117 protein-coding genes, 1 tRNA gene and 1 pseudogene (1 of these 119 only partly in view) are annotated in these 112,019 nt (G+C 57.8%); 52 read left to right on the forward strand and 67 right to left on the reverse strand.

All coding sequences use genetic code 11. The features are described 5' to 3' along the window. A protein-coding gene (gene yddG, locus AC2FFE_RS10390) for an aromatic amino acid exporter YddG (protein ID WP_496846574.1) crosses the window boundary here: on the forward strand, window positions 1-573 show its 3' portion. 294 nt of this gene lie to the left of the window's left edge; the window shows 573 of its 867 coding nt (coding positions 295-867); its start codon lies beyond the left edge, outside the window; the stop codon is at window positions 571-573. On the opposite strand, the gene AC2FFE_RS10395 is transcribed toward yddG, so the two are convergent. From AC2FFE_RS10395 to AC2FFE_RS10405, 3 genes are all read right to left on the reverse strand, one after another. Then, entirely contained in the window at window positions 570-734 is a 165-nt protein-coding gene (locus AC2FFE_RS10395; RefSeq protein WP_083445267.1) for a YdcH family protein, read from the reverse strand. The two genes, yddG and AC2FFE_RS10395, sit on opposite strands and share 4 nt — an antisense overlap. 115 nt (window positions 735-849) lie before the next feature. Next, the gene (locus tag AC2FFE_RS10400; RefSeq protein WP_496818986.1) at window positions 850-1,629 is read right to left on the reverse strand and encodes a tRNA1(Val) (adenine(37)-N6)-methyltransferase; all 780 of its coding nucleotides are present in this window, start codon (window positions 1,627-1,629) and stop codon (window positions 850-852) included. Then, a complete protein-coding gene (locus AC2FFE_RS10405) occupies window positions 1,626-1,841 on the reverse strand; it encodes a putative signal transducing protein (protein ID WP_496818985.1) in 216 nt (71 codons plus the stop codon). Before AC2FFE_RS10405 ends, AC2FFE_RS10400 begins: the two co-directional genes overlap by 4 nt. A 56-nt stretch (window positions 1,842-1,897) precedes the next feature. On the opposite strand from AC2FFE_RS10405, the gene AC2FFE_RS10410 reads away from it, so the two are divergent. Next, window positions 1,898-2,896 (forward strand): polyprenyl synthetase family protein, encoded by a 999-nt coding sequence (locus tag AC2FFE_RS10410; protein WP_496818983.1) that lies wholly within the window; start codon window positions 1,898-1,900, stop codon window positions 2,894-2,896. Here AC2FFE_RS10410 and AC2FFE_RS10415 read toward each other — a convergent pair. The 4 genes from AC2FFE_RS10415 to soxR all read right to left on the reverse strand — a co-directional run bounded on the left by AC2FFE_RS10415 (window position 2,889) and on the right by soxR (window position 7,754). Continuing rightward, complete coding sequence (locus AC2FFE_RS10415) at window positions 2,889-3,710, reverse strand: 4-(cytidine 5'-diphospho)-2-C-methyl-D-erythritol kinase (protein WP_496818982.1); 822 nt, start codon at window positions 3,708-3,710, stop codon at window positions 2,889-2,891. The genes AC2FFE_RS10410 and AC2FFE_RS10415 overlap by 8 nt on opposite strands. Next, window positions 3,700-5,412: a tetratricopeptide repeat protein gene (locus tag AC2FFE_RS10420; protein WP_496846575.1), complete on the reverse strand. Its 1,713-nt coding sequence runs from the start codon at window positions 5,410-5,412 to the stop codon at window positions 3,700-3,702. The genes AC2FFE_RS10415 and AC2FFE_RS10420 overlap by 11 nt, the downstream gene beginning before the upstream one ends. 104 nt (window positions 5,413-5,516) lie before the next feature. Then, window positions 5,517-7,163, reverse strand: a complete 1,647-nt coding sequence (locus tag AC2FFE_RS10425) for an electron transfer flavoprotein-ubiquinone oxidoreductase (protein WP_496818981.1) — start codon at window positions 7,161-7,163, stop codon at window positions 5,517-5,519. Window positions 7,164-7,298: 135 nt separating this feature from the next. Then, window positions 7,299-7,754 carry a redox-sensitive transcriptional activator SoxR gene (soxR, locus tag AC2FFE_RS10430; protein WP_496818980.1) on the reverse strand — a complete coding sequence of 152 codons (456 nt, stop codon included), beginning with the start codon at window positions 7,752-7,754 and terminating at the stop codon, window positions 7,299-7,301. An 87-nt stretch (window positions 7,755-7,841) separates the two neighbouring features. Between soxR and AC2FFE_RS10435 the strand changes: the two genes are divergently transcribed. The 3 genes from AC2FFE_RS10435 to AC2FFE_RS10445 all read left to right on the forward strand — a co-directional run bounded on the left by AC2FFE_RS10435 (window position 7,842) and on the right by AC2FFE_RS10445 (window position 9,938). After that, window positions 7,842-8,222, forward strand: coding sequence for a VOC family protein (locus AC2FFE_RS10435; RefSeq protein ID WP_496818979.1), 381 nt, complete (start codon window positions 7,842-7,844; stop codon window positions 8,220-8,222). A 235-nt stretch (window positions 8,223-8,457) separates the two neighbouring features. Next, complete coding sequence (gene greA, locus AC2FFE_RS10440; RefSeq protein ID WP_496818978.1) at window positions 8,458-8,928, forward strand: transcription elongation factor GreA; 471 nt, start codon at window positions 8,458-8,460, stop codon at window positions 8,926-8,928. 14 nt (window positions 8,929-8,942) lie between these two features. After that, window positions 8,943-9,938: a hypothetical protein gene (locus AC2FFE_RS10445; RefSeq protein WP_496846576.1), complete on the forward strand. Its 996-nt coding sequence runs from the start codon at window positions 8,943-8,945 to the stop codon at window positions 9,936-9,938. An 8-nt stretch (window positions 9,939-9,946) separates the two neighbouring features. Here the strand turns inward: AC2FFE_RS10445 and AC2FFE_RS10450 are convergent, their stop codons facing one another. The 6 genes from AC2FFE_RS10450 to fdhD are packed head-to-tail and all read right to left on the reverse strand — an operon-like array spanning window position 9,947 to window position 15,113. Beyond that, window positions 9,947-10,495 (reverse strand): GNAT family N-acetyltransferase, encoded by a 549-nt coding sequence (locus AC2FFE_RS10450; protein ID WP_496818976.1) that lies wholly within the window; start codon window positions 10,493-10,495, stop codon window positions 9,947-9,949. A gap of 41 nt (window positions 10,496-10,536) precedes the next feature. Then, window positions 10,537-12,582 (reverse strand): molybdenum cofactor synthesis domain-containing protein, encoded by a 2,046-nt coding sequence (locus AC2FFE_RS10455; RefSeq protein ID WP_496819255.1) that lies wholly within the window; start codon window positions 12,580-12,582, stop codon window positions 10,537-10,539. Between the two features lie 20 nt (window positions 12,583-12,602). After that, the gene (gene mobB / locus AC2FFE_RS10460) at window positions 12,603-13,094 is read right to left on the reverse strand and encodes a molybdopterin-guanine dinucleotide biosynthesis protein B (RefSeq protein ID WP_496818975.1); all 492 of its coding nucleotides are present in this window, start codon (window positions 13,092-13,094) and stop codon (window positions 12,603-12,605) included. After that, complete coding sequence (gene mobA / locus AC2FFE_RS10465; RefSeq protein ID WP_496846577.1) at window positions 13,091-13,735, reverse strand: molybdenum cofactor guanylyltransferase MobA; 645 nt, start codon at window positions 13,733-13,735, stop codon at window positions 13,091-13,093. The genes mobB and mobA overlap by 4 nt, the downstream gene beginning before the upstream one ends. After that, a complete protein-coding gene (locus AC2FFE_RS10470; protein ID WP_496818973.1) occupies window positions 13,732-14,178 on the reverse strand; it encodes a hypothetical protein in 447 nt (148 codons plus the stop codon). The genes mobA and AC2FFE_RS10470 overlap by 4 nt, the downstream gene beginning before the upstream one ends. Next, window positions 14,175-15,113, reverse strand: coding sequence for a formate dehydrogenase accessory sulfurtransferase FdhD (gene fdhD / locus AC2FFE_RS10475; RefSeq protein WP_496818972.1), 939 nt, complete (start codon window positions 15,111-15,113; stop codon window positions 14,175-14,177). Before fdhD ends, AC2FFE_RS10470 begins: the two co-directional genes overlap by 4 nt. On the opposite strand from fdhD, the gene AC2FFE_RS10480 reads away from it, so the two are divergent. Both AC2FFE_RS10480 and AC2FFE_RS10485 read left to right on the forward strand, forming a co-directional pair. Further along, complete coding sequence (locus AC2FFE_RS10480) at window positions 15,112-15,822, forward strand: AzlC family ABC transporter permease (protein WP_496818971.1); 711 nt, start codon at window positions 15,112-15,114, stop codon at window positions 15,820-15,822. The genes fdhD and AC2FFE_RS10480 overlap by 2 nt on opposite strands. After that, entirely contained in the window at window positions 15,819-16,151 is a 333-nt protein-coding gene (locus tag AC2FFE_RS10485) for an AzlD domain-containing protein (RefSeq protein ID WP_496818969.1), read from the forward strand. Before AC2FFE_RS10480 ends, AC2FFE_RS10485 begins: the two co-directional genes overlap by 4 nt. Here AC2FFE_RS10485 and AC2FFE_RS10490 read toward each other — a convergent pair. From AC2FFE_RS10490 to AC2FFE_RS10520, 7 genes are all read right to left on the reverse strand, one after another. After that, the gene (locus AC2FFE_RS10490) at window positions 16,140-16,772 is read right to left on the reverse strand and encodes a hypothetical protein (RefSeq protein ID WP_496818968.1); all 633 of its coding nucleotides are present in this window, start codon (window positions 16,770-16,772) and stop codon (window positions 16,140-16,142) included. The two genes, AC2FFE_RS10485 and AC2FFE_RS10490, sit on opposite strands and share 12 nt — an antisense overlap. Before the next feature lie 19 nt (window positions 16,773-16,791). Next, window positions 16,792-16,926, reverse strand: coding sequence for an aa3-type cytochrome c oxidase subunit IV (locus tag AC2FFE_RS10495; RefSeq protein WP_496818967.1), 135 nt, complete (start codon window positions 16,924-16,926; stop codon window positions 16,792-16,794). A gap of 67 nt (window positions 16,927-16,993) precedes the next feature. Then, window positions 16,994-17,554, reverse strand: a complete 561-nt coding sequence (locus AC2FFE_RS10500; protein ID WP_496818966.1) for a hypothetical protein — start codon at window positions 17,552-17,554, stop codon at window positions 16,994-16,996. Further along, complete coding sequence (locus tag AC2FFE_RS10505; protein WP_496818965.1) at window positions 17,541-19,379, reverse strand: glycerophosphodiester phosphodiesterase family protein; 1,839 nt, start codon at window positions 19,377-19,379, stop codon at window positions 17,541-17,543. The genes AC2FFE_RS10500 and AC2FFE_RS10505 overlap by 14 nt, the downstream gene beginning before the upstream one ends. A 56-nt stretch (window positions 19,380-19,435) precedes the next feature. Next, a complete protein-coding gene (locus AC2FFE_RS10510) occupies window positions 19,436-19,888 on the reverse strand; it encodes a DUF6173 family protein (protein WP_353013580.1) in 453 nt (150 codons plus the stop codon). Between the two features lie 3 nt (window positions 19,889-19,891). Next, the gene (locus tag AC2FFE_RS10515) at window positions 19,892-20,917 is read right to left on the reverse strand and encodes an MBL fold metallo-hydrolase (protein WP_496818964.1); all 1,026 of its coding nucleotides are present in this window, start codon (window positions 20,915-20,917) and stop codon (window positions 19,892-19,894) included. A 19-nt stretch (window positions 20,918-20,936) separates the two neighbouring features. After that, window positions 20,937-22,640: an acyl-CoA dehydrogenase gene (locus AC2FFE_RS10520; protein ID WP_496846578.1), complete on the reverse strand. Its 1,704-nt coding sequence runs from the start codon at window positions 22,638-22,640 to the stop codon at window positions 20,937-20,939. A gap of 139 nt (window positions 22,641-22,779) precedes the next feature. On the opposite strand from AC2FFE_RS10520, the gene AC2FFE_RS10525 reads away from it, so the two are divergent. After that, window positions 22,780-23,727, forward strand: coding sequence for an L-threonylcarbamoyladenylate synthase (locus AC2FFE_RS10525; RefSeq protein ID WP_496846579.1), 948 nt, complete (start codon window positions 22,780-22,782; stop codon window positions 23,725-23,727). Here AC2FFE_RS10525 and AC2FFE_RS10530 read toward each other — a convergent pair whose 3' ends face one another. Next, the gene (locus tag AC2FFE_RS10530; protein ID WP_496818961.1) at window positions 23,728-24,282 is read right to left on the reverse strand and encodes a YqgE/AlgH family protein; all 555 of its coding nucleotides are present in this window, start codon (window positions 24,280-24,282) and stop codon (window positions 23,728-23,730) included. It lies immediately after the preceding gene. 145 nt (window positions 24,283-24,427) lie between these two features. Between AC2FFE_RS10530 and AC2FFE_RS10535 the strand changes: the two genes are divergently transcribed. Next, the gene (locus AC2FFE_RS10535; RefSeq protein WP_496846580.1) at window positions 24,428-25,240 is read left to right on the forward strand and encodes a protein-disulfide reductase DsbD domain-containing protein; all 813 of its coding nucleotides are present in this window, start codon (window positions 24,428-24,430) and stop codon (window positions 25,238-25,240) included. Between the two features lie 4 nt (window positions 25,241-25,244). Then, on the forward strand, window positions 25,245-25,664 hold the full coding sequence (locus AC2FFE_RS10540; RefSeq protein WP_496846581.1) for an NUDIX hydrolase: 420 nt from the start codon (window positions 25,245-25,247) through the stop codon (window positions 25,662-25,664). Here the strand turns inward: AC2FFE_RS10540 and AC2FFE_RS10545 are convergent. The 5 genes from AC2FFE_RS10545 to AC2FFE_RS10565 all read right to left on the reverse strand — a co-directional run bounded on the left by AC2FFE_RS10545 (window position 25,661) and on the right by AC2FFE_RS10565 (window position 32,518). Next, a complete protein-coding gene (locus AC2FFE_RS10545) occupies window positions 25,661-29,062 on the reverse strand; it encodes an efflux RND transporter permease subunit (RefSeq protein ID WP_496846582.1) in 3,402 nt (1,133 codons plus the stop codon). The genes AC2FFE_RS10540 and AC2FFE_RS10545 overlap by 4 nt on opposite strands. A gap of 5 nt (window positions 29,063-29,067) precedes the next feature. Continuing rightward, complete coding sequence (locus AC2FFE_RS10550; RefSeq protein WP_496818957.1) at window positions 29,068-30,516, reverse strand: efflux RND transporter periplasmic adaptor subunit; 1,449 nt, start codon at window positions 30,514-30,516, stop codon at window positions 29,068-29,070. 105 nt (window positions 30,517-30,621) lie between these two features. Then, window positions 30,622-31,158, reverse strand: coding sequence for a molybdenum cofactor biosynthesis protein B (gene moaB, locus AC2FFE_RS10555; protein WP_496846583.1), 537 nt, complete (start codon window positions 31,156-31,158; stop codon window positions 30,622-30,624). Beyond that, window positions 31,158-31,754 (reverse strand): metallophosphoesterase family protein, encoded by a 597-nt coding sequence (locus AC2FFE_RS10560; RefSeq protein WP_496846584.1) that lies wholly within the window; start codon window positions 31,752-31,754, stop codon window positions 31,158-31,160. Before AC2FFE_RS10560 ends, moaB begins: the two co-directional genes overlap by 1 nt. Beyond that, window positions 31,754-32,518 (reverse strand): uracil-DNA glycosylase, encoded by a 765-nt coding sequence (locus AC2FFE_RS10565; protein WP_496846676.1) that lies wholly within the window; start codon window positions 32,516-32,518, stop codon window positions 31,754-31,756. Before AC2FFE_RS10565 ends, AC2FFE_RS10560 begins: the two co-directional genes overlap by 1 nt. Window positions 32,519-32,687: 169 nt before the next feature. Here AC2FFE_RS10565 and AC2FFE_RS10570 point away from each other — a divergent pair, with 169 nt between their 5' ends. From AC2FFE_RS10570 to AC2FFE_RS10610, 9 genes are all read left to right on the forward strand, one after another. Beyond that, window positions 32,688-32,936 (forward strand): hypothetical protein, encoded by a 249-nt coding sequence (locus tag AC2FFE_RS10570; protein ID WP_496818954.1) that lies wholly within the window; start codon window positions 32,688-32,690, stop codon window positions 32,934-32,936. 340 nt (window positions 32,937-33,276) lie between these two features. Then, window positions 33,277-34,212, forward strand: a complete 936-nt coding sequence (locus AC2FFE_RS10575; RefSeq protein ID WP_480548465.1) for an aspartate carbamoyltransferase catalytic subunit — start codon at window positions 33,277-33,279, stop codon at window positions 34,210-34,212. After that, complete coding sequence (locus AC2FFE_RS10580; RefSeq protein WP_496846585.1) at window positions 34,209-34,727, forward strand: hypothetical protein; 519 nt, start codon at window positions 34,209-34,211, stop codon at window positions 34,725-34,727. Before AC2FFE_RS10575 ends, AC2FFE_RS10580 begins: the two co-directional genes overlap by 4 nt. Further along, complete coding sequence (locus AC2FFE_RS10585) at window positions 34,712-35,098, forward strand: hypothetical protein (RefSeq protein ID WP_496846586.1); 387 nt, start codon at window positions 34,712-34,714, stop codon at window positions 35,096-35,098. The genes AC2FFE_RS10580 and AC2FFE_RS10585 overlap by 16 nt, the downstream gene beginning before the upstream one ends. Next, window positions 35,095-36,375, forward strand: a complete 1,281-nt coding sequence (gene pyrC / locus AC2FFE_RS10590) for a dihydroorotase (protein ID WP_496818950.1) — start codon at window positions 35,095-35,097, stop codon at window positions 36,373-36,375. The genes AC2FFE_RS10585 and pyrC overlap by 4 nt, the downstream gene beginning before the upstream one ends. Next, window positions 36,375-36,980, forward strand: coding sequence for a glycerol-3-phosphate 1-O-acyltransferase PlsY (gene plsY / locus AC2FFE_RS10595; RefSeq protein ID WP_496818949.1), 606 nt, complete (start codon window positions 36,375-36,377; stop codon window positions 36,978-36,980). The genes pyrC and plsY overlap by 1 nt, the downstream gene beginning before the upstream one ends. After that, a complete protein-coding gene (locus AC2FFE_RS10600) occupies window positions 36,977-37,246 on the forward strand; it encodes a hypothetical protein (protein WP_496818948.1) in 270 nt (89 codons plus the stop codon). The genes plsY and AC2FFE_RS10600 overlap by 4 nt, the downstream gene beginning before the upstream one ends. Window positions 37,247-37,434: 188 nt before the next feature. Next, on the forward strand, window positions 37,435-37,908 hold the full coding sequence (locus AC2FFE_RS10605; RefSeq protein ID WP_496818947.1) for a YHS domain-containing (seleno)protein: 474 nt from the start codon (window positions 37,435-37,437) through the stop codon (window positions 37,906-37,908). A gap of 258 nt (window positions 37,909-38,166) precedes the next feature. Further along, complete coding sequence (locus AC2FFE_RS10610; RefSeq protein WP_496818946.1) at window positions 38,167-38,700, forward strand: outer membrane protein; 534 nt, start codon at window positions 38,167-38,169, stop codon at window positions 38,698-38,700. A gap of 51 nt (window positions 38,701-38,751) precedes the next feature. Here AC2FFE_RS10610 and AC2FFE_RS10615 read toward each other — a convergent pair whose 3' ends face one another. From AC2FFE_RS10615 to AC2FFE_RS10625, 3 genes are all read right to left on the reverse strand, one after another. Further along, entirely contained in the window at window positions 38,752-39,735 is a 984-nt protein-coding gene (locus AC2FFE_RS10615) for a quinone oxidoreductase family protein (RefSeq protein ID WP_496818945.1), read from the reverse strand. Window positions 39,736-39,843: 108 nt separating this feature from the next. Next, the gene (locus AC2FFE_RS10620; protein ID WP_496846587.1) at window positions 39,844-40,830 is read right to left on the reverse strand and encodes an NAD(P)H-quinone oxidoreductase; all 987 of its coding nucleotides are present in this window, start codon (window positions 40,828-40,830) and stop codon (window positions 39,844-39,846) included. A 57-nt stretch (window positions 40,831-40,887) separates the two neighbouring features. Beyond that, window positions 40,888-41,580, reverse strand: coding sequence for a COQ9 family protein (locus AC2FFE_RS10625; protein WP_496818943.1), 693 nt, complete (start codon window positions 41,578-41,580; stop codon window positions 40,888-40,890). A 111-nt stretch (window positions 41,581-41,691) separates the two neighbouring features. Between AC2FFE_RS10625 and rpsU the strand changes: the two genes are divergently transcribed. Both rpsU and AC2FFE_RS10635 read left to right on the forward strand, forming a co-directional pair. Further along, window positions 41,692-41,898: a 30S ribosomal protein S21 gene (rpsU, locus tag AC2FFE_RS10630; protein ID WP_008207378.1), complete on the forward strand. Its 207-nt coding sequence runs from the start codon at window positions 41,692-41,694 to the stop codon at window positions 41,896-41,898. Window positions 41,899-42,201: 303 nt separating this feature from the next. Then, a complete protein-coding gene (locus AC2FFE_RS10635) occupies window positions 42,202-43,245 on the forward strand; it encodes a CAP domain-containing protein (protein ID WP_496846588.1) in 1,044 nt (347 codons plus the stop codon). Between the two features lie 65 nt (window positions 43,246-43,310). Here AC2FFE_RS10635 and ppk2 read toward each other — a convergent pair whose 3' ends face one another. Next, window positions 43,311-44,228: a polyphosphate kinase 2 gene (gene ppk2, locus AC2FFE_RS10640; RefSeq protein WP_496846589.1), complete on the reverse strand. Its 918-nt coding sequence runs from the start codon at window positions 44,226-44,228 to the stop codon at window positions 43,311-43,313. A gap of 244 nt (window positions 44,229-44,472) precedes the next feature. Between ppk2 and AC2FFE_RS10645 the strand changes: the two genes are divergently transcribed. Further along, entirely contained in the window at window positions 44,473-45,312 is an 840-nt protein-coding gene (locus AC2FFE_RS10645) for a CPBP family intramembrane glutamic endopeptidase (protein WP_496846590.1), read from the forward strand. Here the strand turns inward: AC2FFE_RS10645 and AC2FFE_RS10650 are convergent, their stop codons facing one another. After that, window positions 45,313-45,771 (reverse strand): Lrp/AsnC family transcriptional regulator, encoded by a 459-nt coding sequence (locus AC2FFE_RS10650; protein ID WP_496818938.1) that lies wholly within the window; start codon window positions 45,769-45,771, stop codon window positions 45,313-45,315. A 138-nt stretch (window positions 45,772-45,909) separates the two neighbouring features. On the opposite strand from AC2FFE_RS10650, the gene ald reads away from it, so the two are divergent. Further along, a complete protein-coding gene (gene ald / locus AC2FFE_RS10655; protein ID WP_496818937.1) occupies window positions 45,910-47,028 on the forward strand; it encodes an alanine dehydrogenase in 1,119 nt (372 codons plus the stop codon). 189 nt (window positions 47,029-47,217) lie between these two features. Here ald and AC2FFE_RS10660 read toward each other — a convergent pair whose 3' ends face one another. Continuing rightward, window positions 47,218-48,012: a mechanosensitive ion channel family protein gene (locus tag AC2FFE_RS10660; RefSeq protein WP_496819252.1), complete on the reverse strand. Its 795-nt coding sequence runs from the start codon at window positions 48,010-48,012 to the stop codon at window positions 47,218-47,220. Window positions 48,013-48,123: 111 nt separating this feature from the next. Next, on the reverse strand, window positions 48,124-48,552 hold the full coding sequence (gene mscL / locus AC2FFE_RS10665) for a large conductance mechanosensitive channel protein MscL (protein WP_496846591.1): 429 nt from the start codon (window positions 48,550-48,552) through the stop codon (window positions 48,124-48,126). Window positions 48,553-48,697: 145 nt separating this feature from the next. Here mscL and AC2FFE_RS10670 point away from each other — a divergent pair, with 145 nt between their 5' ends. Further along, window positions 48,698-49,396 carry a glutathione S-transferase family protein gene (locus tag AC2FFE_RS10670; RefSeq protein ID WP_496818935.1) on the forward strand — a complete coding sequence of 233 codons (699 nt, stop codon included), beginning with the start codon at window positions 48,698-48,700 and terminating at the stop codon, window positions 49,394-49,396. 62 nt (window positions 49,397-49,458) lie between these two features. On the opposite strand, the gene AC2FFE_RS10675 is transcribed toward AC2FFE_RS10670, so the two are convergent. Then, window positions 49,459-49,908 carry a YtoQ family protein gene (locus tag AC2FFE_RS10675; protein WP_496846592.1) on the reverse strand — a complete coding sequence of 150 codons (450 nt, stop codon included), beginning with the start codon at window positions 49,906-49,908 and terminating at the stop codon, window positions 49,459-49,461. Between the two features lie 85 nt (window positions 49,909-49,993). Then, window positions 49,994-50,629: a class I SAM-dependent methyltransferase gene (locus AC2FFE_RS10680; RefSeq protein ID WP_496846593.1), complete on the reverse strand. Its 636-nt coding sequence runs from the start codon at window positions 50,627-50,629 to the stop codon at window positions 49,994-49,996. Window positions 50,630-50,713: 84 nt separating this feature from the next. On the opposite strand from AC2FFE_RS10680, the gene AC2FFE_RS10685 reads away from it, so the two are divergent. Then, window positions 50,714-51,598 carry a LysR family transcriptional regulator gene (locus tag AC2FFE_RS10685; protein ID WP_496846594.1) on the forward strand — a complete coding sequence of 295 codons (885 nt, stop codon included), beginning with the start codon at window positions 50,714-50,716 and terminating at the stop codon, window positions 51,596-51,598. Between the two features lie 45 nt (window positions 51,599-51,643). On the opposite strand, the gene pheT is transcribed toward AC2FFE_RS10685, so the two are convergent. From pheT to AC2FFE_RS10730, 9 genes are all read right to left on the reverse strand, one after another. Further along, window positions 51,644-54,040 carry a phenylalanine--tRNA ligase subunit beta gene (gene pheT / locus AC2FFE_RS10690; protein ID WP_496846595.1) on the reverse strand — a complete coding sequence of 799 codons (2,397 nt, stop codon included), beginning with the start codon at window positions 54,038-54,040 and terminating at the stop codon, window positions 51,644-51,646. A 78-nt stretch (window positions 54,041-54,118) separates the two neighbouring features. After that, window positions 54,119-54,922: a CE1 family esterase gene (locus AC2FFE_RS10695; RefSeq protein WP_496846596.1), complete on the reverse strand. Its 804-nt coding sequence runs from the start codon at window positions 54,920-54,922 to the stop codon at window positions 54,119-54,121. 570 nt (window positions 54,923-55,492) lie between these two features. Beyond that, window positions 55,493-55,801 carry a hypothetical protein gene (locus AC2FFE_RS10700; RefSeq protein ID WP_480501483.1) on the reverse strand — a complete coding sequence of 103 codons (309 nt, stop codon included), beginning with the start codon at window positions 55,799-55,801 and terminating at the stop codon, window positions 55,493-55,495. Between the two features lie 8 nt (window positions 55,802-55,809). Further along, window positions 55,810-56,883 carry a phenylalanine--tRNA ligase subunit alpha gene (gene pheS / locus AC2FFE_RS10705; protein ID WP_496846597.1) on the reverse strand — a complete coding sequence of 358 codons (1,074 nt, stop codon included), beginning with the start codon at window positions 56,881-56,883 and terminating at the stop codon, window positions 55,810-55,812. Between the two features lie 85 nt (window positions 56,884-56,968). Beyond that, on the reverse strand, window positions 56,969-58,039 hold the full coding sequence (locus AC2FFE_RS10710) for a Hint domain-containing protein (protein WP_496846598.1): 1,071 nt from the start codon (window positions 58,037-58,039) through the stop codon (window positions 56,969-56,971). Window positions 58,040-58,145: 106 nt separating this feature from the next. Beyond that, window positions 58,146-59,516 (reverse strand): glutamate--cysteine ligase, encoded by a 1,371-nt coding sequence (locus AC2FFE_RS10715; protein ID WP_496846599.1) that lies wholly within the window; start codon window positions 59,514-59,516, stop codon window positions 58,146-58,148. 67 nt (window positions 59,517-59,583) lie between these two features. Further along, entirely contained in the window at window positions 59,584-60,111 is a 528-nt protein-coding gene (locus AC2FFE_RS10720; RefSeq protein ID WP_496818924.1) for a hypothetical protein, read from the reverse strand. Further along, the gene (locus tag AC2FFE_RS10725; protein WP_496846600.1) at window positions 60,108-60,770 is read right to left on the reverse strand and encodes a hypothetical protein; all 663 of its coding nucleotides are present in this window, start codon (window positions 60,768-60,770) and stop codon (window positions 60,108-60,110) included. The genes AC2FFE_RS10720 and AC2FFE_RS10725 overlap by 4 nt, the downstream gene beginning before the upstream one ends. Then, the gene (locus tag AC2FFE_RS10730; protein ID WP_496846601.1) at window positions 60,767-61,492 is read right to left on the reverse strand and encodes a 16S rRNA (uracil(1498)-N(3))-methyltransferase; all 726 of its coding nucleotides are present in this window, start codon (window positions 61,490-61,492) and stop codon (window positions 60,767-60,769) included. Before AC2FFE_RS10730 ends, AC2FFE_RS10725 begins: the two co-directional genes overlap by 4 nt. A gap of 12 nt (window positions 61,493-61,504) precedes the next feature. Between AC2FFE_RS10730 and ubiA the strand changes: the two genes are divergently transcribed. The 4 genes from ubiA (at window position 61,505) to AC2FFE_RS10750 (ending at window position 65,682) form a co-directional block, all read left to right on the forward strand. Next, the gene (ubiA, locus tag AC2FFE_RS10735) at window positions 61,505-62,467 is read left to right on the forward strand and encodes a 4-hydroxybenzoate octaprenyltransferase (RefSeq protein WP_496846602.1); all 963 of its coding nucleotides are present in this window, start codon (window positions 61,505-61,507) and stop codon (window positions 62,465-62,467) included. 63 nt (window positions 62,468-62,530) lie between these two features. Further along, entirely contained in the window at window positions 62,531-64,450 is a 1,920-nt protein-coding gene (locus AC2FFE_RS10740; RefSeq protein WP_496846603.1) for an OmpA family protein, read from the forward strand. Between the two features lies 1 nt (window position 64,451). Next, complete coding sequence (locus AC2FFE_RS10745) at window positions 64,452-64,772, forward strand: hypothetical protein (RefSeq protein ID WP_170446384.1); 321 nt, start codon at window positions 64,452-64,454, stop codon at window positions 64,770-64,772. A 91-nt stretch (window positions 64,773-64,863) separates the two neighbouring features. Next, a complete protein-coding gene (locus AC2FFE_RS10750) occupies window positions 64,864-65,682 on the forward strand; it encodes an isocitrate lyase/PEP mutase family protein (RefSeq protein ID WP_496846604.1) in 819 nt (272 codons plus the stop codon). Between the two features lie 30 nt (window positions 65,683-65,712). On the opposite strand, the gene AC2FFE_RS10755 is transcribed toward AC2FFE_RS10750, so the two are convergent. Genes AC2FFE_RS10755 through pgsA form a run of 3 tightly spaced genes read right to left on the reverse strand, consistent with a single transcriptional unit; the run spans window position 65,713 to window position 67,075 of the window. Beyond that, window positions 65,713-66,156: a molybdenum cofactor biosynthesis protein MoaE gene (locus AC2FFE_RS10755; protein ID WP_496818918.1), complete on the reverse strand. Its 444-nt coding sequence runs from the start codon at window positions 66,154-66,156 to the stop codon at window positions 65,713-65,715. A 1-nt stretch (window position 66,157) separates the two neighbouring features. Continuing rightward, a complete protein-coding gene (gene moaD, locus AC2FFE_RS10760) occupies window positions 66,158-66,403 on the reverse strand; it encodes a molybdopterin converting factor subunit 1 (RefSeq protein ID WP_496818917.1) in 246 nt (81 codons plus the stop codon). 3 nt (window positions 66,404-66,406) lie between these two features. Beyond that, entirely contained in the window at window positions 66,407-67,075 is a 669-nt protein-coding gene (gene pgsA / locus AC2FFE_RS10765; protein WP_496818916.1) for a CDP-diacylglycerol--glycerol-3-phosphate 3-phosphatidyltransferase, read from the reverse strand. 170 nt (window positions 67,076-67,245) lie between these two features. Between pgsA and AC2FFE_RS10770 the strand changes: the two genes are divergently transcribed. Next, window positions 67,246-68,130: a DMT family transporter gene (locus tag AC2FFE_RS10770; RefSeq protein ID WP_496818915.1), complete on the forward strand. Its 885-nt coding sequence runs from the start codon at window positions 67,246-67,248 to the stop codon at window positions 68,128-68,130. On the opposite strand, the gene uvrC is transcribed toward AC2FFE_RS10770, so the two are convergent. From uvrC to AC2FFE_RS10800, 6 genes are all read right to left on the reverse strand, one after another. Further along, window positions 68,127-70,001, reverse strand: a complete 1,875-nt coding sequence (gene uvrC, locus AC2FFE_RS10775) for an excinuclease ABC subunit UvrC (RefSeq protein ID WP_496846605.1) — start codon at window positions 69,999-70,001, stop codon at window positions 68,127-68,129. The genes AC2FFE_RS10770 and uvrC overlap by 4 nt on opposite strands. A gap of 290 nt (window positions 70,002-70,291) precedes the next feature. Continuing rightward, window positions 70,292-71,071, reverse strand: a complete 780-nt coding sequence (locus AC2FFE_RS10780) for an SDR family oxidoreductase (protein ID WP_496818913.1) — start codon at window positions 71,069-71,071, stop codon at window positions 70,292-70,294. 21 nt (window positions 71,072-71,092) lie between these two features. After that, the gene (locus tag AC2FFE_RS10785) at window positions 71,093-72,043 is read right to left on the reverse strand and encodes a calcium/sodium antiporter (protein ID WP_496846606.1); all 951 of its coding nucleotides are present in this window, start codon (window positions 72,041-72,043) and stop codon (window positions 71,093-71,095) included. 168 nt (window positions 72,044-72,211) lie between these two features. Further along, on the reverse strand, window positions 72,212-73,009 hold the full coding sequence (locus AC2FFE_RS10790; protein ID WP_496846677.1) for a S49 family peptidase: 798 nt from the start codon (window positions 73,007-73,009) through the stop codon (window positions 72,212-72,214). 103 nt (window positions 73,010-73,112) lie between these two features. Continuing rightward, window positions 73,113-73,874 carry an ABC transporter permease gene (locus AC2FFE_RS10795; RefSeq protein ID WP_496818909.1) on the reverse strand — a complete coding sequence of 254 codons (762 nt, stop codon included), beginning with the start codon at window positions 73,872-73,874 and terminating at the stop codon, window positions 73,113-73,115. Next, window positions 73,871-74,800: an ABC transporter ATP-binding protein gene (locus AC2FFE_RS10800; protein WP_496846607.1), complete on the reverse strand. Its 930-nt coding sequence runs from the start codon at window positions 74,798-74,800 to the stop codon at window positions 73,871-73,873. Before AC2FFE_RS10800 ends, AC2FFE_RS10795 begins: the two co-directional genes overlap by 4 nt. Window positions 74,801-74,972: 172 nt before the next feature. Here AC2FFE_RS10800 and AC2FFE_RS10805 point away from each other — a divergent pair, with 172 nt between their 5' ends. Then, on the forward strand, window positions 74,973-76,082 hold the full coding sequence (locus tag AC2FFE_RS10805) for a CaiB/BaiF CoA transferase family protein (protein WP_496846608.1): 1,110 nt from the start codon (window positions 74,973-74,975) through the stop codon (window positions 76,080-76,082). 58 nt (window positions 76,083-76,140) lie between these two features. Here the strand turns inward: AC2FFE_RS10805 and hemE are convergent, their stop codons facing one another. Next, a complete protein-coding gene (hemE, locus tag AC2FFE_RS10810) occupies window positions 76,141-77,175 on the reverse strand; it encodes a uroporphyrinogen decarboxylase (RefSeq protein WP_496846609.1) in 1,035 nt (344 codons plus the stop codon). A 108-nt stretch (window positions 77,176-77,283) separates the two neighbouring features. Here hemE and hemC point away from each other — a divergent pair, with 108 nt between their 5' ends. Beyond that, window positions 77,284-78,246, forward strand: a complete 963-nt coding sequence (gene hemC, locus AC2FFE_RS10815) for a hydroxymethylbilane synthase (protein ID WP_496846610.1) — start codon at window positions 77,284-77,286, stop codon at window positions 78,244-78,246. 226 nt (window positions 78,247-78,472) lie between these two features. Here the strand turns inward: hemC and AC2FFE_RS10820 are convergent, their stop codons facing one another. From AC2FFE_RS10820 to AC2FFE_RS10845, 6 genes are read right to left on the reverse strand one after another with little or no spacing between them, the layout of a single operon-like run. Then, entirely contained in the window at window positions 78,473-79,744 is a 1,272-nt protein-coding gene (locus tag AC2FFE_RS10820) for an aspartate aminotransferase family protein (protein ID WP_496846611.1), read from the reverse strand. A gap of 33 nt (window positions 79,745-79,777) precedes the next feature. Further along, window positions 79,778-80,884, reverse strand: coding sequence for a mandelate racemase/muconate lactonizing enzyme family protein (locus tag AC2FFE_RS10825; RefSeq protein ID WP_496846612.1), 1,107 nt, complete (start codon window positions 80,882-80,884; stop codon window positions 79,778-79,780). Further along, entirely contained in the window at window positions 80,881-81,165 is a 285-nt protein-coding gene (locus AC2FFE_RS10830; RefSeq protein WP_496846613.1) for a cupin domain-containing protein, read from the reverse strand. The genes AC2FFE_RS10825 and AC2FFE_RS10830 overlap by 4 nt, the downstream gene beginning before the upstream one ends. Continuing rightward, a complete protein-coding gene (locus tag AC2FFE_RS10835; RefSeq protein WP_496846614.1) occupies window positions 81,162-82,268 on the reverse strand; it encodes a mandelate racemase/muconate lactonizing enzyme family protein in 1,107 nt (368 codons plus the stop codon). Before AC2FFE_RS10835 ends, AC2FFE_RS10830 begins: the two co-directional genes overlap by 4 nt. Further along, window positions 82,265-82,843: a dimethylsulfonioproprionate lyase family protein gene (locus AC2FFE_RS10840; protein WP_496846615.1), complete on the reverse strand. Its 579-nt coding sequence runs from the start codon at window positions 82,841-82,843 to the stop codon at window positions 82,265-82,267. Before AC2FFE_RS10840 ends, AC2FFE_RS10835 begins: the two co-directional genes overlap by 4 nt. Continuing rightward, window positions 82,840-83,922, reverse strand: a complete 1,083-nt coding sequence (locus AC2FFE_RS10845) for an alcohol dehydrogenase family protein (protein WP_496818898.1) — start codon at window positions 83,920-83,922, stop codon at window positions 82,840-82,842. Before AC2FFE_RS10845 ends, AC2FFE_RS10840 begins: the two co-directional genes overlap by 4 nt. Window positions 83,923-84,018: 96 nt before the next feature. Here AC2FFE_RS10845 and AC2FFE_RS10850 point away from each other — a divergent pair, with 96 nt between their 5' ends. The 11 genes from AC2FFE_RS10850 (at window position 84,019) to AC2FFE_RS10900 (ending at window position 95,836) form a co-directional block, all read left to right on the forward strand. Then, a complete protein-coding gene (locus AC2FFE_RS10850) occupies window positions 84,019-84,906 on the forward strand; it encodes a MurR/RpiR family transcriptional regulator (RefSeq protein ID WP_496846616.1) in 888 nt (295 codons plus the stop codon). A 133-nt stretch (window positions 84,907-85,039) separates the two neighbouring features. Continuing rightward, window positions 85,040-85,741, forward strand: coding sequence for a hypothetical protein (locus tag AC2FFE_RS10855; protein ID WP_496846617.1), 702 nt, complete (start codon window positions 85,040-85,042; stop codon window positions 85,739-85,741). After that, window positions 85,738-87,048: a hypothetical protein gene (locus tag AC2FFE_RS10860; RefSeq protein ID WP_496846618.1), complete on the forward strand. Its 1,311-nt coding sequence runs from the start codon at window positions 85,738-85,740 to the stop codon at window positions 87,046-87,048. The genes AC2FFE_RS10855 and AC2FFE_RS10860 overlap by 4 nt, the downstream gene beginning before the upstream one ends. Next, window positions 87,038-87,994 (forward strand): AAA family ATPase, encoded by a 957-nt coding sequence (locus AC2FFE_RS10865; RefSeq protein WP_496846619.1) that lies wholly within the window; start codon window positions 87,038-87,040, stop codon window positions 87,992-87,994. The genes AC2FFE_RS10860 and AC2FFE_RS10865 overlap by 11 nt, the downstream gene beginning before the upstream one ends. 122 nt (window positions 87,995-88,116) lie before the next feature. Then, the gene (locus AC2FFE_RS10870) at window positions 88,117-89,274 is read left to right on the forward strand and encodes a DUF58 domain-containing protein (protein WP_496846620.1); all 1,158 of its coding nucleotides are present in this window, start codon (window positions 88,117-88,119) and stop codon (window positions 89,272-89,274) included. Then, window positions 89,274-90,269 (forward strand): stage II sporulation protein M, encoded by a 996-nt coding sequence (locus AC2FFE_RS10875; RefSeq protein WP_496846621.1) that lies wholly within the window; start codon window positions 89,274-89,276, stop codon window positions 90,267-90,269. The genes AC2FFE_RS10870 and AC2FFE_RS10875 overlap by 1 nt, the downstream gene beginning before the upstream one ends. Further along, window positions 90,266-91,159, forward strand: a complete 894-nt coding sequence (locus tag AC2FFE_RS10880; protein ID WP_496846622.1) for an RDD family protein — start codon at window positions 90,266-90,268, stop codon at window positions 91,157-91,159. The genes AC2FFE_RS10875 and AC2FFE_RS10880 overlap by 4 nt, the downstream gene beginning before the upstream one ends. A gap of 121 nt (window positions 91,160-91,280) precedes the next feature. Beyond that, window positions 91,281-92,072, forward strand: coding sequence for a hypothetical protein (locus AC2FFE_RS10885; protein ID WP_496846623.1), 792 nt, complete (start codon window positions 91,281-91,283; stop codon window positions 92,070-92,072). Window positions 92,073-92,213: 141 nt separating this feature from the next. Continuing rightward, window positions 92,214-92,303 (forward strand) — tRNA-Ser (locus tag AC2FFE_RS10890). Between the two features lie 530 nt (window positions 92,304-92,833). Beyond that, a complete protein-coding gene (locus AC2FFE_RS10895) occupies window positions 92,834-94,252 on the forward strand; it encodes a mannose-1-phosphate guanylyltransferase/mannose-6-phosphate isomerase (protein ID WP_496818890.1) in 1,419 nt (472 codons plus the stop codon). Between the two features lie 90 nt (window positions 94,253-94,342). Beyond that, complete coding sequence (locus AC2FFE_RS10900) at window positions 94,343-95,836, forward strand: glycosyltransferase family 4 protein (RefSeq protein ID WP_496846624.1); 1,494 nt, start codon at window positions 94,343-94,345, stop codon at window positions 95,834-95,836. Window positions 95,837-95,879: 43 nt separating this feature from the next. Here AC2FFE_RS10900 and AC2FFE_RS10905 read toward each other — a convergent pair whose 3' ends face one another. Together AC2FFE_RS10905 and AC2FFE_RS10910 are read right to left on the reverse strand one after the other, a co-directional pair. Then, window positions 95,880-97,136: a glycosyltransferase gene (locus AC2FFE_RS10905; RefSeq protein ID WP_496846625.1), complete on the reverse strand. Its 1,257-nt coding sequence runs from the start codon at window positions 97,134-97,136 to the stop codon at window positions 95,880-95,882. A 44-nt stretch (window positions 97,137-97,180) separates the two neighbouring features. After that, window positions 97,181-97,471 carry a hypothetical protein gene (locus tag AC2FFE_RS10910; RefSeq protein WP_496846626.1) on the reverse strand — a complete coding sequence of 97 codons (291 nt, stop codon included), beginning with the start codon at window positions 97,469-97,471 and terminating at the stop codon, window positions 97,181-97,183. A gap of 249 nt (window positions 97,472-97,720) precedes the next feature. Between AC2FFE_RS10910 and gmd the strand changes: the two genes are divergently transcribed. The 9 genes and pseudogenes from gmd to AC2FFE_RS10955 all read left to right on the forward strand — a co-directional run bounded on the left by gmd (window position 97,721) and on the right by AC2FFE_RS10955 (window position 107,831). Further along, window positions 97,721-98,758 (forward strand): GDP-mannose 4,6-dehydratase, encoded by a 1,038-nt coding sequence (gmd, locus tag AC2FFE_RS10915; protein WP_496818886.1) that lies wholly within the window; start codon window positions 97,721-97,723, stop codon window positions 98,756-98,758. Window positions 98,759-98,775: 17 nt separating this feature from the next. Then, entirely contained in the window at window positions 98,776-99,648 is an 873-nt protein-coding gene (locus AC2FFE_RS10920; RefSeq protein ID WP_496818885.1) for a GDP-mannose 4,6-dehydratase, read from the forward strand. 123 nt (window positions 99,649-99,771) lie between these two features. Beyond that, entirely contained in the window at window positions 99,772-101,472 is a 1,701-nt protein-coding gene (locus AC2FFE_RS10925; protein ID WP_496818884.1) for a class I SAM-dependent methyltransferase, read from the forward strand. Continuing rightward, the gene (locus AC2FFE_RS10930) at window positions 101,469-102,662 is read left to right on the forward strand and encodes a glycosyltransferase family 4 protein (protein ID WP_496818883.1); all 1,194 of its coding nucleotides are present in this window, start codon (window positions 101,469-101,471) and stop codon (window positions 102,660-102,662) included. Before AC2FFE_RS10925 ends, AC2FFE_RS10930 begins: the two co-directional genes overlap by 4 nt. A 97-nt stretch (window positions 102,663-102,759) precedes the next feature. Beyond that, window positions 102,760-104,448, forward strand: a complete 1,689-nt coding sequence (locus AC2FFE_RS10935; RefSeq protein ID WP_496818882.1) for an FkbM family methyltransferase — start codon at window positions 102,760-102,762, stop codon at window positions 104,446-104,448. Beyond that, complete coding sequence (locus tag AC2FFE_RS10940) at window positions 104,441-105,289, forward strand: class I SAM-dependent methyltransferase (RefSeq protein WP_496818881.1); 849 nt, start codon at window positions 104,441-104,443, stop codon at window positions 105,287-105,289. Before AC2FFE_RS10935 ends, AC2FFE_RS10940 begins: the two co-directional genes overlap by 8 nt. Window positions 105,290-106,136: 847 nt before the next feature. Continuing rightward, window positions 106,137-106,816: pseudogene (locus AC2FFE_RS10945) on the forward strand (IS6 family transposase). 216 nt (window positions 106,817-107,032) lie between these two features. After that, a complete protein-coding gene (locus tag AC2FFE_RS10950) occupies window positions 107,033-107,356 on the forward strand; it encodes an ArsR/SmtB family transcription factor (protein WP_496846627.1) in 324 nt (107 codons plus the stop codon). 4 nt (window positions 107,357-107,360) lie between these two features. Beyond that, window positions 107,361-107,831 (forward strand): SRPBCC domain-containing protein, encoded by a 471-nt coding sequence (locus AC2FFE_RS10955; RefSeq protein ID WP_496846628.1) that lies wholly within the window; start codon window positions 107,361-107,363, stop codon window positions 107,829-107,831. A gap of 512 nt (window positions 107,832-108,343) precedes the next feature. Here the strand turns inward: AC2FFE_RS10955 and smpB are convergent. The 5 genes from smpB to AC2FFE_RS10980 all read right to left on the reverse strand — a co-directional run bounded on the left by smpB (window position 108,344) and on the right by AC2FFE_RS10980 (window position 111,984). After that, a complete protein-coding gene (gene smpB, locus AC2FFE_RS10960) occupies window positions 108,344-108,820 on the reverse strand; it encodes an SsrA-binding protein SmpB (RefSeq protein WP_170379480.1) in 477 nt (158 codons plus the stop codon). Between the two features lie 57 nt (window positions 108,821-108,877). Beyond that, window positions 108,878-109,420, reverse strand: a complete 543-nt coding sequence (idi, locus tag AC2FFE_RS10965; RefSeq protein WP_496818879.1) for an isopentenyl-diphosphate delta-isomerase — start codon at window positions 109,418-109,420, stop codon at window positions 108,878-108,880. A 198-nt stretch (window positions 109,421-109,618) separates the two neighbouring features. After that, window positions 109,619-110,032 (reverse strand): c-type cytochrome, encoded by a 414-nt coding sequence (locus AC2FFE_RS10970; RefSeq protein ID WP_480500269.1) that lies wholly within the window; start codon window positions 110,030-110,032, stop codon window positions 109,619-109,621. 110 nt (window positions 110,033-110,142) lie between these two features. Further along, window positions 110,143-111,156 (reverse strand): P1 family peptidase, encoded by a 1,014-nt coding sequence (locus AC2FFE_RS10975; protein ID WP_496818878.1) that lies wholly within the window; start codon window positions 111,154-111,156, stop codon window positions 110,143-110,145. 81 nt (window positions 111,157-111,237) lie between these two features. Further along, a complete protein-coding gene (locus tag AC2FFE_RS10980) occupies window positions 111,238-111,984 on the reverse strand; it encodes an SDR family oxidoreductase (protein WP_496846629.1) in 747 nt (248 codons plus the stop codon). Window positions 111,985-112,019: the final 35 nt, after the last annotated feature.

The following is a 112,019-nucleotide window of genomic DNA, read 5'->3' on the forward strand; positions in this document are numbered from 1 at the left end:
TATCTCTGGCCCCTGCTCATCGTCCTGTTTTCTGGATTGCTACCGGGTGAGCACCTGAGACCGGGTCATCTGGTCGGGGCCTGCCTCGGCTTTGCCGGGGCCGCGCTGATCATCACCGGCGGTGGAAGCGCGGGCTTTCAGATCGACCACCTACCGGGATACGCGCTGGCGTTCCTCTGCGCGCTGACATGGTCGGGCTATTCGGTTCTGTCCCGCAGACTGGGCGAAACGCCCACAAGCACAGTCGCAGTGTTCTGCGTGCTGACCGCCATCGCCTCTTGGGTGCTGCATTTCGCACTGGAAACGACCATCTGGCCAGATACGACCCTTAGCTGGGCCTCGACCCTGGCGTTGGGTTTAGGGCCTGTGGGGTTGGCGTTCTATGTCTGGGATATTGGGGTCAAACTGGGCGACATACAGATGCTGGGAACCAGCTCTTATGCAGCACCATTGCTTTCTACTGTTGTATTGGTTGCTGCCGGGATCGCCATGCCGACATGGACATTGGCGATCGCGGCGGTACTGATCACCGGCGGCGCTGTGATTGCGGCGCACGCCAGCCTAACTGGTTAAGCTGACAGGCGTTCGATCTCTTCTTTTAGCTTGAGTTTCTGCTTTTTCAGCTGGGCGATATGGAGATCATCGATGCCTGGCGAGCGTTGGGCTTGTTCCACTTCGAGACCGAGAGATTCGTGCTTCTTCTTCAGTTCCGTCAGATGTGCGCTCACGCTCATGGCGATCCTCCTTAGTTACGTGTCTAAATGTCACGTAAGAAGTTGAGCACATCGTTTCCACCCTGTCACGCTGCAGGCGCACAGAATCTGTAATAAATCCGACAAATTCGGCTGGTCATCGCCGAGCGGTATGAAACGGCCCCATGGCTGCACCATCCCTCAGCACCGCTGAAATCTCGGGGGTATAGCTTTCGCCATCCCGTTCGTGGCGATCCCCCTGATGTAGAATCAGCGAGGCATGCAGACGGAATGCAGCGCGTCCACCCTTGCGGGCACGCAGAATGACCAGTTCGGCTTCACGCCCTGACCGCGCCGCCAAGGGCTGCGCTTCGACCGAGCCAAGCTGGCCCTGGCAAGCCATCAGCATATCCGGCAGGCGATCGGCTCTTTGGATCATGTGTAGATACCCACGCTGCGCTAGGCGTTTGGTGGCCACGTCGATCCAATTGGCCAATGGTGTCTGTTCACCCAAGGCAACACTGCGCCCTGAATCTAGGGCCGGGCTATGGGCACCAGCGCGGTAATAGGGTGGGTTTGCGATTACATGATCAAACTGGCGTTGTTTTAGCTCTGGCGGAAGTGCGGCCAAATCGGCGGTTACAACGTCCAGTGCAATGGCGTTATCTGCGGCATTTCGACGTGCCAGATCCGCGTAAGGCGGCTGCAACTCTACCCCAAACAATTCCAACCCTTGCACGCGTGCCGCGAGGCAAAGAATGGCCGCCCCGGCCCCGCATCCAAGCTCCAACACTGATTGTCCACTGGTGGCCGGAACCGACGCGGCAAGCAAAACAGGGTCTACCCCAGCGCGATACCCGTTCACAGGCTGCCACAAGTGCAACCTGCCGCCCAAAAACGCATTTTGGCTTAGGTCATGATCCTCGAAGCAGATCATCGCCCCAGCGGGACCTCATTGTCGCGCATTACGCGTTCGGCGCGGGTCAGGTCATCCGCACGGACCATCAGACGGCGGGGGAAGATTCCGATACCGCCTTCGAGGATGCTCATATTTACGTCCATCTGAAAGCAGTCTATATCCTCGCCTTCAAGAAGAGCGGATGCAAAGGCCAAGATTGTCGGATCGGTGCTGCGCAATAGTTCTTTCATGGGGATGGATGTAAGGGCAAGGCATGGCAGAAGTCGAGCCTTGTATCAGGAGTGTGATGGACGTCAGCACAATCTCGAAACCGCACGAGCGGCTCGCCGAAATTCTGACCGGCGAAATGGAGGCGGTGAATACGCTGATCCGGACGCGGATGGCGTCTGAGCACGCGCCGCGCATCCCCGAGGTGACAGCGCATCTGGTCGAGGCAGGCGGCAAGCGCCTGCGTCCCATGCTGACATTGGCAGCGGCACGGCTGTTTGGCTATACGGGCGAACATCATGTGCGTCTGGCTGCAACGGTCGAGTTCATCCATACCGCAACCCTGCTGCATGACGACGTGGTCGACGAAAGCGCCCAGCGGCGTGGACGGCCCACGGCGAACCTGCTTTGGGACAATAAATCCAGCGTGTTGGTGGGCGATTATCTGTTCTCCCGCAGCTTTCAGTTGATGGTCGAAACCGGATCGCTGCGTGTTCTGGACATTTTGGCCAACGCTTCGGCCACGATTGCCGAGGGCGAAGTGCTTCAGATGACCGCCGCGACAGATCTGGGCACGGATGAGGCCGTCTATCTGCAGGTTGTGCGCGGCAAAACGGCGGCGTTGTTCTCGGCAGCGACCGAAGTGGGCGGTGTGATCGCCGGGGCGGCAGAACCACAGGTCAAAGCTCTGTTCGATTATGGCGATGCGTTGGGTATTGCCTTCCAGATTGCTGATGATCTGCTGGATTATCAGGGCGATAGCAAAGCGACCGGCAAGAATATCGGCGACGATTTCCGCGAACGGAAGTTGACCCTGCCGGTGATCAAGGCCGTGGCGCAGGCCACGCCTGACGAGCGCGTGTTCTGGGAACGCACAATTGAAAAAGGACGGCAGCAAGATGGCGACCTGGATCATGCGCTGAGCTTGATGGCCAAGTATCAGACGCTTGAAGCCACACGTCAGGATGCGCTGGGTTGGGCGAACAAGGCCAAGGCAGCACTGGAGGTGCTGCCAGATCACGAGTTACGGACCCTACTGAGCGATCTGGCTGATTACGTGGTGTCTCGGCTCAACTAAGCCGGGCCGCGCGACACCACCAATCTGGATGCGCTGCACCGATCTCATAGGCTGCAAAATGCGCGGCTTTCATTGACGGGTAAAGTGCGAAGCAGGTTGAGCCCGATCCGGACATGCGTGCCAGCAAAACGTCCCGTGTCCCAGTCAATTCGCCCAGAACACGCCCAATCTTGGGGGCAATGCCGCTCGCAGGGCTTTGCAGGTCATTTCGCTGATCCGACAACCACAAGGCACAGTCAGCCACGCCCTTAAAAGCCGGAATATCATCTGGCATCGGCGGGTTTTGACGCGACTCCATGGCTTTGAATACTGCACCCGTAGGCACTTCAGCGCCGGGATTCACCAAAAGGGCAGGCAACTCAGGCAAATGCATAGCAACCAACCGCTCACCAATCCCGCGCATCCGCGCGGCCCTCGCGATCATACAAACCGGTATGTCCGCCCCCAGAGAGACGGGAAGATTAGGCGGGATATCAATGCCTTGACCTTGCGCATGGCGCAGCATGGCCGCCGCGTCAGATGATCCGCCGCCGATCCCACCACCATGCGGTAGGGCCTTGTTCAGATCGACATGCCCGGTCCAGCCTATGGTTTCAGCGGCCTTCCAAACAAGGTTACGCGCGTCTTTGGGAACGCCAGCCGCGTGCTCACCGCTAACGGAAATCGACAGATCGGGCCCCGGCTCAAACTCCAATTGATCCCCGACATCTGCAAACGCCACGAGCGAATCCAACAGGTGATACCCGTCCGCCCGTTGGCCAGTTACATGCAGTGTCAGGTTTATCTTGGCGGGCGCAAAGGCCTTAGTTGCCATTGGCAACCTTCAAAGGATCGGCGCCTTCCTCGGCCAGCACCGCATCCAGACCCACCTCTAGCTTACGGCGGATGCGCTCGGGGTCCGCTTCGCCATCGGTCTCTTCCGAGTCAATGAAGGACAATGCGCGTTTCCACTGGAACTCGGCCTCACGATCCCGGCCAACGGCCCAATAGACATCGCCTAGATGATCATTGACGACTGGATCAACCGGCATCAGGGCTACGGCACGTTCCATATGCTCCACGGCTTCGTCATAGCGCCCAAGGCGGAACAGGACCCAACCCAGACTGTCGACAATATAGCCACTGTCCGGGCGGGCCGCGACGGCCCGTTCGATCATATCCAGCGCCTCATCCAGCTTTTCGCGGCGTTCGACCAGCGAATAACCCAGATAGTTCAGAACCTGCGGCTGATCCGGGTTCAACTCCAGCGCCTGCCGAAAATCCGCCTCGGCCTGATCCCAGTTCTTCAATCGCTCATGCGAGATGCCACGCGCGTAGTGCAGAAACCAGTTCCCGCTTGATGCGGCGTCTGTCAGGACGATTGCGCTGTCATAAGACACAACGGCAGCGGCATAGTTTTCCTGCTGGCGTTGTAAATCCGCAAGCGCCACGTGAACGCTGGGCAGATTGGGTTTCTTTGCCGAAAGATTCTGAAGCACTTCGATGGCAGCATCAGTTTTGCCTGACCGGCTGAGCACCTCGGCCCGACCCAGCTCAGCGGCATGGTGATCATTGCTGTCAGCCGGAACCTTGCGATAGGTATCGACGGCCAGGTCATATTGCTTCAATTCATCCAGAAGTTCTGCGCTCAGCAAGATTGCATCCACATGGTCGGGGCGCAGGAAGCTTGCGACGCGGGTATACAGCAGCACATAGTCGGGCGACGCTTCGGTGTTCAGCACCGCAGCGACCGAGAAAAAAATCTCGGCCATACCATCCTGAGCGGATCGAACATGGGTGAAGGGCAGAGTTTCCCCTGCATTCAACTGGCTGACGTAGTCTTCAATCGAAGGGTCACTGCCCGCCGCAAAAACGGTATCCAAAAACGCGAGCGCATCGGCGTTTCGGTCAAGTTGCGACAGAACCTCAGCCCGCGCCATTGCTGCACGGCGCGAGAATTGGGCAATCGCACCATCATTTTCTGCAAAGATGGCTTCCGCCCCTTCAAAATCTCCGATTGAAGCTAGCGCCATGGCCTTGTGATACAGCGCAAATTCGCGAAGCCCATCTTGCGTGGAAACAGTTTCAAACTGCTCCATTGCTTTGGTCATCTCGCCCTGACCCAGATAGGCCCAGGCCACCATCAGCCCGTCCACCAGCGGGCCAACACCCTTTGTCTGAGGGTCGCGCGCCAAAAGCTCTGCCAGTTTGTCATCCGCAATCAGATTGGCGGCAACCACCATTCTGGCGGCCTGGCTGGGCAGTTCGGCCTCTTCAATCGTTTGCGCGATGGGCAGGGCACGCTCAATCTCTCCCAGCGCCAGTCGCGCCACCACGACACTTTCCAACAAAAGCGCGTTCTGAGGGTCAAACTTCAGCGCCTGCGCATAATACTGCTCGGCTGCTGTATAGTCGCTTTCGTAAATCGCCTGACGGCCGGCCAGATAGGCCCCTGCCCCTGTATCCGCAGACACTGGCACACTGACCGTCGAAAAAAGCAGCGCGGCCAACACCGCGCGTTGCACAAGGGAAATCACCTAAATCCTGCCCTGCTATCTAAGATTGACCAATAAGCTAGGGCCTTGGCTGGCAAGAGGCAATGGCAGAGCCTTCACGACCCTGCCAGTGCACCGGTTTTCGCCTACATATTGGGATAGTTCGGACCATCCCCACCCTGCGGCGTGGTCCAGGTGATGTTCTGGCTGGGGTCCTTGATGTCGCAGGTTTTGCAATGCACGCAGTTCTGAAAGTTGATGACGAATCGCGGGCCGTTCTCATCTTCGACAATCTCGTACACACCCGCCGGGCAGTAGCGCTGCGCCGGTTCATCGAACTTGGGCAGGTTGACCTTTACCGGAACTTCAGGATCGGACAGCCGCAGATGGCAGGGCTGGGTTTCCTCGTGGTTGGTCATCGCAAAGGACACGTTGGTCAAACGGTCAAAAGACAGAACGCCGTCGGGTTTCGGATAATCGATGGGTTTGTGTTTGCTGGCATCCTCGGTCGCCTCGGCATCGTTCTTGCCGTGACCGATAGTGCCAAGCAGTGAAAAGCCCAGCGTGTTGGTCCACATGTCCAGACCACCCAGCATCAGCGAGGCAGTCAGGCCCCATTTCGACCAGATCGGCTTGACGTTGCGCACCTTCTTGAGGTCGCTGCCGATGGGGCCGCTGCGCACTTCAGTCTCATAGTCGGACAATTCATCACCAGACCGCTCGGCCTTGATGGCGTCGTAGGCAGCCTCGGCTGCGGCTTTGCCCGACAGCATCGCGTTGTGGTTGCCCTTGATGCGCGGTACGTTAACCATTCCTGCCGAACAACCCAGAAGCGCCACACCCGGCGCGACCAGTTTCGGCATCGACTGGAACCCGCCTTCGGTGATCGCCCGCGCACCATAAGCCACGCGCTTACCGCCTTTCAGCAGATCAGCGACAACCGGGTGATGCTTGAAGCGCTGGAACTCCATATAGGGGTACAGGTGCGGGTTCTTGTAGTTCAGGTGAACCACAAAACCGACATAGACCTGATTGTTTTCAAGATGATAGATGAACGACCCGCCACCAGCGTTGCTGCCCAACGGCCAGCCCATGGTGTGCGTAACGCTGCCTTCCTTGTGCTTGGAAGGATCAACCTCCCAAATCTCCTTCATGCCAACGCCGTATTTCTGTGGCTCTTTGCCAGCAGACAGGTCGTATTTGGCGATGACTTCTTTGGACAGCGACCCGCGCACACCTTCCGACAGGAAGACGTACTTGCCGTGCAGTTCCATGCCCGGTTCGGTGTTGGGACCGTAGGAACCATCGGCCTCCAGGCCAAAGACACCTGCAACCACGCCTTTGACTTCGCCATTCTCGCCATAGACAAGTTCCGAGCATGCCATGCCCGGGAAGATTTCCACGCCCAGTTCCTCAGCCTGCTCAGCCATCCACCGGCAGACATTGCCCATCGAGACAATGTAGTTGCCGTGGTTGTTCATCAGCGGCGGCATTGGGAAGTTGGGGATGCGGATCTGACCCGCCTCTCCCAGCATGTAGAAGTTGTCCTCTTTGACCGGTGTGTTCAGCGGCGCGCCTTTTTCCTTCCAATCGGGGATCAGTGCATCCAGACCGCAGGGGTCAAGCACCGCGCCTGACAGAATATGCGCGCCCACTTCGGAACCCTTTTCCAGAACCACAACGTTCAGATCGGCATCCAGCTGTTTCAGACGGATGGCCGCCGACAGGCCCGCAGGGCCTGCGCCCACGATCACCACGTCATATTCCATCGCTTCGCGTTCAATATCGGCCATCGCGGGCTCCCTAGCTAACTTTCCGAATTGGCGCTTTTCTCGTGCAGTCGGCGCAATTTTGTTTCACGGCTGATTACATGGTTGGAAAGACCTTGGTCAATCAAAACACGGCGTAACATTGCTGCAATGCGGCAGTTAAGCCTCTGGCGAGTCGCCCATGAGGTATCTGGGGCCGCTCCCATTTGATTTCGCGCGATCATCCGGATTGTACAGGGCACATTTTGGCAGGCTCAGGCATCCGCAGCCGATGCAGCCATCCAGATTGTCGCGTAGCCTTAGCAGAGTATCGATTCGTTGGTCCAGATGCGCCCGCAGCGTTACACTGATGTCCTTCCAATCTTGCGGTGTCGGGGTGCGGTTGCCCGGAAGGCCTGACAGCACCTCGCGGATTTCAGGTAGGGTCAGCCCGAATTGTTGCGCGATCATCACAAAACTCAACCGTCGGATATCGGCCCGTTGATAGCGTCGTTGCCCACCCGAGTTGCGCCACGGCGAAATCAGGCCCTGCGCCTCATAGTACCGGATGGCCGACACCGCCAGTCCCGTGCGCCGAGCCAGTGCGCCGATTGCCAGCCCTTCAGATGCAGCCATTGAACCCTCGCAAAAATACCTTGACCTAAAGTTAGGTTTAGGAATTACGGTGAGTCGTGACAAGCCTCAATTCGCAAAGGAGATCCCATGATGGCGACGCTTGAACACACCAATTTCACCGTCCGCGACCCGCAGGCATCAGCAGCGTGGATGCAAAAGGTTTTTGGCTGGAAGACCCGCTGGGAAGGCCCAGCCATTGCGGGTGGCTATACTGTGCATGTAGGAAGCGCGCATACCTACCTGGCGCTTTATGCGCCCAGTGATCCGAGGCCCGCAGGTGAAAGCAGCTACGACATCGTCGGTGGCCTGAACCATGTTGGTGTTCTGGTCGAAGATATCGACGCTATCGAAGCCAAAGTGCGCGATGCCGGATTCACGCCCCATAACCATGCGGATTACGAACCGGGCAAACGGTTCTATTTCGACGATGACAACGGCATAGAATTCGAAGTGGTCCAATATGATTGAGATGTTGTGGCTATGCACCCATTCGCGCCGTTGGCGCCGGGACAAGCCCCCGGATCACCGCCACAGGCGCGCGCCTGCCTCGTCTGAACGGCGCTAAGCCGCAAATCGAACGCAGGCTGACCCTTGGCCTCTTGCAATTCACGCCTCATTTAGGTCAGGTACTGAACGACCCATCATTCGCCCCGACGCTTTCTATGCGGCGGGGCGGCTCAATTTATGCGTGGACGACAAGACTATGGAAAAAATTCCAATGACGCCTGCGGGCAATGCCGCGCTTGCGGCGGAGCTGAAAAACCTCAAATCCGTCGAGCGTCCGGCGATCATCGAAGCCATCGCTACGGCGCGGGAACTGGGTGATTTGAAGGAAAACGCCGAATATCACTCGGCCCGCGAAAAGCAGGGCTTTATCGAAGGCCGCATCAAGGAGCTGGAAGGCATCCTGTCACTGGCTGATGTGATCGACCCCGCCAAACTGTCTGGCGCGATCAAATTTGGCGCCAAGGTCACGTTGGTCGATGAGGATACCGACGAGGAAAAGACCTGGCAAATCGTCGGCGAGTATGAGGCCGATATTGAAAACGGCCTGCTGAACATCAAATCTCCTATAGCCCGCGCGCTGATCGGCAAGGATGAAGGCGACAGCGTCGAAGTACGCACGCCGGGCGGTGTGCGATCCTATGAAGTTCTGAGCATCGAATACGCCTGACCGGAGCGTCTGTCATGTCGGGGACCGAACCTGACCAGGAAACCGAACGGCCAACCTCGCTGGGGATCTATGATCGCCCGGACCGGACAGCCGTGACCTCGATCGAAATCGCAGCGGGCGTGCTAAGCGTCATCTGGCTGGTGGTTTCGGTGGTGTTTCTGGTGCTGCCCGATCAGGCCGAGGGCGGAGGGATCATCGTGACCTTCCTTGCGGTGTTTATGCCGGTGGCGATGATCTGGGTGGCCGCTACAGCCATGCGTGCCAGCCGTGTCATGCGCGAGGAAAGCGCCCGATTGCAGACCGCAATAGATGCGATCCGCCAGGCCTATGTGGTGCAACAACAGCGCGCAGCCAGCTCTTACGAGCCGACGGTCACCAAGAAACTGGACGAGATTGCCGCTGCGACCAAAAAGGCCGAGGATGCCTTGGCCACGTTCTCAACCAAACGGCGCGAACCGGTGCAGGCCCCTCAGCCGACCCCGGTTCAGGGCGATCAGACCTCATTGGCGCTGGGCACCACGGCCGAAGACATCGCGCCGCCGCTGACAACCGATATCTTCATCCGCGCCCTGAACTTTCCGGAGACGGATAAAGACACCGAAGGTTTTGCCGCATTGCGGATGGCGCTGAAGGACCGAAAGGTCGCCAAGCTGATACAGGCCTCGCAGGATGTGCTGACCCTGCTCAGCCAGGAAGGCATCTATATGGATGACCTGCGCCCTGATATGGCTCGGCCCGAGATTTGGCGCCAATTCGCCCAAGGGGCTCGCGGGCGTTCGGTGGCGGCTTTGGGGGGCATTCGGGATCGATCGTCACTGGCGCTGACTGTGGCGCGGATGAAACAGGACCCAATTTTCCGGGATGCGGCGCATCATTTCCTGCGGCGCTTCGACAATATGATTGTCGAATTTGAACCTGATGCCAGTGATGCCGAACTGACCGCGCTGGGCGACACCAGAACGGCGCGCGCTTTCATGCTGGTGGGACGTGTTGCAGGGACTTTCGATTAAACGGGCGACTAAGCGGGCGTAACGGCCCAACTCATCTTAGTGGCGCTGCCGAATCCGAACAGATAGCGGAACGGCCCGGTTTCTTCATGCCCAACCGGCTTGAAGCCTTCGCGTTCGTAGAGGGACTTGGCCCGCGGATTTGTATCGATCACATCCAACTGCACTTCGGTCATGCCACGGCTGCGCGCCTCTTCCTTGATCGCGCTCAGCAATGTCGTCCCGACGCCTTTGCCACGCGCCTCGGCGGCGACAAAGATACCATCCATTTGGAACACACCGGGTTTCAGGTCCCGTTCCAGCACGCCCAGAACCGTGCCGCGCCACAGTGCCCCGAACCATCCATAGACACGCGCAAGGTCCGACAGGCTGCCACCGGCCAGACCACCCTCATTGGTCTTGAACCCGGCAAGGCCCAGTATTTGCCCGGACGAATCGCGTGCAACCAATGCGAAATTGGGATTAAGAGCCCGCTCGAAAAAAGCCAAACCCCGATCTTCCGGGCCCATCACCTTGTGCAATTTCGCCGCGAAGGCCTGCCAGAACAGTGCAGCAGCCATCGGCCGTTCATGTGGTGTAAACCCCTTTGAGACAGTGACGCTCATAGCCCGAAACTGCCGTAAGGAATGAACCGTACCGGATCGCCCGGCTGAATATGCCGCGCACCGTCTTCGATTTCGACCAGCCCTTCGGCCCAACTCAGCCCACTGATCCGGCCTGACCCTTCCGAATGAAACACCTCGGCCCGGCCATCGCGCACACGCGCGCGCAGATATTCACGACGCCCGGGTTTCTTGCGCTTCTCAAACGCGGCAGGCACCTCGAATCCCTGCGGTTCAACCCATCCTTCTCCTGACATCAGGCAAAGAGCAGGTCGTGCGAAGATCAGGGTGCACACCATGGCCGCCACGGGGTTGCCGGGCAGCCCAAAGACAGGCGTGTCCGACCACATGCCCAGCGCCAAAGGCCGCCCAGGCTTAAGCGCAATCCGCCATTCCTGCATGGCGCCCGCGTCACGCAACAGGGCAGAGACATGATCCTCATCCCCTGCCGAGGCCCCTCCGCTGGTCAGGATGACATCAGCCTGCGTGGCGGCCTCATCCAGCCGATTGCGCAGCGCATCCCGATCGTCCTCGACCCGGCCCATATCAACAGACAGAAATCCCATCCGCTCAATCAGAGACAGCAACATTGGACGATTGGCATCGAAGATTTGTCCAGCGCCCGCAACATCGCCCGGCTCGACAAGTTCATCCCCGGTCGACAGAACCGCCACGCGCAGGGTTTGACGCACCGGAACCTCAGCGATGCCGACGGCGGACAGCAAGGCCATATCCGCAGGGGTCAGCCTACGCCCGGCTGACAATGCCGTGTCACCCTCCACCACATCCTCACCCGCGCGGCGCGTATTCGCACCTTTTTTCAACGGCCCGTGGAAGGCGATGTGACCGTCCTTTAGCATCACATCCTCTTCAAGGATCACCGTATCCACGCCCTTGGGCAAGGCCGCCCCGGTCAGGATGCGCAGCGCATGCCCCGACGGGACTTGGCCATCAAATGGAATGCCCGCCGCCGCGCGGCCTTGGGTCAGAGGCATCACCTGCGCGCCAACTGCGGCTGGACCTGCAAAGCCATAGCCATCAACCGCCGTGTTGGGTTGCGGCGGGTTCGAGCGTTTTGCCACCACATCTTCGGCCAGCACACGGCCCACAGACTGCATCAGCGGAACCGTTTCTACCCCAGTCACTAGATGCAATCTGCTCTGCAGCAGAGCCAAAGCATCATCGACCGGCGTCCAGCTCACCCCCGCAGGCAGCGCAAAACAATCGTTACGCAATGGCGGCGGCGCTATGTTCGGTTTGTCTTGTGGCACACCCAAAATCCACCCCTCCTCGGGGGCTGAAACATCCAACTGTTCTGTCAATTCCTGATCGCTAAGCCGGGACAAAGTCAAGGCGACCTGTTCCACCTGCCAGGCATCTTTGATCCGGTCCGACGGGGCGGAACACAGGTTGAGCGAGGGCCAAATCTCGACAAACGCGACCGGTTTATCCAGCGGTTGAAACGGCCAGACCGCAACCTTTCCATCGAATGCTTGCCGCAATCGACTGAGCACCGGCAGGCCCATCATCACCTGCCCCCCAACAGACCCTGCCCCGGCCATTTGCCAGCAGGTAAAACTGCCCTTCGCCAGCGTTTCGACTGCCCTGCGGTCTGGGAACGGGTTGTGGTAATCCTGTTTGGTGCGCGGTAGCCCGTCGATATCGCGACGCAGCGCATTCATCCAAAATGGGCCCTTGCCACCAAAACGTTGGTTAATGCGCCCCGCCAGATCAAACCGGTTATTGGCGTTGGGTGAATCCTCGACTTGCGTCTCCAGCCAATCCCACAATGCCAGCGGATCATCGTGGCCTGTCATGGCTTTGGCAAATCCTTGAGGGTAGCTAAACGGGAAATCAAACCCCAGAAACAGGCGTCGACCAGCCGCCAGTTCGGCCGCGATCAGCTCACGCAGCCAGGTTTCAGCCACCACACGATTGCGCAGATATTCAAGCGACCGCACTTTACCATCGCGCACAACGCAGACCCAGATCGCATCTTTGCGCGGGGTCGGCCCGGTATCGTTACCACCTGACCAGTCCACCATGGCAAAGCTGTCAAACAAGCTCACAAACCGACCTCGGCCAGTATGAAATCTGCAATCGCGCCTGTGTCATTCAGATCGAAAACGCGACGATCCAGCGTCAGCGGCGTATCACTGGCAACTGCATGGATCGTGGGGTCGCTCTTAGCGATCAATTCATTGCCCGGCTCAGCACGAAATGCTTCGACTTTGGGGTGAGGTTCGCGCTTGTACCCCTCGACCAGCACCAGATCGACCGGTGACAGGCGGTCCAGCAAATCCTCAAGCGCGGGCTCCGGGGCACCGCGCAATTCCTGCATCAACGCCACACGCTGCCCCGAGGCCAGCAGAACCTCACTAGCTCCCGCCATTCGGTGACGATGGCTGTCCCGCCCTGGCTGATCAACGTCAAAAGAATGATGCGCGTGTTTGATGGTCGAGACGGAAAATCCACGCCCGGTGATCTCGGCCACCAGCCGCTCCATCAACCCGGTTTTCCCCGCGTTTTTCCAGCCGGTCACGCCGTAGACCTTCATGCCTGCTCCAACAGTTTTTCGGCCAACGCCAGATCAGCCGGCGTGTTGACGTTAAAAAACGGATCGAACGGCTCAGCCGGGAAGAGCGCCTCACGACCGTCATGCTGATCGGTCCACAACACCACCTTACGCAATCCGCCGTTCAGCGCAGCCCGCAGATCATCGCGCAGTGCAACGGGCCAGAGACCAAAGGTCGGATGCCGATTGATCCGTTTGCTGCCACCAGACTTCAACGCCTCCTCCCCAGTGTGCGGCGTAGCGGCCAGAACAAGTGGATGGGTCTGACCTTCGGCTGCGGCGGTCAGGCGGTCAACCAGATCACGCGGCAAGAACGGCGTGTCCGCTGCGGCGGTCACGATACTGTCCACCCCTTGCTCTGCCGCCCAGTCGAGCCCCGCCAGAACTCCGGCCAGGGGTCCAACGAAGCCGTCAATCGTATCCGGTATGACGGGCAGGTTGAGTTCGGCGAACCGTGCCGGATCACCATTTGCGTTCAGAAACAGCCCACTCACCTGTGCGGACAAACGGTTGATCACGTGGTTCAAAAGGCTCTGCCCGCCAATCTGCAAGAGGCCCTTGTCACCGCCGCCCATTCGGGTCGCAAGCCCGCCTGCGAGAATGATGCCGACGGGTTTGGTCATGTCGGCAATCCTTTCAGCGTGGGCCAGTTTGGTGTTCTCACAAAAATAACGACAGCAAGCAAAATCAGAAGGCCGGCCAACCAGACAGACCAAACGCTAAAGATCAGAAATCCCGATAGGAACATAAACGTGTTGTTTAGCCGGTATCGCCGCGCTGCAGTTAAGGCCGGCCTATTCAGCCCTTTCAACGCAGGAAGTCCCCAAAACAAGATACGCAGGCGCGTCGATTTTCGCCGTGAAGAGATACCGGTAGCACGAGAGGCTGCGATCAAATCGGTCAGAGCGCTCCACCTAAGCTGATCCAGTACGTCATCGGGATAAGCCGCCAGCGCCATATCCATCGCCAGTTCATCCGCATATTGGAACTTCATGGAATAGAGCGTTGTGACAAAGAGAACCGGGAGGACCAGCAACTCTTCAAGCCCTGCGAGCATTTCAATCATCCCGCACTTTTCCGTCTATGCTTCTTGTCCTCAACCGCCACACTCGCCGGGTCCACATCCCGCAGCAACCGATCCTCACCCGACAAACACACAAACCGCTGACCCCGCATCCGGCCAATCAGGGTCAATCCAACCTCGCGCGCGATTTCGACGCCCCAGGCGGTGAAACCGGATCGGGAGGCCAGAATCGGGATGCCCATCATCGCGGTTTTGATCACCATCTCCGATGTCAGGCGGCCTGTGGTGTATAAGATCTTGTCATCGGCCGTCTCTCCCTCGGTCAGCATCCAGCCCGCGATCTTGTCGACCGCGTTATGGCGGCCCACGTCTTCCATATAGACCAGCGGACGGTTCTGGCGGCACAGGACCGTGCCATGGATCGCGCCTGCCTCAAGGTACAAAGACGGTGTGCGATTGATCTTGGCGGCCAGATCATACAGCCAAGAGGTGCGCACCGAGACCTGAGGTAGACGCACATCTTCCAGCCCCTCCATCATGTCACCAAAGACGGTGCCCACAGCGCAGCCACTGGTGCGGGTCTTTTTCTTCAGCTTTTCCTCATACGAGGTCTCTCGCTGCGTCCGAACCACAACCGTTTCCAGATCATCATCATACTCGACCCGCATGATCTGATCATGAGGCAGCAACATGCCCTGATTGCGCAGAAAGCCCAGCGCCAGGTATTCGGGGTAGTCGCCGATTGTCATCGCCGTCACGATTTCCTGTGAATTCAGAAAAATCGTCAGCGGGCGTTCTTCGACAACCGAGATCTGGCTGACCTCACCATTCTGGTCCACACCTTCGACGGCACGCGTCAACCGGGGCGCTCCCGGATCAGGTGCGATGATGTAGTCCGAAGCATTCGGTTTCGTGGCCAATTGCAACCCTCTCTCAAGATCGCTACTGCTGCTGCGATCACCATAGGATTTCGCCATGGCAGACGCCACATCCAAGTCATACTTCTGGAAGGGTTTTCGCGACGGGACACCGTTCATATTTGTCGCCATCCCGTTCGGTACCTTATTCGGTGTCTTTGCGACCGAGGCGGGTTTGAGCGTTGTGCAGGTGGTTGCCTTTTCCGCCACGGTCTTCGCCGGCGCGGCGCAATTCACCGCCTTGCAACTGATGCAGGAAAACGCACCAACGGTGATTGTACTGGCCTCGGCATTGGCGGTGAACCTGCGGGTGGCGATGTATTCTGCGTCACTGACACCGTTTTTGGGCGCGGCCCCGATATGGCAGAGGGCTTTCGCGGCCTATCTGACGGTCGACCAATCCTATGCCTGCAGCATCGTGCAGTTCGAGAAAGAACCCAAGATGACGCTGCCCCAAAGAATGGCGTATTTCTTTGGCTCGGTCACACCGATCACGCCGCTTTGGATACTGGCCACTTATCTGGGCGCCGTACTGGGTGCGCGCATTCCCGAAAGCTGGGCGCTGGATTTTGCCCTGCCGATCACCTTTCTGGCCATGATCGGGCCGATGATGCGCACGCTTCCCCACGTGATCGCAGCCCTTGTCGCAATCATCGTCGCCCTCCTGACCGTCTCTGTCCCGTTCAACCTGGGCCTTTTGATCGCAGGAACAGCCGGAATGATCGCGGGTGCGCAGTCTGAAGTGTTGCTGGAGCGGAGGAAGACATGACCCAGATCGATCCTGTCACCATGTGGACTGTCATCATCGGGCTGGCGATTGGCAGTTTTGCCCTGCGATTTACCTTTATCGGTCTGGTCGGAGACCGCCCGATGCCGCCATGGCTGCTGCGCCATCTGCGCTATACTGCCGTGGCGATCCTGCCCGCGTTGATCGCGCCTCTGGTTGTCTGGCCCTCGGCGACCGAAGGCCAGCCCGATATCGCACGTATGGCAGCGGCTGCAATGGCATTGGGCGTCGGGGTGCTTACCAAAAACGTACTCGCCGCGATCTTTTCAGGGGCGGCAACGCTTTACGGCTTGCTCTATTTACTCGGCTAGGGCCGCGTCCAGCTGATTGAGGCGCGCATTATTCGCCGCAAGACCTTTTTGCAGATCGGCATCATCGTTTTCACGATAGTCTTCAGTCGCCACACCGGGCAATTGACCAAACTGATCCGAGAGTTTCACAGGATAGAAGGTCACATCAATCTGCTCGAATCCGGGAACCTGTTGCAGCAATCGCGCTGTCGAGTTCGCACAGAACGCGCCCGCTACCGGGCCGCTTTGTTTGGCCAGTTGCAAGGCAATTTCTGCCTGCTGTGGTGAGACCTGAATGGTCTGAACACGCGCATAATGTGACTCGCGGGCATGCGAACTGCGATAGGCCTGCTCAACTGCCGGGGTAATGCCATAGAGAACATCGTCCTTGACCGGCACGACATCGGCCCGGAAAGACCCCGCTGGATCAAAGATCACCCGCTCACTGCCACCAATCATCAGCGATGTATGCGCCCCGGACCCAGTACGCGTGTTGATCATGGTATAGAGCGTCAAGGTTGACGGCCCAGGATCACGGTAAGACCGGGATACGATCTCTGACGGATCAGCTTGAGGGCGCTGTGAGCCCGCGCAACCTGCAACAGTTGCTGCCAGGAGGCAGGCAATCAGAATCCGGAACACGGGTCGCCCTCGCTATGGGTTACGCAGCAAAAACCGCCAGGAACAGGCAGAGGAAGGCGATGGCAACCGCACACCAGGTTGTGGCTTTGATAAAGCCGTTGAAGGTTTTGGTTTGAACGGTGATGTCCATTTCGCCGTGCTTGTGGTCAGCCATGAGTCTCAGAATCCCAATTCGCGTGTTTTCCTGTTGGATAATCGAAAAGGCAGGGGCTGTCACGACGTCATTCGCGCGCAGGGGTACGATCCGCGAAAACGGAACACCCCGGATACCCAAACCCCCAACGCCACGGCAGCCCGCTGCAAGGTCCGCCGCCGAACCGGACAGCCCCATACATGGCATCCGCCGTCAGCGCATGAACGTTGCGCACCTGATCCGGCGTCATGTCATATCGCTGGGCGTAGTCTTCGGCATATGTGTCCCCATGATCCTTGACGCAGGTGCGCAGGGTTTGATCTGCAGACAGGCGCGCGTCGTAGCTGTCCTCGGGCAGCAAGGCTGCGCCCGCATTGTGATAGGCCCGGTCGTGAACCACGCAGCATTCCTCCCACGGGGGACGGGCTTCATATAAGTCTCCGATCTGCGGGAATGTATCGGCAACCCAGCGCCAACTGGCCGACAGACCGCCTGAACAGCCATCTGTTTCAAACGGTGTCAAAGGTGCGGTGCCCCGTTGTGCGATCAAAGCGCGATGTGCAGGCATCTCGACGCTGCGCATCAAATCCTGAGCCGCCGCATCGCCGGACAGGCAGACCAACAGCACCGCGAAGTTACGGGCTGGCATCGCGCATCGCCTGCGTGTCGACCTGCATACCAAAGGTGGTGGCGAGCCACAGCAGAAGGCGTTCAGCCGGACCCATCTCGGCCCGGATCCTCAAAACCTCGCGCGCCATGGCCGGGCGATCGGTAATCAACCCGTCAACGCCCATCGAAGCCATGGCAGACATCTGTAGCGGATCATTCACCGTCCAGACATAGATATCCTTGCCCGCGTCGTGCACGGAACGGATCAACCCCGGAGAGACCGACGCCGCATTCACGGCGACAAAATCGCCTTCAAGACCAGATAAATCACCCACTGCCGTTGCGGCCAAAACACCCGCGCGCCAATCGGGGCGCAGAGATTTCATCTTTTGCACGGCAGGGTATTTCAGAGACATCGTGGCGATCTGCTCCTGCATCCCAAACTCTTCGACCAGCGCAACCACCCGGTTTTCCAGATCGATATCGTGGCCATAGTACTTCAGTTCGATGATTACCTTGGCTTTGCCCTTTGTGGCTTCCAGAACCTCGCGCAGCGTTGGGGTACGCTGATCCGCGTATTCGGGGCCGAACCAACTGCCGATGTCGATCTGTGCCACATCCTCCATCGTGGCATCCCAAACCTTGAGATCGACCTGCGCCAATTTCATGAAGTCACTGTCGTGCGCAACAATCACCTCATTATCCGCAGTTTCCTGCACATCGATCTCAACCCAATCTGCACCGTCTTCGATGGCTTTCAGGACCGAGGCCATGGTGTTTTCGGGCCGCAACGCTGCCGCACCACGATGGCCGATCACCTCGGCCCGATCCGGCGCCTGTACCTGCTCCAGAAGACGATGGCCAAACCAGCTGCCGACCAGCAGCGCAATCACCGAAAGGCCCACCGCCCCGATGAGTGAGGGGCGCAGATGACGCGGTTCGGGATGCGGCAGGTCCGCGACTTGTGGCTCAAAGAATCCATCCAGCAGCAACGCAAGCGCGCCGAGCGCCGTTGCCGCCAGCACCAACCCCGACAATGACCAAAGCCCCGCGATCACAAGGCTATAGATCAGCGCCATCCGAAGGTGATCGCTGCCTTGTAATGGAACCAGAGCAAATAGTAGCCCAGCAATCGCCGCAATCGCCGCTGCGATCACAAGGCGCAGGCCGAGCCAGGCAACCAAAGACAACTTCAGGCGTCCTTGCCGCCCCTCCATCCGTATGGCGCTGACCCCAAACACATGCGCCGGGTGGACATTCTCGAAAAGTACCAGATGCAGCGACAGCGCCCATGCGGATAGTCTGCGGATCAGGACCCAAGCCATCACCAAAGCAAGCGCACCGATCAGCAGAACGGCAATCCAGAAGGCGGGCGGATGGAAGGTCAGGTAGTAGTTGATGTCGTATTCCGTAAACGCCCACCACGCGATCAACCCAGAGATGGCGAGAAAAGGCAGCGCCAGAATCAGAACGCGCAGAATAAAGCGCCAAGCAAACCCAAACAGGGCTGGCAGGCGCGACACCACCAGCCGGATTGCAGAACTGCCCGCCCGCCACGGATTGGGCTCGTCCATGCGTAGCGAGCCTGCCATGACAGCAAAGACAAAAACCTCGGCCATCAGAAACAGGCTCAGCACGACCAGGGCCGCGGTGAACCCTGCGGGAGAAAGGATGAAGGTCGCGATATCCTGATCCGTCAACGCCGACTGATCAGACAGGGAGACCGCCAGATTGACCGCTGCGGCCATAGCAGGCGCGATGAGTGCGATCAGCAGCAGGCGCACTGCAATGTAGATGGGAACAAAGGTCTGCCGCCGGGCCCAAGCCCCAAAATAGGCCTGGACTATGGCTGTGATATAAGACACGTCGTGGCCTCCTGAATGATCAATTCATTCAAGGCTGCGCAGGCGTGAATTGCAAGTCAGCTTTCTTCCAGATCGGCGGCCAGCCGGAACCCGATGCGATTGGCCGGTTTGTCTTCGACCGACTTTGGCAGCGCCCGCAACATCACGTTCAGCTGGCTGACATGCTGCACCAGCTGTGTGCGTCCCCCGGCCCCGTCCGAGCCATAGAAGGTGATGATATCAGGGTCAAAATAGCCCATACCTTCAATCCGCAGCACTCCGGCGTCACCGCCAGTGAACCCCATTGCCACCTCGTGATCGCCATCCAGTGTCTTCTCGAAGTTCTGGATGTACAGGATCAGTCGTTCATAAGCCCATTGTGCCGGGCTTTTGGTTTCAACCGGTTTCTGCAAAGGCTCCGGCAGGGGCTTCGACCCGGATTCAGCTTCGGAATTGGCGTGCACCTCATAGCAACGCGGCAGTGCTGCTGCTTCGGCTGCCTCGGCTGAGGTCTCGATCTCGTCCTGCATTCTTTACCCTTTGCGTTGGTAGACCCAGGCTCCGTCTGCGCGGCGCGCCCGGGTGACGGACCCAATGTGGTAAAGATGGTTCATATGTGCAACCGCTTCGACCAGCGCGAGGCCATATTCCCCCTCACGAATGGTCCGTTTGAACAGCGGCGCAAAGCAATCCGCCGCAGCTTTGGGTTTATCCAGATCATCCAGCAGGCGCTTTAGCGCTCCGTGATGGTTGTCGATCAGCTGCCGCATGCGCAGGGGCAAACCGGAAAAGGGCAGCTTATGACCCCCCAGAACCAGATGATCGGCCCGCGCAAGCCCTTCCAGCCGTTCGCACGCCTCTAACCAGCCTGAGACCGGATCGGCCATGGGTTCGGTTGCATAGACGCCAAGATTGGGGCTGATCGAGCTGAGGATCTGATCGCCGCTCAGCACAAGATTGTCATCTCGGCTCCAGAGTGTGACATGTTCCGGAGCGTGGCCGTTGCCCATATGCACATCCCAATCGCGCCCACCTGCGCGCAACACATCGCCCTGTTTTACCCGCGTGAACCCCAATGGCATGGGATACACCGTGTCGGCAAAGTTGAAGGGGCGGTCAGCCTTGCGTTTGTTCAGAACCTCGGCAGACATGCCCGCGCTTTGGTAGAAATCCAGCGTTTCCTGGGGCCAGCTTTCCTGAACATCCAATGTCAGCATACGCGCAAACAACCACGCCGTGCGGCTGGTCAGAAGTTCGGCACCATGCTCAGACTGAAACCAACCCACATTGCCGACATGATCAGGATGATGATGGGTCGCCAGCACGCGGCGGACAGGTTTGCCCGCAAGCGGACCGGACATCAGCTGCTGCCAGATCGCGCGCGTTTTCCCGGATGAAATCCCGGTATCCACAAGGGTCCAGCCATCCCCATCGTCCAGCGCGTAGACATTGACATGGTCCAGCGCCATGGGCAGCGGCAGGCGCATCCACAGGATACCTTCGGCAATCTCAATCGCCTCACCGGGTGCGGGCGGGTCGGGCCAGGGATATTCGATCATCGACACCGCCATTCAGTTCTTAAGCCGCCAGATCATCTGCACTGAGCGCAAACAGGTCCTCTGCCCCGTTTTGCGCCTGAACCAGCAGACTGGAATATTGTGGGAGCAAACTGTTAATATAGAACCGCGCCAGCTTACCTCGCGCACCCTGCGGATCGGCCAATGCCGCCTTAAGGTGATAGTGCCCGCCCAGAACACGCGCAAACGCGTGCAGGTAGGCATGCGCCCCGGCAAACCGGTTGTTCATATCCCCTTGGCTGACAATCCATTCTGTTGCTTCGCGCAAGGACTCGGTCGCCTCCCACACGGGACCGGCAAGATCAGGCAGCGCAGCGCGGGCCTGTTCGGCATGATCCTCGATCTCATCCAACAGGCGCGAGGCGGCTTCGCCCTCATCCATCATCTTGCGGGCAACAAGGTCCATGGCCTGAATGCCATTTGTGCCTTCATAGATCGCTGTTACGCGGACATCGCGGTAGTACTGAGCCGCCCCGGTTTCTTCGATCACACCCATGCCGCCATGCACCTGAACACCTGTTTCCGAGACGCGCATCCCGGTCTGTGATCCAAAGGCTTTGCAAACAGGGGTCAACAGTGCCGCACGCGCGGCCCATTCGGCATCCTCAGTGGCCTGCGCCATATCAATGGCCACCGCATTCGCCAGCATAATTGCGCGTGCTGCAAAGGTGTCGGCACGCATCTCGGCCAACATCCGGCGTACATCGGCATGATCTATGATGGTGCCCGAGGGCGTTTTGCCCTGTTTGCGATCCAGCGCATAGGTCAGCGCGTGTTGATAGGCTGCCTCGGCCACGCCCACGCCCTGTCCGCCCACGCCCAGGCGTGCATTGTTCATCATGGTGAACATGGCCGCCATACCGCCATGTTCTTTCCCAACAAGCCAGCCGGTTGCACCGTCATATTGCATCACGCAGGTCGGTGAGCCGTGCAGGCCAAGCTTATGTTCAAGCGAGACAACTTTCAGATCATTGGCAACGCCCGGATTGCCCTCGGCATCCGGAATGAACTTGGGCACCAGAAACAGCGAAATCCCCTTGGTGCCGGGAACCCCATCAGGCAGGCGCGCCAAAACAAGATGGCAGACATTCCCCGCAAAATCGTTATCACCCCAGGAGATATAGATCTTCTGCCCCGTGATTGCGTAGGTGCCGTCCCCTTTGGGTTCAGCTTTCGAGGTCAGCGCGCCAACATCGGACCCGGCCTGCGGTTCGGTCAGGTTCATGGTCCCCGACCATTCGCCCGCCATCATCTTGGGCAGGTACAGCGCCTTGAGGTCATCGCTGGCATGATGTTCCAGTGCCTCGATCTGGCCTTGAGTCATCAGCGGGGCCAATTGCAGCGACAGGCAAGCTGCGCTCATCATCTCGTTCACGGCGGTGGTGATAGTGATCGGCAGGCCCATGCCGCCATATTCCGGATCGCCACTGATGCCGATCCAACCACCTTCGGCAATCGCATTCCAGCCATCGGCATAACCGGGCGAGCTGCGCAGAACGCCGTTTTCCAACCGAGCGGGCGTCAGATCACCGGGCCGCTGAAGCGGGGCCAGAACCTCTTCGCACATCTTGCCTGCCTCAGACAGGATCGCGCTGACCACATCCGGGCTGGCATCCGAAAAGCGATCTGTGGCGGCGATCTGGTCGAATCCTACGACGTTTTTGAACAGGAACTGGTAATCTGAAAGCGGCGCGCGGTATGGCATTGTTTCCCTCAGGGGCTGTCTGACCGGCTATTTGCAGGCGGGCTTGGAATTCCGACACTGCACCGGTATGCATCAAGGCTTGGAAGCATTACCTAACGTTCCCTATGATCCGAGCAACCGAAACGCGGCGTCACCAGACATGATCCCAACGACTCTCGATCTGACAGCGGACCCAGGCGGCATTGCTCGGGCCGCAGACCTTTTGCGGCAGGGCTTGCTGGTGGCCTTTGCAACCGAGACCGTCTATGGCCTTGGCGGCGACGCCCGGAACGGCGACGCGGTCGCCGCGATCTACGAAGCCAAGGGACGGCCCAGCTTTAACCCGCTGATCGCCCATGTCGCCTCGGTAGAAGCGGCCCGGCGATTTGTCGACTGGTCAGACCATGCAGAAACGCTTGCCAATGTTTTTTGGCCCGGACCACTGACACTGGTTCTGCCCTTGCGGGATGGTCATGGAATCTCTCCGTTGGTCACTGCAGGGTTGGAAACACTGGCCGTCCGCGTCCCGGCCCACCAAACGGCCCGAGACCTGCTGACCGCCTTTGACGGCCCAGTGGCAGCCCCATCCGCCAATCCCTCTGGCCAGATCAGCCCGACCACCGCCGATCATGTGCGTGCAGGGCTTGGCGACCGAATTTCTGCCATTCTGGATGACGGCCCCTGTGGTGTCGGTTTGGAATCGACCATTGTCGGGCTGGCCGGGGAGCCCACCTTGCTGCGCCCCGGCGGCATCGCGCTTGAGGATGTCGAAACCGCCCTCAACACACGCCTGCACTTGCATCAAGCCGGAGATCATCTGACCGCACCGGGACAACTGCAATCGCATTACGCGCCGGACGCGCCGGTTCGCCTGAATGCGCAGTCGAAGCAGGGTGATGAGGTTTTACTGGGCTTTGGTTCGGTCGACTGCGACCTGAACTTGTCCGAGAGCGGGAACCTGATCGAAGCCGCCGCCAATCTGTTTGCCGCATTGCACAGATTGAACGAAACGGGCCGACCGATTGCCGTGTCCCCTATTCCCGATCATGATCTGGGGGCTGCTATCAATGACCGCCTGCGCCGTGCTGCAGCACCGCGCGACAGCTGATCACGCGCGCCCGGCACTGGCAGACAAGCTCAGCGGATCGACACCCAGCGTGGCCAGAGCGGCCTCCCATTTGTCATCATCGGGGACGTCAAACACCAGTTGCGAGCTCGCCTCGGCTGTCAGCCAGCCATTCATGACGATCTCATCCTCCAGCTGTCCGGGGCCCCAGCCAGCATATCCCAGCGTAACCATCGAATCCAATGGACCCCGACCAGAGGCCAGATCCTCAAGCACATCCAGCGTTGCGGTCATGCTGAAAGACTCCGAGATTTGCAACGAATGCAGATTGGCGTCGTAGTCAGCACTATGCAGAACAAAGCCGCGCGACATCTCGACCGGGCCGCCGAAATGCACAAGGCGTTCCCCGACAACCGGTATGCGGCAGGCGATGTTAAGCTGCCCCAGCAGGGCTTTGATACGAAGGTCCGAGGGTTTGTTGATGATCAACCCCATCGCGCCGTCATCGCCATGGCTGCACATATAGACAACCGAATGGTCGAAACGCGGATCGCCCATGCCGGGCATCGCAATCAACAGTTTTCCGGTCAGGTTCATAGGGCGGGGTCTCTTTGTGATGGTACCTCAACAATGACCTTGTGGCCCTGCGATTGGCAAGATGCCACATAGGTTTTTGGCAGATTTCAGTCCGGTGACCCGAACGTGACTTGGATTTCAACCGCGTACCGCGCATGTATAGGGCATGAACGCGCTCAAGAAACCCATCGCAGCCGCTGTTGCAGCCTGCCTGTGTGCCATTTCACCTGCCTCGGCACAGCAGTTAGATGGTGTTGTCCAACTGGACATTCTGGATGGGGGTCAGACCACCAATGGCACCTATCTGGGGGCGTTGCGCCTGACCTTGCAGGATGGCTGGAAAACCTACTGGCGCGCGCCGGGGGATGCGGGGATTCCGCCGCAATTTGACTGGACCGGTTCGCGCAATGTTGGCGATGTGTCGATCACATGGCCTGCACCGGATGTGTTTGACCAGAATGGGCTGCAATCCATCGGGTACGAGGATCAACTGGTTTTGCCGGTTGAGATCACGCCGAAAAACCCAGCTAAACCTGTTCGCCTGCGCGGCGAGATGGATTTGGGCGTCTGCAAGGATGTCTGCATCCCCGAGCGGCTGGATTTCGACCATACACTGGACGCCAAGGCCGACCGCAACCCGACTATCGCTGCAGCGCTGGCCCAACGTCCGTTTTCGGCAAGAGAGGCCAATGTTTCATCCGCACGATGCAGCCTGACACCGACAGCAGACGGCATGCAGATCGAGGCGCGCGTGACCATGCCGTCAGCAGGTGGACAGGAGATAGCGGTGATCGAACCGGGCAATCCGGTGCTTTGGGCATCACAACCCGAAACAGTGCGTCAGGGCGGCACGCTGATTGCAACGGCAGAAGTCATCAACGCGTCGGGCGCGCCCTTCGCACTGGATCGGTCCGAGATTCGTATCACGGTTCTGGGTGCGAACCACGCGGTCGACATTCAGGGCTGCAGCGCAGGCTGATCGCATGAGCCAAACCCCAAAGATCGGCGCATTGGCCGTGGTCCTGCTTCAGGATCAGGTCCTTCTGGTGCAACGCAGCAAACAGCCCGACCGTGGGCTATGGGGCTTTCCAGGCGGTCACGTGGAATGGGGCGAAACCGTTCTGGAGGCGGCACAACGAGAGTTGTTTGAAGAAACATCGATCATCGCAGAACCGCTGCAGTACCTCGACAATCTGGATCTGCTGCGACGAGACGAGGCCGGAGAAGTCATCTCACACTACCTGCTCGTCGGCGTGGCCTGCCGCTATCAGTCGGGCGAACCCAAAGCCGGCGATGACGCGCTGGACGCGCGCTGGTTTCCGATTGAACGGATACGTCAGGGCGATTTACAGATGAGCGCGCGCGTGCCCCAGCTTTTGGAACGGGCCCTGCGCGTGGGCTAAGTGCCAACCCGGCCTTTCAACCGCACATAAAGCAATCCCGACGCGGCAAAGCTTAGCGCCAGTATCGGGAGTGCTCCGGCCAAAAACGCACCCAGCCCCATATCCAAGACACCCGCGCCGCCCTCATCCGGGTAAAGCGCAGAGAGAATGCCCATCGGTGCACCAGCAACTGCAGGCCACACCATCGTCACTGCAAACCACAGCATCAGCACGACCCCGGTGGCCGCGACAGCGCCCTGCAACACCCGATCCGGCGCGCGCATGGCACGGCGCATGGCTGTCATCGGGCGGGAGACGTCATTCAGAATGGCCAGCAAGGCCGGAACCAGAACCAAAACCAGCAACATGCCAAAACCCAAGCCGTAGACCAGAGTGATCACGGTCGGCTTCAAAAATTGTGCTTGCTGAGAGCCTTCATACAGCAACGGCGTCAGGCCCAGCACTGTCGTCAGCGTCGTCAGCATCACCGGGCGCAAACGATCAGCCGTGCCTTCGACAATCGACGGCACCAGACCGCGTTCCTGCTGATAGCCATCTATGGTTGTCACCAAAACAATTGAATCATTGATGATAATCCCGGTCATACCCAGCAGGCCAACAACCGTGAACATGCTCAGCGGCACATCCCAGATATAATGCCCCCAGATCGCACCCACCAAGCCAAACGGGATAATGGCCATCACCACCAGCGGTCTGGACCAACTGGCAAAGACCCAGGCCAGCACCAGATAAATCCCGGTCAGGCACAGGATCAGGCCTGTGCGCGCCTCGGACAGGAACTCGTTTTCCTGCTCGCTCAGCCCCGCCATGCGCCATTCGACCTGTCGTTCAGCAGCGATATTGGGCAAAATCTCTTCGTTCAGCGCGCGTTCAATCTCTGCCGCGCGGGTCGGGTCATCCTCGGAAATGTCGCCATTGACCGAGATCACCCGCAACCCGTTTTCGCGCCGCACGGTTGAGAATCCCGATTTCCGCTCGACCGAGACAATATCGGCCAACGGCACATAAACCCCATCGGGTGTGCGCATCAGCGTGCGTTCAAGGAAGTCAGCCGTCAGTTCGCCCTCGGGCAGTTCCACCCGAATTTCGGCACTGCGAGGCCCATCCGGGAAGGTCGCGGCCTCGATCCCGTTCAATCTGTTGCGCAATACGCGCCCCAGAGTTTCGATGCGGAAGCCCAAAGCCTGCCCCTGCGCGGTCAGGTCCAGAATGTACTCTTCCTTGTCATAAGCAAGATTGTCCTCAAGCGCCGAGACCTCAGGGTATTTAGACAATTCAGTCTGAAGGTCCTCTGATGCGGCCTTGAGCGTGTTCACGTCGGAACCGTAGAACTGCACGTCGATGGCATCGCCACCTGGGCCGGACCGCCAGCCTCGGAAGCTGATCAGCTCGACCTTGGGATGGCGGGGCACGAAATCCTGAAGCTCGCCCACAAACTCAAAACTGGAATATGGGCGCAGGTCAGCATCAATCAGTTCGATCGAGATGCCGCCCAGCAGATCATCATCCTTGCCTTCGGCAGCCGACAGGCCAAACCCGGCGCTGCCGCCAACCTCGGCCAAAACGTAATCGATGGGGTTACGACCATGACGTTCCTCGTAAATTGCGCCTAGTTCTTCGGCGGCTTGCTGCAACTGGCGCATCATCTCGAACGTATCGGCGCGGGTCGCCCCTTCGGCCATGATAAAGTTGCCGGTGACCGAGCCACGCTCGGGCGCGTTGAAGAACCGCCAGTTCACATCGCCTCTGATGAACAGGGCGATCTGGCTGGCCAGAATGACAACCATCAACGCAACAACCACATAGCGGGCCCAGACCACCCAGGCGATGAAGGGCCGGAACAGGCGGTCCCGCACCCAGCGGAACCCGCGGTTGACGACCCGGTTGGGCAGGTCGTACCAATGCTCCTTCGCCGAATGGGCGATGGCATGGGCCATGTGGTTGGGTAGGATCAGGAAACACTCGATCAGTGAGGCCGCAAGAACGGCGATCACGGTGAATGGGATGTCGCGGATCAACTCTCCGAACCGACCACCGACAAGAGTCAGGCCGAAGAATGCGATCACGGTTGTTAGTGTTGCCGCGAATACCGGCATGGCCATCCGCCGGGCGGCGCGTTCAGCGGCAACCATGGGCGGCTCACCCAGTCGGCGGGCACGAAAATCAGCGTGTTCGCCCACCACGATCGCGTCGTCCACCACGATGCCTAGGGTTATGATCAGGCCGAATAGCGAGACCATGTTGATCGACAGGCCACCCAGATACATCAGCGCAATAGCGGCTGACATTGCGACGGGAATGCCTGCGGCCACCCAGAAAGCAATCCGCGCATTAAGGAACAGAAAAAGCAGGCACACAACGAGCCCAAGCCCGACAAGACCGTTGTCGATCAGAATGTCCAGCCGGTCTGTGATGGACTGCGCCCGCGTCCGGATCAACTCGACCGTGACACCTTCGGGCAGGCTGGCCTGCATCTCGGCCACCACGTCTTCGACCTGATGTTGAATGCCGATGGCATCGCCCAGATTAGAACGATCCACCCGAATGGACATGGCCGGATCATCGCCCACGAAATAGCTGCGATTGCGGTCGACCCCTTCAACCCGGATCTGCGCAACATCGCCCACGAACAGTTTGGATCCGTCTGCAAAGTTGAGCAATGCGATGCCTTCGATCTCTTCCGGGGTGCGTTTCTCCGAACCTGTCCGGATACGGGCATTGGCGCCCGTGACGTCCCCGGCGGGGCTGGCGTTAACCTCGGCAGCAATGGCCGAGGAGATGTCAGACAAGGCAATGTCGTTGGCGATCAATTGCGCCGTTGGAACCTCGACCACCACGCGCGGCGCAGCCAAACCTCGGATCGTGGTGCGTGTAACACCCGCAGCGAACAGCCTGTTGATCAGTTCATCGGTAAACTTTGCCAGCTGGTCAGGCGCCACCGGGCCGGTGATCACAACATCTGTTACACGATCACGCCAAGCCCCGCGCCGGATCGAGGGTTCTGCGGCGTCTTCAGGCAAAGTTGTGACACTATCAACGGCGGTCCGAACATCTTCGACGGCGCGGGACATATCCCAGTTGGCTTCGAACTCAAGCCGGATGTTCGCGGACCCTTCTCGTGAAGTGGCTGTGGTACTGGCTACGCCCTCGACCGCCAGCAGCTCGGGCTCCAGCAGTTGAACAATTCCGTTATCAACATCCTCGGGGCCTGCGCCCTCCCACTCGACGTTAACATCGACCCGTTCCAGTATGACATCGGGAAAGAACTGCGCGCGCATGTTCGGGATCGCGGCAGTCCCGAGAACGAGCATAACCAGTAACAGAAGATTGGCGACCGTCCGGTGTCGGGTGAAATAGCTCAGAATGCCGCCCGCCGCGCTTGGGATTTCGCGCATCATAGCGCTTAGCCTCCGGCCCGGTTTTCAATACGACGGACCAGCGAGGCAGGCACTTGAGCCGCTTCCAACTGACCCAGCATTCGGGTTTTGACATCCTGAGGCATACCTTCGCTGGCCTCAACCTGCGCGACAAGCTGCGCGCGCTGCGTATCCGTCAACTCGACCATATCCGCGTCGGCGCTTTCCTCGACCCGCAGGGGGCGCACGCGCACGCCCGAGCCCAGCAACGGCGTGCGGCCAATAACCACTTCGCGACCTTCCAGGCTGTCGCCGCGCAGCAAAACCTCATCTCCCTGCCGTCGGACCAATTGCACCGGCAAGGTTTCCAGACGGTCATCCGCGCCCAGCACCAGTACCGTGCCCGCCGCATCCAGAACGGATGAGGGCAAACGCACCACGGCGTCGACCGCCTGTTCCTGAACGGTGACCGTCACAAAATCCCCTGGTTTGAAGCCCGAAGCGCTATCCAATCGTGCGAAGATCAGACGACCTGTCTGCCCTTCGCCCGCTGATCCGCTGTCGCGGCTGATCCGTCCTGTTGCAGTCAGGTCGGCCCCCGTCACCTCAAGCGACACGGTTACCGGAGCGTTTAATAGGGTTCCATCTTCATCCAGCAATCGGACAAATTGGGCCGTCGAAACCCGAAAGGCAACTTCCAACGCATCAGGGTCTACCAGCTCGGCCAGTTTTTCGTTGGCCGAAACCAAGCGCCCCTCGACCAATGTGACATCGGTCAGCGTGCCTGCGAACCCGGCCCGAATGGTCATATCATCCAGATCGCGTTCTGCCGCTTCAAGCGCAATCCGCGCGCGGGCCAATAGCGTGGTGGCCTGATCCACACGCGATTCAGCCTGCGCCAGGGCGATGCGACGCGCCAGAACAGATTGCTGGGCAGAGGTGGCCGACAATTCGGCCTCCTCCACGCTCGCAGTCGCGCCCACACCGCGGGATTCCAGATCGCGTTGCCGTTGCAGGGCACGTTCGCGCAGCTCAGCCTGCGCTTCTGCCGATTTCAACTCATCTTGTGCCAGCAGCAGGGACCGTTCCGCATCGCGTTCCTCGAACTGGGCATCCAGCAGATCGGATTTGGCCCGGTCCAAGGCGGATTGCGTATCCGCAGGGTCCAGCTCGACCAAAACTTCACCCGCCGTGACCGTCCCGCCATCCTCGAAATCATCGGCGAGTGAGATCACGCGACCACCCAGCGCCGCGCGCAGTTCAAGCCGACGGCGGCTTTGCACTTCACCAAAGGCTTCCAAATAAGGCGTTACAGTCTGTAACTCAGCTGTTCTGACGGACACTGTGAAAACACGCTCACGCGCCGCGGGTTTTGCAGTGTCGCGCGCGATCACATCTTGGACCGCGCCCGTGATCATCTGGGCTGCGACAAACAGCAAAGCCAACGTCAGCGACGCCAGAAAGACACCGACAAGACTTTGCCTTAGAAAACGCATTTTCACTTACCCCGGTTGCGATGGGCTACCTTTCGCAAAATGTAGCTGGACGGTGAAATATGCCAAGCCACAATGCGGTTATAAGGTGTTAAACGTAGGAACAGTCTACTTCCGTCGCAGATGTTCGTCCAATCGCGGCATTATTTCCACAAAGTTGCAGGGGCGATGGCGGTAGTCGAATTGTTTTTCCAAAATACCGTCCCATGCATCCTTGCACGCACCCGGGCTGCCCGGCAGGGCAAACAGATAAGTGCCGCCAGCAACACCGCCAGTCGCGCGGGATTGCACGGCAGAGGTTCCGATCTTCTCCATCGACAGAATGGTGAAGACGGTTCCAAAGGCATCAATCTCTTTCTCATAGACATCGCGATGCGCTTCGACCGTGACATCGCGCCCGGTCAGGCCCGTGCCTCCGGTTGAGATCACAACGTCGATCTGCGGGTCTTCGATCCATGCACGCAGCTTATCAGCGATCTGCGCACGCTCATCGGGCAGGATTTGCCGATCTGCAACGGCGTGACCCGCCGCTTCGATCCGATCGACCAGCGTTTGACCGGATCGATCGTCGTCAAGCGACCGCGTGTCCGAGACCGTCAGGACCGCAATACGAACCGCAATAAAGTCTTTTTCCTGATCGATCATCACGACACCTCGAACCAATTCACCTTGGGCCCCAGATTGGCGATTTGAGCCCGGCCCAGCGTTCCGCGATAGCCCCAGCTGTCGTGGATATGGCCACAGAAAACCAGCTTGGGCTGAAGCCGTTCCACAGCATCGCGCACAGCCACCGAACCGACCGAGACACCTTGCGATGTTACATCTCCATACCCTTTAGGCGGAGAATGCACGATCAAAACATCGGCGTCGTCACAGCGATCCAGCAGTTCCGAAGCCTCTGGCTCGGACAGATCACAGGACCAATCGCCAAATGGCGTGGCCGGCACCCCGTAGCCCAGCCCGAACAGGTGAATTCCATCGACCGTCATTCCGGTGCCATGCAGGACATGGGCGCTATCTGGCGCAGCATCGGTCAGCTCATCCGCGCTTTCCGCATTGCCCGGCACCAGCACCAGCGGGGCCGAGATACCCGACAGCATCTGCATGGCCTCGCCCAATCCCTGGCGCATATTGCAGTAGTCCCCGGCCCCGATCACCAGATCGGCCTGCGCGCTGGCCGCAACGAGATCAGCCGCCCGGTTGCGCGCCATATGAAGGTCTGAGAAAGCCAAAATACGCATCATCCTGCCCCCAGCCGTGCTTTCAACTCCAACAGATCGGCCCAAGCCTCTCGTTTCATCTGCGGCTGGCGCAGCAGGTAGGCGGGGTGGAACATCGGGATCACCGGCAAATCCAGCGCGTGTTCCCAGGTACCGCGCAAGCGCGTGATGCCGCGTTTACCCAGTACGGCTTGGCAGCTGATATTGCCCATCACCACCAGAACTTCGGGCTTGGCCAACGCCACATGGCGTTCCAGAAACGGCTTCATCATACCGATCTCTTCCGGCTTCGGATCGCGGTTTTGCGGGGGGCGCCAGGGCAACACATTGGTGATATACACATTCTGCGTGCGATCCAGATCAATCGCCGCCAGCATCCGATCCAGCAACTGACCCGCGCGTCCGACAAAGGGCTTACCTTCGCGGTCTTCATCCCGCCCCGGCGCTTCACCAATGATCATCACGCGCGCGCCCGGAGTACCATCTGCAAACACCAACTGCCGCGCACCGCGTTTCAGCTCACAATGTTCAAATGTCTCCATCGCCGCGCGCAATTCATCCAGTGATCCGGCGCTTTGTGCTGCGGATTTTGCGATGGCAACCGGGTCAACCTGCTCTGGTTTCTCGGTCGCGGCCTCGGGGTTGGCCTGTTCCTTGGGCTTGGGCGCGGTATCGGGCAGCGCATACCGGTCGATTGGCGCGTTGCCAATCGCCTCGGTCACGCCCAGTTCGATCTGCCAGTCCAACAGCGCCCGTGCGGTGTGATAATCCATGCCCGATTCCATACCCCACAATCTAACCGGCTTTTGACCGATGGAAAGCGAATAGACCTTGCCACGGCGCTGGGTCGCACCGACCATGATCCTGTTATGCCATCGATCTTGCGATTCCTTCTGATTGCTCTGCTTCTGAGTGCCCCGGCGGGCCCGCTACACGCGCAGCTTTCCATCGGCAATGACCAATGCCGCGGGGGTCAATTCGCCTGCGGCAGCCGGTGTTGTTCGGGCGGGCAAAGATGCAGCTTTGATGGACACTGCATCCCTCTGGGTGGCACCTATTGCGGTGGCGGGCGCAGCTGTGGCCCATTCGAGCGCTGTGTCGCGGGTGGCACGCGATGTGCACCGCAAGGTGCAAATGCCTGCAATTCGAGCCTCGATTGCCCCAGCGGGAGCCGCTGCAATGGCCGTGGCAAATGCGAGCTGATCCGCCCCGATATCGAACTAAACCTACCGCAGCCCTGCGCCGATGGCCGGATCTGCGTGCGCGGATCCTACTGCCTGCCGCAAGGTGGATGCTCGCGTCCTGGGTGGTACCTATGCGAAAAAACCGGATCGCAGTGTCGCCAAGGTTTCAAATGCTCCAGAAATCAGGGCTGTGTCCCTGTCAAAGCCATCGATTGCGGATATGGCAAATGGTGCAAACCGGGCGAACAATGCCTGCCGCAGGGGGGATGCCAGAAACTGCCCGACAGCACAGAACCTTAGGTTGCCTTGCCTCGCGCGGCTTTCTATAAGCGGTCCGATTGTCAGACAGGAGCCCGCCCATGCGTTTCGCCCATCGTCACCTTCTTGGCATCGAGCATCTGTCGCAATCCGATATCACCGCCATTCTTGACCTGGCCGAGACCTATGTCGATATGAACCGTCAGTCGACCAAACACTCGGACGTGCTGTCCGGGCTGACCCAGATCAACATGTTCTTTGAAAACTCGACCCGCACGCAAGCGAGCTTTGAGATCGCGGGTAAGCGTCTGGGCGCGGATGTGATGAATATGGCGATGCAGGCCAGTTCGATCAAAAAGGGCGAAACCCTGATTGATACAGCAATGACATTAAACGCGATGCATCCCGACCTGCTGGTGGTGCGCCATCCACAATCTGGTGCAGTCGATCTGCTGGCGCAGAAAGTGAATTGCGCCGTGCTGAATGCAGGCGACGGGCGGCACGAACATCCGACCCAAGCGCTGCTGGATGCATTGACCATCCGCCGCGCCAAGGGGCGCTTGCATCGCCTGAACATCGCCATTTGCGGCGATGTGGCCCATTCCCGCGTGGCGCGTTCGAACCTGATCCTGCTGGGCAAGATGGAGAACCGCATCCGTCTGATCGGCCCCCCCACGCTGGTGCCTGCGCAATTCGCCGAGTTCGGGGCCGAGATTTATGATGATATGACCGAAGGCCTGCGGGATGTGGATGTCGTCATGATGCTGCGCCTTCAGAAAGAACGGATGGATGGCGGGTTCATTCCGTCAGAGCGCGAGTACTATCACCGCTATGGCCTTGACGCAGTCAAACTTGCGCAAGCCAAACCCGACGCCATCGTCATGCACCCGGGTCCAATGAACCGAGGGGTCGAGATCGACGGCACGCTGGCGGATGACATCAACCGTTCGGTCATTCAGGAACAGGTCGAGATGGGCGTCGCCGTCCGCATGGCCGCCATGGAACTGCTGGCCCGCAACCTGCGCGAGGCCGCATGAGCGACCTGACCGTTCTTCCCCACGAACGCGGTGTCATTCGCCTGTTTGCACTGAACATGCGCCCGGAAGAGGCCAAGTTTCTGCGCGAACCTGGTGCTGCTGATCAGGTTTTGGGGGTTGCCAATCTGGACCCAGAACAGATCGACATCTTTCCTGTGTCTGATCTCGAAGACCTGGGCCTTTGGGGCTATCTGAACGAAGGGGGCGGCGTCTCCGAAGACCAATTGGATCGCGCGGCGCTGGACGCTGTTGAAGGCTGGGTCATGGCTCTGCGCAGCGCTGCGTTCAAAGGACAGTCAGCGGTGCTTACCCCGGATCCGCGCGTTCAGTTAATTGGTTTGTTCACGGAAGAGGCCACAAACTGGACTGGCGGTCGGATCGAAACCGAAAGTGCCAAGCCGTTTTCAGCACCGCAGCCGCCGGCGCAAGACGACAGGCCGCGCCGAATGGGCTCGGCTGCGCTGGCCTTGTTCATATTAATGGTGATCGGAGGTGTCCTGTGGCTGATCCTGTGATCTTTGCCCCCGACAAGGGCGCATATATTCGTACCAATGCCTGGCTGGCCGCTGCTGCAATGGCCGGGGCGATGGTCGTGCTCTGGTTGGTCGGAAACCCCTATGTCTGGACCGGTGCGCCTGCTGGACTAGCAGCCATCGGCCTGCGCGCATGGTATCTGGCTTCGGAAGAACTGACCGCCAAATGGGAAATGACCGATACGTTGCTGACAGGCCCGGGCCCGCGCAAGGTTGGGCTGACCCAGATCGAAGCCGTGAACACCATGGGCAGTTTCGTCCAGCTTGTGACCAAGAGCGGCGACAAGCATCTAATCAAGTACCAGGCGGATCCCACCGCAACCAAAGCCGCTATCGAAAGGGCCTTGCCATGAGCACCGTTTTGTTTACCAACGCGCGCCTGATCAACCCGGAGAACGGGACGGATGCGACCGGATGGCTGCAAGTCGCGGACGGGCGGATTGTGGCGAACGGCGAAGGCGATGCCCCTGCGGTGGACGGGCAGGTCGTGGACTGCAATGGCAAATGCCTGGCCCCCGGCATTGTCGATATCGGCGTTAAAGTGTGTGAACCAGGCGAGCGGCACAAGGAAAGCTACAAATCCGCAGGTCTCGCGGCAGCGGCGGGTGGGGTGACCACGTTGGTCACGCGCCCCGATACCACACCTGCCATCGACACGCCGGAAACGCTGGAATTTGCAACACGCCGCGCCCAGGCTGATACGCCTGTGAACGTTCTGCCAATGGCCGCTCTAACCAAAGGGCGTGAGGGGCGCGAGATGACCGAGATCGGGTTTCTGATGGATGCCGGTGCAGTCGCCTTTACGGATTGCGATCATGTGGTGACCAACACCAAGGTATTCGCGCGCGCGCTGACCTATGCGCGGTCCTGCGGGGCGTTGGTGATAGCGCATCCGCAGGAACCGGGGCTCAGCGCCGGGGCTGCTGCGACCAGCGGTAAATTCGCCGCGTTGCGCGGCCTGCCCGCAGTGTCAGCCCGGGCGGAACGGATGGGGCTGGACCGCGACATCGCATTGCTGGAAATGACTGGCGCGGCCTATCACGCAGATCAGATCACGACGGCTCGCGCCTTGCCCGCATTGGAACGCGCCAAGCGCAATGGTTTGGACATCACCGCCGGAACCTCGATCCACCACCTGACGCTGAATGAGCTGGACGTGGCCGACTATCGCACTTTCTTCAAAGTCAAACCACCGCTGCGGTCAGAGGATGACCGGCAGGCGGTGATTGAAGCGGTGCGAACGGGCCTAATCGACACGATCAGTTCCATGCACACCCCGCAGGACGAGGAAAGCAAACGCCTGCCGTTTGAAGAGGCTGCCTCGGGCGCGGTTGCGTTGGAGACATTGTTGCCCGCAGCGCTGCGCCTGTATCATTCGGGTCAGTTGGATTTGCCAACCCTGTTCCGTGCCATGACCCTGAACCCGGCCAAACGCCTGGGTTTGAACACTGGTCGTTTGTCCACAGATGCGCCAGCCGATCTGGTCTTGTTTGATCCTGATGTTCCTTTTGTGCTGGACCGGTTTACACTCCGATCCAAATCACAAAACACGCCATTTGACGGGCAGCGGATGCAGGGTAAGGTCATTGCGACCTACGTGGCCGGCAAAGAAGTCTACCGGAGAACTTGATGCCCTTGATTGACAGTACACAATCCGAATTGCTGCTGTGGGCGGCCATGGGCTACCTTTTGGGGTCAATTCCCTTTGGCCTGATCCTGGCCAAGCTTATGGGACTGGGCAATCTGCGCCAGATCGGGTCAGGTAATATCGGAGCCACCAATGTGCTTCGAACCGGCAACAAGGCCGCCGCCGCCCTGACCCTGCTGTTCGATGCTGCAAAAGGCGCTGTGGCGGTTCTGCTGGCGCGCGCCTTTGCCGGTGAAGACGCGGCCCAGATTGCAGCGCTCATGGCGTTTTTGGGCCATTGCTATCCCGTTTGGTTAAGCTTCAAGGGCGGCAAGGGCGTGGCCACATTCCTCGGCCTTTGGCTGGCACTGGATTGGCGGGTCGGTGTTGCCTGCTGTCTGACGTGGTTGGTTGCGGCGGCGATCTGGCGGATATCCTCAATCGGCGCACTGGCGGCGGCCGCATTGTCGACCACCTGGATCGTGGTGCTGACGGATGGCTCCACCTTCGTTTTGGGTATTGCGCTCACCTTGCTGGTCTACTGGCGCCACAACGCCAATGTAGCACGTATCAAGGCGGGGACTGAGCCCAAGATCGGAAAGCCGTGACCGCGACCGACGCGTTCACCCGCGCCTTTTTCGCATTGCCCTTGGGCACATTCACTGGCCGCGCCCAGGGGCGGCGCTATGTGGTCTCGCGTCAGGCCATAGCAGGAAACAAGTCCCATAAGCTTGTGGCGCGTGAGCTTGGTGGCTCGGACTATATAAGCCTGAACCTCTATCAAACACGCAACAGCGGCGCATTGCTGCGCCCTTGCGAAATGCCTGCCCAGAAGGTTACCGACTTTGTTCTGGCACTGACGCCCGAGGACTAACCCGACCACATTTCTGAACAGCATCTCTGCACCTCTGCACAATCACAATTGATTGCTTTGAACGTGAACATCCGGCTTCCCACCTGAGGATCTGTGACGGCCAATTACCGGCGTCACAGGACAAAATCCGGGATCGCAAATCGCAATTACGGCGACCGCGCGCATCCCCTTTCACGAAAGGTGAAGCTATGAACACGTTTAAATCTCTGATCGGTGGCGTTGCACTGTCTGTTGCCCTGGCAACTTCGACCCTGGCCGCAGGCGTTGAAATCAATGCCAGCTCGACCGGGCTGGCGATGCAGGGCTATGACCCGGTTGCGTATTTTACCGAAGGTGAAGCCACCAAGGGCGATTACCGCATCACCACCCTGCATGATGACGCAATGTACCGCTTCTCGTCCGAGGAAAACAAAGCCGCATTTGAAGCCAACCCCGAAGCATATCTGCCTGCTTATGGCGGCTACTGCGCCTTCGGTGCGGCGATGGGCTTCAAGTTTGATGGTGACCCGAACCATTGGAAAATCGTCGACAACACACTGTATCTGAACCTGTCGAAAGACATTCAGGAACGCTGGGAGGGCGACATCCCAGGTTTCATCGAACAAGCCAGCACAAACTGGGAAGACATTGCTGACAAAGCTCCGGCTGAACTGCAGCAATAATCCGCCTAGAAATTATCGTCTGTCGGCGGCAGCTCGTTCTGCCGCCGCTTCTTATTTGAAGCCATCGCGGCGCATCCTACCTTTCAGAGTACAGACCCGGTCATGGCGGGCACAGGCCGGTCGAATTGACCAGCATTCCGTACGGAAAATATGGGCAACGGTGATCCAGTCTCGGATTGAGACCGTAACAGCTTGTACAATCGCGCAGCCACAAACCCAAGGCAGCTGCGCGCATATTTCGAATGAAAGGATCAGAAGATGAAAGTGAAACTGGCTCTAATAGCAGCTGTATCGAGTATGACGGCCGGGTCGCTCATGGCGCAGTCCACCGGAGACTGGACCGGATTCTACGGCGGTTTGCAGTTGGGTTATCTCGACGCTGACACCAACCTTTCCGGCGTCGATGGTGATGGTGCGATTGGCGGCATCATCCTGGGCTACGATTATGATTTGGGCGACTGGGTTGTTGGTGGTGGTTTTGACTATGACTGGGCAGATATCGACCTGTCGGGCGCGGCCACAATCGAGGATGTCTGGCGTATCAAAGCGCGTGCGGGTTACAAAGTGACCCCCCAAGGATTGCTTTACGGCGTTGGCGGCTATGCCGAAGCCGGGACCGATACCTTGGGCAGCGATGATGGTTGGTTCATCGGCGCAGGATATGAACAAGCCGTTGCCCCCAATGTCACCATCGGGGCCGAGTTGCTGTATCATGAATTCGACAACTTCAACTCTAGCGGCGTGGATGTCGATGCCACCACACTTCAGTTCCGTGCAGCGTATCGTTTCTGATCCGCTTTGGCATATCAAACAGACCCGGCGCATCCCGCCGGGTCTTTCCGTTCAAACATCCAATATCGTGCTACCGGTGGTCTGGCGCGCCTCAAGCGCGCGATGCGCGTCGGCGATCTGATCCAGAGGAAAACGCTGGTCGATATGAATCTTGACCTCGCCACCTTCGACCTTACCAAACAACCGCCGCGCCATGGCCTGACAGACCGTGTGATCGCCAATATGCGTAAATAGGGTTGGACGGGTGATCTTGAGCGATCCTTTCTGCCCCAGGATCCCGATATTCACAGGCGGCACCGGCCCCGAAGCATTGCCGAATGAGATCATCATCCCAAGCGGTTTCAGGCAGTCCAGCGACCCCTCAAACGTGTCGGCGCCGACCGAATCCATCACCACGTCAACGCCGTGCCCATTGGTGATCTCGGCCACGCGTTCGACGAAGTTCTCGGTGCGGTAGTTGATGCAATGCGCCGCGCCGTTGAACTGGGCCAGCGCGCATTTCTCATCTGTACCGGCAGTACCGATCAGAGTGATGCCTTCGGATTTCGCCCATTGGCAGGCGATCAGGCCGACACCCCCGGCCGCAGCGTGGAACAACACCGTATCCCCGCGACGCAAAGGCGTGGTGCGGTGGAACAGATATTCAACGGTCATGCCCTTCAGCATCATCGCCGCCGCCGCTTCGAATGAAATGCCGTCTGGCAACGGACAAACCTGAGCCGCCGGCATCACCCGCGCCTCGCAATAGGCGCCCGACGGTGCGGCAGCATAGGCGGCGTGCTGACCCGGTGTCAGATGAGCGACTCCGTCGCCAACGGCTTCGATCACGCCCGACGCTTCCATCCCCAGCGCATGCGGCAACTCCAACGGATAGAGGCCGGTGCGCTGATAAACATCGATGAAGTTCAGGCCGCAAGCATGATGGCGGATGCGAACCTCACCTGGACCGGGATCGCCCAAGGGCCGATCTTCGATCTGCAAGACCTCGGAGCCGCCGAATTCGTGGATGACGACTGTGCGCGCAGTATTCTGCATTCTGAACCTCCTCTTGCCTGACCCCAAGCTAGCATGCTTGCGTGACAGGGCAATCAGGAGCTTGTGCTGCGGCGAGTTTGCGCGCGGATCAAACCCCGCGCATCGCCGCTAGCCCGCAACGTTCAGAACGATTTTGCCAATATGGGTCGAGCTTTCCATATGCGCGTGTGCCGCCGCAGCATCCGCCAGGGGAAATTCGCTGTCCATGACCGGGGCAACCCTGCCCGCAGCCAGCAAAGGCCAGACAGCTTCACGCAGGTCCTGCGCGATCTTGGCTTTGGCCAGATCGCTTTGCGGGCGCAAGGTACTGCCGGTCAGCGTCAGGCGTTTGACCATCATCAGAGCAAAATTCAACTCAGCCACAGGGCCTTGCAGGAACGCGATTTGAACCAGCCGCCCATCCTCAGCCAACGCCTTCACGTTGCGCGGGATGTAGTCACCGCCCACCATGTCAAGGATCAGGTTCGCCCCGCCTTCAGCGCGCATGACACCTACGAAATCTTCGTCGCGGTAGTTGATGGCCTTCTCTGCCCCCAATTTCACGCAGGCGGCGCATTTCTCATCCGAGCCAGCAGTTGCAAAGACCCGCGCTCCAAAGGCATTGGCCAGCTGGATCGCAGTGGTTCCGATGCCGCTGGACCCACCATGAACAAGGAAGCGCTCGCCTGGTTTCAGACTGCCGCGCGTGAACACGTTGGACCAGACGGTAAAGAAGGTCTCGGGCAGGCAAGCCGCTTGCTTCATGTCCATCCCGTCTGGAACAGGCAGGCAATGCGCAGCGGGCGTGGCGACGTATTCGGCGTAACCGCCACCGGGCAACAAGGCGCAGACCTGATCGCCCAATGCCAAACCTTCGACGCCTGTGCCCATGGCAACTACCTCGCCCGAGGCCTCCAGCCCCGGCAGATCGCTGGCTCCGGGCGGGGGATCATAGGCTCCGGCACGTTGCAAAGCGTCCGGGCGGTTCACACCGGCATAGGCGACCTTCAGCACAACTTGTCCGGCGTCCGCCACCGGCATCGGTCGCTCAGTCAGCTTAAGAACATCGGGACCACCGGGCTGAGTGATTTCGACAGCGCGCATCATTCGGGTCATGGGCAAATCTCCTTTGCGCAATGCCTAGCTGTCATCTGGGAAAAGGCCAAGCTTTGACTACTTGCGCGGGTTCAGCAGGCCCGGCAAATCGGCGCGCATCTTCATCGGGGCCTTGACCTGACCAGCCAGCCAATTGGGCACGGCCAGAAACGGTTTGAACAACGGGTTGCTGTTGACCTGCGCCTTGAGCTTTTCAAACTGCATTACGTCGCCAATGCGCCTGTCCAGAAACTCCCACGTCTTCTGGTGATCAGGCGAATCGTCCCCCAGCCAGAACAAAAGGGTCGAAGAGTAGACGCCCGACAGCGTCGCGCGCTTGGTGTACCAGTTCACGTCATCCGACGTGTCACCCAAAGCGTCCCAGATCAGATCGCAGGTGCCCCAAACAGCCTTGGCCCCGTCACCTGCATGCATTGGCAGGGCAAACAGTGTCATGCCCCGGCGGACCAGTTCCTTATCCTCAACCGCCTCAAGCCGGAACCGAACAGCAGCGGCGATCTTTTCGCGGAACTTGAGCGCGCTCAGGTCTTCGGACTTGATCCGATCCAGCATCATCTGATCCCCACGCGCATGATAGGCCAGCGCCAGATCAACCGCGCCACGCGGGCAAATCGCCCGGGCAAGACCCTCATCCAGATCACACTCAGCAATGGCGGCGCGAAAGCTCGTTTCGGACCATCCGTCAAACGGAACATGGGCAAGCATCGCGTCCAGCATCTGCTGTTTTGCGTCTTCATAAGTCACTGTCATGGCGGTTCTCCGGTGTTCGGGGCCAGTACTAGACAAGATAGAACAGCTTTGCTATACGGCCAACTCCTGCAATTTCCTTGCAACTCTATCTAGAAAGGTGGTGACAACCACATGCAGGTTAGTGTTCGCGACAATAACGTCGATCAGGCGCTTCGTGCCCTGAAGAAAAAGCTGCAGCGCGAAGGCGTGTTCCGTGAAATGAAGCTGAAGCAACATTTCGAGAAACCGTCCGAGAAGAAAGCGCGCGAGAAAGCTGAAGCGATCCGTCGTGCCCGTAAACTGGCACGCAAGAAAGCCCAGCGCGAAGGTATGCTCTAAGCATCGCCCCCATCTCGTCCAGCTTTGGATGACACTATTTGACGACCCCCGAGGCCCTGCCCGGGGGTTTGTCGTTTCTGGGACCGGTTTGATCTTGCCGACTCGTGCGCGATGCTGTGCGGCAAGCTGCCATTTCACACCCGGCAGGATTTTGCCCGGCATGTTGCAGCGCAGCGAATCCCGTATCGGTAGCACAGCGACGCCCAAATTCGCCTGCCAGGTCAACCCACCTATCCGTCACAGGAAAGGTCTTTGTATCAGCCTCTCGTCTACCCAGACACCAAATCAAAAACGGAGGCTACTATGTCGACTGCAAGCACAATCGAGCGCGAAATGCTCGCACTTATCAATGAAGAGCGCACATCCCGAGGGCTGAACCCGCTGCAATTGGAAACCAACTTGAACGAGTCATCCGAGGATCACAGTACCTGGATGCTGGACCGCGATATCTTCAGCCATACAGGTGCGGGCGGGTCCAGCGCGACCCAGCGGATGCAGGCCGCGGGGTTTGATCTGTCGGGCAGCTGGCGCACCGGTGAAAACATCGCCTGGCAATCTGAACGCGGCGCGCCGGGGATCAGCGACGATGTCGCGCAGCTGCATCAGAACCTGATGAACAGCCCCGGCCACCGCGCAAATATCCTGAACCCGAACTTCGAATATATCGGGATCGGGATCGAAACAGGCGATATGCAGGGTTTTGACGCCGTGATGGTCACGCAAAACTTTGGCGCAACAGGTGGTACGGTGGACCTGGATACAGGCACGACGCCAACCCCTATGCCGATGCCCGAAGAACCGGAGGTGCCCGAAGAGCCCGAAACACCGGAAGAGCCTGAGACACCCGAGGAACCTCAGACGCCGGAAGTTCCAGAAGAACCAGAGACTCCGGAAGAACCCGAAGCGCCAGAAGAACCGGAAACGCCTACGGAGCCGGAAACGCCGGAGGAACCAGAGACCCCCGTGGAACCAGAAACGCCAGAGGAACCCGAAGAACCTGTGGAACCTGAAACACCGGAAGAACCCGAAGTGCCCGAAGTGCCCGAAGAACCAGAAACGCCTGAACCCACGGCTGAGAATGGTTTCGATATAGAAGCCTTCGTCGCGGCGCTTGAAGAATTCCTGAATGAGGTGCTCGCACTGGTCGATGACTTCGACTGGATCGATATCGAACTGCCCGGCGCACAGCCCGGTGGTGACGTACCAATGGATGACGATCTGATCCTGATCCCGGAAGCTGGCGATGGTGCAACGCCACCGGCAGAACCCGTCGCAGGCTTCACCGACGATGATGACATGCTGATCTTCACCCCAATGGGTGGCGAATGCATGATGGACGTCGCCTAACGGCTGGCCCTATGGCGAGGCGCGGGACATCGCGCCTCGCATTTCTGATCAGAGGCCCGTTTCGCCTAGTAGATTTTCGGAACGTACAACTCGTCGGGCAGAATGCGGCGTTCGTAATCCGGGTTGTACTTGCGATCGGGCAGGTCGACCCGCTCCTGCGGCACTTCCGTATAGGGGATCTTGGTCAACAGATGCTCGATACAGTTCAGACGTTCGCGTTTTTTGTCGTTGCCTTCGACAATGTACCACGGCGCTTCGGAAATGTTCGTCCGGAACAACATATCCTCTTTCGCCTTGGTGTAGGATTCCCAGCGGATGCGGGATTCCAGATCCATCGGAGACAATTTCCACTGTTTCATCGGATCATGAATCCGCATGAGGAATCGCAATTGCTGCTCTTCATCGGTGATCGAGAACCAGTATTTCAGCAGGATGATCCCGGACCGCACCAGCATCCGTTCAAATTCGGGAACGTCCTGAAAGAACTGTTCAACCTGATCCTCGGTCGCAAAGCCCATGACGCGTTCAACGCCGGCGCGGTTGTACCAGGAGCGGTCGAAGAACACGATTTCACCTGCCGCAGGTAGATGCGGAACATAGCGCTGGAAATACCACTGGCTTTGTTCCCGTCGGCTGGGCGCAGGCAGCGCCACCACACGCGCGACACGAGGGTTCAGACGCTGGGTGATCCGCTTGATCACGCCCCCCTTACCCGCACTGTCGCGGCCTTCGAACAGGATGCACACTTTGGCACCGGTATGCTGCACCCAATCCTGAACCTTGATCAGCTCGGCCTGCAGGCGCAGCAGGTTGCGGAAATAAACCTTGCGATCCAGCATATCAGGATGCTGATCCTTGTAGATCTTGCGCACTTCCATCGACAGCATGGGTTCGCTGAACTCGATCTCAAAATCTTCGTCCAGCGTATCTTCCAGTTCGGCCTCTAGCCAGTCTTTGGGAGAGTCATTGTTTTCGTACGCCAAAGTCTGTTCCTTCTTCATTCACCGGGTGCGGACAGTAACGCGCCTGTGTAACCGCCTGATGTCATCGGATAAGTTGATCTTTTTGCACTGTGCCAATGAGGTGGGCGCCGCCATGTAAAGACATTACGTGCAATTTGAACCTCTCGCGCAGGGGATACAACCGTAAGAATTGCCGCAACTCGAAAGGCTTGCACCATGGAAAGCTGCGCGCCATGACTAAGCCAGTCGAACTGTCGAGGCCACCGTGGCGCATTTCCTGTCCCATCTACCAATGATCTGGCCCTGGCTGATCTTGATCGCAGCCCAGATTACCGCGCTGAGCGGGCGGATGGGCGTGGCTTTGGCGTTGTTGATTCTGTTCGTAAGCATTGTCTCAGTCGCCAATCTGATCACGCCATGGGCGATTGCAGTGATTGCGATCGGGTTGCTGGGGGCCGCAACTCTGCCGCGCCTGAGCGGCGCGATGGCAGTTGCCGGGCATACACTTCTGATCCTGTGGTGTTTTGCGTTAGGCACGCATCTGATTCCTGGGTTGAATAATCTGCTTGTATTGGATCAGGTCTATGCCGGTGAAAACAGCGCCGCGTTTACGATGTATCTGAACCTCGACAAACCAATGGTGTTCTTTGCTGTCCTGTTAGCTTGGCCCAGCATGCTGATTGCACGTCATAAAACCAATACAATATGGCTCGTCACCGGGCTTGCCTTGCTGCCATTGATCTTTCTTGCCGCTGTTGCAATCGGCGCATTGCGGCCAGAGGTTAAATTGCCCGCGTGGTGGTTGGTCTTTGCAGTTTCAAACCTGTTTCTGACCTGTTTCGCGGAAGAGGCACTTTTCCGTGGCTACCTGCAATCTCTGCTCAGTTCGAAACTTGGCCCGCTTGGTGGCGTTGTCGCAGCCAGCCTGCTGTTCGGTCTGGCGCATTTCGGCGGTGGTCCAGCCCTGGTAGCCTTCGCCACGGTCCTGGGCTTGGGTCTGGGGCTGGCCTATGCCGCGACCGGGCGGCTCTGGGTGCCAATTGCAATGCACTTCGCCTTTAATTTCATCCATCTCGCCTATTTCACCTATCCGGTACCCGCCTGATCAGACCGGCAAGGCCGTGGTCTTGAACACCGTCCGCAAGGCAAACGAGCTTTGCATCTGCGCGACGCCCGGCAGGCGTGACAGATATTGGCGGTGAATGCGGGCGAAATCTTCGGTGTTTTCGGCGACGACTTTCAGAAGATAATCTGCCGTCCCCGCCATCAGGTGACATTCCAACACATCCGGAATGCGGGCCACCGCCTTTTCGAATACATCCAGAACTTCTTCGGCCTGACCCTGCAAGGTGATCTCGACAAACACGGTTGTGGGAACATTCATCTTCCGCGCGTCCAGCAAGGCCACGTAGTTTCGAATATAGCCCTCCAGTTCCAGCCGTTGGACCCGGCGATGGCAAGCCGAAGGTGAAAGGTTCACCTTCTCTGACAGGTCCGCATTCGAAACCCGACCATTCTTTTGCAGAGCAGCCAGAATCTTACGATCAGTCGTATCTAAGCTCATTTGCGCATATCCATTGCGTTGATTCAGGTTTATTCGCTGGATTCTTTCATAAGAAAGCCCAATAGCAGGTATTGTTTCACAGAAATTGCGTCAGGTAATGCACATAATTTAGGCAGTTTATGAACGGAGGAGGGTCACATGAAAATCGGGTGCCCAAAGGAAATTAAACCCCAGGAATTCCGCGTTGGAATGACGCCGAATGCAGCTCAGGAAGCGGTATCGCGTGGGCATGAGGTGCTTATCGAAACCGGTGCCGGGATCGGCGCAGGTTTTGACAATGACGCCTATGTCGCCGCTGGTGCGCGCATTCTGGACACGGCAGAAGAGGTGTTTGCCACCGCCGACATGATCGTGAAGGTCAAAGAACCCCAGGCCGGAGAGCGCAAGATGTTGCGTGAAGGTCAGTTGCTGTTCACCTACCTGCATCTGGCACCCGATCCGGATCAGACCCATGACCTGCTGGAATCGGGCTGTACGGCCATTGCCTATGAAACCGTAACCGATGCCAATGGTGGCCTGCCTCTGCTCGCCCCGATGTCCGAAGTTGCCGGGCGCCTGGCCCCTCAGGTCGGGTCATGGACCTTGCAAAAGGCCAATGGCGGGCGCGGTGTGCTGATGGGTGGCGTGCCTGGGGTTGGCCCGGCCAAGGTCGTCGTGATCGGCGGTGGCGTGGTTGGCACCCATGCGGCGAAGATCGCCGCTGGCATGGGAGCAGATGTAACCGTTCTGGATCGGTCCCTGCCTCGCCTGCGCTATCTGGACGATGTGTTTGGCGGCCAGTTCAAGAACCAGTATTCAACGGCCGGTGCAACTGCCGAGTTGATCCGCGATGCCGATATGGTCATCGGCGCGGTTCTGATCCCCGGCGCAGCAGCCCCCAAGCTGGTCTCGCGCGCGCAGCTGTCGACAATGAAACCCGGTGCGGTGCTGGTGGATGTGGCCATCGATCAGGGCGGTTGTTTCGAAACCTCTCGCGCGACCACCCATGCCGATCCGATCTATGAGGTCGATGGGGTAATGCACTACTGCGTGGCCAACATGCCGGGCGCTGTAGCGCGCACCTCGACTATTGCACTGGGCAACGCAACAATGCCGTTCATGTTGTCATTGGCAGATAAAGGCTGGAAACAGGCCTGTCAGGACGATCCGCATCTGCTGGCGGGACTGAACGTCCATGCCGGACAACTGACCTACTACGCAGTTGGCAAGGCGCTTGGCATCGACGTCGTCTCGCCCAACGTGGTAATCAAGGCGTAACCCTCCCGCCCCTGAAAGCGCCTTTTGAAAAAAGGCGCTTTACAGCGTTGGGCGTAGCGCCGCGCCTATGGCGCGGCGCGGGTGTTCAAAACAAACCGTCAAGAAAACGAAACAGCGCCACACGACAGTGCGGCGCCGGGCCCGACCGGAGAAGGGCATTTTGAATGCGCGATCGACGGGCGGGAGCCTTTAGCCCTGCTTCTGAATTTCGACCGAATGCGGATAAGGAATCGAGACACCCTTGGCGTCGAAGGCTTCCTTGATGGTCTTGGTCAGCTCGAATTTCACATCCCAGTAGTCCGCCGCTGCACACCACAGACGCGCAGTTAGATCGACCGAGCTGTCACCCAGATTTGTGACCCTCACCCAAGGCTCTGGATCCTTGTGGATGCGCGCATCCGCATTGGCGACATCCAAAATGATCTTCATGGCCTCATCCGCGCTGTCACCATAATCGATACCGAACACCAGATCGACACGCCGCGTTTCATGCGCAGAGTAGTTGGTAATCACCGACCCCCAGGCCTGCCCGTTCGGGACAATGATCTGTACATTGTCTGGCGTCACCAGTTCAGTGGTGAACAGGTTCAGGTCTTTGACCGTTCCCGCCGTTCCGCCAATATCCACATACTGACCCAGCTTATAGGGTCGGAACACAACCAGCATCACGCCCGCCGCCAGATCACTGAGCGTGCCTTGCAGCGCAAGACCGATCGCCAGAGAGGCAGCACCCAGAATGGCAACGATACTTGTGGCCTCGATCCCGAAGATCCCAAGAACGGCCACGAGGACGATCGCCAAGATCACCCATTTGACAAGGCTGGCCGCAAAATTCCCAAGCGTAGGATCGATCTGAGGCGTTTTGTTGATGCGACGCCGCACAACGCCCGATACCATCCCTGCCACGATCCAACCGATGATCAGAACAATCAAAGCCTTGCCCGCGTTCAACAGGATCGGCATGTAGCTATTTGCCAAATCCATGGCTTGGTTTGCCATATCGACCGTCTGATCCATGTCAGATTTCCTTCTCGATCAGGTTAGAAGGGGCACCGCCAGCGGAACGAAGCCCCGTTTTCTTGCCACCTTTCGGTGTTACTTCTTCAAAGCGTCGCGGATTTCCATCAGGATATCCAATTCGCTTGGGCCAGCGGGGGCTTCTTCGGCAACTTCCTCTTCTTTGGCAGCCGCATCCTTAACGCGGTTCACTGACCGCACAAGCATGAACACAACCCATGCGATGATCAGAAAGTTGATGACCGCCATGATGAACGCCCCATAGGCAAACACCGAAGCGCCGGTTTCACGCGCTGCGTCCAGGCTGGCCCCTTCGGCAACCTCACCTGCAAGCACAGCGTAGTTATTGGTAAAATCAATCCCACCTGTGAACAGACCAATCAATGGATTGATCAGGTCCCCAACCAGCGATGTCACGATTGCAGTGAATGCAGCACCAATAATGATACCCACAGCCATGTCCATGACATTGCCCTTGGCAATGAATGTTTTGAACTCCTGGATCATGTGTTCCCTCTTTCCTGTTGTTAGTGTTTTTCGCCTTTGTTCGCGCATAGGCGCAGAGTAATTGTGCGCTAATTGCACCTTAAAACATATTTTTTTATGGGAAAGCGTGCCTATTTTTCCCCAATCAGATCATTCAGGAGAGCCCATGTCCTCTTTAGCCCGCTTTGCCGTGACTCAAAAATGGCCCGCCAAAGATCCGTCGGTCATTCAGCTTTATTCCTTTCCAACCCCAAACGGGGTCAAAGCCTCGATTATGCTGGAAGAAACCGGCCTGCCTTATGAGGCGCATAAGGTCACATTGGCCGATGCCGACGTCAAAAGCCCCGAGTTCCTGTCGTTGAACCCCAATAACAAAATCCCGGCGATCATTGATCCCAACGGTCCTGATGGTGAACCTATCGGCCTGTTCGAAAGCGGCGCGATACTGCTGTATCTGGCCGAAAAGACCGGTAAGTTCATCGGTCAAAACGCATCCGACAAACACCATATCACCCAATGGCTGATGTTTCAGATGGGTGGTATTGGGCCGATGCTTGGCCAGCTAGGATTTTTCCACAAATTCGCAGGCCGCGAGATCGAAGACCCCCGCCCGCGCGAGCGCTATGTCAACGAAGCCAAGCGGCTGCTGAACGTCTTGAACCAGCAGCTTGAAGGTCAGGATTGGGTTGCCGGAGACTACTCGATCGCTGACATGGCCATTGCGCCCTGGCTGCGCGGATTGGATTTCTATGAAGCGAAGGATTTGGTCGGCTGGGACGATCACGCCAATGTCGTGGCCTATCTGGATCGTTTCCTTGAACGGCCTGCGGTTCAAAAAGGCTTGGTGACACCCGCGCGAGACTAAGACCCCCCACGCCCGTTGCCGACATTGGGCTTGCGGCCAGAGCCGGTCGCAAGCCCATATTCTTAGCCCGGCAGCTTGCCGGTCAGCACATAGCGCAGAACTTCGACCACCTGAGCGGGCTCCTCAGCCACGGCGAGCGCAGCGGCGTCGACCTCTTTCAGCGCGTGCTGATGATCCGGCCCGTGCAGCACGATCAACGATTTGCCCAAGGCAGCTGCGTATCCGGCGTCAAACGCCGCATTCCACTGTTTGTACTTCTCGCCAAACCGCACAACGACCACATCTGCGTCAGCGATACCCTTACGCGTGCGGATCGCGTTCACCATCGCTCCCTTATGGTCATGCCAATACTTGTTCGGCTCAGCGCCCAGAATGGCAACACCGCAATCGTCACTGGCTGCATGATTGGTGACCGGGCTGCTGAATGAAACATCCAGCCCCTGCGCGCCGTCAATGATTTGTTCGCGCCAATCGGTGTGAATTTCCCCGGATAGATAGACGTTCAGGCCCATGGTTCCCTCCAAAACTGTTTGGACCCTACTTAAAGGCCAATCACGCAAAGCCCAATGCGTAAGTCGAAGAACTTGCTGATGATGATTATTTCTTTTGCGCCACCAGATACCGAGATGGGGGCTTCGCCGGATAGTTCCCGCTTTCGACGATTTCAAAGCCGGCATCTGTGATCGCGGTTTCAAGCGTTTTTACGTCGAACAGGTTCACATAAGGCGCTTTGCCAAAACGCTGCATCACAGGCAGCATAAGTTTCATCAGTCCAAATTTAAAACCCAAATTTCCCTCGGTAAGGCAAGGCGTTTTGGATATGAACAACCCGCCCGAGGGCAGACGTGCATAGATGTCCGCAAAGGCCGTTTCGATATCCGGCACAAGATGAAACACGTTGAAGCCAAGAATGACATCAAAGGACTTTTCATCATCGGGCGAGGTGATGTCTATGGGCGTGAATGAGATGTTGTCGATCCCTTCTTTTTTCGCCTTGTCCCGGCCAATATCCAGCATCGCGTCAGAAAAATCGCTGGCCGTGATATGCGCAACTGACGATGCAAGCAGCAGCGCAGTTGAGCCTGTCCCGCAGCCAAGCTCAAGAACGTTGTGCTGTTTGGTCAGATAGGATCGGGTCCGGCCCAGAGTGTATTCATACGACTCTATGTCACGGATTGGGCTACGCGCGTATTTCGCGGCAATGCCATCCCAGAATTTTGCACCAGTCTTCATGGTAAATCTCCTTTGCGGCCTATCTACTCATGCGGATATTGAATAGGAATTGCGGAAGATTGCAGAACAATTATACATATTTGTATGGCTAGAATCGACGAATTTGATTGGAACCACATGCGCGCTTTTCTGGCGACCGCTGATACCGGATCGCTTTCAGCAGCGGCGCGGCAACTGGGACAGAGTCAACCAACACTTAGCCGCCAGATCGCTGCGCTTGAGGCTGATTTGGGCGTTTTGCTGTTCGAGCGCGTGGGCCGCTCGTTAGAAATCACGCAGGCTGGTTTGGAGATCCTGGAACACACGCGCGCCATGGGTGAAGCTGCCAACCGGATCGCCTTGACTGCATCTGGTCAGGCACAATCGATCGAGGGGCGTGTTCGGATCACTGCCAGCGATATCATGTCAGCACACATTCTGCCGGATTTGCTACACGAGGTTCAGGCGCAGGCCCCGCGCCTGCGAATAGAAGTGATCGCTTCGAACGATGTGAGTGATCTGATGCGGCGCGAAGCCGATATCGCAATCCGCCATGTGCGACCTGCACAACCTGATCTAATCGCCAAATTGGTGCAGGAAGCGCCCGGCCACTTTTACGCGTCTTCCGCGTATTTGAACCGCATGGGACACCCTAAATCCAAAGGCGATTTGTCCAACCACGACTTCATTAGCTTCGGCGACACCCATCAGATGATCGCTTACTTGGAGCCACTTGGCATTCATCTGACAGAAGATAACTTCAGGCTCGGTTCACAAAACGGCGTTGTTGCCTGGGAATATGCCAAGCACGGCTTCGGCATCGCACCCATGTCGCAGAATGTGGGGGACGCGGCTTCGGAAATGGAACGGGTTCTACCTGACATGGACCCTTTTGAATTTCCGATCTGGTTGGTCGCGCATCGCGAATTGCACACCAGTCGGCGCATCCGGTTGGTCTTTGATGTGCTGACCAAGTTCTTCTCGAACTGAAAAGCGCGCCAAAAGGCGCGCTCTGCAAAGTGTATGTTGCTGCGATTACCCGCGCAGGACACCGCCCGTCGCTTTGGAAACCTTGGCGATGATCTTCTCGGCCACCGCCTCGATATCTTTTTCTTTCAACGTTGCGTCAGTGGGTTGCAGGCGCACGGTGATGGCCAGGGATTTCTTGCCCTCACCCAGGCTACCGCCGATAAACTCATCAAAGACGCGCACATCTTCGATCAGCGCCTTGTCAGCACCCGCAGCGGCGTTGACCAGCGTCAGCGCTTCGACGCCTTCGTCGACGACAAAGGCAAAGTCACGCTCGACCGCTTGCAGATCACGCAGCTCTAAAGCCGCGCGGGTCGCGGAGCATTTACGGGGCAGAGGCACCTGATCCGGCCAGATGGTGAACGCCATCGCCGGGCCCTTGATGTCCATGGCCTGCAGAATGCGCGGGTGCAAGTCACCGAATACGCCCAACACCTTTTTCGGACCCAGGCAAATCTTGCCGTGGCGGCCCGGATGCCACCATGCATCCCCGTCGCGCAATATCTGAACCTTGGCGGGCGCACCGATGGCCGCCAGCACAGCCTCGGCATCCGCTTTGACATCAAATAGATCGACCGGGCGGGATGCGCCATGCACGTCCTTTGGACCCGAGCGGCCAACTAGAAGGCCGGTGATCTGCGTTAGCTGTTCCCCCGGCTCGCCGTCATGGAAAACCGGGCCAACCTCAAACAGGGCAACATCCGTATAGCCGCGCGCCTGATTGCGGGCAGCAGCCTGAAGCAATCCGGGAAGTAGATCGGGGCGCATGTGGCTCATCTCGGACGAGATCGGGTTTTCCAGCTGGGTCGCCGCGTCCCCCCCTCCGAACAAAGCCGCTGCATGCTGATCAATGAAAGTGTAGGTAACACATTCATTGTAACCCAGCGTAGCACAGGTGCGACGCGCCATCGACTGGCGGCGCTGAGTCGGGGTCATCACCGGCTTCGGGATTCCATCGGTCACACGCGGCAACGGTTTGCCCTGCAGTTTGGTCAACGAGGCAATCCGCGCGACCTCTTCCACCAGGTCAGCCTCACCCATGACATCGGGGCGCCAGCTGGGCACATGGGCCATTTCACCTTCGAGACGGAAGCCCAGACGCGTCAGGGTCTGGCGCTGATCGCTTTCTGGAATGTCCATGCCAACCAGAGACCGCACACGTTCCGCATCCAGCTTGTAGGCACGCGCATGCTTGGGCGCTTTGCCGGCCTCAACCACCTTGGACGCTTCGCCACCACAGATATCCAGGATCATCTGGGTCGCATGTTCCAGCCCTTCAAGCGTGTATTCCGGATCAACGCCGCGTTCGAACCGATACCGCGCATCCGAGTTGATTTTGAGCGCACGACCCGTCAGGGCAATCTGTACATGATCCCAAAACGCGCTTTCGAGGAAGACATTCACTGTCTCGTCGGTACAGCCTGTCTCTTCTCCGCCCATGATACCAGCAATCGATTCCGGGCCATTGTCGTCCGAAATCACCATCATGCCGGGTTGCAGCGTGTATTCCTTCTCATCCAGCGCCACCAGCGTTTCGCCACCCTTGGCGCGATGCACGCGCAGATTGCCCTGCACCTTGTCCGCATCAAACACGTGCAGCGGGCGGTTTTGGTCGAAGGTCATGTAGTTTGTGATGTCCACCAGCGCCGAAATCGGACGCAGGCCAATCGCCTTCAACTGATCCTGCAGCCATTGCGGGCTTGGGCCGTTCTTAACACCTTTGATCAATCGCCCCGTGAAATGCGGCGCACCGTCCAGAGTATCCTCATCAATGGTCACCTTGATCGGGCTTTCAAAATCACCCGGCACCGGAATGTAGTCGCGTATCTTTAACGTCCCCAAACCACGTGCTGCCAGATCACGCGCAATACCGGCTACGCCCAGCGCATCGGGGCGGTTGGGGGTGATCGCAATCTCGATCATCGGATCGATCTTTGAGGGGTCATTCTCGGCCAGCCAGTCAACGAACTGGTCGCCAACCTCACCCGAGGGCAGCTCGATGATACCGTCATGCTCGTCCGACAGCTCCAGCTCACGCTCAGACGCCATCATGCCATAGCTTTCGACACCCCGGATCTTGCCAACATTGATGGTGATATCCAAACCGGGAATATACATGCCCGGTTTACAGACCACGACCGTGATACCTTCGCGCGCGTTGGGGGCGCCACAGATGATCTGCAAATCACCCTCATCGGTCTCAACCGTGCAAACGCGCAGCTTGTCAGCGTCGGGGTGCTTTTCGGCATGTTTCACATGGCCCAGCGTAAAGCCCTTCAACCGGTCCGCCGGGTTCACGATCTCTTCGACCTCAAGGCCAAGATCGGTCAGCGCCTCGGCGATCTCATCAACCGACGCATCCGTATCGAGGTGGTCTTTCAACCAGGACAGAGTGAATTTCATTGCAAGCGGCCTTCTTGGGCAAACATCCGTTTGGCACAGGCAATGGCAAAGAATGGGCCGGGGTGCAAGCGCTGCGCGTTACGGATAGGTGGGTGTGCGGCCCAAAAGCTCGTCCAACTGCCGCCCGATCCAGCCATGCGGGATGAAATGCCCGCCCGGATGGGTGTCCAGCACCACCTGCCCCTGCGCGCAATCGGTCCATTCCACGCGGCTGAGCGTCAGGAACGGTTCGACACTCCAATCCCCGCGTGGGGTTGCATCGTGGCAATCATAGGCCGCGCGCCAGAGTGCCACCGGATAGGTCGTATCGCCGTTTGCGCCATAGGGGAAATCCATCACTTTGTCTCGCAGACCGTGCACATGGCGCGCCTCGGCCGGGGCCTCTGGGCAATGTTCGGTCTGCTGGATCGATCCCGCCACAGCCAGCAAGGCGGCGACGTCATCGCCCGACTGGCACACATAGCGCCATGCCATCGCGCCGCCATAGGAATAGCCCGAGACATAGATGCGATCGCGGTCAATCGGATAGCGCTTGACCACATCCTCCAACACCCGGTCAGCAAAGGACACGTCGTCTGTGTCCGACGTCCAGAAGTTCCATGTTTTTCGCAGCCCGTTCGGGGCGACCAGCAGCACGCCGCGCAGTTTTGTGGCCCCGGCAATGCGTTCATGGTTCACCACCACGGTCCCCTGCCGCGCCCAGCCGTGAAAGTGCAGAAGCACCGGCAGAGGTGTCTCGCCATCCCACCCGTCCGGCTCCCGCACGTGGTACGAGCGGTCGCCCACCTGACAGGCGGTATCGCCGTGGCATTCCGTGTTCCACGGCCCCATGGCAAAGGCGGGTGTGGCTGTCATCAGAAGGAAAAGCAGTCGATAGATCATGGGCCTGACCCTACCCAGCCTGAGCGTCGAGTCACATCACAAGCCCGTTGGGCAATGTAACAAGCCGCGCCATCGCCAGACCGTGGGGTGGCGATCCTTGGTTTGTGGTGGGCAGTTTATGCCAGCCAAATCCGTGCACTGTTCGAGCGGTACGCTGGCGGAGACAAATCGCCAGCCCGTGCGGGTGGTGTCGTCCATTGGGCTCGAACCAATGGCGCCACAATGAACGACCGATCGCGCGGCGGCCTATCGGCCTTCGCTCCGCGCCTATTTCTTGTAATGATCAATAAGCTTCTTAGTTTTCCACAATTGAGTCTCTTTGTCTCGCGCCGCTCGTTCTCGTTTTTCCCAAACCTTCTGATTTGCCATCATGAAAAGGAGAGAGAATGGTGCGGATATAAGCAAAATTAGTACGCTCACCCATCCAGGCAAAAAACTCGCGAGCGCACAAAAGAGAACGAACCATCCAAAGAGGACTACATTCCCCACCCAACGACCATTTCGGGAAGAGAACGCAAAACTCCAATCATAGAATTTCGAAAGATATACTCCTAGTAGATACACTATCTATCACCACTTCCAAAAACTGCTGCTCCGTCTATTGATCAGGTCTTGGGTTTTCTCTCTTTGAAACCTGTCGCGCAGATAGAAACCTCCTGTTCGCAAAAACTCCAGTGCCGCAACAAGAACGCCCGGCAGGAACAGAAGCGCGGACAAAAGAAAAGCGATCAACACGGTCGCTGAGTCTCTTTCCCAAACCCACGATGCGAGCGTTGGCAGCACAAACACCGCGAGAAACAAACACAGCAGCCATAGCAACGGATAGTTGGAAACCCTACGCTTCCACCAATCTCGATATGCTGTTAGCCAGTCGTCCAAAACTACCTCTATCGCGACAAACCACCATGCAGGTTCGGCATATCCAGCGCCGCAAACCCATAGTGGCGCAGCCAGCGCAGATCGCTGTCAAAGAACGCCCGCAAATCCGGAATGCCGTATTTCAGCATCGCCAGACGGTCGATGCCGATGCCAAAGGCAAAGCCCTGATAGACATCCGGATCGATCCCACCGGCGGCGATCACCTTGGGGTGCACCATGCCAGAGCCCAGAATCTCCATCCAGTCGTCGCCCTCACCGATCTTCAGCTGACCATTGTCCCAGGAACAGCGGATATCGACCTCGGCCGATGGCTCGGTGAAGGGGAAGTGTGAGGCGCGGAAGCGCAGTTCGACGTCGTCGACCTCGAAGAAGGCTTTCACGAACTCTTCCAGAACCCATTTCAGGTTCGCCATCGAGATGTCTTTGTCGATGGCCAGCCCTTCGACCTGATGGAACATCGGCGTGTGGGTCTGGTCATAATCAGCGCGGTACACACCGCCCGGACAGATCACGCGGATCGGCGCGCCCTGTTTCTCCATCGAGCGGATTTGCACCGGAGACGTATGCGTCCGCAGCACATGCGGCGGGCGGTTATCACCCTCAGCTCGGTGCATATAGAACGTGTCCATCTCGGCCCGCGCGGGGTGGTGGCCGGGGATGTTCAGCGCATCAAAGTTGTACCAGTCATCCTCGATCCGCGGCCCTTCGGCGACAGAGAAACCCAGTTCGGCAAAGATCGCGGTCAGTTCCTCAGTCGCCTGGCTGATCGGATGGATCGAGCCCTTACGGCGCGCGCGGGTCGGCAGGGTGACGTCCAGCCATTCGGTGCGCAGACGCTCATCCAGTGCGGCATCGGCCAACGCGGCCTTTTTGGCGGCCAGCGCCGAGTTGATCTCATCCTTCAGGGCATTCAGCGCCGGGCCTGCGACCTGACGTTCCTCGGGCGTCATCTTGCCCAACTCGCGCATCTTCAACGCGACCTCGCCTTTTTTGCCCACGGCAGCGACGCGGATCGCCTCAAGCGCGTTTTCGTCGCCCGCCTCGGCGATCTGACCCAGATATTTTGTCTTTAGATCGTCCATGACGCTTCCTGAACTTGGCCCTGATTGCTGTTGACGACCTGCTATCACAGCGGCCCGCGAAAGCAAGAGGGGGCGCATGGTGCAATCAGACCGAGCGCAACAAAGCCACGGCTTTGCCGTGCCGAACGGGTCGTGCAACCTTGCCATAAGACGCAGGTGAGCGTCGCAGTTCCGGGAACAGGGCAAACAATTCTTCGGCGGTTTGCGGTGCCAACCCAGCCAGACCCTGACGACCAGGGAAAAAGCTTTCCGAGACAAGACCCGCAGTACTGAGCAACTGGTGTTGATCAAACAGCAGGTGAACATAGGTGACGCTATCGCTCGGCGACTGGATCACCGTGGTACCGTTGACCAGCGATATGGCGGGCACGAGTATCTCGGCCTCGCCGAACATCAGCTCCGCCTGCCAGCCGGATATCAAAATGCGGTGCTGCGGCGAGACCAGCACATCAACTTCTGCTCCCAGCGTACCTGCGCAAATCCGGATCGGCGCGAACCGACCACGACCGGGCACGGTACGCTGGCCGACCCAACGAACCGGTTGCAGGCCATTGTCCAGCGTGTTGACAGCGTCACCCGGTTGCAGCGTTTCGATCCTTCGCGCCCCATCCGATGTATCCACCATCGTCCCGGCGGTGAAGCAGGCGGCGCCGCTGTCCCCGGGGCTTAACGGCCCATAGACCAGCGTATTGGTGTCTGGTCGATTGAACTGCAGCGATGTCGTGGTTTGGTTCGGGCCGACCAACACTGGCAGATTGACCGAGGTTTCCCCGGCTGCAAGCCCATTCTGAGCAACAATATTCGTTGTGCCGCCGCCAATATCGTAAAAGTCGATCACCTCACCTGTGGCTGTGTTGGTTAGGGCGTAGGCTTCGTAGTTTGTCGAGCCGCCACCATTTGGATCAGTGAGCAGGATCGGGAAGTCATCCGCTGAGATTACATAGACAACCTCATTGTTGTCGGCGTCGACGGTCACTTGCGCTGTTGGAACGCTGGTGAGCGGTATTTCGATCCCGACCTGACCATTGGCCTGATAGAAGGACACAGTGAAATTGGCCGGGTCTTCGGAAGCACCAATCGACACTTCCAGAAATTCGCTGACGCCCGAGCTTGCAGCATAGGCGTTGGAATAGTGGAGTTCGCTGATACGGGCCAATCATCACCCTCCGATACAGACACGCGACAATATCCGTCGTCCCAGACCGTATTCAATCCGAGAGGAAGACACTGGCAAACCGAATGCTAACCGGAAAATGGCCTATTCAGTAGCTGTATTCGGGATAAATCCGCGTCAGATCGCCGTTCCAATCACCATTGTAGTGTTCCAGCAACTCATCAGCAGGCACCTTGCCGATTTCGATGCTTTCCTTCAGCGCATTCAGGAAATGCGTCTCATCTGGCACAAGACCCCCGGCACCCGGACGGGCGCGTGATTTCAAGCCCGCTTCTGAGATCGCCACAACCTCGCGCGCCAGATCGTGCATGTTGATGTCGCCAACTTGCGCTTGCAGGCCTTTGACGGCGGCTTGCACCCGCAATTCCTCGCGCGTTTCTGCATCCCAATCCTTGACCAGATCCCAGGCGGCATCCAGCGCGCCTTGGTCGTAGGTCAGGCCAACCCAAAAGGCTGGCAATGCACACAGCCTGCGCCACGGGCCACCATCGGCCCCGCGCATTTCCATGAATTTCTTGATCCGCGCTTCTGGGAAGGCGGTGGTCAGATGATCGGCCCAATCCGACAAGGTTGGCGTTTCACCCGGCAAAGCGGGCAATTTGCCTTTCAGGAAATCCCGGAATGACTGCCCCAAGGCGTTGATGTATTCACCGTTGCGGTAGACAAAATACATCGGCACATCCAGCGCATATTGCACATAGCGTTCGAACCCGAATCCGTCTTCGAACACAAAGGGCAACATACCGGTGCGTGCATCATCCAGGTGCCGCCAGATATGGCTGCGCCAACTTTTCTGGCCGTTAGGCTTGCCTTCGAAAAACGGAGAATTGGCAAACAGCGCCGTCGCCACCGGCTGCAAAGCCAGAGCAACGCGCAGTTTCTGCACCATGTCGGCCTCGGAGCCGAAGTCGATATTGACCTGAACGGTACATGTCCGGCGCATCATGGCGCGGCCCATGGTGCCGACCTTTTCCATATAGTCGTTCATCAGCCGATAACGCCCCTTGGGCATCAACGGCATCTCGTCATGGGTCCAGATCGGGGCCGCGCCTAGACCAATGAAGCCCACGCCGATCTCGTCGGCAATATCCTTCACCTCGCGCAGGTGAACATTCACCTCGTCGCAAGTCTCGTGAATCGTTTCCAGCGGAGCACCTGACAGCTCCAGCGCGCCGCCGGGTTCAAGGCTGACATTGGCCCCGTCTTTTTCAAGCCCGATCAGCTTGTCGCCTTCGCGCACCTCGCCCCAGCCATGGCGATCCCGCAGCCCTTCCAGCACCGCCACGATCGAACGTTTGCCCTCAAACGGCAGCGGTTTCAGACTGTCTTTGCAATAGCCGAACTTTTCATGCTCGGTCCCGATGCGCCAATCTTCCTTGGGTTTGCAACCCGATTCCAGGTATTCGGCCAGTTGTTCGTGGCGTTCGATCGGTCCGCCGCCGGACTGAGGGATGGACATGAGACCTGTGCTCCGATCCTGATGTGTCTGTCTTGGTGGTCAGTCGTGAGCGGAAACAGCGCCGGTGTCAATGCAACCGAAGATGCGCAGGGCGTGAGGGCGTGCGTTCCCAGATCACCACCGGATGGGCCGAGCGGCCGTTCAATTCCGTCAGCATTTGTTCGGTTTTCAGCCCCGGCAGCGCCGAGAAGACATCGAACAGCGCCTCAGCCCCTTCCGCATTCACAGGAATGTGAAGCGTCGGCTGCCCCGGTTGATCCAAAACCCAATGCGCAGGGGTCGAGGTGGGATCAAGCGCCAGCCTCTCAATCTCACGCGTTGCGACCATGCCACCATCGAGCGGGCCAAAATAGGTGATCTGACCCTCATCCACCGTCACGATGCCCTGCCCGCCAGATCCCGTGCGGAACCGGGCGCGCTGAATCCCGACCAAGGCCAGCGCTGCGGCGACCACGATCAATACCCATCCAAGCCACCCCAGCAAACCGCCCGGCCCATTGATCCAGCTGAGGCCGAGGATCAACACAAACACGGCGATGAGCACTTCGCGCCAGCGCCACAGGGCCAGTTTTGCTTCGGGTCGGATAAAGCTCATTTGGAAGATTTGCTTTCTATTCCGCTGTAAGGTGCCGGAATACTCTCAAACTGCATCCCTCCAAAGTCTCCTATCAATTTGTTGCCGTCTGCGGTCTTGCGAAATAGCTTTGCGCCTTCACAGTGATAACAATTCGCAAGCACAGAAGGTTTACCTCTTCTTTCGCTGTCCATTTTTCGCAATCTCGTGATTTCTTGTTCAGGCGTATTTAGCCATTCAGACCGAGGTCTCAAGTGCAACCACGGCCCTTTGGATCTATCTAATCTGAAACCAGATCTCAGAGTTTCAATGCCTTGGTCATCTGCGGAGTCCAGAAGTGAAATGGTCGTATTATCAACAAAGAACCCCCCGCACGAGTATGAGATCAGATTTGGAAAATACTCCAAAGCCGTAAAATAAGGAGGCCTGCTGATTGCCATAAAGAGGTCGGAGGAGTTTTTTGTCATTCCGCCGTACAAGAAGTGGCGACCGTCTGGGGAAAGTGCGCAATCGCTTTCGTAGATACGAGTCTTGATCCATTGTCCAAAGGTGAAAATGTCTCCATTGGTCTGCCAATGGATCAGCCGGTAAAGACTATTGCTCGCCCGATAGAGTATTACTGCATCACTGGACTCAGTTGAGAAGAATAGATGAAGTTCTTGTCTCGGCTGTTGTTTCACGACCAATCCCCCAACGCCTGTTGCCACATGGTCAGCGCCGCCACCGCCGCCGTATCGGCCCGCAGGATACGGGGCCCAAGGCTGACCACATGCGCGAACGGCAATGCAGTTAAACGCGCGCGTTCCTTATCAGAAAACCCACCCTCGGGGCCGATCAGAATGGCCCATGGCTGGCCTTTCTCACTGGCTGCCAATCGCAGGGCCGAGCCGACCTCGGCCTCGTCACAAAACATCAGCCGACGACCCTCGGGCCATGTGTCCAGTACTCGATCCAACCGCTGCAAATCAGCGACCTCGGGTACGTAGGTTCCACCGCATTGCTCGGCAGCCTCAACCGCATGGGCTTGCAGGCGGTCCTGCCGGATACGCTCGGAATTGGTGAATTCGGTCTGCACAGGCAAGATCCGCGCGGCACCCATTTCGGTTGCTTTTTCCACGATGAAATCCGTGCGCGCCTTTTTGATCGGAGCAAACAGGAGCCACAGATCAGGCGGTAACTGCAACGACTTTGTCTGTTCCAGGCAGTTGAGAACACCACCCCGTTTTCCGGCCTCGGCAACCTTGGCCAGCCATTCGCCGTCTTGTCCGTTGAACAGGGCCACAGCCCCACCCACTGACAGGCGCATGACACCGAACAGGTAATGGGCCTGCTCGCGCGTCAATTCAACCGATTGCCCCTGACCCAAAGGCTGATCTACATACAGTCTGATCTTCGCACTCATGAGGCCTTACATATGCAAGGCAATGCCCCAACACCAGATGGTCAGGTCGCTGACGCCGTAAGCGGTAACTGGGTTGACACATATGCCCCGGACTTCACCCGCCCCTATCTGCGCCTCAGCCGCGCGGACCGGCCTATCGGCACATGGCTGCTGCTGATTCCCTGTTGGTGGGGTTTGGCGCTCGCAATTTTGCATGACGGGCGACCCAGGCTTGAAGATTTGTGGATCGCCATCGGTTGTGCGCTGGGTGCCTTCCTGATGCGTGGTGCGGGCTGCACCTGGAATGACATCACGGATCGCGAGTTCGACGCACAGGTGGAACGCACGCGGTCGCGCCCTCTGCCATCCGGGCAGGTTACCGTTCGGCAAGCGGTGATCTGGATGATCCTGCAATGTGTGCTGGCTCTGGGCATCCTGCTCAGCTTCAACCAAGCCGCCATAGCGATGGGCGTTCTGTCGCTGTTGCCCGTGACGATCTATCCCTTTGCCAAACGGTTCACATGGTGGCCTCAGGTGTTCTTGGGCCTTGCATTCAACTGGGGCGCTTTGCTGGCCTGGGCAGCCCACACGGGCAGCGTGGGGTGGCCCGCAATCGCGCTGTATCTGGCGGGAATTGCGTGGACCTTGTTCTATGACACCATCTATGCACATCAGGATGCCGAAGATGATGAGCTTGTGGGGATCAAATCCACAGCGCGCCTGTTTGGTACCGATACGGCCAATTGGCTCAAGTATTTTCTGGTGATCACGGTGGCTTTGATGGGGCTGTCGATTGTTGATGCCATGGTGCCTCATGCATCCATTCTGGCACTGGTCGTTGCTCTTGGCGGCCCATGGGCCATGGGTTGGCACATGATGTGGCAATTGCGCGGGCTGGACATCGAGAACAATGACAAGCTGCTGCAGTTGTTCCATTCCAACCGCGACACCGGCCTTATTCCGCTGATCTTCCTCTGCGCCGCACTGCTGCTCTGATTGCACCTGCTGGCCGGGGTCTGTAAGAGTCCGCCAAACGCCCGAGGAGTTCAAAGCCCACACATGCGTCTGCCCTATATTCTGTCTGTTTCCCTGATCTTTGTTGTGTCTGCGGGGCTCTCACTGTTGGCGGCCAGTTTTGCCGTCACAAAGATCGAGGAAACGTCGGAGTTTGCCGTGCGCCGCGCGCTGGATCTGAGCGGCCATGATTGGGCCGAAGTGCACTCCGACGGGCTGCGCGTTGTGCTGACAGGGACCGCACCGGATGAGGCCAAACGCTTTAACGCCCTGACCGCCGCAGGCACTGAGGTCGATACCTCGCGCGTCATCGACGAGATGGATGTTACCCTGACAAGCGCGCTGGCTGCGCCCCGCTTTTCGACTGAGATTCTGCGCAATGACAGCGGTATCTCGATCATTGGCCTGATCCCGGCCAGTGAGGATCGGGAGGAACTTGTCGAGAGGTTAAACGACCTGGACCCGACCGTGGCAGTGTCGGATCTGATGGAAACCGCGGACTATCCCAAGCCAGATGGCTGGGACGATGCCATTACCTATGCCATCAACGCCTTGTCACGACTGCCCCGCGCCAAAATATCGGCCAGCCCGGGGCTGGTCCGGGTGACTGCGATTGCCGACAGTCAGGCCGAGAAAGAAAGGCTGGAGCAGGCGCTGACCCGCGCTGCCCCGCCCAGCTTGCGGATCGGTCTGTCGATCTCGGCCCCGCGCCCGGTGATCACACCCTTCACGCTGCGCTATCTCATGGGGGCTGATGGCGGGCAGTTCGATGCGTGCTCGGCCCAAGATGAAAAAGCCCGCAACCAGATCATGGCAGCGGCTCAGTCCGCGGGTTTAACCGCCCCTTTCAGCTGCACCATTGGGCTGGGCGTCCCTACGCCACGCTGGCCCGAGGCGGCTTCGCTGGGGATCAAGGCCCTGGCAGAAATCGGTCAGGGGTCATTGACCATATCGGACGCAGATATGACCCTGATCGCCGCGCAAGGCACAAATCCGAACGTGTTTGACCGTGTGGTGGGCGAGTTGGAAAATGCCCTGCCCGAGGTCTTCGCCCTGCACGCCATTTTGCCGGAACCAGAGGCAGACGGAGCAAACGAACCCACCGAATTCTCAGCCACCCGCAGCCCCGAAGGGCTTGTGCAATTGCGCGGCCGGGTCGGCGATGAAACACTGCGCGACATGGTCGATAGCTATGCCCGCGCAACTTTCGGTTCGGAGCATGTGTACACGGCGACCCGAATTGTCCCCGATCTTCCGGGGGATTGGCCCGTGCGCGTTCTAGCCGGGCTTGAGGCACTGTCCCAGCTTCACAATGGCGCGCTGACGGTCACGACTGAGACGGTCGACCTGCATGGTACCAGCCATGACGAAGAGGCAAAGGCCCGGATCGCGCGCCTGTTGTCCGAGAAACTAGGCGACGCGCAAGAGTTCAGCCTGTCGATCACCTATGTGGAGCCGCCCGAGCCCGAGAACGCCCTGCCCGACCCCGAGCAATGCGAAGAACAGATCGCCCAGATACAGTCCGCCAGCAAAATCGCGTTCGAACCCGGCTCTGCCACCATCGCGAGCGACTCGCGCGATACAGTTAATCAAATCGCCGACATCCTGCGCGACTGTGGCCCAATCCGGATGGAGATTCAGGGCCACACCGACAGTCAAGGCCGTGAAGAGATGAACCAGCAACTGAGCCAGGCGCGTGCGCAATCCATCCTGAACGAGTTGCGCGGACGGCGAATCCCAACCTCAAGCTACACAGCCGTTGGCTATGGTGAAACGCAGCCCATCGCCGACAATGACAGCGAAGAGGGCCGTGAGGAAAACCGCCGGATCGAGTTTCGTCTGATCCGCCCCGCGCCCACCGAGAACACCGAGACAGGGCTCGAAGCGCTTGAATCCGAGACAGGCGCCGCAGAACAGACCGACACGACCGCATCGGAAACCGATGCGGATGCAGAGGACCAGTAAGTTGAACAGAATCGAATTCATCATCGCCACAGCCATCATCCTGTTCGCGGCCTTCTGCATGGGCTGGTTCGCCAACTGGCTGGCGCATCGCCTGTCGCGCGTCCGCCAAAGCGACGTGGCCGATCTGGACCGCATGAGCCAGGAACTGCACGAAGCCGAAGAAACCCGCGATCAGGCAATCACCTACCTGCAACAGCGCGAGGCCGAACTGACAAACCAGCTGACCCAGACCGAGGCCGAACTGGCCGCCGCCATGGACGGCCTGCGCGCGGCAAGGCAAGAGGCTGAGGAGTTGCGTGGACGGATCAACAACGCGGACTAGAGAGACCATCATCCCCGAGGTACTGGAGGCGATACACTTCTGTTGTGATATCCCCTTGCCTTAAGAAATTGCTGCGAATGTAAGGGCGGCCATGTCAAATCAGCAAAAACAGTTTGAACGCTTCAAAGACCTGCACCTTGGGCCTGACGCTTTTGTAATCCCCAATGCCTGGGATGCAGGTTCGGCCAAGCTACTGGCCAGCTTGGGTTTTGAGGCACTTGCAACCACGAGCGCGGGTTATGCGTTTTCGAACGGAAAACGGGACTCTCACGCGACGCTGACCCGCGAAGAATTGTTGAGCAACGCTTCTGACATTGCCGCTGCTGTCGACCTACCTGTATCCGCTGATCTTGAAAGCGGTTTTGGTCACTCTCCCGAAATCTGCGCACAGACTGTAAGGATGGCGACCCGGATCGGTCTGATCGGTGGCTCAATAGAAGACGTGACGGGTGATCCCGACGCTCCAATCTACGACCTAAACGAAGCCGTGGATCGTATTCAGGCTGCAGCCGAGGCGTCGTCTAGCCTGCCTTTCCTGTTGACGGCACGGGCCGAGAACTATCTTTGGGGTCGCCCGGATCTAAAGGACACAATTCGACGACTACAACTGTTTTCCGAAGCCGGTGCAGATGTACTCTACGCACCTGGTCTACCCAACCTGGATGCAATCAGAACCGTGTGTTGTGAGGTCGACAAACCCGTGAACGTGGTGATGGGATTGAGTGGGCCACTATATTCCGTCTCGGAGCTTTCAGGTGCAGGAGTGCGGCGTATAAGTGTTGGTGGTTCCTTCGCCCGAGCGGCGTTCGGCGCGCTGAAGCGCGCGGCAGATGAAGTGAAATCCAAGGGAACATTCTATTATTCTGCCGATGCAATGCCCGGTGACGAGCTTACACAGCTCATGGATTGAAATCGATGGGGTATTATGTGAGCCAGATACTCACCACCGTGTCAGCGCGTCCTCATCCTCATCCTTGGCGGCAACCCATTCGGCACCGGACTTAGTGATCTCTTTTTTCCAGAACGGCGCGCGGGACTTGAGATAGTCCATAAGGTACTCGGCTGCCTCAAACGCATCCTTGCGGTGTCGCGCTGCTGTGGCGACCATCATGATGCGGTCCCCTGGGGAGAGCCGTCCATAGCGATGAATCACGAGCACATCACCCAATGACCACCGCGCCTGAGCCTCTTGGGCGATCTGGGTCAGAGCGCGTTCTGTCATGCCGGGATAGTGTTCAATCTCCATCACATCCAGATCGCCCGAGGCCAGATCGCGCACGACGCCTGTAAAGGTCACAATGGCGCCATTGGCGTCGTCTCCGGCGGCGAAGGCATTGGCCTCGGCCCCCAGATCAAACGGCTCTTCCTGAACGGCGATACGCATGTCAGCCGCCGGTCATGGGTGGAAAAAACGCCACTTCGCGCACGCCGTCCAAGGGTGCGTCGAAATCCGAAAGCTCCTGATCCAGCGCCACGCGCAGGGCCGAGATATCAGCAAATGCAGCGGCATAGCGATCCTCGCGCGCGCTGAGTTCTGAAACCAGTTCCGACACGGTCGCGGCATCCGTCTCGACGGTTTCTTTCGGCAAGCCGATCCGCTCGCGCACCCAGGCGAAATACAGCACGTTCATCGCTTAGCTCTCCTTCAGATGAGGCATGGCTTTACGTAGGTAGTCATAACCGGTGATCAATGTGAGGGCCGCCGCGATCCATAGCAGCCACAGGCCGATCTGACCTGACCAGTACATACCCTCAAGCGTCCAACCTATGTTGTTCACATCTTCGATCTGGCGGGAGAGAACCTGATCAATGGTGGTCGGGTCCATGCCAAACGTGGCCATCACAAAATAGTGCTCGAAGATGCCCTGCGAAAACAGGATTGCGATCGCCACCATTTGCGCGGTGGTCTTCCACTTGGCGAGCTTGGTGACTTTGAGCGTTCCTGCGACATCGCCCAGATACTCGCGCAAGCCCGAGACGAAGACCTCGCGAAACAGGATCACGGTGGCGGGCAGGACCAACCAGGGGGTCCAATGCTCGGTCGAATAACCGACAAGGATCATCAGCGCGACAACCACCATGGCCTTATCTGCAATCGGGTCCAGCATGGCCCCGATCTTGGTCTCCTGCTTCCACGCGCGGGCCAGATAGCCATCGAACCAGTCGGTGATCGCTGCCGACAGGAACAGGATCAGCGCAAACCAATCCGCATAGGGGCGGGTGAAATACAAAAACATTACGGCCAGACCGGGGGCAGCCAGCAGGCGCAACAGGGTCAGAATATTCGGCAGGTTCCACTTCATGGGCAGACACTACATCGCCGGGTCAGGACAGAAAAGACAAAGGGTTAAAAAACCGCACCAATCCCAGAGGCTTGGTCAAAGTGGCACAGCCGACCGAATGCGCCTTTATTCACCCTTGGCCCCGGACGGGAATGACGTCAGATTGCGAATAAATTCGCCAAAGGCACATCATGACCCCACATATCGAAACGGACGCGCGCGCCAACCTGATCGGCAGCGCCTGGATGATCGGCGCGATGGTGTGTTTCGCGCTTGAAGATGCACTGCTGAAAGCCACCGCCCTGGCCTTGCCCATCTGGCAAACACTCGTCCTGTTCGGGCTGGGTGGGTCTCTGATCTTTGCCAGTGTCGCCAAGGCGCGTGGCACACGGCTATGGCAGCCAGACGTCTTGTCGCCCGCAATGAAAATCCGTGCAGTGTTCGAGATTCTGGGGCGCCTGTTCTACATTCTGGCCTTCACATTGACTCCGCTATCCTCGGCCACTGTGATCCTGCAAGCCACGCCGCTGGTGGTTGTCGCCTGTGCGGCGCTGCTGTTTGGCGAAACCGTTGGATGGCGACGGTGGAGCGCCATTCTTGTGGGTCTGATCGGCGTCGTGATCATCATCCAACCAACAGGCGACAGCTTTAGCGTCCTGTCTTTGCTTGCCGTGTTCGGGATGCTGGGGTTTGCAGGGCGTGATCTGGCCAGTCGTGCGGCACCGGCCAGTTTGGGCACCGAGGTTCTGGGGTTTTATGGCTTCGTTTGCGTGACCATCGCCGGGCTCGCCTATAGCTTTTGGGAACAAGCAGCCATTGTATCGCTACCCCTCGATACAGGCCTGCATATGGCCGGCGCCGTGGTCCTTGGAACCATTGCCTACGCATCACTGATGAAGGCCATGCGGACCGGAGAGGTTTCGGCCGTGACCCCTTTCCGCTACTCGCGCCTACTGTTCGGGGTTGCGTTGGGCGTGGTCTTCTTCGGCGAGCATCTGGATCAGACCATGTGGATCGGCAGCGCGCTGATCGTGGCATCAGGGCTGTACATCCTATGGCGCGGGCGGCGGGTTTAACCCTTGTCGTGGAAGAAATCATAGACCTTTTGCGCCAGTCCCGCTGAGATCCCCTCGACCGCTTTTAGATCTGCCAGATTGGCGCGGCTGACCGCCTTGGCGCTGCCGAAATGCGCCAACAAGGCGCGTTTGCGCGCGGCCCCCACGCCTGGGATTTCATCCAATGGCGTTGCGCCCACAGCCTTGGCACGTTTCGCGCGATGGGTGCCGATGGCAAAGCGGTGCGCCTCATCCCTTAGTCGTTGAATGAAATACAACACGGGGTCGTTGCGTTTCAGGGCAAAGGGGCGCTGACCAATACAGTAGAATTCCTCTTTGCCGTGATCGCGGTCGACACCCTTGGCGACACCAACCATCGGGATGTCTTCGACCCCGTACTGCGCCATGATCTCATGCACCGCGCTCACCTGCCCGGCCCCACCGTCGATCAGCAACAGGTCCGGCCACATGCCCTTGTCGCGGTCAGGATCTTCCTTTTGCAGGCGCGTAAAGCGACGGGTCAGAACCTCTTTCATCATGCCGAAGTCATCACCGGGTGTCAGGTCATCGCCGCGTATGTTGAACTTGCGATAGGCGTTTTTCATATAGCCTTCAGGGCCAGCCACGATCATACCGCCGACAGCGTTGGTGCCTTGGATATGAGAGTTATCGTAGACCTCGATCCGAGCCGGAGGCGCGTCGAGATCAAATGCCTCGGCCACGCCACGCAGCAGCTTAGCCTGCGTCGCACTTTCGGACATGCGGCGGGCCAGCGACTCGCGTGCGTTGCGCAAGGCACCTGCGACCAGTTCCTGTTTCTCACCGCGCTGCGGGACAAGGATTTCAACCTTGCGCCCGGCCTTTTCAGTCAGCGCCTCCTGCATCAGGTCAGCGTTTTCGATCCCATCCGACAGGATCAACTGGCGCGGCGGTTCCTTGTTGTCGTAGAACTGGCCCAGGAAGGCCTCCATCACCTCAGCCGGGGACACATCGGCCCCAACCCGAGGATAAAAATCCTTGTTCCCCCAGTTCTGGTTGGCGCGGATGAAGAACACCTGAACACAGGCCTGCCCGCTGTCCATATAGAGGCCAATCACGTCCGCCTCGGTCACACCGCGCGGGTTGATACCCTGGCTGGTCTGCACCTGTGTCAGCGCACGGATACGATCACGCAATCCGGCGGCGCGCTCGAACTCCATCGCCTCAGACGCGGCCATCATCTGGTCGGCCAGATCTTCCTGCACCTTGGTGGACCGCCCCGACAGAAACCGTTCTGCATCTTTAACGCTTTCGGCGTAGTCGCCTTCGGAAATCAGCCCCACACAGGGCGCTGAACAGCGTTTGATCTGATAGAGTAGACAGGGTCGCGTGCGGCTGTCGAACATGGAATCCGAGCAATTGCGCAGCAGGAACGCTTTTTGCAGTTGGTTCAAAGTTCGGTTCACGGCACCGGCGCTGGCGAAAGGACCGAAATAGGCCCCTTTTTCCTTCTTCGCCCCGCGATGCTTTTTGATCTGCGGAAAGGCATGATCCTTGGCGACCAGAATATTCGGGAAACTCTTATCGTCCCGCAGCAGCACGTTGTACTTGGGTTTGAGCTGCTTGATCAGGTTCTGCTCCAGCAGCAGCGCCTCGGTCTCGGTCCGCGTGGTCAGAAACATCATCGATGCGGTCGCGGCGATCATTTTCTCAATCCGGCCCGAATGTCCCGGGCGGGTATAGTTCGATACCCGAGCCTTCAGGTTCCGCGCTTTGCCCACGTATAGAACCCGACTATCCGCATCCAGCATCCGATACACGCCCGGCGAACTGTCCAGTGTCTTCGCATAGCGCTGAATACAGGCATAGCCTGTGGGTTGAGTGTCCGGGATTGATTCGCTTGGGCCAGTCATAGCTCTGAGATATGATTCTCTGGCATTGGCTGCAATCTTGCGACGCTCAATTCAAGAGAAAACAAATCCACGGATTCTGTGGATAAGTGTGCAGATAAGTTTCGATCGGTCGGGAATCTTCCTTGTTTCATTACCAGTTCACCGATTTGCACAAAAAATAGGCACCGATCTAACAAATTGTTTTTTATATATATTTTTTTGCACTTCTGGCAAGTATATGAAAAAAAAGACATTTTTGTAACGCGCAGGTAACAGAAAAGCGAGCGGTGCAAAACTTGCAGCAGATTTACCTATTCTACACCCAGAACATCTGGCGTTTGCCACCCCAAATGCTGCCCCCCATCCACGCATAGAAGCTGCCCGGTGACCGCATGAGCATCCAGAAAATAGCCCAAAGCCGCCGTGATATCGGCAGGATTCGCCCCGCGTTCCAGCACTGTGTTCGCGCGTTGGGTCTGAAAGTGCTCCTCAGACTGTCGATGGCCTTGCAGGGTCGGGCCGGGCCCGATTGCATTGACGCGGATCGCGGGTGTCAGCGCCTGTGCCGACGTCCGGGTCAGCGCCCAAAGACCCATTTTGGCAATGGTGTAGGTCATGAACTCGGGCGTCAGTTTGCGCACCCGCATGTCCACCATATTGACGATCAGCCCGGTTGCCACCGGCTCACCCAGTGCATCGGTTTCGGGCTGCAACCCTTGATCCGCCATCGCCTGTGTCAACACAAACGGCGCACGCAGATTGCTGTCGAGATGCCGGTCCCAGCTTTGACGCGTGGCGGTTTTGATGTTGTCGTATTCAAAGATCGAGGCGTTGTTCACCAAGCAGGTGATCGGCCCGCCCAGCGCCTCTGCCGCGCGCGGCAGCAGTGCAGCAACTTGCGCCTCGTCCAACAGATCCGCCTGCAGCGCGGCTGCCTTGCGACCCAGGGTTTCGATCTGTGCAACCGTCTCTGACGCGGGCCGTTGCGAACTTGCATAATGCACCGCCACATCATACCCGCGCCCGGCCAGATACAGCGCCATGGCCCGTCCCAAACGGATTCCGGCTCCGGTCACTAAGGCTCGGGACATGGGCTACCTCTCTTTGTCAGGTCACACCAGTAATGTGGTCAGATAAAGCGCATAAAGAAACGTCAAGACCAAACCCCAGATGCGCGAGATATCCTGTTTGAAAAACACAAACGGGGCCAGCAGCAGCGAGGCGCCCAACATCACCCACAGGTCAAAGCGCAGGAATTCCGGGTCGACGGGGATGTTACCGAACCAAGTGGCAATGCCAACAATGGCCAGCAGGTTGAACATGTTCGACCCGATCACATTGCCCAGCGCCACATCTGCCTGCCGCCGCAATGCCGCCATGACTGTTGTTGCCAACTCGGGCAGAGACGTCCCAATCGCGACCAGCGTGAGGCCGATCACGGTTTCGCTGATTCCATACATGCGCGCGATGATCGTGGCGTTGTCCACCAGCAAATGCGCGCCCATCGGCAGACCAATCAGACCCAGGATCAGATAGATCGAAATCTTCCAATACGGCATATCCGGATCGGCCTCTTCCAGCCCATCCAACTCAACATCAGCCGCACAGGCTTTGCGATGTGCCTTTGCATCCCGAAACGCGTTCCACAGCACCAGCCCAAGTGCGGCCAAAAGGATCGCCCCACTGAACAGGTTGAAGACACCGCAAAAGGCCAGGCCAATGAACAGAACACTGGCCAGCAACATGAAGACATAGCTTTTGCGGCTGTCGCATTCGCTTGTGTGCAGGGTTGCCAGCAATGCGGGCACACCCAGTACCAACAGGATGTTGGCCGTATTGGACCCAACGACATTGCCCAGCGCAAGACCAGGCGCACCTTCGTCAATCGCGCTGATGGCGATCAACAATTCAGGCGCCGAGGTGCCAAAAGCCACGATGGTCAGGCTGACGATCAGGGCAGGTACCCCCAATCGTAGGCTCAGGTTCACTGCGCCACGTACCAGCGCATCGCCTGCCAACAGCAGGATCACCAAACCCAGGCCGGAGAGCAGCCATACCGTCATGTCCGGCCTCCTTTTTCACAGGCACAAGGCCCTTTGCCGATCTGGAATCTGCCACAACGCGGACATTTGGCCGAGCTCAAACGTTTTTGCCCAGGAAACCGCAGCTTGCCGAACATCGCCAAAACACCCATGGCAACCAGAAACAAAGTGACAATTTTGATGATCACGTCACAGACCGAAACGCGCGTAGGCCGCCCGCTCCTCTAGCCCGGCAATGGCGTCTTGCGCCAGCGACGCCCCGAAGCGCGACCAAATCGGTTTACGCACGCCGTAGCGCCGAAACTTAACCTTCTCGCCGAACCGTTCTTGCATCTTGGGTTTGAGATGGGCGATGCCTTCGATCAACCCCAACTCCTGCGCACGTTTTCCAAGCCAGACTTCGCCGGTGAAAAGATCGGCACTTTCGTCCAGCTTGTCCCCACGGCGGGCTTTGACATGCGCAATGAAGTTTTCATGGATGTCGCCCAAAAGGCCCTGCAGACGCTTGACGTCTTCCTTCTTTTCAGGCCGGAACGGGTCGAGCATTGATTTCGACTTGCCGGCCGTATGCACGCGCCGCTCGAACCCCTGCTTTGCCAAAAACTCATGCGCTCCAAATCCGGCCGAAATCACTCCGATCGACCCCAGAACCGAGCTTTCATCGGCCCAGATTTCGTCAGCCGCCGCTGCCAGCCAATAGCCGCCCGAGGCCGCGACGTCCTCGACAAAGGCAATCACCGGGATGTCGAGCTCATCAGACAGTCGCCGAATACGTGACCCGATCAGCGAACTTTGCACCGGCGAGCCGCCTGGAGAGTTGATTTCCAGCGCAACGGCAACCGGCTTTCCCTTGCGAAACGCCTTTTCCAGAACCGGCGCGAGCGAGGTATCATTCAATGCTCCGCGCCCGGCCATTCCAATAGCTCCGGACAGGCGCACAACGGCGACGACGGGTTGCTTTTTGACAAAGGGCAGGCTGAGCTTCATGGGTGCCGATGTAGAGTGCCCCCAACCTGTAAACAAGGGACTCATCCGGCGTTAACCGCGACGTGAACCAAATTCGCACAGTCGATGGGCAAAAATGCAACGCCTAGCTGCGGATACGCCATCCGGTTTTGAAGATCCATCCGATCACGGCCAGGCAGATCAGGGTAAACGCAACGATGGCCAAAAGGCTGAAAACAATCGGCACGTCTGCCAGCCCGTAAAACGACCACCTGAAACCCGAGATCAGATAGACGACCGGATTGAACAAGGTGATCGTCTGCCACAGAGGCGGCAGCATCGAAACAGAATAGAAAGTGCCGCCCAGAAAGATCAGCGGCGTCACCACAAGCTGTGGCACCAGAGACATCTGTTCAAAGTTGCTGGCCCAGATTCCGATAATGAAACCCAGCAGTGAAAAGCTGAGGCAGGACAGGATCAGAAACGCCGCCATAGCAAATGGGTGTTCTATTCGGATATCTACGAAGAACGTCGCCGTGATCAGGATCACCAGACCAACAAACAAGGCCTTGGTCGCTGCAGCCCCCACATAACCGATGACGATCTCGATAAAGTTCACCGGGGCCGAGAGCAGCTCGTAAATTGTACCCAGAAACTTGGGGAAATAGATGCCGAAGGACGCGTTCGAAATCGACAGCGTCACAATCGACAACATGATCAGCCCAGGCACGATGAAGGCACCATAAGACACCCCCTCGACCTCTTGAATGCGGCTGCCGATGGCGGTGCCAAAGACCACGAAATACAGCGAGGTGGACAGTACAGGCGACAGAAAACTTTGCGCCAATGTCCGAAAGAACCGGGTCATTTCAAATCGGTAGATCGCGGCGACAGCAGACCAGTTCATGCGGGCTCTCCCGATACCAGGTTGACGAATATCTCTTCCAGACTGGATTGCCGGGTCTGAACATCCCGCAAAACCAATCCGGCCTGCGCCACATCATTCAACAGAGTGGTGATCCCGGTCCGATCGGCATTGGTATCATAGGTATAAACCAACGCATCGCCATTGCCGTTCAAGGCCAGATTATGCGCAGCCAGACTATCCGGTATCTCTGATATCGGAGCCGCCAGCATCACATCGATCTGCTTTTTACCCATCTGCGCCATCAGGGTGCCCTTGTCCTGCACCAGCAGCAACTCACCCTTGTCAATCACCCCGACCCGATCCGCAATCGCCTCGGCCTCTTCGATGTAGTGCGTCGTCAGAATGATGGTGACACCGGCCTGTTTCAACTCGGCCACAATCTCCCACATGTCCTTGCGCAGTTCGACATCGACCCCGGCGGTGGGCTCATCCAAAAACAGAATACGGGGCTCATGCGCCAGTGCCTTGGCAATCAGCACCCGCCGCTTCATCCCGCCAGAAAGTTCCTTGATTGCGTTCCAGCGCTTGTCCCACAGAGACAGCTTTCGCAAGATCTCTTCAATCCGGCTGTCGTCGCGCCCATACCCGAAAAGACCGCGCGAAAACCGGACAGTGTTGTAGACTTTCTCAAACGGCTCCAGCGCGATCTCCTGAGGCACCAATCCGATCATCCTGCGGGCAGCTCGAAACTCGGCCTGAATGTCGTGGCCGCCAACCGTGACTGACCCCGAACTTGGCGTGGTAATCCCACAGACGGTCGAGATCAGGGTGGTCTTGCCCGCCCCGTTCGGCCCAAGCAGCGCCAGAATCTCACCTTCTTGAATGTCCAGCGACACGCCTTTCAGCGCCTCAAACCCGTCAGCATAGGATTTACGCAACTCCTTGATGGACAAAATCGCAGTCATGGCTGGCCCTCGTTTATTGTCCGAACCATATCGCGCCTTGCCAGCATGCGACAGGTCAGTTCCGCACAGTGTTCTCCGCATTTTTGCGGAAAGATCAATCGCCGCCCCTGTAATCCCCCCTTGCAATCCCGCCAATCCACCGGAAACTTCTCTCAAGACAGGAGAAGGTCACATGCTGAACGGGGTACGTATCATAGAAATCGAAGGGCTTGGCCCGGCACCCTTTGCCGCCATGCTGCTGGCTGATCTGGGCGCAGATGTGATCACCATCCATCGCAAAACAGGCACGCCACCGCCCGGAATGCCAGATCGCGCGGTCTTGGATCGCGGCAAACGATCCATTGCGCTGGATCTGAAAGACGCAGACGATCTGGAAACCGCAAAACAGTTGATCGACACGGCCGACACCCTGATAGAAGGCTTCCGTCCCGGCGTGATGGAAAAGCTGGGCCTCGGGCCAAATGAATGCCTGCAACGCAATCCAAAACTGGTCTATGGGCGCATGACGGGTTGGGGCCAGGGCAGCCCCTTGGCCCAAACTGCGGGCCATGATCTGAACTATATCGCTCTTTCGGGTGCGCTTTGGTACGCGTCACCTCCCGATGCAGTTCCACAATCCCCGGCCACACTGGTGGGTGATATCGGCGGCGGCGCGATGTATCTGGTCGCAGGGCTGCTCGCAGGGATCATCAACGCCCAAAACACAGGACAAGGCACTGTCGTTGACGCGGCGATCTATGACGGCTCGGCCCATATGATGAACCTGCTCATGACCATGCGCCAAACCGGCAACCTGCAACAGGCACGGGGCCAAAGCCTGCTGGACGGCCCCCATTGGAGCCGCACCTACACCTGCTCGGATGGGCGTTACATCACCGTTCAATGTCTCGAACCCAAATTCTATGCCGAGTTCCTGAAAATCTTGGGGCTGTCTGACGACGCCACCTTCGAATCCCAGTACAACCCGACATTCTGGCCCGACCAGACCCGCCACCTGGCCCGGCTTTTCTGCAAACACCCGCAAGATCACTGGACTGCCTTGTTTCAAGGCTCTGACGCCTGTGTCGCTCCGGTTCTCAGCCCGGATGAAGCCCTTACCCATCCCATGAATGAAACCCGTCAAACATGGCAGTTGATCGACGGCACCCTTCAGGCCGCGGCCGCGCCCCGCTTCTCAAACCACCGCTGGACCCCACAGCCCAGCCCGACCCGAGGCGAACACAGCGCCGAGATCAAAGCCGAACTCGACCGCTTACACCGATCCAATCCTTCATCTGGCTAAAAGTATCCCGGGGGATGAATTGGCCGCAGGCCAAGAAGGGGGCTGGCCCCCTTTCCCCTTACCGCCCACGCACCGTATCGATCATCAACTGCACATTCTCAGGGTCTGCATCCGGTGTGATTCCGTGCCCCAGATTGAAGATATGGGGGCCTTTCGAAAACGCCTCGACAATGCTCCGGGTTTCATCGACCAGCGCCTGCCCACCCGTGACCATGTGCGAGGACGCAAGATTGCCCTGAACACAGCCATCCACCTGCACATGTTTCGCCGCCCAATCGGGTGCAACCGAGTTGTCCAAAGCAACGCAATCCACGCCGGTTTCCCTTGCAAAGCCGACATAGCCATCGCCAGCTTCTCGCGGAAAACCAATGACCGGGATATCGGGATGGCGTGCCTTGATGGCTTGGGTAATCACCCTGCACGGCTCGACCGCGTATTTCCGGAATGCTTCACCCTTCAAAGATCCGGCCCAGCTGTCGAAAATCTTGACCACTTCAGCACCCGCCTCAATCTGGGCCGAAAGGTATTCGATGGTTGCAAGCGTGATCCGGTCCAGCAAAGCTTCAAACAGCGCAGTGTTCCCCTCGCGCAGCGCATGCGCAGGCCCCTGATCCGGGGTGCCACGCCCGGCAATCATATAGGTCGCCACCGTCCAGGGGGCGCCCGCAAAGCCGATCAATGTGGTCTCGGATGGCAACTCGCGCGACAGAATCCGCACGGTTTCATAGACCGGAGACAACGTCTCATGAATGTCCTCAACCGGCTTCAGAACATCGAAATCCGATTGCTGCGTGATCGTCGACAGGCGCGGGCCTTCACCGGTCACGAACCACAAATCCGCCCCCAGCGCCTGTGGCACCAACAGGATATCTGCAAACAGGATCGCCGCATCGAACCCGTATCGGCGGATCGGCTGCAACGTGACTTCTGCGGCCAGTTCCGGATTATAGCAGAGCGACAGGAAGTCCCCAGCCTGCGCTCGCGTCGCGCGATATTCGGGCAAATACCGGCCAGCCTGACGCATCATCCAGATCGGCGGTACATCCTGCACTTCACCCGCCAGCGCCCGCAACAGCTTTTTCGTCTCGGCCATCTTTGCCCCCAATATTTGCAATTTGGTTCACGGGGTCATCCTTTGGCGGCAATTTGTCAAGCGCAGCCCCCATTGTCAGGGCAATGTGACGCGACTAAAGCTGTGCCCATGACATTGACCCTGCCCACCCCCGCATCGCCGCTGAAGATCGGCACCCGAGGCTCGCCCCTGGCTTTGGCGCAAGCCTATGAAACCCGAAAGCGCCTGTCTGGCGCGTTCGATCTATCTGAGGACGCGTTTGACATCGTGGTGATCAAAACCACCGGCGACAACCGCGCCATGATCGATGCGGACCGGCCGCTGAAAGAGATCGGCAACAAGGGCCTGTTCACCAAAGAGATCGAAGAGGCCATGCTGCGCGGTGACATCGACATCGCGGTACATTCGACCAAAGACATGCCGGTTGCACAGCCCGTAGGTCTGGTGCTGGATACGTTCCTACCGCGCGAAGATGTGCGGGATGCTTTCATCTCTCCGCAGTTTCAGGCCATCCACGACCTGCCCCAGGGCGCTGTGGTTGGCACGTCCTCTCTGCGACGCAAGGCGCAACTGCTCAATCGTCGCCCCGATCTGAATGTTGTCGAGTTCCGGGGCAACCTTCAAACCCGTCTGAAGAAACTGGCAGATGGCGTGGCAGAATGCACATTCCTGGCCATGGCGGGCATTCGGCGTCTCGACATGAGCGATATGCCGGCCAACCCGATTTCACCTGACGAGATGCTGCCTGCCATCGCGCAAGGTGCCATCGGAATCGAACGCCGTGTTGATGACAATCGCGCCGCCGAGATGCTTGAAGCCATTCACCATGCGCAGACCAGCACACGACTGGCGGCCGAACGTTCGTTGCTGGCGGCGCTGGACGGCTCGTGCGAGACCCCGATCGCCGGTCTGGCAGAGATCGATGCAGGCCAGCTGCGACTGCGCGGCGAGGTTCTGCGCCCCGACGGGTCCGAAGCGATTGCCGAAGACACCACCGGAGCCATCGAAGACGGGGCTGAAATGGGCCGTGCTGTGGCTGATATCCTGCTTAAAAATGCGGGCCCCGGATTCTTTGAATGGAAAAAAATCTAAAAATTTTAACCAATGTGAACTTTTTCACAGCGCAGAGCCCGAATTAAGCTGATAGTGTGTTCATACCGGTTGGAAATCGGGACAGTCTCGAAAGTATCGAAAAGTTTCAAGTTGTTAGTGTTGTAATCAGTGTTCGAGGGGGCGAGATTGACCCCGACATTCAAAAGGTTCAGGGTCGCTGTTGGGGGTCAACAGCGGCCCGCCTTTTTTGGATCAAGGCGCATCTTCAGCTTATAGCGCTGACAGCTTGCTGAATCGCGTGGTGTGTCTGCTCCAGATCAGCCTCGGTGATCGCCAAAGACGGGTAGAGCTTACCTGGCGATTTGAATATGCCATGTGCGCGCAACACGTCGTTGAACAGGACATTGCGCTTAGGATCGTCATGCTTGGCGCTGCGATAGTCCCGGCAGTCATTTTTGGTAAAGTAGATATCAAACAGGGTCACGTCGCCGCAAATCCGGTGCGCGATCCCGGCCTCATTCAATGTATCGGTGAGCATGTTTTGCAGGCGCGCACCAATGTCGCGCAGGCGATCATAGGTGCCATCGCGGCGCAGAATCTCCATCGTTTTCAGCCCGGCGACTGAGGCAACGGGATTGCCTGACAAGGTGCCAAGCTGCATCAGCCATCCGCCCTCACCCACTTGCGATTTGTCGAAATGCTTCATGATATCGGCATTTGCGCCCAGCGTGGCCAGCGGGAAGCCACCACCGGTGATCTTGCCCATCGTACAGATGTCGGGTGTCACGCCATACCGCTCCTGCGCCCCACCATAGGCGAGACGGAAACCCGTGACGATTTCGTCGAAGATCAACAGGACATTATATTTGTCACACAGATTACGCAGGCCCTGCAGATAGCCGGGCATGGGCGGGATGATACGCTGTAAGGGTTCGACCATGATCGCGGCGATGTCGTCATGTTCGATCAGCAAAGTCTCAACCGCATCCAGATCATTGAACGGTGCGATCAGCATCTGGTCCGCAACACCTTGCGGGATACCCGCGCTGTCAGGGACGGCCTGTGGGAAATTGACCTGACGGCTGGGGGCCAGGCTCATCTGCGCTTCAGCGCTCATCCCGTGATAGCCGCCTTCGAATTTCAGAATTTTATCGCGCCCGGTATAGGCCCGCGCCAAGCGGATCGCGTACATATCCGCCTCACCACCCGACGCGACAAAGCGGACCTGTTCGCAACAGGGCACCGCTTCAATGATGGCTTCAGCCAGTTCGATGCCCTTGGCGTTGTTGGCGAAAAAGGTCATGCCTTTGGGCAGTTGCTCCAGCACGGCCTCCATCACTTCGGGATGACCGTGGCCCAGCAACATCGGCCCCGACCCGATTAGATAGTCGATATATTCGTTGCCATCTTCATCCCAGACGCGGCTGCCTTCGCCGTGCGAAATGATGATGCCCGGATCGAAATTCCCGAACCCGCCTGCTGGCAAAACAGCCTTCGCGCGGTCGATCCATTCGGCTTGAGTGTTGATCTTCAACATGTCACGCGATCTCCATCATAATAAAATAAGCGACTATTCATAAATCGCGACCGGATCGCCCAGCGCGTCTTCGTCGGGGTGCACGCCAAGGCCCGGAGCTTCGGGCAAATGCAAGTGGCCGTTGATATTGCGGGGGCCGCGACCGCCAGCAATATCGAGGGTAATCATATCCTGACAGGCCCAGACGGCGTGACAGTTGTGATCCGGGATGGTCGCGGCCAGATGCAACGCCTCGGTATCGGCCAAAACCGTTCCGCCAGTCGCCATCACGAACATGTCGATCCCGTGGGTCAGCGCGATATCCCGCATCCGGGCGGCCTTGGTCAGACCGCCGACGCGGTTCAGTTTGATCCCGAAGACCTCGGCGATCCCTTCACGCGCGATGCGGGCCGCGTCCTGCAGGGTCACAAGGCTTTCATCCACCGAAACGGGTGAGGCGTGCTGGCCCGAGATTGCGGCGATATCGTCCAGCGTTTCACCGGGTTGTTCGAACATCACGTTCAGGTCTTCGCAGGCGCTCATCACACGCAGGGCCTGTTGCCGCGTCCAGCCCCGGTTGACGTCGTAAAGGACTATCTCGCTCGGTCGCCGGATGCTTTCAACATCGCGGACACGGGCGATGTCACGTTCCACATCGCCACCGATCTTCACCGAATGGGCCACATAGCCCCGGCTGCGATAGCGTTCGATCACCTCGCGAGTTTCCTCGACCGTCTTCGCCCCAACGGACGAGGCAATGGGGCGCGGTGTTCGGGACCCACCGCCCATCAGATCGGCAATCGGCAAACCCGCCGCCTGTCCGGCAATATCCCAGCAGGCCATATCAATCGGGCTTTTGGCGTAAAGATGGCCGGGCAAGGCCAGATCCATCGCCCGTTCCACATCCAGAACTTTGCGCGGATCAAGGCCTAGGATGAAAGGCGCCATCGTTTCAATCCCGGCGCGAATGCCCGGCCCGTGCGCAGGCACATAGGTATGGCCCCACGGGGTACCCTCACCCCAGCCAGTCAGGCCAGCATCGGTTTCGATCTTCACCAGCGTCGCATCCAGCATTTCGAACTTCAGCCGCCCACCGGACAGCCAGTAGGGATGCTCCAAAGGCAGATCAACGTGATAGACCGAGAGTCGGGTGATCTTCATTTCAATTCCACTTCCACAAAGGACATCGGGGCATCCCCGGCATTGATGACATTATGCTCGACCCCTTCATCCCGGCGATAAGCGGTTCCGGCGGGCACGGTCACCTCGTTGACCGTTCCGTCCGGCAGGTCCAAACGCATGTGGCAATCGGTAATCGCCGTGATGAGGTAATCCATCGCGTGGCGATGCCATCCGGTTTCTGCACCCGGCGCAAAGTCAAACCGCGTCACGCGCACGCGTTCATCGTCGATCATCTGAGTGGCAACGGCTTGTGGTTTCATAATGCGTACTCCGCTACAGGCGCGCCCAGGCTTTCGAAATCCGGTTTGACACCAAGGCCGGGTGTGTCGGGCGCGTATAGCTTGCCGTCACGGGCAATCGGGCCGCCGACGCCGGTGGATCGGGTGTTATAGTTCATAAGGTCAGTTGTGTTCTGCAGATACTCCGGCGGGGTTGAGGCGGCGAAATGGGCCACGACCGCGGATGTGATCTCGCCGCCCCATGTATCCTCGCTGACCACCGGGATGCGATTGTCGACCAGATAGTCCCGGACCCGCCGCGCCTTGCTGATCCCGCCGAGATTCGAGATTTTCAGACAGCAGATCTCGGCCCCGCGATCCGCGACAATCCGTTGGGCCATGTGGATACCGGTGACGCATTCATCCAGCTTCATCGGCTGTTCGGCAACGCGGCGCACCTGCTGGCATTCCTCATAGGTGCGGCAGGGCTGTTCCAGAATGAAATCCAGATCGCGCGTGGCGCGGGCCACCCGGACCGCATTGTCCACGCGCCAGCCCTGATTGGCATCGGCCATCGCCTTCTCACCCTGTTTCAGCAAGGGAACAATGGTGCGGATACGGTCAATGTCCGTGGCCCAGTCACCGCCCACCTTGACCTGAAACTGCCGGTATCCCTGATCGCGGTAACGATCCATCTCGGCCACGGTCTCATCCACCGCCTTCTGCGGCGCAACCCGGTACATTGGCGCACCATCAGTCAGTTTGCCGCCCAGCAGCATCCAGACCGGCTGATCGCAGGCTTGCCCCAGAATGTCCCAGCAGGCCGCGTCGAAGGGGGCCTTTGCATAGCCGTGCCCCTGCCCCAGATGATCCATCAACTGCTCGATCCGCGCTACCTGACGCGGGTCTTCGCCCAGCAGATGCGGAGCAACCAGCCGCGCCAGCGCAACCACGCCTTCGGAATGGGCGACCATGTAGTTTTCACCGCAAGGCGTGAACTCGCCGCAGCCTTGTAGCCCGGCATCGGTGTCGATGACCACGACCGAGGCGGTGGCGATTTCGATGGCGTTGCCAGCCCCCCATACGTAAGACCCGCCAACATACGGAAGCCCGGTTTGATAGATGCGGATGCGCGAGATCTTCATGCCGCATCCATTCTGGGCAGATCACCCATACCCGCACCGCGCCACAGCACAAAGGTCAGGATCGGTTGATCGGTTGTGACCATGGCATGGCTTTCCCAACTGGAATGCATGCGGGTTTGATCGGGTCCGACGAAAACCGCATCCGCGTCGGTCTTGAACACAGCGCCGCCCGCCAAGGTTAGATAAAGCTCCTCAGCCTGATGGCTGTGCCGGTCATAGTTCAGCCCCGGCCCCCAATAGGCGATGTAGCCGCGCAATTGGGTCGAATGGAAATGGCCCGTGGGCCCGAACAGCTCGTAATACCCATAGCGTCGCAGGAAATCCGCGCCGACCTCCTCTTCGGTATAGGTCTGTTTCCAATGCGCCAGATGTGTGGTGCCCCGCACAGCCGCAACCAAGTTTTGGGTCAGTTCGCTGCCTTTGATTTCAAAATCCCGCACTTGGTCTGCGGCTGCAATGTGACTGGGTTGGGCTTGTATAAGGGACAGGTCCGAGGGCCACGTGCTAAACGCAGACAGCGCGGGGTGTGCCTGATGTACCTGCCGAGCGGCTTCGAGCACATCATCCAGTGTCATGGGATCACCACGATATTGCCGGTGTGTTGTTTGGCGATGAACGCGGCCTGTGCCTCTCGCAATTCCTCCAGCGGATAGGTCGCGGCGAGGGCGGGTTTGATCTCACCTGCTTCGATGTATTTCACGAGGTGCTGCATGACCTGAGGGTCAATCACGGTCGAGCCGGTGAAGGTCAGATCGCGCAGATAGAATGTACGCAGGTCGAACTCGACCATCGGCCCGGCGATAGCGCCCGAGCAGGTGTACCGCCCACCGCGTTCCATTATGTCAATCAGGTGCGGCCAATAGGGGCCACCCACCACATCGGCGACAACGGTGATTTTCTCTGACCCAAGAGCGGCGCGCAGATTTTCGGGCGCGCGGCGCAGTATTCTGTCGGGGCCCAGCTTGGCCACGTCTTCATGCTTCGCCTCAGATGCCATGGCGATGACACGGGCACCCCGGCGTTTGGCCAGCTGCACCAAAGCACCGCCAACACCACCCGACGCGCCCGGTACCAGAACCGTATCCGCGCGGGTCACATTGGCGCGGGTCAGCATCCCTTCGGCAGTTGAGTAGGAACAGGAGAATGTGGCCAGTTCAGCGTCCGAAAGGTCCGAGGTGACTGGCACGGCATTCACCGCCAATGTCGTCGCGTATTCAGCAAAGCCGCCATCCCGTTCGGACCCGTAGTAGCCCGTCTTATCCATGTTCTGCGGATCGTCCGGGTCACGCAGCCAGCCATCGGTGATCACCCGTTGTCCGACGCACGATGGGTCCACACCCTCGCCAACCGCAACGATACGACCACAAATGTCAGCGCCTTGAATGCGGGGAAAAGTGATGGGCGCACCGCCCCAAGTGGGATCATCTTCGCCAACCTCGGCAAACGCACCACCGGTTGTCGCGTCGGTCACGGTTTTCGAATACCAGCCCGACCGTGTGTTCACATCCGTATTATTCAGCCCGCATGCGGCCACACGGATCAACACCTCACCCGGCGCAGGATCGGGGCGCGGCCAGTTGTCGTGCAAAACCATCTGCTCGAGACCGCCATGTCCCATGGTCACCATGGCCTTCATTGTATCAGGCAGGGTCATCCTTTAGTCTCCGTAGTTGGGCCACGGGTTGATGCACGTTTCATGGCCTGCGATTCTGCTCGACAGGCTAATTTCACAACTGTACCATCGTCAATCATGAATGACACAAATGTATCATCAATCGTTCTGGATCGCCTGTCCGAGGAATGGGACGCACTAACGCCCGAAGCCCAAAAGGCCGCACGGTATGTGCTGGAAAACCCCACGGATGTGGGCGTATCCACCGTGCGCGAGATTGCCGAGGCGGCCAATGTCAAACCCAACACCTTTGTTCGCATGGCGCGCCAGGTCGGGTTCGAAGGCTACGAAGATTTCCGCGCGCCCTTCCGTGAAGCGATCCGCAAAGGTTCGGCTTCATTTCCCGACCGCGCCCGCTGGTTACAGGAAATCGGCAAATCAGGTGAGATGGGGGGCCTCTACGCCGATATGATCGGCGCAGCCATCCGCAATATTGAAGAGACATTTGCCGGCATTGATGTCGACCGTCTGCGCTCGGCAGCCGAAGATATCTGGAACTGTCGCCAAATTTTCACGCTGGGCGTTGGAGTGAACAACTCAAACGCGCGCAACTTCACCTATCTGGCCTCGACCGGGATGAAGCAGTTTCACGCCATCCCCCGGTCAGGTTCGACCCCGGTGGATGATCTGGCCTGGGCGGATGAACAGGATGTGCTGATCGCCATCACCTGCCACCCTTACCGGACCGAAGTGATTGATGCGATCAAGCTGGCCCGGCGGCAGGGGATGACGGTTGTCGGCATCTCGGACAGCGCCGCCAGCCCGGTGATCCTGAACGCACAACACGGGTTTGTCGTGGCCGCAGATACGCCCCAGTTCTTCCCATCCTCGGTGTCGACCATCGCACTTCTGGAAACGCTGTTGTCCTTCGTGATCTCAGTTTCCAGCGATGAAATCGTGGAGCGTGTTGAACGGTTTCACCAGCGCAGGCATCAGTTGGGCCTATATGCGGCGGAACCCGAATAGGCCTGCAAAGCACCACTCGCTTCGCCAGAGTTGACATCGTCGATGTGCCCATAGCAATAGATTGTGGGCGATGATCCTGACAAACGCGTCTAGGTTGTTGCCTGCCATTCGCCAGTGATCTATCGATACCGCGATGAGATTTGTTTTGGCCTGTTTTTCTGCGTGTTTTCTGTGCGCTTTACCCCCTGCCCACGCGCAGGAGGCGACGCTATCCCGACCGGACCTTAGCGCCTCGGGGCAGGACTATCTGAAAGCAGTCAGATACCGCGGGATCGACACAGATGTGCTGTATTTCGATCCCACCAAACCCGCGCCGCCACTGGACACGGATTTCACGCCTCAGGCTGAGAACCAACCGGTTCAACTGTCTGCAGATAGTCGCTGGATCGTGGGTCTGGTCTCTGCGATTGCCCTGATTTTCCTGGCGCTTTTCATCTATAACAGTGCGAGTAAAACATCTGTTTCTTTCCGCAGATCCTCGGACAATGCCAAGCGCAAGGGTCGGCATGGCGACCCCGAGGCGGCGATAAACGGCGAGGAAATGCCTGATCTGGACGCGCTGCTCAGGCTTAAGGATCGTGATCTGGCCATCACCGGGTTGGCCCAACTGGCGCTAAGTCGTTGTCTGGCCGCCAATGAGGTGCTGTTCAAACGAAGCTGGACCCACCGCGAGGCCCTACGCAGCATGCCGCAGAACCTGTGGTACATCCCTGATCTGCGCGCGCTGGTTCTGGAAAGCGAACGCGTGAACTTTGGTCATCGCTCGATCAGCGAGGGCGATTTTGACACCCTGCTGAAACGTATCCGGCCCATCCTGCGCGAAGTGCAGGCATGAGCGATACAACAGGGTTCCCACCGACAGATCGTATCCGTTTGGACTGGATCATCGTCGGCGTCGTGATTGCGATCTGCGTCGGTATATTCCTCTATGTCATGGCGGGCCGCCAATACGCATTGCGCGAGTCGGCCAGCGGGTTTGACGGGCTGGATCGCTGGCTGAACAGCCAATCGCACACCACCCAGAGTTTCACGGGCGGCTGGCCGTTGGATCGCAGCACCGTGGGCCTTCTGGTTCAGCCCCTTTACGACACACGCCTCGATACAGATCGGACCGCCGCGAAGACCAAAGAAGAGTTGTTGTTTCAGCCCGATGAGTTCGATCAGGACATCGACGTCATTCGTGACAAGGCGCAATCGGTTCCCAGCCTGATCATTCTGCCGAAATGGCGCAGCGGCATGCGCCTGACCGGGTTCGGACATCCCTTTCTGATCGCGCAAAGGACCGATCTTGAAACGATCCTGCACGGGCTTGTCGGACCCGAGATCGGAGGCCTGCACTTCGCACGCAGACCGTTTTTGGACTATGAACTGGTCGCAGACCCACAGTTGAACGCCCGTATCTATGCGGCCCAAACCTTTGCCGGAAACGGGTGCGATCCCATCGTCGGACAACCGGGTGCGATGCTGCTGGGGCTGTGCCCGCTGCCGGGGTCTGAGGGCGAGCAACAAGTCTACATCCTGTCAGACGCGGATCTGTTGAACAATCACGGCCTGACCCTGGGTGACAATGCCTGGATTGCGGCGCGGGTCTTGCCTCAGATTGCAGGGGGTCAGCGGATCATCATCGATTACAGCGACCAGAACTGGCTGACCGCACCGGAAAACGTAGTCGCCCGTGAACGCACATGGGATGATTTGAAACGCCTGTTCGAACCTCCGTTTCGGGTTTTGTGGATCGGGGCGGGTCTTTTACTGGCGCTTTCGATCTGGCGTGGCGGTTTGCGCAGCGGGCCCGTGGTGGGCCTTGTCCCGACGCTGGGCACTGGCAAACGTACAGCCAATCGGGCACGCGCACGGCTTATGCGCCTGACGGATCAGGATGGCGCGATGCTATCGGACTATGTCGACACACGGTTGCGCGCCCGCGCCGCCGCGCTGTTTGGCAATACGCAAATGACAGTCGGCACACCTGAGGAGGCGTATCTGAAATACGTCCACGCCAGAAAGCCTGATCTGGCCGTCCAGCTGGACGGGTTGATCCAAACCATACGCGCCCTGCCCCCGCATTTGGGCGCAGATGACGCGATTTCCTACATTGACCAATTCGAACTGATACTGGAGCACCTTGCCAATGACGCTTGAAGAATTGTTCGCCCGAGCCGAGGCGTTGCGCGCCGAGATCGGCAAAGTTGTGCAAGGCCAAGAAGAGGCTGTTGACCTGCTGCTGACCGCCTTGTTCGCGCGCGGGCACGTGCTGCTCGAAGGCCCTCCGGGTACCGCGAAAACCCTGCTGGCCCGCAGCTTTGCCGGGGCGTTGAACCTGCAATTCGGACGTATCCAATTTACCCCCGACCTGATGCCGGGCGACGTGTTGGGCACCTCGATATACAACTTCCAGACCAGCGAATTCGTTCTGACAAAAGGCCCTGTCTTCAGCCAAATCCTGCTGGCGGACGAAATCAACCGCGCCCCGCCCAAAACCCAGGCCGCCCTGTTGCAGGCGATGAACGAGCGGATGGTGACGATTGACGGCACCGACCACACTCTGGGGTCGGAATTCATCGTGGTCGCGACCCAGAACCCGATTGAGCAGCAAGGCACCTACCCCTTGCCCGAAGCGCAGCTTGACCGGTTCCTGTTCAAGGTCAACCTGACCTTCCCGCCGGAAGATGTGGAACTGTCGATCCTGCGTCAGCATGCGAATGAGCCGCTAGATTTCCTGAGCGCCACGCAAACCGTGCAACCCCTGCTGGATGCACCGACCATGATGGCGGCGCGTCAGTTGATCGACGGGATCGTGCTGGATGATGACATTCTAGCCTATATCCTGCGGCTGGTCCGCGCCACTCGCGAAAGCGCGGACATCGCCTTTGGCGCCTCGACGCGTGCGGCGGATGCAATTGCCGGGGCAACCCGTGCGACGGCCGCTCTGAACGGGCGCGACTTTGCGATCCCCGATGATGTCAAAACCCTGATCATCCACGCATTGCAACACCGCATCGTGCTGTCCCCGTCGGCCGAGATCGAAGGGCGCGGCCCGCGGCAGGTTCTGGAAAACATCCTCAACCAGATCGAGGCCCCCCGCTGATCCGGCCATCCCGCATATTACTGATCGCGGCCTGCGCGGCGCTGTGCCTGTCGCTGCTGGCGATTGTCCTGGGAGATGCAACCCGGCCCATCGCCGGTTTGCCCTGGGTTGTGCTATGCGGTTTGGCGATTGTCGATCTGCTGCTGTCCTGGCCACGTCGGCGGTCGGTGACGGTTGAACCGATGCCGGATGTCTTTGTGGGCGAGGCAGGTCAGATCGACTTGACCGTCTCCCCCACCGCGCCGGGGATGTTCGGCGAGATGGACTGGCCTGCAGGGCTGGATGGCCCGTCGGGTTTTGACCTGTCGAAAGGCTCGGTTCAAATCCCGTTTCGCGCGGGGCAAAGGGGCACCTGGGATCTGTCTCACCTGTGGTTGTCATGGCCTTCGCGGCTAAGGCTGTTTGAGTTCGTCCCCAAACTGTCCTTTGGTCTGAAGATCCCTGTGGTCCCAAACATCCGCCGGGTCATGTCGGGTGAGATTTCGACAACGGTGCAGTCGCGCCTGTTTGGCGTGAAGGAAAACCGAGCCATTGGCGAAGGCACCGAGTTTCACCAGTTACGCGATTTTGTGCGCGGAATGGATGCCAGCTCGATCGATTGGAAACGCTCGGCCCGGTATCGCTCGCTCGTGGCCAAAGAGGTGCGGGCCGAACGCAACCATCATGTGATCATCGCGTTGGATAACGGCTATCAGATGCGCGAAGAGGTCGCGGGATTGCCAAAGATCGATCACGCCATCACCGCCGCACTCGCCACCGCCTGGGCCGCAGCCATCGGAGGCGATCAGGTTGGGCTTTATGCCTATGATGCCAAACCGCGCATGTTCCTGCCCCCCGAACCGGGGCGCGCCGCGTTCAACCGGCTGCGTAGCCGCACAGCTGAACTCAGCTATGAAAGCGTCGAAACCAATCATACGCTGGCCATGACCGAGTTAAACGGACGCACGCCAAAGCGCAGCCTGATCATCGTGTTCTCGGATTTCGTGGACACCACAACGGCCGAATTGATGGTCGAGAATGTCAGCGTTCTGGCAAAGCGGCATCTGATTGTCTTTGTCACGCTGCGCGACCCGATTTTGGAAGCACAGGTCAATGAGGCCCCATCAGATATGGATGGGGTGGCAGAAACGGTTTCAACCGGGCAACTGCTGCGCGAACGCCGCCTTGTGCTGGAACGGTTGCACCAACTGGGCGTCACTGTGATTGATGCGGAGCCAGGTGAGGTCTCGGCCCGCCTAATCTCGACCTATCTGGAAATCAAAGCGCGAGAGATGATCTGATGTCTGACCGTGACCTGATCCGCTCGGCCCGGTTTCGGCAGGAACGCGAAGGCGACTGGCGCAGATTGTCCGATCTGGTCGACAAGGCCGAGGGTCAGGGCCTGCATCGCATGAGCTTTCAGGAGGCGCGCGATCTGGCCGATCTGTATCGGCAGGCCACCACGTCCCTGTCCATCGCTCGCGAGATTTCGCTGGATCGCGGCTTGCTGGACTATCTCGAAGCGCTGACCAGCCGTGCCTATCTGAGCGTTTATGCCCCGCAGCAGCGGTTGGGCGGCACAATCCGCAGGTTCCTGACCAGCGGCGGGCCACGGGCGATGCGATCCTCATGGCGCGTCACACTGCTGGGGTTTCTTTGCATGGCCGCCGGGGCGCTGGCCGGATATTTCTTCTATTTCGACAACCCCGAATGGTTCTACGTCTTCATGCCATCGGACCTGGCCGGAGGGCGCGGGCCTGACGCAAGCACCGATTACCTTCGGGCGGCAATTTATGGGGAAGAAGACGCCTCGGGCCTTGGTGCTTTTGCGACCTATCTGTTTTCCCACAACACCCGGATCGCCATCTTTGTCTTTGGCCTCGGCGCGTTCTTGTGCGCGCCGACAATCATGCTGTTGTTTTACAACGGACTGATCCTTGGCGTCTTTTACGCCCTGCATATCGACCGCGGGTTGGGCTGGGACATGTTCGGATGGCTCTCGATCCACGGCGTGACCGAACTGTCGGCGATCTGCATCGCAGGCGCAGGGGGGTTGAAACTGGGTCTGGCTGTCCTGTTCCCAGGCTCTCAAACCCGGGCGGGAGCCCTCCGCGCGGCGGGCCATGATGCGGTCAAGCTGGCGCTGATCGCGGCGATGATGCTGGTGATTGCGGCCCTTTTGGAAGGATTCGGCAGGCAACTGGTACAGGACCGCTCCACTCGTATTGCCATCGGCTGGGCCATCGGGGCGCTTTGGCTGGTGTGGTTCTCGCTCGGCGGACGGAGGCGGTCATGAGCATTGCCACAATGAACCGATTGCTGCCACCCGAAGGCGTGCCGCTCTATTTCCGCGTCGCCGGTGTGGGGGTTCGAACCGCTGCGCAGCTGACCGACATTCTGATCACGGGGGCCGTGGCGGTTGCGCTGTTTCTTTTGGCGGTTTCCTTCGATCTGGTCGAACCCCTCACGGCTTCGGCCATCGGGGCGATGCTGTTCTTCGTCATCCGCATCCCCTACTACGCCGCGTCCGAGCTGATCTGGAACGGCCAAACCCTTGGCAAACGGCTGATGAAGATCAAGGTGGTTTCGGCAGACGGTCAGGCCCTGACAACGCAATCCCTGGTCGTGCGCAACCTGATGAAAGAGGCCGAGATCTTCCTGCCCGGCACGATGGTCCTGACGCTGACAACCGATGCTCTGGTTCCATCCCTTATCTCGCTGGCCTGGGTCTTGGGCGTTCTGGCGGTCCCTTTGTTCAACAAACGTCGGCAGCGGCTTGGAGACATCATCGCAGGCACCTACGTGATCCACCTACCGAAACCCGTTTTGCTGCCGGACATGTCAGAAACCAACCGGCCACTGACGGCTGCGCAATCCTCTTATCAATTCCTGTCACATCAATTGGAACATTATGGCGCATTCGAATTGCAAACCCTCGAAGGGGTTCTGCGCAGTGCCAACCGCACAAAAGGCCCCGCCGCATACAAACAGCAGAAAGAAACGCTGGCCGCTGTCTTTGCGCAGGTGCGCCGCAAGATCGACTATGCCGACCCGGTTCCAGATGCAGACCACCAAGCCTTCCTCGAAGCCTTCTACAAGGCACAGCGCGCTTTCCTCGAACAACGACAACTGTTCGGAGACAAACGGAAGGATAAGCACCACACCACCGAGAACGGCGAAGACTAATAAGAAGCTGTTGCCGTTTTGCCTAAGGGCGAGACTTAACACGCAGTTTCCCCTTGCAGATGAATGGAAGTGCGCGGCTTTATCTCAGCCAAGAGCATATCGTTTAGTTTAGGATATACAGATGGCTGACACTGCAACTTCTGACGTCCACGCCCCCTTCGGAGTGGGCGCGGTTCTGAGTGATACATTTTCGATTTTCTTCCGAAAAATTCACATCGTGATCCTGTTGGGTTTTATCCCGGCTCTGATCGATGTCATTGTGAATACATATGCCTGGGATACGGATTTCGAGGCCGTCCCGGGGGTTGAGTTTGACTGGGCGACCTTCAGTTCCACCTTTGTCGTGGCCCTGTTGATCTCATCCGTCGCCATCTCACTAACCTCGGCCATGGTCATCCAACTGGCCTATGACGCCAAATCCGGGCGGCCCGCCCAGATTGGCCAATATTTCAAAAACGCCTTGGTCAACCTGCCAGCCTTGGTGGTTTTGTCCATCGTAAGCGGCATTCTGATCGTGATCGGGTTTGCGCTTGTGTTTGTACCCGGGCTTTGGCTCTACGCCGTATTCTCAGTCATTGTCCCGGCCATCGTCATCGACAAATCCGGTTTCGGAGCGCTCAATCGCAGTTCGCAGCTGACAAAGGGCTATCGCTGGCCGATCGTCGGCACATTGATCGTGCTTGTTCTATGCATTTTCTTGGTCTCATTTGTGGTTGGGTTTGTATTCGCCGTCGGGTTTGGCGACACCTCTGCCATCGGCTTCGAACCCAACCCTACTTGGATCGTAGCCGAGGCTGTCCTGAACGCTCTGGCCTATGGCTGGACAGGTGTCGTCATCGCGATGATCTTCGCCCGTCTGAAAGAAATCAAAGAAGGTGTCAGTGTCTCAGACCTGATCGACGTGTTCCGTTAGGCCGCGCGCAGCCCCGGCGGCGGCACATCCGCCGCCGGGGCTTTGGTCCGTCTTCAGAACCACGCTTGAGGTCAGAAAAAATGACACAAGCACCAAAATCGACCTTGTAACTCCGTGACATGCACGGATATACCCGTCGACGGAGACGTGGCCGAGTGGTCGAAGGCGCTCCCCTGCTAAGGGAGTAGGCGGGAAACCGTCTCGAGGGTTCGAATCCCTTCGTCTCCGCCACCACCCCAATTTTATACATGATTTCTGTGTCTTGCAGTATACATTGGGTTTTGAGCATTTGCCTTGCCCCATCAGAACTTCAACCTGCCGTAACTTCGAGACAATCTCTTCGGGCTTCGGTCTCTTGTTTGCCATTCGTGGTCCTCCGTTTCCTAAACATAACGGTGGAACAGTTCAGTTGGGGAGGCTCAGACTTCAGAACCGGATCGATTCATTGTAAACCCGATCCACCAGATGCCGAGACTAAACAACTAGGTCTTGAAAAAGCTGAAAGAGCGCGTGGAGGTAGGAGAGAAACGGCGAGGCGGTCCTGAGTGAAAGCCAAGCTGCGTACATGATCGGTAAAGCTCAGTCCGGAGGTGATCTCTGCCGCTACAGCGTGATCTCTTCGGTCAACGGAAGCTACGCAACAGAGCCCATGGTTAACATTTTCTTGCCGAAAGCTGCCCCACCAATAAAAGAACCATCTTGAAAAACTGCTGTTAAGTTGAGAATAGAAACCTCTATTTACTGGCAAAGGTTGTTTGATCGTGTCCATCACTCCTGTTCTTCTCTGCGGCGGCTCCGGTACCCGTCTTTGGCCGCTGTCTCGGAAATCCTATCCAAAGCAGTTTGCCGCCATTGCCGGGGAAGAGACCCTGTTTCAGGCCTCGGCCAGGCGCCTGTCCGGAGAGGGTTATGCTGCCCCCGTTGTGGTGACCGGGTCTGATTTCCGGTTTATCGTGACCGAACAGCTGCAGGCAGCGGGCATTGATCCAGGCGCGATTTTGATTGAGCCTGAAGGGCGCAATACTGCGCCTGCGGTTCTGGCTGCAGCCTTGCATGTGGCTATGTCCGACCCTGATGCCTTGCTGCTGGTCGCACCGTCTGATCATGTTGTGCCAGATGCAGACGCATTCCGCGCCGCTGTGGTTGCGGGTGTGCCAGCGGCTAAGGCCGGGCAACTGGTAACCTTTGGAATTACACCGGACCGGCCTGAGACCGGCTATGGGTATCTCAAACTGGCGACTGCACCTGAAGGCATCACACCCGTCAAGCTCGACAGCTTTGTCGAGAAACCTGATGTGGATACTGCCACGGCGATGGTGGCCGATGGCAAACATCTGTGGAATGGCGGTATCTTCCTGTTCCGGGCAAGCGATATCATCGCCGCCTTTGAAACCCACGCGCCAGCGCTGATGACGCCGGTCAAGGCAGCTTGCGAAGCGGCCAGGGCGGATCTGGGTTTCCTGCGGCTGGACCCGGAGGCCTGGAAGCAAGCCGAGGATATCTCGATCGACTATGCCGTGATGGAAAAAGCTGACAACCTGAGCGTTGTGCCGTTTTCCGCCGGCTGGTCCGACCTGGGGGATTGGGACTCGGTCTGGCGTGAGGCGGGTCCGGATGAAAACGGGGTTGTGGCGACAGGCGCCGTTACGGCAATTGAGTGCAGTGACACACTTTTGCGGTCCGAGGCGGACAATCTCGAGGTGGTGGGCATCGGCCTGAAAGACGTCATCACTGTGGCAATGCCTGATGCGGTTCTGGTGGCGGATAAATCCCGCGCGCAGGACGTGAAGAAGGCCGTCGAAGCGCTTAAGGCCAAGGGCGCCAGCCAGGCCACCATATTTCCCAAGGATTTCCGCCCTTGGGGCTGGTTTGAAAGCCTGGTCGTCGGCGGACGCTTTCAGGTCAAACGCATTCACGTCCACCCCGGCGCGGCACTGTCCCTGCAAAGCCATCACCACCGCTCCGAACACTGGATCGTGGTCGAGGGGACTGCGAAGGTCACGGTCGACGACGACGTTAAACTGGTGACCGAAAACCAGTCTGTATACATCCCGCTTGGTGCCGTGCACCGCATGGAAAACCCCGGAAAAGTACCCATGGTGCTGATCGAAGTGCAAACCGGAAGCTATCTGGGCGAGGATGACATCATCCGTTATGAGGATGTCTACGCACGCGGATAAAATCGGGGCTGCGTGTCGCCCCTTATCGGGTCGAAAACAGCGTAACCCGATCAGAGAGGGGCAGGCAGTTTGCCACTGGGAGATTTTGAGATGTCCGACATGCAGGCTGGGCAAGACAGGCGCACGTTCTTTTTCGATATATCAAGTTTGATCGGCTATGTGAGCAAGATCGACCGGTATTCCGGAATTCAGCGGGTCGTCGTGACGATGATCGTTGAGATGTCCAGGCTTGTAGATGCCGACCGGCTGTACCTGTCCTGGAGAGACAGGAAATCGGGACGCTATTTGTGTTTGCCCTTCTCAGAGATCGGAACTGAAGCATTCGCCTCACCTGAAAGCATGCGCCGGATCTTTCGCCCGTCCGTGGCCCGGCGTGACAACCTGCCTCCTTTGAAAAAATACCGCACCAAACCGGTGAAGTATTATCTTCAGCGGACCTGGTTGGATGTGGCGGCCCGTTTGGGGCATGATCGGCGTTTCCATAAATACAATATGTCCGCCAGGATGTGGCGCGACGCGCGAAAGGGCCGCAAGCAGGTAAAACAGCAGACCCTCAGCCCGGTGGAGTTCTCATCGCGCGCGCGTGCAGGTGATCACTTGGTGCTGCTAGACAGCGCATGGTTCTCGGAACAGATCGATATTTTTCTGCAAGCCCGCAGGGCAGAGCTTGTGGTGCATTCCATGGTCTATGATCTGATCCCCATTGTCGCCCCGCAAACGTGTGACGGAATGGGTCCGGCTAATTTTTACCAGTGGCTCATGCGATCCCGGGAATACACGAATCATTATCTGGCAATTTCACAGGCAACCCTCAGAGATCTGAAGGATTTCTTTTCCGCCCATGGTGTCGATGCCCCTGCCACCGTAGTGCCACTGGCCCAGGCCGCCTTACCATCGTGGGCAGACATGGGCCTGCAGCAGCAGGGGGTTGGACCCCTGTCGGCAAATATCGCCACCGCAGCCTATCCGGGATTGCGGGAATTGATCACGTTGGATGACAGCTTGCGCCATGTTGTTGCCAGCCCTTTTGTCCTGTGTGTCGGAACCATAGAGGCGCGCAAGAATGTCTGGCGCATTGCCTTGGCCTGGAAAGCCTTGCTGGACCAAGGATATGTGGATCTGCCCAAGCTTGTCTTTGCCGGGCGTCGGGGCTGGTTGCGGCAGGACTTTGAAGACCTGTTGGCAGCAACCGGGAATATCTACGGTTATGTCCGGGTTATTGAAGGGCCATCCGACGAAGAGCTCAACATGCTTTACGGCCATTGCCAGTTCTCCATCATGGCCAGCCTGTATGAAGGCTGGGGATTGCCGGTGGGTGAGGCGCTGGCTTACGGCAAGACGGCTGTGGTCGCGAACAATTCTTCGCTGCCAGAAGTCGGAGAGGACCTGGTGGAATATTGCGATGCGACCCAGGTCTCCAGCATCGCAGAAGCGGTCAAGCGTCTGCTGGATGTTGATCATCGTGCTGCGCTTGAGGCTAAAATCGCCGAGGCCGATCTGCGCGACTGGGCCGATGTGGTCCGCGATCTGCACACTGCCGTCACCACCGCTGTCCAGATCGAGCAACAGGGAAAAACCGGCTGAACCTGTCCTGGTTCAGCCAGCAGCCTGTACTGCGCAATGTGGGTCAGAGCCCTTCCAGAACGCGTTGCAGATCATCCGCGACGCTGCTCCATGTACGCAAATTCGGATGTGCCGCAGTGATGCGGTCGCGCAGGTCGGTGGCAAAGGCGATGTCCTCCTGCAAGCGGCGTAAGTGCGCGGCCAGCTCTTCGGGACTGTCGGGGTCAAAGTAGAGCCCCAAATCACCGCACACTTCGCGCAGTACAGGAGCCGTTGAGCAGATTGCGGGTGTTCCAAACCAGAGCGCTTCACCTGCAGGCAATCCCCAGCCTTCCATCCGGGTGGCCATCACTACCGCAAGTGCATTGCGATACAGCGCCACCAGATCCTCTTGTGCCGGGCTGTCGATAAAGACGACCTTGTCGCGGATGGCCGCCATATCCTCTGAGGCCAGGTATTTCTGAGTGGTTTTGCGCAGGGCTCCGGCAATGACCAGGGTCGGCACTGTTGCGCCCTGAGCTTGCAGAATCTGAAGCGCTCCGAACGAGGCCTCGAGGTTTTTCCGACCCATCGTGGCGCCAACTGTCAGGATGTAGGGCGCGGGCGGCAGTGTCAGGGTCGCTTCGCGATCCCCTTCTGCACATTCATGAACAAGCGGGATCGATGTGACCACCGGTGGAACAGGGGGCAGAACACCCTGTTCCGAGAAGGACAGCAATTCGGATTTGGTGAACTCAGATATGGTCATGATCTCGGTGGAGTTTGAAATCACGATCCGGTTGTCGTCCAGGAATTTGCCCGGGAAATAAGCCGATTTATGTCCGAACTGAGAGTGCAGCGGGATCATGTCATATAGCAGCGGTACCAACCGCGGGCGCACACCGTGCCGCTCCAGTGAATCAATTGCATCCGTGATCAACTTGGGTCTGGCGGCAGAGACCAGGGTTTTGCCGGACATGTCCAAACGCGGCGGTGTCAAACCGGACTTCGCCCACATCTTCTTGTTGCGCCGTTTGAGAAGCGGATTCACCGCGCGCGTTGCCAGCTTGGTCAGAACCGTTTTGCGTTTGTAGGCTGGGCGAATGCGTATTTCCTGAATGCCCAAGGGAACGTTCAGATCGACGGTCCCATCCTCGTGAAGTTCCGGAAACACTTCCAAAAACCCGTCATGGGCATAGGAGAAGATACCATACCGCACCGGGGCCTTGCGCTGCACAAGCTGCAGGCCGAGTTCATGCACAACACGCATAATCCCGTAAAACCGCAGCTTGCCGGTGGAGGCGCTGAAGACCTCGGTGAGATCAAAGACAATTTCAGACATCTGACTGGCGTTACTCCGCGGCTTCATCTTTGGGGCATTGGTGTTCAAGCAGTCACCGATCTTACCATCAGCGCCTCTTGATGAAAGCGCGGACCAATATCCGAAGATTTCCTGGTTTGGTAAGGGATCACCCTATGGCGCGGCAGCTTTCTACAAGGCGTTTGGTGATATGCGGTGACATTCCGGTTGTCCGCCTTGAGCAGACAACAGACTTGAATGTATCTGTACATTCCCTGAACCGTAAAAAACGCAATGATGATACCCGCTGCTGTGGAGATCATGCCGATCATCGTAACAATCGAAATTCCATCGAGTTTCTGTTGTTCTATGGCCATCAAGGTTCAGTCTGATTGGGGTGGTTCTGCCCGGTCAATGAAGGAGCGATGCCTGAAAGGGTCATTAGTGTCAAGGCGAGCCCCGGACCCGTTTGAGACACACGCTTTATCAATTCGTTATTATGCAGTCCCAAAAAGGCTGTTGAGGTCTGCGGGAACACATTGGTTAATCGGCAAACTTACGCCGACAAGCGGTAGACGCATTAGGTTTGATCAGCTAAAGCCCAGCATAACAAAAGAGGGCTTAGAATGACCAAAACCGCAATTGTCACAGGTATTACCGGGCAAGATGGAGCCTATCTGGCAGAGCTTCTTCTTGAAAAGGGATATAAAGTTGTCGGCACGTTCCGCCGGGTGGTTTCCACCAATTTCTGGCGTATCGATGATTTGGGCATCCGTTCGCATCCCAACCTGTCACTGGAAGAGCTTGACCTGACCGATATGGGCGCAATGATCCGTCTGATTCAGAAGACGGAGCCCCATGAAGTTTACAATCTTGCGGCACAGAGTTTTGTAGGAATTTCGTTCGACCAGCCCGCCACGACATCCCAGATCACTGGCATTGGGGCGCTGCATTGGCTTGAAGCAATCCGAATTGTGAATCCTAAAATTCGTTTCTATCAGGCATCCACATCGGAAATGTTCGGCAAGGTTCAGGAGATTCCTCAACGGGAAGAAACACCTTTCTGGCCACGCAGCCCTTATGGCGTAGCCAAGCTTTACGCTCATTGGATGACCATAAACTATCGCGAAAGCTATGATATTTTTGGCACATCCGGGATTCTGTTCAATCACGAAAGCCCGCTCAGGGGGTTGGAGTTCGTGACCCGGAAAATCACCGATGGTGTGGCCAAGATCAAACTGGGACAGCTTGATTGCCTGGAACTTGGGAACATGGATGCCAAGCGTGATTGGGGATTTGCGAAGGATTACGTGGACGGGATGTGGCGTATGCTGCAGGCGGACACACCGGACACGTTTGTTCTGGCAACCGGGCGAACCGAAACTGTACGCGATTTTGTCACGATGGCGTTCAAGGGCGCAGGCATTGGCCTGCGATTTGAAGGGCAAGGGGAAGATGAAGTGGCGATTGACGCCGAATCAAACCGTGTTCTGGTGCGCATCAATCCAAAATACTATCGCCCCGCCGAGGTCGAGCTGCTGATTGGTGACGCAAGCAAGGCCAAGGACGTTCTGGGCTGGGAGGCCACGACCTCTCTTGAAGATCTCTGTGAGATGATGGTCGCAGCTGATCTGGCGCGCAACGAACGGGGCGTTTCGTTCTGATGTCAGGGGGCCGCGTCTTGATCACTGGCCGTTACGGGTTCACCGGGCGATACGTGGCTGCTGAACTGGAGGCAGCGGGATGGGAGGTCTGGGGCACTGGGATGACGATGCCCCCTGCGCAAGACCCGACCTATCTGCAGGCGGATCTTTCGGACAGCGCGGCAATTGCCCATGTTGTAGACAGGGTGAAACCTGATGCGGTGATCCATCTGGCTGCGATTGCGTTTGTCGCGCATGGAGCAGCTGAGGACTTCTACAAGGTAAACGTGATTGGAACCCGGGTTTTGCTGGAGGCGTTGGCTCAGGCCGGCGTGGGCCAGTCCGGGGTCATTTTGGCAAGCAGCGCCAATATTTATGGCAACTCGAAACAGGCGCCGATTGCGGAAACAGCCTCTCCGGCGCCCGTGAACGATTACGCGGTTTCGAAACTGGCTATGGAATACATGGCTCAGCTGTTTACGGATCGCTTGCCGATCGTGATCGCGCGGCCTTTCAACTACACCGGACGCGGGCAGAATGCCCAATTCCTTGTCCCTAAAATCGTGGCCCATTTCCGGCAGCGCGCCCCGCAAATCGAACTGGGTAACCTTGATGTTGCCCGGGACTTTTCCGACGTTCGCGATGTGGCGCGGGCTTATCGGGAACTGCTGCGTCCGGATCTGCGAGGACAGCGGGTAAATATCTGCTCTGGAGTGGCGACCCCTTTGCAGCGCATTGTGGACATGTGCAGCGACATTACCGGGCACATTCTGAACGTGACCGTGAACCCCCAGTTTGTGCGCGCCAATGAGGTGAAGGAATTGATGGGAGATGTCACATTGTACCGTAGTCTGACTCAGACCGAGCCGAATTACAGCTTACAGGAGACACTTAAATGGATGTTGGCGTAAGAACCTAAAGTGAAGTGGTTTTCCGCAATGTTGTGAAAAAACAAGCACTTAACCTATAGTTGATGATTTAGGTTGCTTCGCAATCTGGGCATCTGTACGAAAGCAAAAATTCTAAAACCGAGTATGGGACATTCCGTGGCTTCTTCTACAAAAGACATTTTGCAGCGATTGGCAGGTCGGGCCCATCGGGGCGGGGCATTTAATTCAGACGTTTTGATTGCAATTTCCGAAGTTCTGCCAAGTGGCGACATCAAAACGCTTGAGACCGGTTGTGGGAAATCAACCATTATGTTCTCTAACCTGGCCGCCAAGCACGTTGTGTTTGCGTATGATGACAGGGATATGCCGGACAGTTCGGTTGGTTTGGTGCAGAAAGATCCGGAATTCAAAGCGGATTGCACTGAGTTTGTTTATGGCCCAACGCAGCAGACATTGCCTGTCCACCAGTTTACGGATGATGATATGTTTGATGTCATCCTTATTGACGGGCCGCATGGTTACCCCTTCCCGGATCTTGAATACGCCATTCTTTATGAGCGCCTTAAGGTCGGCGGAATTCTCATTATTGATGACGTCCACATTCCGTCGATCGGCAATATGTATGATCTTCTGCGTGAAGATCGCATGTATGAGGAAATTGGTGTCTTCGCGACAACCGGGCTTTTGAAGCGAACCGATGTGGAAGGTGTCCCGGCGGACGGTGATCATTGGTATGAACAAAGCTATAACTACGCCCGCTTCCCGCTTGGGATGGAAAAATACAATATTGACCGGACCTTGACGCCGGATGGGCGTATCGATCTGAAGAATGACGCGCACCTGTCTCAGTATGTCATCAAGTCCATCGAAAGTGCCCCTGCCAAAAAGGCCGCGCAAACGATTGATATCGGCGCATCTCTGGAAGTGTTTGTGCCCGAAAGCGTCGGTACATCGCTGACGGTCGAGTTGGAGTACAAATCCATTTACGCCGACGCCGCCAAAGATGCGGTTTTGATGATTGGCAACTATCGTGAGCCGTTACCCTATAGCAAGCGGTGGTCAAAGATCAAAACGGTTGTTCCACGTCCCGAAGGCGGCCGTTTGATTGCGACGATCCTCCATCCACATGCCATTCCGGAACATGACCGGGACGCAGCAGCAACACGCTATGAGTTCCGGCGCTTGGGGTCATATGTTCGGGCGTTTAAGGTTACGGGCTCAAAGAAGGGCGCGCAGCCTGTTGCCACACCGATGTCGGATACACAAAGCGCGGTGGCACAAGTGGCTTCCCACTCGGAAGATTTCAAAGCCACATTGGTCGAAATCGGCAAAGACTATCCCTATCAAGTTGCCGACAAGGCCGAGATCCTACCACGACCGATAGGGGCTTTGGGTGAATCTGTCACTCGCGTTCAACGGCTTTTGCAACGCAAGCTTTATTGGTCAGTCGCCGAGCTTCTTGCATTCGATGGCGCGGAATTCGCCGAGGCGATTGCCTATGCCTTGCAGGGGCGGGAGGCCACCGAGGCAGAGAGCCACGCGTTGGATCGCGACAATAGTGCCCCCGTTCGTCTTCGAATGATCCTTGAGCTCGACCATGCAAACCGCAAATCCGGAAACCCCGCTCGTGTGATGGGGATAAGAAAATTGCGCAACCTTTGGCGGTTGGAGCGCCTGTGTACACGCAAAAATATCAAGCCCCTCAAAAAGCTGTTTGCAAGCCGGGTGCGCAAGGAAGCACGACGTATATATCATCAACAAATCTCGCAGATTTCTACGATCCAGTATGTGCAAGCTGTCCTTGATAGAATGGACATGGATGCCGGACGGGCCAAAACTTTATGAAACGCATTGTTATCGCAAATTTCTATTCCACGTGGCCGGCTGTCGGTGGTGGGCAAAGACGCATATTTTACCTCGCACGCGAGCTTTCCAAACAGTTCGACGTCGAACTCATTGTTCCGGACAGGCACGGGCGCAACGAGACGGTTATTTTTGGCCCGAACCTGCGCGAGATACGGGTTGCTGTCGAAGGACGGTTCCGTGAGCTCGAGATCAAGCTGGATGCCGAAGTTCAAATGGCCGCTGATGTTGCGTATGCTCTGCATTGGGATGAGTGCGTCCTGTATAATGAAGTCCTTGCCAACCGGCTGGCTGTATCGGACGCATGTGTAACAGCACACCCTTATTCGATTTATGCGCTTCTGCAGGCGCGGGGCGACACGGACATCCCGATTGTCTTTGACTCTCAGAATGTCGAGCTTCAGCAGAAAACCTCTGTCCTTGAACGCTTCCCGCATCTGTTGAAAGTTGTTCGGGATGTGGAGGAAACGGCGCTGTTGAAGTCGCAACATGTGATTGCCTGCACACCCAACGATGCGACCACGTTCGCAAAGGAATACGGTGTAGACGCCGACCAGATAACGATCATCGAAAACGGTGTGGACGCGCTTGGGGTGCCCCACGTGCCTGAAGATGCGTTGCCCCGGATACGCACGCGTTTGGGTTTGAAAGATCAGCTGACAGCGGTCTTCGGCGGCTCTTTCCATCATCCGAATTTCTCGGCTGCCGACCGCATTCTCGATTTTGCAAAACAGATCCCGGACATGCAATTCATTGTGCTCGGCGGGGTGTGCAACTACGGCCCGTTGAGAGACTCGACTCTGGAAAACGTCATTCGTTTGGGAGAGGTCGATGAAACCACAAAATGGATGGCATTCCGTGTTGCGGATATCGGCCTCAACCCAATGGATATTGGGTCAGGTTCCAACATCAAGATGTTCGAATATGCAGCTGCTGAGCTGGCTGTGGTCTCTTCACCGTTCGGTGCCCGCGGCCTGGGTCTGAAGGAAGAAAGCGAGTTTATCGTTTGCGCGTTGGACGAGATGCGAGAGACGCTCGGCGCCTTGACGATCGAGGATCGCGCAAGACTTGCGGACATAGGTGTTGCCGCCCGTCAGAGTGTCACCAGAACCGCTGATTGGTCAGTGATCGGCAAGAGATATAGTGCGTGTTTTTCGGCTTTGACCCTCTGAGGCAGCCGTAGCCCTGTGGTTTTCCGCGTTTAGATTTGCGGACAAGACAAAACGATTTCATGATGGCAAACATCATGTCTGGGACAAGGATGGCGTGATGAGTGGAGATACGAGCCCAGTGATGAAAGCAAGTGGCACCTTTTCGGTACACGTTCAGAAGTACCTAGAGTATTATTTGCAGAGTCATTTTCATGCGCTTCGCAAAGTGAAATCTGCTGCTTTCGGGGACAACCCGTTTGCGCAATGCATGCAAGCCTATTCCAAGTATTACGCTTTTGACTGGAAGCGCGTTCACGATTCCCCGAACCGCGCTCTCAAGTCGAGAAGCATCAATCTCCTCTACATAGGCGGCCCGTATCGCCTTCTGGACACGACGCGCGCGATCAAACAGGCGCTTGAGTGTTTGTCCGACACCGGGGTTCTGGTTTTGCCGTGCTTGAATGTTCCGGCGAATTATCTGTGTTTTCAGTTCTTAAAAGACCATCCGCAGTTCCAACTGCACCTTACGATGGAAAACACGGCGTTCTTCGGATTCCATCGTTTGCCGTCATCGGGGGAAACAGGATGGTGGTCCGAAGCCTTCAATGTCGAACATTTACCGGCCTTTGATTATCTTGCCTATTCGATCCGCCCCAAACTGCCGGTTCGCTTTGCATATGACGGGTATCTGAGCCAGTGCGGCCCAGAGTTTCAAACGGGTTTCATGACCCGATCCGGCCGGGTGGTTTCGCACGGTTATAGGTCACAGATGGCCTTCTCTCTTGAGGCACCTTCCACCAGACAGGTGGAGGTGAGCATTGAGCTGCGCGCGTTGGATCCTGCAAGCAGGCCAGAGGCGGGCCTTGTTCTGCGCGTGGCCGATGCGGACCCCGTTTCGGTTGATCTAAGTGCGGCAGCACCTGTCCGTCGGACGATAAGCGCGACATTGCCGGATGATAACGTTCTGCCAATTGTCTTTGAGCACAGCGGGCTTGTCGATGGATCGGAACTGAGCGAGCCGGAGATTGATCTTCCGGATGTGAGTTTGCCCAATATCCAACTGTTGTCAGTGGCGATTGCGGAATGTGGCGAAACCTCGCCTCCGGTAACGCTGTCGCAACATCAGGGCAGCGTGCGAACGTTCGACCATGCCGGGCAGACTTTTCGGTTCTTCGTGGACAATCCGCATGACAGCATACAGGCGCATCACTGTGCCGGGGAATTCTACGAAATCGAAGAACTGGAACTGATTGGCGCACATGTTCCGGCAAGTGCCCGAATACTCGATATTGGCGCAAATATCGGGAACCATGCGGTCTATTTCGAGAAAATCCTGAAGGCGCAGAAAGTCACGGCAATTGAACTGCAGCAACGCGTTATCTCGGTTTTGCGTCTGAATGTTGCGCTGAACGAACTGAAAACCGTTGATTTGTCAAACCTGGGTATGGGATTTGGTGCATCTTCGCATTCTGCGCGCATCCAGATCTCGCAGGCTTTCAACGTAGCAGGGGCGCATTTCGACCCGGATCCGGTGGGCGGGTTTGAAATTCGAAAAGGCGATGACGTTGTTGGGAACGAGGATTTCGACTTCATCAAGATCGATGTCGAAGGTATGGAGTGCGAAGTCATCGAAGGCCTTTCCCAAACCATTGCCAGATGCCAGCCAATGCTGTTTGTGGAAGTATGGAACGAAAATCTGGACAGGTTCCATGCCTTGCTTGCCGATCTGGGATATGAAGTCAGCGCAGAATTCCAGCGCTACGATGTTGCAACCAACCTTCTGATGAAAGCACGCACCTATGAATGATAAAACAGATACTTCGTGTCGTCTGTGTGGTGGGGCGACCGATTACATTTTCGCAAAGACAATTCTGCGGCGTTATGACGTTCGCTATTATGCCTGCCAGGAATGCGGCAGTCAGCAGACGGATTATCCCTTCTGGCTGGACGAATCTTACGCAATTCCGGGCCTGACCATAGATGTTGGCGCAGCACCTCGTTGCATCAAGAACTGGTTGGCCGCGAAGGTCTTTCTGGACCTGCTTGAAATCCCTTTGACTGCAAAGGGTATGGATTTTGGAGCAGGCCCGGGGCTGTTTGCCAGCCTGATGAGGAGTGTCGGGCGGGATTTTCAAACCTTCGATGCATTTGCTCAGCCGCTCTTTTCCAGCTACTCCGCGCTTGAGAATATCGATGACATTTCAGCGGATGTTATCACTGCGTTTGAAGTGTTCGAACATCTTCCTGATCCGAAGGTCACACTGGATGACTTGCTGTCCCGGGGTGCCCCGATTTTCATTTTTACAACCTGGCCTGTTGATGATCAGCCGGAAGACTGGCTCTATTATCTGCCGGATTGCGGCCAGCACGTCTTCTTCTATTCGGTGAAAGGGCTTGAGAATATTGGGCGCGCGCATGGCTATGAGATGATCGTGTCACAGTATTTCTACGTCTTCTATGCACCTGACAAACTGTCGGCCGAACAAGTTGAAAATGTTGGAAACTTCTCGCTCAATTCGATTGAAATGCTGGAATCCCAGGTTCAGGAAATCCTGCTGAGTGTGATTATGGGGAACGAGTATCTGGACAAAGATTTCAGCGCAGCAATGGACCGCTTTAGCACAGAGCTTCTGCCGCAATCTTCCTAGGATTCTCATGGGCTTTGGCCCCATCGCATGCGTCGGTCAGTGGCTGAACTTTTGCTGTCTTGGTTAGGAAAGATAGCTTCTAGCCCGACATACTCTGATGAATGGCCAAAGGAACGTCGGCGGAACCGCGAGATTCCTGACGAGATTGTGGACGTGTTTGCGAACTCTGAGTTGTTCAAAGGTATCGTAACGAATTCGGCCTGCGGTAATCGCATTTGGCTTGCTCTGTTGAAGGGGTGAGCAAACCCTACTTTAAGACGAGGGACGCTTTTGGGGGGTAGATCACCACTTCATCTTCAAATGCTTGATGTGGCGTCGTGAACTGGACTGTCATCCGGGCTGCTGATCTTTTGTTGCGGCCCAGCTTTCCTGCGCCGCCGGGTCGATCCGGTTGGTGATGAACAGAGAGACCGCGCCGATCCCTCCGACCGTGAACACGACGGCCTGCCAAACCTGCGGCGACGATCGCCGCAGCGTCGCCCCGACCGCTCCGCTGCCATTGTAGGGTCTGATCCGGTAAGGGGCAGGATAGTACGTTAAGCTGGGTGGGCTATTGTTTCGGCCACCTGTACTCGCCGGTTAATAGAATATGTGCCCAAGGTTTGTTGGACAGCGGCCTTTGCGTCATCAACGCGGATATCGCATAACCTCTTGGCATCACGCCATGTCTTCCCAGTGATCCGATCATGGGTTTCGGCAACGGCATCAGCGATGGCCGCTTGCCATTCCACTGCACAGACCGCCAGAATGGCCAAGCGCCGGGGCTCTGTTGCAAACTTTTGGCAATTGACGGTCTGGTGGCCATCGGGTGAATAACTTCCGGTCTTAGCCAGTTGAAAGCCCACTCATGATTTCCTTCAAAGGCGCGCAATATTCGAAGGATGTGATCCTCTTTGCTGTGTTCTTCTATGTCCGATACGGCGTGTCGTATCGCGATCTGGAAGAGATCATGTACGAACGAGGTGTTCCGGTTGACCACACCACGTTGAACAGATGGGTCACGCAGTATTCCGGCCCAATCGCTGAAAAGCGCGTCGACGAAAAGAGCCATGCGACCGCTCCTAGAGAATGGACGAGACCTACATAAAAGTGAAAGGCACGTGGGTCTATCTCTACCGCGCCGTCGATAAACATGGCAAAACGCTCGATTTCATGCTTTCAGAACGTCGCAACAAACCGGCAGTCACAAAGTTCTTCGCCCGAATGATGGAAGTTAACGGCCTTCCCAGAAAGATTGTCATCGACAAAAGCGGCGCCAATACCGCCGGCATCAAGGCGATCAACAAAATGCTAAAAAGCTTTGGTTGTCCGATACCAATAGAGATGGTGAGGTGGAAGTTCTTGAACAATATCGTCGAACAGGGCCACCGGTTCATTAAGAGGCGCACGCGTCCAATGCTGTGATTCAAGGCTTTCGCTTCTGCAGCAGCAACCCTCTCTGGAAGTGAGGTCGCAAACATGATCCGTAAAGGTCAGCTCAGACCCGGACCCTGTCCATTTCAACAGTTCGCGGAATTGGCCGTCTAACCGGCAAACACGCTGCGGTCTCTTCGACTGGCAAGAAACTTTCCAACAGATCCCGGCTGCGGCAACGCGGACTTTCCCGACCTTGGCAGCCGCAGCACGAACGACCGCTTTCGCTCATCTGATGACTTTCGGCAGCTAACCATTAAGTTGCCATTAAACTTAACCAAATAGCAAAGTGTTATTGAAGCATGGTCGTTTGCGTGGTAACTTAACCAAATGGATAAATATTTGCATAGACAGTTCCACGCTCTTGCTGACCCCACCCGACTAGCGGTCGTGGAGCGCCTGCTGAAAGCTCCTGCCAGCGTCAGCGAATTGGCTGAGCCTTACGACATGGCACTACCGGCATTCACGAAACATCTCGGCGTTCTAGAACGATCAGGCCTTATCACGAGCGAGAAAACTGGTCGGGTTCGAACCTGCTCGATTAACCCGGCCGCAATGAGCCAAATCGAAAGATGGTTTTCTGACCGCCGCGCACTTTGGGATACGCGGCTGAATAACCTTGCTGCCTTTGTCGATGATCAGAGAAAGAAATAATCCTATGGAAATTCATCACGAAACACTCATTTTCGAGCGCGATTTTGATGCGCCTCCGTCCCAGTTGTTTTCGGCCTACATTGACACAAAGGCCCGAGAGCAATGGTCGACACCATCGCCTACCGCTGAGGTTAAGATCGACAGTTCGGAGGTGCGAACAGGAGGTCATGAAACCGGACGGTGCGGCGGCAAAGGCGACCTGCGTTGGACATTAAAAGTAGTCTATCATCTTGTTACGCCCGACCGTCAAATCACCTTCACGGAAGAGCTTTGGGATGGAGAACAAATCCTGACAGTCGCGTTAATCACCTTCGACTTGAAACCCCTTGGCGAAAACAAGACGGCGCTGACTTTGACGGACCAGATTACCTCCTTTGTTGGAGCTGACGCTGTTGGTGGTCATCGAGAAGGCTACACCCAAGCGCTCACAAATCTGCAGCAGCATGTGACCAAACCCAAGAGCGGACATTCATGATAAGCGCAGCATGTTGAACTTCGGGCTCACAGCGGACCTCGGAGGCGTGCAGAAGATGACCTTGCGGGACATGATCTTCCATCGAGAACTCGGAGAGTAGCGCTGCCTGAGCCTCTTGCCTCAGTCCCATCATTGCAAATCCCCCCTCCGATTAAAGGGCTTGGATCAGCAGCTCAGGCATCGATCAAGCCAGGTTTTTCAACAAAATAAGCCCTCTGTTCAGAATTTAGCGATCGAACAGCAGAGTAGGTTCGGTTGCTTGCTCGCCCCTACCCTACCCGCTTGATGCCACCAATTTTTTCGGTAATCCGCGCCCTGTCGGGTATCCCATTGGCGCGGAATTTCTATCTGGGTGAGCATTACATGATAGATCAGCGTGAATGGGGTTTCGGAAGGAAGGGTTTAGGACGCATCTTCTGCGCGTCGGTCAGCCAGAAAAGATCGCTGATGTCACCGCTTCGTTTTCCGAGTCGTGAAACACGCAGCGCACTGGAAACTACTGCATCCTGACCCTAGCTGTGATCTTTCATCAATCGCTGCTTCTGGCGTGACCAGTCCCGCTTGGCCTGGGTCTCGCGCTTGTCGTGCAGCTTTTTGCCCTTGGCGATACCGATTTTCAGCTTGGCCCGGCCCTTGTGATTAAAATATAGAACCAACGGCACCAGTGTCATGCCCTTGCGTTGTGTCGCATTCCACAGGTTCGACAATTCCTTGCGCGAGACCAGCAGTTTACGGCGGCGGCGTTCTTCGTGCTTGAACACTTTGGCCTGCTCATACGGGGCGATGTAGCTGTTGATCAGCCACAGCTCTCCGTCATCGACCGAGGCATAGCTTTCGGCAATATTGGATCCGCCCGCCCGCAGGGATTTGACCTCGGACCCTTCCAGCATGATGCCACACTCGATATCCTCTTCGATCGCGTAGTCGAAGCGGGCACGCCTATTTTCGGCGATCACTTTGTAGTTTGGGTCAGTCTTCTGCTTGGCCATGACGGGTTGATTTAGGCGGCTTGCACCTGCCATGCAAGGCCAGCGCAGGCTTTCACATCACGATTGTGCGGAAATGATCAGGTCCGGACCGAAAATCGTGTCGGAATGGTTGTGCAGATAAATCTTGAGCCAGGGTGTAAAGCGTTCCGGGTGGCGTCGCACCTCGGCCAGAAGATCGTGATAGTCGATCCAGCGAATATCCATCACTTCGTCCGGGTTCGGCTCGATCTTCAGCGGGCCACGTGCATGCGCTAAGAAAACGTCCACCACCTCATGCTCGATCAGGTTGTTGCCCACATCGGCGTGATACTCCAGACGGTGACGGTATTCAGGATACAGCCCCGTGATCCCGAGTTCTTCGCGCAAACGGCGCACTGCGCAGGCCGACGCACCTTCGTCCCAGTCAGGATGAGTGCAACAGGTGTTCGCCCACAGACCCGGCGTGTGGTACTTGCCCAACGCCCTGCGCTGCATCAGGATTTCAGTGCCACGCACCACAAAGACAGACACAGCCTTGTGCCTGAGGCCTTTTTCATGTGCCTCAAGTTTGTCCACGGGGGTCAACTCACCATCAACCCAAGCCGGGATCATGATTCCCATATGTCGTCTCCTGATGCCGATCCATCGGACTGGCGAACTTTGATGTGGTGCTATGGCCGGATCGGCTTGGCATCGGGGCCCATCCGCTCCGGATCGGGCCGCGTTGGGACAAAATGGCAATGATCGGTCGGATTATCAACCTTACGAAAAGCCGCAGGTAAGGCGGCTTTTCGATTTGTCATCGGGTCATCTGAAATCCTATTCGCCTGATACGCTGAGGATATAGGCATAGACATCTTCGCCACCGGATTTCAGTTTGAAACTCATCTTTGACTTGGCCGCAGTGTCATCCAGGTATTCTTTCAGGAAGGCTCTGGGATCTTGAGAATAGGCGACAAAGGTTTCTTCGTCCCAGACAAGTCCGTTTTCGCCGGCTTCGACAATGCTGTCACCATATTTGAACCCTTCCAGGGTCCCTGCGGTACGGCCTGCGACCCCGTAAAGGTTCGGTCCGGTTTTACCGCCTTTAACAATCACATCGCCCGCAGGGTCAGCGATCATGTGGCAGGATTTGCATCTGTTGAAAGCTTTCTTGCCCGCCTCTGCATCACCTTCTGCATAAACAGGCAGGGCAAGCAAGCCGACGATTGTGGTGGCGAGGAAACGATTCATATTCTTTGCTCCAGATTTGCGTGGCTGGCCTAAATGGAGCTTTGTAGCGCCGGTGAGTCAACGCGCAGATTGCCGCGCGTAGTCTGTGTCGCGGTAGCAAAACGCCGGGCCTAACCAGACATGTTGAGCTGTGACCAGCAGGGCAGCAGATCGCCCGTAGCGGGCGAGGCCAGATAGATCGCACGCGCGATAGCCCGCGCCAAACAGAGCGAAGCCGCATGGCCGATCATCCCAAGTTCGGCATCATTGGCCAACTCCACCGCCCCTGTGCTGACACCAAAGACCAAATCACCATCCCCCGGTGTGTGGGCAGGCAAGACCGCGCGCGCGATGCCATCATGCGCGGCCACGGCCAGTCTATGACATTGCGGCTTCGACAAGGCCGCATCGGTGGCGACAATGGCGATTGTGGTATTCGATCTCTCGGGATCGGCCCGCATTGCGCTGGCCTTGCGGCTCGCGCCCGGCTGGCCCAATCCGGCGCGCGGATCAGGGCCTAAACCACCGAATTCTTCGCCTTGTTCGAATGGGGCGGCCCAGAAATGCCGGTCACCGGGGGTTGTAACACTCCCCAGCGGATTGGCCGCAACAAGCGCGCCTACTGTGATCCCTGTGTCCAGTACTGCCGAAGCCGAGCCCAACCCGCCCTTCTGCATCGCGGCCAGGGCTCCGGTTCCTGCGCCAGCAGTACCCAGTGCGAAGTCTTCGCTGGCCCCCTCAAAGGCGCGCCGCCCGAGCGCACGATAGGGATTTTCGGACCAGTCTTTGTTGCCACCGTTCAACAGATCAAACAGGATCGCGCCGGGGACAATCGGAACCGCGGTGTTGCCAACCGGATATCCCCGGCCCAGCGCCCTTAGTGCATCTGACACGCCCGAGCATGCGTCCAGCCCAAAGGCTGAACCGCCAGACAGGGCAATCGCGTCGACATGGGCAACAGATTTATCAGGGGCCAACAGATCGGTTTCTCGCGTCCCCGGCGCGCCCCCCATCACATGAACCGAGGCTGTGAAAGCAGCGTCCGCCGTAAGAATGGTTGTGCCAGATTTGAGATCGGCGTCCTGGGCGTTGCCAACCTTCAAGCCAGAAACATCGGTGATCAGATTTTTGGGTCCAGGGGTCATTGCAATCTGTGATGTTGGGGGTGGGAAGCGCGCAGGCGCGCTGCCTCCGGCGGGGATATTTTTGGCCAGATGAAGAGTGGATCAGATACAGCGGCCACCGTCGACCTCGAGCGCAGTGCCGGTGATCATGCTGGCCTCATCCGAACAAAGGAACAGAGCAGCGTTGGCCATGTCCTGAGGGGTTGAGAAGCGACCCAGTGGGATGGTGGACAGAAACTTGGCGCGAATCTCGGGCGTGTCTTCGCCCATGAAGGATTTGAGCAACGGGGTTTCCCCAGCCACGGGGCAAATTGCGTTCACGCGGATACCGCTTGGGGCAAGTTCTACGGCCATCGTTTTGGTCGCAGTGATCATCCAGCCCTTGGAGGCGTTATACCAGTTCAGGTTCGGGCGCGGCGACAGGCCCGCCGTGGAGGCGACATTCAGGATGGCACCTGCTTTGCGCGTTTTCATGGCGGGCACAAAGGCGCGGGCGGTCAGATAGACGGATTTCATATTCACGTTGAAGACGCGATCGAAATCATCCTCTGAGACATCTTCCAGCGGAGTTGGCAGATGGGTGACGCCGGCGTTGTTGACCAGAATGTCGATGGTACCGAAGTGGTTTGTTGCAGCCTCGGCCATGGAGTGAACCGAGGCGCTGTTTGACACATCGACTTGTTGAGCGACGGCCTGCTTACCCAAAGTGTTGGCCATATCCTGTGCCGCATCACCGTTGATATCGGCGATCATCACCCGCGCGCCTTCAGACAGGAACCGCTGCACGATCCCGGCCCCAAAGCCGGAGGCGCCGCCCGTTACAAGTGCGGTTTTACCTTCTAACCTCATGATCTGGCTCTCCCTTACCGGGTCAGACTAGCAAG

The sequence above is a fragment of the Ruegeria sp. YTSA168 genome, from assembly GCF_059610045.1.

Bases quoted from the DNA above. Each gene is read 5' to 3' on its own strand.
- AC2FFE_RS10845 (WP_496818898.1), bottom strand. From the start codon at position 83,922: ATGACCCTGCCTGATACAATGAAGGCCATGGTGACCATGGGACATGGC.
- AC2FFE_RS10800 (WP_496846607.1), bottom strand. From the start codon at position 74,800: ATGACTGCGATTTTGTCCATCAAGGAGTTGCGTAAATCCTATGCTGAC.
- AC2FFE_RS10885 (WP_496846623.1), top strand. From the start codon at position 91,281: ATGGCTGACACTGCAACTTCTGACGTCCACGCCCCCTTCGGAGTGGGC.
- AC2FFE_RS10730 (WP_496846601.1), bottom strand. From the start codon at position 61,492: ATGAGTGCGAAGATCAGACTGTATGTAGATCAGCCTTTGGGTCAGGGG.
- AC2FFE_RS10445 (WP_496846576.1), top strand. From the start codon at position 8,943: ATGTCGGGGACCGAACCTGACCAGGAAACCGAACGGCCAACCTCGCTG.
- pyrC (WP_496818950.1), top strand. From the start codon at position 35,095: ATGAGCACCGTTTTGTTTACCAACGCGCGCCTGATCAACCCGGAGAAC.
- AC2FFE_RS10605 (WP_496818947.1), top strand. From the start codon at position 37,435: ATGAACACGTTTAAATCTCTGATCGGTGGCGTTGCACTGTCTGTTGCC.
- AC2FFE_RS10875 (WP_496846621.1), top strand. From the start codon at position 89,274: ATGTCTGACCGTGACCTGATCCGCTCGGCCCGGTTTCGGCAGGAACGC.
- ubiA (WP_496846602.1), top strand. From the start codon at position 61,505: ATGCAAGGCAATGCCCCAACACCAGATGGTCAGGTCGCTGACGCCGTA.
- soxR (WP_496818980.1), bottom strand. From the start codon at position 7,754: ATGGCTGCATCTGAAGGGCTGGCAATCGGCGCACTGGCTCGGCGCACG.
- AC2FFE_RS10515 (WP_496818964.1), bottom strand. From the start codon at position 20,917: ATGATCGAATATCCCTGGCCCGACCCGCCCGCACCCGGTGAGGCGATT.
- AC2FFE_RS10820 (WP_496846611.1), bottom strand. From the start codon at position 79,744: ATGTTGAAGATCAACACTCAAGCCGAATGGATCGACCGCGCGAAGGCT.
- AC2FFE_RS10560 (WP_496846584.1), bottom strand. From the start codon at position 31,754: ATGCGTATTTTGGCTTTCTCAGACCTTCATATGGCGCGCAACCGGGCG.
- AC2FFE_RS10780 (WP_496818913.1), bottom strand. From the start codon at position 71,071: ATGTCCCGAGCCTTAGTGACCGGAGCCGGAATCCGTTTGGGACGGGCC.
- AC2FFE_RS10625 (WP_496818943.1), bottom strand. From the start codon at position 41,580: ATGACAGTGACTTATGAAGACGCAAAACAGCAGATGCTGGACGCGATG.
- AC2FFE_RS10545 (WP_496846582.1), bottom strand. From the start codon at position 29,062: ATGATGCGCGAAATCCCAAGCGCGGCGGGCGGCATTCTGAGCTATTTC.
- AC2FFE_RS10500 (WP_496818966.1), bottom strand. From the start codon at position 17,554: ATGCCAGCCCGTAACTTCGCGGTGCTGTTGGTCTGCCTGTCCGGCGAT.
- AC2FFE_RS10615 (WP_496818945.1), bottom strand. From the start codon at position 39,735: ATGCAGAATACTGCGCGCACAGTCGTCATCCACGAATTCGGCGGCTCC.
- AC2FFE_RS10950 (WP_496846627.1), top strand. From the start codon at position 107,033: ATGGATAAATATTTGCATAGACAGTTCCACGCTCTTGCTGACCCCACC.
- AC2FFE_RS10940 (WP_496818881.1), top strand. From the start codon at position 104,441: ATGAATGATAAAACAGATACTTCGTGTCGTCTGTGTGGTGGGGCGACC.
- idi (WP_496818879.1), bottom strand. From the start codon at position 109,420: ATGGGAATCATGATCCCGGCTTGGGTTGATGGTGAGTTGACCCCCGTG.
- AC2FFE_RS10790 (WP_496846677.1), bottom strand. From the start codon at position 73,009: ATGAAGCTCAGCCTGCCCTTTGTCAAAAAGCAACCCGTCGTCGCCGTT.
- hemC (WP_496846610.1), top strand. From the start codon at position 77,284: ATGACATTGACCCTGCCCACCCCCGCATCGCCGCTGAAGATCGGCACC.
- AC2FFE_RS10530 (WP_496818961.1), bottom strand. From the start codon at position 24,282: ATGAACCTGACCGGAAAACTGTTGATTGCGATGCCCGGCATGGGCGAT.
- AC2FFE_RS10525 (WP_496846579.1), top strand. From the start codon at position 22,780: ATGATCCCAACGACTCTCGATCTGACAGCGGACCCAGGCGGCATTGCT.
- AC2FFE_RS10450 (WP_496818976.1), bottom strand. From the start codon at position 10,495: ATGGCTGCTGCACTGTTCTGGCAGGCCTTCGCGGCGAAATTGCACAAG.
- AC2FFE_RS10485 (WP_496818969.1), top strand. From the start codon at position 15,819: ATGACCCAGATCGATCCTGTCACCATGTGGACTGTCATCATCGGGCTG.
- AC2FFE_RS10900 (WP_496846624.1), top strand. From the start codon at position 94,343: ATGTCCGACATGCAGGCTGGGCAAGACAGGCGCACGTTCTTTTTCGAT.
- plsY (WP_496818949.1), top strand. From the start codon at position 36,375: ATGCCCTTGATTGACAGTACACAATCCGAATTGCTGCTGTGGGCGGCC.
- AC2FFE_RS10830 (WP_496846613.1), bottom strand. From the start codon at position 81,165: ATGAAACCACAAGCCGTTGCCACTCAGATGATCGACGATGAACGCGTG.
- AC2FFE_RS10650 (WP_496818938.1), bottom strand. From the start codon at position 45,771: ATGAGCTTAGATACGACTGATCGTAAGATTCTGGCTGCTCTGCAAAAG.
- hemE (WP_496846609.1), bottom strand. From the start codon at position 77,175: ATGGCCGAGACGAAAAAGCTGTTGCGGGCGCTGGCGGGTGAAGTGCAG.
- AC2FFE_RS10860 (WP_496846618.1), top strand. From the start codon at position 85,738: ATGAGCGATACAACAGGGTTCCCACCGACAGATCGTATCCGTTTGGAC.
- fdhD (WP_496818972.1), bottom strand. From the start codon at position 15,113: ATGGCGAAATCCTATGGTGATCGCAGCAGCAGTAGCGATCTTGAGAGA.
- AC2FFE_RS10795 (WP_496818909.1), bottom strand. From the start codon at position 73,874: ATGAACTGGTCTGCTGTCGCCGCGATCTACCGATTTGAAATGACCCGG.
- AC2FFE_RS10750 (WP_496846604.1), top strand. From the start codon at position 64,864: ATGTCAAATCAGCAAAAACAGTTTGAACGCTTCAAAGACCTGCACCTT.
- AC2FFE_RS10925 (WP_496818884.1), top strand. From the start codon at position 99,772: ATGGGACATTCCGTGGCTTCTTCTACAAAAGACATTTTGCAGCGATTG.
- AC2FFE_RS10695 (WP_496846596.1), bottom strand. From the start codon at position 54,922: ATGATCTATCGACTGCTTTTCCTTCTGATGACAGCCACACCCGCCTTT.
- AC2FFE_RS10770 (WP_496818915.1), top strand. From the start codon at position 67,246: ATGACCCCACATATCGAAACGGACGCGCGCGCCAACCTGATCGGCAGC.
- mobB (WP_496818975.1), bottom strand. From the start codon at position 13,094: ATGAAGGTCTACGGCGTGACCGGCTGGAAAAACGCGGGGAAAACCGGG.
- AC2FFE_RS10580 (WP_496846585.1), top strand. From the start codon at position 34,209: ATGAGCGACCTGACCGTTCTTCCCCACGAACGCGGTGTCATTCGCCTG.
- AC2FFE_RS10715 (WP_496846599.1), bottom strand. From the start codon at position 59,516: ATGTCCATCCCTCAGTCCGGCGGCGGACCGATCGAACGCCACGAACAA.
- AC2FFE_RS10840 (WP_496846615.1), bottom strand. From the start codon at position 82,843: ATGACACTGGATGATGTGCTCGAAGCCGCTCGGCAGGTACATCAGGCA.
- AC2FFE_RS10400 (WP_496818986.1), bottom strand. From the start codon at position 1,629: ATGATCTGCTTCGAGGATCATGACCTAAGCCAAAATGCGTTTTTGGGC.
- AC2FFE_RS10880 (WP_496846622.1), top strand. From the start codon at position 90,266: ATGAGCATTGCCACAATGAACCGATTGCTGCCACCCGAAGGCGTGCCG.
- AC2FFE_RS10835 (WP_496846614.1), bottom strand. From the start codon at position 82,268: ATGAAGATCTCGCGCATCCGCATCTATCAAACCGGGCTTCCGTATGTT.
- AC2FFE_RS10930 (WP_496818883.1), top strand. From the start codon at position 101,469: ATGAAACGCATTGTTATCGCAAATTTCTATTCCACGTGGCCGGCTGTC.
- smpB (WP_170379480.1), bottom strand. From the start codon at position 108,820: ATGGCCAAGCAGAAGACTGACCCAAACTACAAAGTGATCGCCGAAAAT.
- pheT (WP_496846595.1), bottom strand. From the start codon at position 54,040: ATGAAATTCACTCTGTCCTGGTTGAAAGACCACCTCGATACGGATGCG.
- ald (WP_496818937.1), top strand. From the start codon at position 45,910: ATGAAAATCGGGTGCCCAAAGGAAATTAAACCCCAGGAATTCCGCGTT.
- AC2FFE_RS10740 (WP_496846603.1), top strand. From the start codon at position 62,531: ATGCGTCTGCCCTATATTCTGTCTGTTTCCCTGATCTTTGTTGTGTCT.
- AC2FFE_RS10675 (WP_496846592.1), bottom strand. From the start codon at position 49,908: ATGGGCCTGAACGTCTATCTATCCGGGGAAATTCACACCGATTGGCGC.
- gmd (WP_496818886.1), top strand. From the start codon at position 97,721: ATGACCAAAACCGCAATTGTCACAGGTATTACCGGGCAAGATGGAGCC.
- AC2FFE_RS10415 (WP_496818982.1), bottom strand. From the start codon at position 3,710: ATGGCAACTAAGGCCTTTGCGCCCGCCAAGATAAACCTGACACTGCAT.
- mobA (WP_496846577.1), bottom strand. From the start codon at position 13,735: ATGACCAAACCCGTCGGCATCATTCTCGCAGGCGGGCTTGCGACCCGA.
- AC2FFE_RS10980 (WP_496846629.1), bottom strand. From the start codon at position 111,984: ATGAGGTTAGAAGGTAAAACCGCACTTGTAACGGGCGGCGCCTCCGGC.
- AC2FFE_RS10455 (WP_496819255.1), bottom strand. From the start codon at position 12,582: ATGGTGGACTGGTCAGGTGGTAACGATACCGGGCCGACCCCGCGCAAA.
- AC2FFE_RS10535 (WP_496846580.1), top strand. From the start codon at position 24,428: ATGAACGCGCTCAAGAAACCCATCGCAGCCGCTGTTGCAGCCTGCCTG.
- AC2FFE_RS10660 (WP_496819252.1), bottom strand. From the start codon at position 48,012: ATGGATTTGGCAAATAGCTACATGCCGATCCTGTTGAACGCGGGCAAG.
- AC2FFE_RS10425 (WP_496818981.1), bottom strand. From the start codon at position 7,163: ATGGCCGATATTGAACGCGAAGCGATGGAATATGACGTGGTGATCGTG.
- AC2FFE_RS10520 (WP_496846578.1), bottom strand. From the start codon at position 22,640: ATGCCATACCGCGCGCCGCTTTCAGATTACCAGTTCCTGTTCAAAAAC.
- mscL (WP_496846591.1), bottom strand. From the start codon at position 48,552: ATGATCCAGGAGTTCAAAACATTCATTGCCAAGGGCAATGTCATGGAC.
- AC2FFE_RS10755 (WP_496818918.1), bottom strand. From the start codon at position 66,156: ATGCGTATCGCCGTTCAGGAAGAGCCGTTTGATCTGGGGGCCGAGGCC.
- AC2FFE_RS10495 (WP_496818967.1), bottom strand. From the start codon at position 16,926: ATGGCTGACCACAAGCACGGCGAAATGGACATCACCGTTCAAACCAAA.
- AC2FFE_RS10435 (WP_496818979.1), top strand. From the start codon at position 7,842: ATGATGGCGACGCTTGAACACACCAATTTCACCGTCCGCGACCCGCAG.
- AC2FFE_RS10685 (WP_496846594.1), top strand. From the start codon at position 50,714: ATGGCTAGAATCGACGAATTTGATTGGAACCACATGCGCGCTTTTCTG.
- AC2FFE_RS10850 (WP_496846616.1), top strand. From the start codon at position 84,019: ATGAATGACACAAATGTATCATCAATCGTTCTGGATCGCCTGTCCGAG.
- moaD (WP_496818917.1), bottom strand. From the start codon at position 66,403: ATGAACGTGCTGTATTTCGCCTGGGTGCGCGAGCGGATCGGCTTGCCG.
- AC2FFE_RS10865 (WP_496846619.1), top strand. From the start codon at position 87,038: ATGACGCTTGAAGAATTGTTCGCCCGAGCCGAGGCGTTGCGCGCCGAG.
- greA (WP_496818978.1), top strand. From the start codon at position 8,458: ATGGAAAAAATTCCAATGACGCCTGCGGGCAATGCCGCGCTTGCGGCG.
- AC2FFE_RS10550 (WP_496818957.1), bottom strand. From the start codon at position 30,516: ATGCGTTTTCTAAGGCAAAGTCTTGTCGGTGTCTTTCTGGCGTCGCTG.
- AC2FFE_RS10570 (WP_496818954.1), top strand. From the start codon at position 32,688: ATGACCAATGCCGCGGGGGTCAATTCGCCTGCGGCAGCCGGTGTTGTT.
- AC2FFE_RS10480 (WP_496818971.1), top strand. From the start codon at position 15,112: ATGGCAGACGCCACATCCAAGTCATACTTCTGGAAGGGTTTTCGCGAC.
- AC2FFE_RS10470 (WP_496818973.1), bottom strand. From the start codon at position 14,178: ATGATTGAAATGCTCGCAGGGCTTGAAGAGTTGCTGGTCCTCCCGGTT.
- AC2FFE_RS10975 (WP_496818878.1), bottom strand. From the start codon at position 111,156: ATGACCCCTGGACCCAAAAATCTGATCACCGATGTTTCTGGCTTGAAG.
- AC2FFE_RS10610 (WP_496818946.1), top strand. From the start codon at position 38,167: ATGAAAGTGAAACTGGCTCTAATAGCAGCTGTATCGAGTATGACGGCC.
- AC2FFE_RS10565 (WP_496846676.1), bottom strand. From the start codon at position 32,518: ATGGAATCGGGCATGGATTATCACACCGCACGGGCGCTGTTGGACTGG.
- AC2FFE_RS10680 (WP_496846593.1), bottom strand. From the start codon at position 50,629: ATGAAGACTGGTGCAAAATTCTGGGATGGCATTGCCGCGAAATACGCG.
- AC2FFE_RS10575 (WP_480548465.1), top strand. From the start codon at position 33,277: ATGCGTTTCGCCCATCGTCACCTTCTTGGCATCGAGCATCTGTCGCAA.
- AC2FFE_RS10855 (WP_496846617.1), top strand. From the start codon at position 85,040: ATGAGATTTGTTTTGGCCTGTTTTTCTGCGTGTTTTCTGTGCGCTTTA.
- pgsA (WP_496818916.1), bottom strand. From the start codon at position 67,075: ATGAAGTGGAACCTGCCGAATATTCTGACCCTGTTGCGCCTGCTGGCT.
- pheS (WP_496846597.1), bottom strand. From the start codon at position 56,883: ATGGACGATCTAAAGACAAAATATCTGGGTCAGATCGCCGAGGCGGGC.
- AC2FFE_RS10540 (WP_496846581.1), top strand. From the start codon at position 25,245: ATGAGCCAAACCCCAAAGATCGGCGCATTGGCCGTGGTCCTGCTTCAG.
- AC2FFE_RS10635 (WP_496846588.1), top strand. From the start codon at position 42,202: ATGTCGACTGCAAGCACAATCGAGCGCGAAATGCTCGCACTTATCAAT.
- rpsU (WP_008207378.1), top strand. From the start codon at position 41,692: ATGCAGGTTAGTGTTCGCGACAATAACGTCGATCAGGCGCTTCGTGCC.
- AC2FFE_RS10805 (WP_496846608.1), top strand. From the start codon at position 74,973: ATGCTGAACGGGGTACGTATCATAGAAATCGAAGGGCTTGGCCCGGCA.
- moaB (WP_496846583.1), bottom strand. From the start codon at position 31,158: ATGATCGATCAGGAAAAAGACTTTATTGCGGTTCGTATTGCGGTCCTG.
- AC2FFE_RS10955 (WP_496846628.1), top strand. From the start codon at position 107,361: ATGGAAATTCATCACGAAACACTCATTTTCGAGCGCGATTTTGATGCG.
- AC2FFE_RS10670 (WP_496818935.1), top strand. From the start codon at position 48,698: ATGTCCTCTTTAGCCCGCTTTGCCGTGACTCAAAAATGGCCCGCCAAA.
- AC2FFE_RS10910 (WP_496846626.1), bottom strand. From the start codon at position 97,471: ATGGCCATAGAACAACAGAAACTCGATGGAATTTCGATTGTTACGATG.
- uvrC (WP_496846605.1), bottom strand. From the start codon at position 70,001: ATGACTGGCCCAAGCGAATCAATCCCGGACACTCAACCCACAGGCTAT.
- AC2FFE_RS10785 (WP_496846606.1), bottom strand. From the start codon at position 72,043: ATGACGGTATGGCTGCTCTCCGGCCTGGGTTTGGTGATCCTGCTGTTG.
- AC2FFE_RS10510 (WP_353013580.1), bottom strand. From the start codon at position 19,888: ATGCAGGACGAGATCGAGACCTCAGCCGAGGCAGCCGAAGCAGCAGCA.
- AC2FFE_RS10620 (WP_496846587.1), bottom strand. From the start codon at position 40,830: ATGACCCGAATGATGCGCGCTGTCGAAATCACTCAGCCCGGTGGTCCC.
- AC2FFE_RS10405 (WP_496818985.1), bottom strand. From the start codon at position 1,841: ATGAAAGAACTATTGCGCAGCACCGATCCGACAATCTTGGCCTTTGCA.
- AC2FFE_RS10935 (WP_496818882.1), top strand. From the start codon at position 102,760: ATGAGTGGAGATACGAGCCCAGTGATGAAAGCAAGTGGCACCTTTTCG.
- AC2FFE_RS10970 (WP_480500269.1), bottom strand. From the start codon at position 110,032: ATGAATCGTTTCCTCGCCACCACAATCGTCGGCTTGCTTGCCCTGCCT.
- AC2FFE_RS10410 (WP_496818983.1), top strand. From the start codon at position 1,898: ATGGACGTCAGCACAATCTCGAAACCGCACGAGCGGCTCGCCGAAATT.
- AC2FFE_RS10905 (WP_496846625.1), bottom strand. From the start codon at position 97,136: ATGTCTGAAATTGTCTTTGATCTCACCGAGGTCTTCAGCGCCTCCACC.
- AC2FFE_RS10720 (WP_496818924.1), bottom strand. From the start codon at position 60,111: ATGAGCTTTATCCGACCCGAAGCAAAACTGGCCCTGTGGCGCTGGCGC.
- AC2FFE_RS10395 (WP_083445267.1), bottom strand. From the start codon at position 734: ATGAGCGTGAGCGCACATCTGACGGAACTGAAGAAGAAGCACGAATCT.
- AC2FFE_RS10825 (WP_496846612.1), bottom strand. From the start codon at position 80,884: ATGAAGATCACCCGACTCTCGGTCTATCACGTTGATCTGCCTTTGGAG.